A 100,907-nucleotide genomic window follows, 5' to 3' on the forward strand; every position below is an offset into this window, starting at 1 on the left:
AAAACATCAGGAGAAGGGATTTTTTCATTCCTGGATACCGTCGATCTGTATGTGCAGCCCAGCAATCAGGAAGGATTGCCACGTGCTGTGATAGAGGCGATGTCGCGCGCCTGCCCGGTGATCACCAGTTCTGCCGGAGGAATGCCGGAGTTATGTCAACGGCATTACCTGCATAAGCCCAATGATGACCATACACTGGCGAACAACATTGAATATTTACTAAAAAACCGTCAGGAAATGTTATCGATGGCGCACCACTCGTTTAATACTGCGCGTCTTTATCAGCCTGAATTATTAATGAAAATCCGCTTTGATCTCTTTACCCGCTATAAGAACCATATGCTTTCACTCAGGAATGCCTGACACAACATCTCTCAGTTGTTTTTGGTTTTTACTGATATAGATAATGAATGACCTTTAACATAATTATGAGAAATGTTTTTGCAAGGTCAGTGTAAATATTTTATTTATATTAGGGAGCTGCAAGCAAGATCCGAACACAATGCAATAAATGTTGGAATTTCTTTCCGGCAAAAAAAGGAATGATAATTTTGAATGGAATCGATCACAAATATGTTATTGCAATTACGGCTAACACAAGCTGGTATTTGTATAACTTTCGAAAAAATACCATTATGGCTTTGCTGGAGAATGGATATCAGGTAATAGCAATCTCACCTGCGGATGAATATACTCACCGGCTCGCTGAACTTGGCTGCCAGACCGTTCCGGTAAAAATAGATTCCGGTGGTACTGATTTTTTCAAAGACTTGATCACTTTATTTTCAGCCTGGTGTGTTTTGCGCAAGCACAAAGTCGATGTGGTATTGAATTTTACGCCTAAAAATAACATCTATTTTACGCTGGCAGCTAAGGTATTAGATATTCCTGCCATCAACAATATCGCCGGACTGGGCAGTGTTTTCATGAGCAAAGGCATGGTGAGGATAATATGCCGGCATCTCTACCGGTTCAGTCAGCGCTATGCGGCAAAAATTTTCTTTCAGAATGAGGATGACCGGGAATTATTCCTGACTGAAATGCTGCCTGATTATTTATATACCGAACGATTACCGGGTTCGGGTGTTGATTTAATGCGTTTCAAGGTAACACCGGCACCTGATGATGATGTGGTACGTTTTATACTGATTTCCCGAATGCTCTATTCCAAAGGAGTAGAACATTATGTTGATGCGGCGCGCAAATTGAAGAAACGGCATGGGCAGCGCTGTGAATTTCGCTTGCTTGGGTTCCTGGATGTTAATAATCCGGCCGCCATTAAGACCGAACGGATGGCCGCCTGGATTGAGGAGGGCAACATACTTTATCTGGGGACGTCAGATAATGTTGAGCAGGAAATCGCGCTGGGCGACTGTATTGTTTTGCCTTCCTTTTACCGTGAGGGGGTGCCGAAATCCTTACTCGAAGCCGGAGCGATGGGGAAGCCTCTGATTACCACGCGTAATATTGGTTGTCAGGACACGGTAAATGAAGGGGTAAATGGTTTTCTGTGTGAGCCACAGGATACGGGGTGTTTAACACGTGCGATGGACCGGATAATCAACCTTACCCACTCGCAGCGTCTGGATATGGGCAACGAGAGCAGGAAAAAAATGGTCAGGGAGTTCGACGAAAAAATAGTCATTTCCCGCTATCTGACGGCCATTGAACAGGTTCTTTCCTGACACCGGCGGTTATTCCGCCGCCGGTGTCAGGCTTGCTGACAAAATGCTAGTCCACGCGGCGATAGCTGCGCTGCGTATTGTTGACTTTATACAGATAGCGGCGCGATTCTCCGGACGGATGTTTGGTCGTCAGTGTGGTATAGACATCGCCCGGCGACATGTTGTTAATGATGTTAAATGCCTGCGTTTTATTGCTTGAGAACACGCGTAACACGCTGCCTGCGCCACCGTTATACGCAGTAATCACTGCATAACGACGTGATGTCGGATTGCTGATGTTCCCCAGATAAACGTTTTGCAGCATCGCCAGATATGCGGTGCCGGTATTGATGTTATTTTGAGGATCAAACAGATAGCTTCGGCTTGGCTTACCCCATTTCCCTTCTGATTTAAACACATCCACCCCAGCGGTATGCTGCACAACCTGCATCAGCCCCAGTGCATCGGCGTTACTCACCGCATACGGGTTAAAAGCAGATTCCGTTTGCATGATCGCCAGTATCAGTGACTGATCGACACCATATTTCGCAGAGGCTTCGCGGATCATCGGCAGGTATTTATGCGCACGCTGATTCAGGTGGTTTGGTACCATCTGGATCGTTACGGAATAAATGACATGCAGGCCGGACTGACGGCGCATCAGTTTGTTCTGGATCAGATAGTCGGCAAAGCTGGCGGCACGACCTTCCCAGCGGATCGGCTGACCGGTGTTGTCGAGAACCTGACCGTACAACATCGGTTCCCGGCTGATCTGGATATCGTTGGCGTCTGAGTAGAGATCAACGTTGCCCGGGTCATCGCCCACCAGCAAGGTGCTGATAATGGCCTTACGCAGGCTGGCGGCCGGATCGGTGCCAGAAATGGTTTCAAGAGTAATGGTACCCGCATCAAAGTTAATATGGCTGCGGGTGTAATACTGATCGCTATATTTCACGTAGTCCTTCGGACCCGCGATCAGCACTTCATTCATGCCCCAGATGTTTTCGATGTTATGGGCGAACTGGCCCATCAAAATGTCAAATCCGTTAGTGTCTTTCACATAAGCTTCGTTGAACGAGTCTTTCTTACTGCCGGAGCAGGAGATCAACATGGGCGCGATAACCAGCAAAGCTAAAATTTTCTTCATCTTACAAGCCGTTTCTGATGAAAGAAGCAGGCGCCGGGGCACCTGCCTTAATGTTTCAACCATTATTACCAATGATTATTTTGAGGGCGGGGTATAGCCTTCGATATGAACATCCTGACCTTCAAACAGAAAATTCACCATTTCCTGCTCCAGCAATTTACGGTCATCCGGGTTCATCATGCTGAGTTTCTTTTCGTTGATCAGCATGGTCTGTTTGGCCATCCACTGCGACCAGGCTTCTTTGGAAATTTCATTGAAAATACGTTTGCCAATCTCGCCAGGGTACAGCTGGAAGTCTTGCCCTTCGGCATCGCGCTTGAGAAAGGTGCAAAAAATCGTTCTGCTCATGCTAATTCCTTATCGATCGTTCTTTTAGGGCGGTTATTTGCCAGCGGTCTGCTTTGCTAATTGTATCAGCAGACGTTCTACCGGCGCGGCCAGCCCGACGGATTGTGGTTGCGCTAAGTTATACCAGAGACCCGCACCTTCATCCATGCAACCCGCCGTAGAACGTAGATTTAACCACATCGGAACGATATCCAGATGGAAATGGCTGAAAGTGTGACGGAAAGCGGTCTGTTGCTGTAACGCATTTTGCGTAACACCGTATTTTTGCAGCCCCAGCGCGAGTTCATCTTCGGTCTGGTATTGCGGGAAGCAGAACAATCCGCCCCACAGGCCGACGGGCGGACGCTGCTCCAGCCAGACTTTATCTTCCTGCTGAATCATCAGCATAAAGGCCGTTTTTTCCGGTAACGTGGTTTTGGGTTTTTTACCCGGGTATTTTGCCCAGCTGTGATGTGCGTAAGCTTCGCAACCTGATTTCACCGGGCATAACTCGCATTTCGGTTTGCTGCGGGTACAGACCATGGCACCCAGATCCATCATTGCCTGATTAAACTGTGCGACGCCTTCGGCAGGCGTGACGTCTTCACTGATCGCCCACAGTTTATTTTCGGTTTTTTTCTCGCCCGGCCAGCCGTCAACGGCGTAGCAACGGGCCAGCACGCGTTTCACATTGCCGTCTAAAATGGGGTAATGCTGATTCAGTGCCAGCGACAAAACGGCGCCCGCCGTTGAACGGCCAATGCCCGGCAGCGCAAGAATTTCATCAAACGTCGTCGGAAATACGCCGCCGTGCTGGCTGGCAATAGTTTGGGCCGCTTTATGCAGGTTTCGTGCACGGGCGTAATAGCCAAGGCCGGTCCACAGATGCAATACTTCGTCGAGCGGTGCCGCGGCGAGATCTGACACCGTCGGGAAACGTTCCATAAAGCGTTCAAAATACGGGATGACAGTCGCTACCTGCGTTTGCTGCAACATCACTTCTGAAAGCCAGACTTTATAAGGTGTTTTGGCAATTTGCCACGGCAGCGTCTTGCGGCCATAGCGCTGATACCAGTCGAGCACCAGCGGCGAAAAAGAAGGGGCTTCCATCATGGGTGAATTACAGTCCGGCAGGGTTAAAAGACGGGGCTGATCACATCACAGTTCCCGTCTGGCTGTAAACCGGAACTTTCCGCACTGTACGCACAGTAGTTAGTGGCTGATTTCAGTATTGACTGTTTTCCTGCCCGCAAGCCTTGCTAATCGGGAGTAAGTTTGGATAATGCGCCTTTCCTTATATTCAGTGACCCAGGCACAGGCATCCGCGCGCGGGTACCGCGTCTTGCCAATCGGAGTGGAAACACCATGAAAAACGACGTCATTTCACCGGAGTTCGACGAGAATGGTCGCGCGATGCGCCGTATTCGTAGTTTTGTCCGCCGCCAGGGCCGCCTGACGAAAGGCCAGCAATTCGCTCTGGACAACTTCTGGCCGGTAATGGGCGTGGAATTTCAGACAGAACCTCTGGCAATTGATGCCTTGTTTGGTCGCAGTGCACCGGTTGTGCTGGAAATCGGTTTCGGAATGGGCACGTCGCTGGTCACCATGGCTAAACAGAACCCGGACCAAAATTTCATCGGCATTGAAGTTCACTCGCCTGGCGTCGGTGCCTGTCTTGCGACCGCGCATGAAGAGGGTGTCAGTAACCTGCGCGTGATGTGCCACGATGCAGTCGAAGTGTTAGAAAAAATGATTCCGGATGGCTCGCTGGATATGGTGCAGCTATTCTTTCCTGACCCGTGGCACAAAGCGCGCCATAATAAGCGCCGTATCGTGCAGCCGGAGTTCGTTGAGAAGCTGCGCAGGAAACTGAAAGTAGGCGGCGTGTTCCATATGGCAACCGACTGGGAGCCGTATGCAGAGCACATGCTTGAAGTCATGACCGGTTTAGAAAGCTGGGCGAACCTGTCGCAGGAAAACAATTATGTTCCGCGCCCGGAATCCCGCCCGGTGACCAAGTTCGAAATGCGTGGCCAGCGTTTAGGCCACGGTGTATGGGATCTGATGTTTGAGAGGAAGCAATAATGGCTAAGAATCGCAGTCGTCGTTTACGTAAGAAGTTACACATTGCCGAGTTCCAGGAACTGGGCTTCTCTGTAAAATGGCGTTTCCCGGAAGGTACCGCGGTAGAAACCATTGATGAATCCCTGGATAAATTCATTGACGGTGTGATTGAGCCAAACAAACTGGCCTTTGACGGCAGTGGTTACCTGCAATGGGAAGGTCTGGTTTGCCGTCAGGACATCGGTCACTGCACTGATGAACAGCGCGCGCAGGTCAAAAAATGGTTAGAAGACCATAAAATGGAAGACGTGGAAGTCAGCGAGTTGTTTGATATCTGGTGGGATTAATTCCCGCAGATCTGCAGGATCGCTGAATGTAAAGGTGCCTCTGACAGGCACCTTTGTTACATCTGGAGGCTGGGCATTGGGTACTGAACTTGATAACAATTTGCTGGAAGATATTCTTGCGCAGGTCAGGCCGCTGATAGGTCGCGGTAAAGTCGCCGGTTATATTCCTGCGCTGGCGGAAGTCAGCCCCGATCATTTAGGCATCGCCGTGTGTACCACGAAAGGAGAAATCTTTCGTGCCGGTGATGCCGGGATGCGTTTCTCGATCCAGTCGATTTCTAAAGTCCTCAGCCTGACGCTGGCGCTGACCCGCTATCAGGAAAGCGAAATCTGGCAGCGCGTCGGTAAAGAGCCCTCGGGGCAGCCCTTTAATTCCCTGGTACAGCTTGAGCTTGAGCAGGGAAAACCGCGTAACCCGTTTATTAACCCGGGCGCGCTGGTGGTTTGCGACATGCTGCAAACCCGTCTGTCTGCACCCAAGCAAAGAATGCTGGAAGTGGTACGTCAGCTGGCCGGATCGGCAGATCTCAACTACGATCGGCACGTTGCGCGTTCCGAGTTTGAGCATTCCGACCGCAACGCCGCTATTGCTTATCTGATGAAGTCTTTTGGTAATTTCGACAACGATGTCATCACCGTTTTGCATACTTATTTTCATTACTGCGCACTGCGGATGAGTTGTGAAGAACTGGCGCGCACCTTTGTGTATCTGGCCAATAAAGGCCATCCGCTCGGCAGCGAGACACCGCTCATCGATGCCCGCCAGGCGCGGCAGATTAATGCAATGATGGTGACCAGCGGAATGTACGACGGTGCGGGTGAATTCGCTTATCGCGTCGGAATGCCGGGTAAATCCGGCGTCGGCGGTGGCATCATTGCCGTCGTGCCGGGGGAAATGTGTATCGCGGTTTGGTCGCCGGAACTTGATGCGGCAGGGAACTCTTTGGCAGGTATTGCTGCCTTAGAATTACTGGCGCAACGTATTGGCCGTTCAATTTTTTGAGTTTGCTGTCTTAAGGGAGAGTACATGTTAGTAAAAAGTGGAGTGGTAAAAGCCGGACTTGCTGCATTGCTGGCGCTGAGCGCGTGGAGCGCGCAGGCTGATTATCAATGTGCCGTACAGCCTAAAGATGACGTGATCATCAAGCCGCAGACCGTTCAGGTGGTCGGTAACAGCGGTGATTTGCTGATCACCCCCAATGGTAACGTGACCCTCAACGGTAAAGACATGACCCTGAGCGCCAGACAGCGTCAGGAAGCAATCGACTATCAGGCCGGTTTACGCCGTGACCTGCCGTGGATTGATCAGGGAGCAACGGCGCATCTTGAAAAAGGCCGCGTGGCGGTTGACCGGGTGATCGTCGAGAAACTGGGCGCCGACAGCAACGTGCGTAACCGACTGGTGACACTCGATAAAAAACTGAAAGAGCAAATGAACCTCATCATCGAGCATCGTACTGACGGCCTGACCTTCCACCATAAAGCTGTGGATCAGGTTAAGCAGAATGGTCAGAAGCTGATGGAGCAAACCATGGGCGGTGTGATGCAGGACAGCATCAACGAGATGGGCCTCAAACAGGCGACCAGCGGCGGAAATCCGCTGCAGGCAATGATGGGGAATCTTGGCGGCCTGCAGCAAGCCATTCAGGAAGAGTGGAACAAGCAGGAAAAAGAGTTCAAAACCTTTGGCGATGACGTCTGTAAGCGTGTGACGAATCTGGATACTCAGCACAAAGCCCTGCTGGCGGCGCTCAGATAACAGTCATTTTATCGCCTCTTTAAAACACCTAAAGAGGCGATAAAGACGAAATTAGTGTGTGGTATTCACCATATGGTAAAGCGACCAGCGTTTAATATCAGGATAAAAAGTCGTGAATAACCCCTGAAGGAAGGTGATTAAATCACTTTCCTTTTTGAAGATAAATTCGCCTAAATTGGGATCAAATACTTTATATCGGTCCCTGGAAATGAATAACCCCATCGCGTGGCCTGCGTTACTCATTCTTATACTTAAATACTCAACTCTACCCGGCACGCATGAATAAACGATTTCACGCGCCGCGACATCAGTGAGACTGGAAGTTCCTGCCTCAGTGGTTTCTGATCTCGGGTTTTTCTTTTTTAAGACGTCAAAAAGATCTAAACCCAGAGGCCGGCACATTTCTCTGAGATGAAAATCGTTATAGGTTTTCATTTCCGAAAATAACAATGCGATATTAGTCATTCCCCTGACTACGCTTGCGCCTTCGGCACCCAGAACATAGTTTTTCCATGCATGATAATTCCCTCTTTTCTGGGCATACGTCAGTACTAATCCCAGGCAGGCTCCACCCGGGCCATGCTGGATGGTTTTTTTACTGGGCGGCATGATATTTTTTTGCCAATATCCCTGCCGCAAGAAAGGAACCTGGTGTCTGGCATTGCTTAAATCCAGATAATTGATTTGATGAAATAAAGAATAATCAGAACAATGGGTTGCAGTGGCTAATTGCATAACCTTTTTGAAACGCATATAACATCCTTGTGTTAATTATCAACGTAAATTACTTATATTACTCAGTCAGAAATAGCTCCAGCAGTGAGTTCAGGAACAGTTTCCCTTTGCCGGTGATCTGCCAGTGCGTGTCGGTTTCCAGCAGATATTCTTTGGCGATCGCGTCATCAAGCTGCGCACGAATCACCGATTCATCCAGCCCGGTATACAAACCAAACTCTTCGCGGGGTGCCGCTTCCAGCAAACGAAAACGGTTCATGAAGAATTCAAATGGCAAATCTTCAGTTTCGACCGGATGCTGTTTGTCCATGTAGCGTCCTTGCATATAGCCACGAGGGTGTTTGGTTTTCACGGTTCGCAGGATTTGCCCGTCGGGCTGCGTCAGCTTGCCATGCGCACCACAACCGATGCCGAGATAATCGCCGAAGCGCCAGTAGTTGAGGTTGTGCTGGCACTGATAACCTGGTTTAGCGTAGGCCGAGGTTTCATATTGCTGGTAACCGGCAGCGGTCAGTAACTGATCACCTTGTTCGAAAATATCCCACAGCGCGTCGTCATCCGGCAGTTTAGGCGGACGCGAGGCGTACATCGTATTCGGCTCGATAGTCAGCTGATACCACGACAAATGCGGCGGATTAAGCGCGATAGCCTGGCGCAAATCGTCCAGCGCTTCTTCCAGTGTCTGATCCGGCAAACCGTGCATCAGATCGAGATTGAAGCTGCGCAGATTCAGGCTGGTCGCCAGATATGCCGCACGCTTTGCCTCATCAGGCCCATGAATGCGCCCCAGACGCTCCAGTTTCTGCGCATCGAAACTTTGTACGCCAATGGAAATACGGTTCACACCGGCGCGCTGATAGCCGCTGAAGCGGTCGGCTTCGACGGTGCCGGGGTTAGCTTCCATGGTGATTTCAGCATTGGCATCAAGCGGCAAACGCGCCCGGACGCCGTCGAGCAGGGTCTGCATGGCTTCGCTGCTCAGCAGGCTGGGGGTTCCGCCGCCGATAAAAATCGTCCCCACACTGCGCCCGCCGACCAGATGCAGGTCGGCATCCAAATCGGCCAGCAGATGCGCGACATAATCGTCATGCGGCACTTCACCCTTTAACGCGTGCGAGTTGAAATCGCAGTAAGGGCATTTTTGCACGCACCACGGAATATGAATGTAGAGACTCAGCGGCGGCAACTTACGCATTCTTCTGTACAGCCTCTTTCATCGCGGCAAGCAGCAGTTTCAGTGCCTGACCCCGGTGGGAAACTGCACTTTTTTCTTCGCGGGTCAGTTCTGCAGCGGTTTTCCCCAGTTCCGGTACGTAGAAAATCGGGTCATAACCAAAGCCGCCTTCGCCTGCTTCAGCAAAGGTAATTTCGCCCGCCCAGCTGCCGTGGCACACCAGCGGCGTCGGGTCTTCTGCGTGGCGCATATACACCAGAACGCAGTGGAATTGCGCGTTGCGCTGGCCCTGGGGCACATCTTTCAGTGCCACCAGCAATTTATCGAGGTTCTGCTGATCGCTGGCGTCAGCGCCTGCGTAGCGGGCGGAGTAAATCCCCGGCGCACCACCGAGAAAATCCACCGCCAGGCCGGAGTCATCGGCAATGGCCGGCAAGCCGGTGACAGCCGCTGCATGGCGGGCTTTCAGGATGGCGTTCTCGATAAACGTCAGGCCGGTTTCTTCAGCGGATTCGACGCCCAGTTCGGTTTGCGCCACCACGTCCAGGCCGAAATCAGCCAGAAGATGCGCGAGTTCACGCACTTTACCGGCATTGCCGGTAGCTAAAACGACTTTCTTCATAAAAATAATGTCCTGAAATGAATCTGACTTGAAGTTATTCAGCGAGCAGTACCGCGACCTCGGTCGGGATATTTTGCGGATTCGTAATGCGGACTTGTTTATGGCGGCCCAGCTCGCCTTTTTCGATGCTTATCTGACTTTTGGCGACTTTAAACTGTTTTGAAAGAAATTTCACCAGATGCGTATTGGCCTGGCCGTCCACCGGCGGGGCAGTGATGGCGACTTTCAGTTCATCGCCATGCAAACCCACCAGGCTGTCGCGGCTGGCTTTGGGCTGGATAACCAGCCGCAAAACCAGCGCATCGGATTGCCAGAACGCCGGACTTAAAGCTGGAACCACAGTGCACCCAGCAAATCCATACCGAGATAATTCAGCATATACAGGATCAGAATCACGACCATCGCCGAGAAATCAATTCCCCCCATGGCCGGAAGGATGCGGCGGATGGGTGCCATCAGCGGTTCGGTCAGTTGCATCAGCAGGTAATCCATCGGCCCGCGTCCCTGGCTCACCCAGCTCATCAGAGAGCGGATAATCACCAGCCAGAACACCAGATAACCCGCGGCTTTGACCAGCCCTATCAGGCCAATCAGCAAGCTGCTCAGACCAAAGAAGATGGCACCACTTTGGATAAGCAACAGCAGCGGAAATTTGATCGTGCAAAGGATAAAAGCCAGCAACAGGCTTGCACTGTCAATCGGGCCCAGCGGCGGAATAATCCGGCGCAAAGGTCCGATAACGGGCTGAGTAATCTTCACCACGAACTGTGAGAACGGGTTATAAAAATCTGTACGTGCCCATTGCATCCAGATGCGCAGCAGCAGAACCATCACGTAGAGATCAATCAGTGTTTTGACCAGAAAAGTCAGCGTTAACATAATTCTCCTATGCCCTTCGTCTTTCGGGTTGCTTCTGCGTTGCCGCAACGCGAATGATTTTAGACAGTCATATTTTATTATTCGTTCTTGTCAGAACAGTTTTTCCATTTCCTGCGCACGGGCAATGGCGGCCTGCATGGCTTCGGAAACAATCTCCGGTAATTTACGGTCGGTGAAAACCTTCAGCGCCTCAAACGTCGTACCGCCTTTGGATGTCACATTCTCACGAAGTTGTGACAATGGCGTGTCCGGGCTGGCGGCTACTAAGGCGCTGGCACCGCTGGCAGCTTGCTCAACCAGCATCCGTGCGGTTTCAGCGCTGAAACCCAGACGCTGCGCTTCGGCCTGCATGGCTTCCATAAACAGGAAGAAATACGCCGGTGCGCTGCCTGCGGCGGCAATCACATGGTTAATACCTTCTTCGGTATCGACCCAGCAAATTTTGCCGACGGCGGTCATCAGTTCGCCACTGTAATCACGGTCTGCCTGAGATACCTGAACAGGCGCGTACAGGCCGCTCATGCCTTTCCCGACGAGGGAGGGCGTGTTGGGCATAATACGCACAATATTCAGATTTTCTCCCAGCAACTCGCAAAAACGCGCCACGCTGACGCCTGCGGCAATCGACAGTACCAGCTTGTCGCTAAAATCCACGTCTTTTTGCAGTGCTTTACACACATCGGCCATCATCTGTGGTTTTACGGACAAAACCACTACATCTGCCTCTTTTGCACAGCCGCTGTTATCGCTGCTGCTTTGTACGCCATATTTTTCAGCCAGCGCATCGCGATGCGTGGTGGACGGGGCACAAACGCTGATGAGATGTGCCGGATAGCCGCTTTCGACCAGGCCGGAAATAATTGCGCCCGCCATATTACCGGCGCCGATAAAACTGATTTTGCGATGTTGCATTCATGCTCCTTGCTTTTAATGGGGGCTGAATTGAGCCTATCAAGAGTAAAGCAGTCAATCCAAAGATAACGGTGACTGTTTTACGCCGTAATCACGGGCACCGAAAATGGCGGTCCCGATGCGAACCATCGTGCTGCCAGCCGCAATCGCTGCAGGCATATCATCGGTCATCCCCATCGACAGCGTATCGGCCAGCGGACAAATACGTTGCAAATCTTTCAGTGCCTCACGCATTTTGCCGAACACTTCAAGCTGTCGCGCATAATCCGTTTCCACTGCCGGGATGGCCATCAGACCGCGCAATGACAAGTGAGGCATCGTCATAATCTGGCGGGCCAGCTCTGCAATATCACCGATTGCGATGCCGGATTTGCTGGCTTCATCACTGATGTTTACCTGAATCAGCACCTGCAAAGGCGGTAACCCGGCCGGACGCTGTTCGTTCAGTCGCTGGGCGATTTTCAGGCGATCAATGGTATGGCACCAGTCGAAATTCTCCGCCACCAGGCGGCTCTTATTCGATTGCAGCGGCCCGATAAAGTGCCAGGTCAGCGCGGGCTGATGTCCGGCAAAGTGGGCAATCTTATCAACGCCTTCCTGCACGTAGTTTTCGCCAAACGCGAGTTGTCCGGCGGCAATAGCTTCTTCGACAGCGCTCGCAGGTTTTGTTTTGCTCACTGCAAGCAGGGTAATTTCTTCTGAAGGTCTGCCGCAAAGGTGTGCAGCTGTGGCGATTTTCTCACGGACATTCTGTAAGTTCTGCTCAATAGCGTTTTGCTGACTAAGGCTCATAGGGACTCAGGAGGATTTCAACATGGATATTGATGGATTAGTGGGACGTAGTGTAAAGCAAAATGCCTCAGATCTGCACCTTTGTACTGGCTATCCGCCAGTGTTACGCATTGACGGAGAATTATGCCGCTGTGAAGATCTGCCGGTGGTCGATGCCTCGCAGATGCTGGGGCTGACCCGTGAGTGGCTGGATGCGACGGAGCAGTATGCTTTACAGCAGGCCGGGCAGGTGGATAAAGCGCTTTCACTGGGCGATGGCATACGGGTACGGATCAATATCTTTCAGCAACTGCACGGGCTTTCTGCGGCACTCAGACCGGTGCCTGCCCGTTGTCCTGAACTGGCTGCTTTGCTGGCGCCAGATATCTTGCAACGCGTCATTATGCAGGAAGACGGCCTGATTTTGGTCACCGGCGCGACAGGCAGCGGGAAATCTACCACTCTTGCCGCGCTGATTAATCATCTCAACCGCCATGTGAAGCGCCATATTATTACTCTGGAAGATCCGATCGAGCTTATTCACACGGGCAGGCAATGTCTGATTCAGCAGCGTGAACTCGGGCTGCATACGCGTTCATTTGGCGAAGCCGTACGCGGTGCGCTGCGTGAAGACCCGGATGTTTTGCTGCTTGGTGAGTTGCGCGACACCGAGGGTATCCGGCTGGCGCTGACGGCGGCGGAAACCGGACATCTGGTTCTCGCAACACTGCATGCGCGCAACGCCACGCAGGCGATTGACCGGCTGGTTGATGTATTTCCGGCTGAAGAAAAAGCGTTTGTCCGTGCGCAACTGGCGGGCAGCCTGCGGGCCGTGATTGCGCAAAAACTGGCGGTGTCGGCAGAAAAAGACGGTAAAAAAACGGGAAGGGTAGCGCTGTTTGAAGTACTGACGTCCACGCCTGCTGTGTGCAATTTAATTCGCGAAGGAAAAACCCATCAGCTGGCGGATATCCTGCAAACCGGTGTACAGGCCGGAATGCAGACGTTTGCACAAAGCCGTCAGCAGCGGCAATGTGCGGGATTACTGGCGGAAAATCAGGAGTGATTCCATTGTTTCTCGAACCAGCTTTCCAGAATAATGACGGCGGAAGCAGCATCCACGCTGCCTTTATCCAGCGCACGGAAACCGCCGCGATCGAACAAATCAGCACGGGCTTCGACGGTGCTCAGACGTTCGTCATGCAGTTCAACCTGGACGCCAAAACGGCCATGCAGACGGTTGGCAAATTTACGTGCACGGGCCGTCAGGGGTTGTTCTGTGCCGTCCATATTCAGCGGTAAACCCACAACCACCAGATCCGGCAACCATTCTTTCAGCAACTTTTCGATTTTCTGCCAGTCTGGTGTGCCGTCCTGCGCTTTAAACGAGGTCAGCGGGCGGGCGGTGCCGGTCACTTCCTGGCCAATAGCCAGACCAATACTTTTAGTACCAAAGTCGAAAGCAAAAACCGTGCGGTTTGCCATTATGCATGCCCCGCGTGGGTGGCCAGTTGCCCGACGTCAACGCCGATCATTTTCGCCGCTTCTCGCCAGCGGTCAGCAATCGGTGTACGGAACAGAATGTCGCTGTTTGCTTCAATGGTCAGCCACGAATTCTCCAGCAATTCTTTTTCCAGCTGGCCCTGTTCCCAGGCGGCATAGCCCAGCGCCACCAGCACATCTTTCGGCTGAGCGGGGGTGCCCAGTGTTTCCAGTACATCTTTGGAGGTGGTGATCATGGTGCTGTCAGAGATACGGATGCTGGAGCCAAAACCTTCGCGCGGCGTATGCAAAATGAAACCGCGATCGTCTGCCAGCGGGCCACCGGAAAAAACCGGGCGATCAAGACGAATGCTCAGATCACGGGGTTCGGGTGTGATGTCCAGTTTGTCGAGCACGTTTTCAACCGTAAAATCGTCGACCAGTTTGTTAATCACCAGGCCCATGGCGCCGTCTTCATTGTGCTCGCAGATATACACGACCGAACGTTTGAACTGGGGTTCATCCAGACCAGGCATCGCAATAAGAAAGTGGTGTTGTAGATTCATGTTATGCAGGATGTTTAACCTCAGAATAGATATCAGTGCAGGCAGGCCAGTTTATTACGTCAGGCTTGCCAAAAAAAGCGGGTTATCCAGCTAATGCTGAACAACCCGTTTACCGATGTTAATCTGCGCTTACTTTGCAGCCAGACGTTTCTCGATGGCGTCCATCAGCATGCCTGTGATGGAAATCGGGAAGGCGGCTTCGATTTCACGTGCGCAGGTCGGACTGGTGACGTTAATTTCCGTCAGGCGATCGCCGATAATATCCAGACCAACAAAAATCAGGCCCTTTTGTTTGAGTACAGGGGCTACGGTGCGGGCTATTGCCCAGTCACTTTCGCTCAGCGGGCGTGCTTCACCACGGCCGCCAGCCGCCAGATTACCGCGGGTTTCGCCTTGTGCGGGAATACGCGCCAGGCAGTAAGGTACCGGTTCGCCGTCGACCACCAGAACACGTTTATCACCGTCTTTGATTGCAGGCAGATAGTTTTGTGCCATGCAGAAACGGCTGCCATGTTCGGTCAGGGTTTCAATCACCACTGAGACGTTCGCATCCTCCGGTTTCAGACGGAAAATCGAAGCGCCGCCCATGCCGTCGAGCGGCTTGAGGATCACGTCGGTGTGTTCTTTATGGAAGGCTTTCAGCTGCGCTGCATTGCGGGTCACCAGCGTATCCGGCGTCAGTTCCGGGAACCATGCGGTGAACAGCTTCTCGTTACAGTCGCGCAGACTTTGTGGTTTGTTGACGATCAGCGTGCCTTTTTCTTCGGCACGTTCGAGGATATACGTGGCATAAATAAATTCGGTATCGAAAGGGGGATCTTTACGCATCAGGATGACGTCAAGTTCCTGCAGGGCGATATCCTGCTCTGTCCCAAACTCATACCAGCCGTCGTAATCCTGCTTCACGCTGAGTTTTTTAGTGGTCGCACGGCCTTCGCCGCCGCGCAGATACAGGGAATTCATTTCCATGTAATGCAGTTCATAACCACGACTCTGCGCTTCCAGCAACATAGCGAAACTGGTGTCTTTTTTAATGTTGATGGAAGAGATCGGATCCATCACGATGCCAAGCTTAATCATTTGGTTTCCTCTTAACCCAGATCGCCGAAACGAACCTGTAAGGCCGTTATCGCGGTGAGTGCTGTGGTTTCTGTACGCAGAACACGGGGTCCCAGCAGGATATCAGTAAATCCGTAGCCGGAGGTCATTGCAATTTCGTCAGCGGATAAACCGCCTTCCGGGCCAATCAGCAGGCGAACATGGCTCACCGGCAGCGGCAGGGTATTAATACTGTGGCTGGCGCGCGGATGCAGGTTCAGCTTCAGGCTATCGTCCTGTTCGCCACACCAGGCTTCAAGCTGCATCGCCGGGCGAATTTCCGGGATACGGTTACGGCCGCATTGTTCGCAGGCCGCGATGGCAATTTTCTGCCACTGCTGCAATTTTTTCTCCAGACGTTCACCGTCAAGTTTTACACCACAACGTTCTGAAAACAGCGGGGTAATAGTATTGACGCCCAGCTCGATGGATTTCTGGATGGTGAATTCCATCTTCTCGCCACGCGATATCACCTGGCCAAGATGCAGATTAAGCGGGGATTCATTATCTGCCAGCACGCCTTCGTTCAGACTGACACGCACGCTCTTCTTATCAACCTGAGTGATGCTGGCTTCGAAGACCTGGTTGCTGCCATCAAAAAGCTGAATCGCCTGACCGGGCTGCATACGCAGAACGCGTCCGACGTGGTTAGCGGCATCTTCACTGAGCGCAATTTCGCTACGTGCGGTCAGGATTTCCGGATGATAAATGCGGGGTATGCGCATGTATGGCTGCTGTCCTTAAAATGTTGATGTGGGCTATTTTGGCAACTGTTGCCAGCCCTGTCGCTGACTATTGTGCTCTATAGTAGGTTAGCTTTTTCTTTGCGCGCAAGCCTGCTGAACGTAAGGGTTATGATTGCCTTGCACATTGGCAATACGGTTGTCGCGTTCGCATTCCCAGGCGGTCACCGGATACTGGCGATCCCATGCGGTAAACAACTGCGTCTGCTGGCGGGATAAATTCAATTTATACTGGTCACGCATGTAGAAATAAATACGTGCGATAGCGCCCCGGGCGCGGGCTGGCGGCTCAGCGGCTTTGGCTTTAAAGTCGATTTTCATTTCGCAGCGGCCATACTGACCTTCACCCCCGTTCCACTGACTGTACATAAAATTGTTGCGGTCGCCGTTCACTTCGCCAATGGCCGGTTCAAGATTATGCAGGTCGGTTTCTATCTGGCGATAGCTGGCACTTTTTGCGCAATTTTTGCGCCCGCCATCCTGCCAGCATTGCATCTGGTGGCCGAATTGCCAGGCGGGAACCACATGTTCCCATTCGATCCGGTTGGCGCGTTGTTCACTTTTACGTACTGCGTAGCCGCAGGATTGCAGATCCGGTGTGCCTTTTTTCCCTTGCCAGTGGATAGTGCAGCCGCAATAAAATGTTGGCGCGCCCTGATTGATTTTAACAGCGGCGACCTTGGCCTGACTGAAATTATTAATGGCATTGCCGGACTGGCTGAACGCGCTCAGCGGTGCCAGCGCACCGATAAACAGAAAAGATAAGAACTTTTTACGAAACATATTTCTGAAAGCCCCGAAACTAAAAGGCCGGAAGGGTAACGGATGAAAGGCGTCGTGACAATGGGACTTTGCTGCTAATGAGTGGTTGATAAATCAGCAATTAGTACTGCCGTTAGCGTTAAAACGTAACAGTTCACCGCAATGACGGCAGCGATACTCCGACTCTTTTCGCATTACTTTATTGTGGCGCCGCACGGTAAGCCGGTGATCACGACAGGCGCATATATACGGATAGGTTTTACTTTGTACGGACGCGACTTCGAACTTGTGTGTTCTGCTCGCTGACACACCCAGCACATGTTCCATCATCCAGCGCCACTCTTTACCATGCGGCGCAGGCGCGCGGCCAAAGCGGCGGTAGACCAGTAAATGGGCCAGTTCATGCGGAACAACTTCGTCGATAAAGGGTTGCTGATTTTCCATCAGCAGCACCGGATTAAGCCGGATTTGCCAGTGTTGCAGATACGCGCTTCCCGCGCTGGTACCGCGTTGCTGATAGCTTATCTCCGGCTCCGTATAATCGGTGCCAAAAAACTGATTTGCCATCAGGAGCTTTTCCCGCAGGCAGCGCATAACGGCTTGTTGCAGGGCAATGGGGAGACGTGTGGTTTTCATCAGGCGAAGGATAAATCTGGCGGGGAAGAGATGCAATATGGAATTCCTCCCCTTTGCAGGGGAGGAAGGAAACGCTTACTTACCGATGTCGCGCAGTGCTTCACCTTTCATCAGATTGCGTTCGATATGTTCCAGCGAGACGTTTTTGGTCTCAGGGATCAGCGCAATGGTAATGAAGATGAACACGACATTCAGCGCTGCATACACCCAGAAGGTGTTGGCATTGCCGAGGCTGTCGAGCATGGTCAGGAAGGTCGCGCCGACAATCATGTTGGCGATCCAGTTCGTTGCGGTGGAGACGGTGATACCAAAATCGCGGCCTTTCAGCGGCTGAATTTCAGAACACAGTACCCAGATCAGCGGGCCGGCACTCATCGCAAAACCGACGATAAACATCAGCAGCATAGCGATGGAGAAGTATTTCGCCGCATCGGATTCCACACCAATATGCAGCATGGTACCGAGCACGCCCATCCCTACCGCCATCACCAGGAAGCCCAGTTTCAGCGTCGGTTTACGACCCCAGCGGTCAACCAGACCAATGGCAATAAAGGTCGCAAGCACGTTCACCAGACCGACAATTACCGTGCCCCACATCTGCTGAGAGGTGCTGGCGAAACCGGCAATCCCGAAAATTTTCGGTGCGTAGTACATGATCACGTTCATACCGGTGAACTGCTGCATCACCTGCAACAGAATGCCGAGGTAGACCGCACGACGGAAGTTCTTGTTATTGGTGAATAACCCCCAGCCGCTTTGTTTTACTTTCAGGCTTTCACGGATTTCATCCAGCTCGCGTTTCGCCTGTTCGCTGGAATCACGCAGTTTCTCCAGTACGCGGCGCGCTTTTCCATCATCGCCACGGGCAGCCAGCCAGCGCGGGCTGTCCGGCAGGAAGAAGACACCGACCAGTAACAGCAATGCCGGAATGGTGATGATGCCCAGCATCCAGCGCCATGCCCCGGTATAGCTGAACGCAGTATCAGACAGATACGCCGCCAGAATACCGATGGTGATCATCAGCTGGTACATCGAAATCATACTGCCGCGGATTTTCTCCGGTGCAATTTCCGAGAGATAAATCGGCGCGGTATAAGAGGCAATCCCCACCGCCAGACCCAGCAGAACGCGGGCGACAATCAGGATTTCTGCGTTAGGTGCAAAGGCGGAACAGAGGGAGCCGACCACGAACAGGATCGCGCCGATCATCAGACTGAATTTACGGCCCAGACGGAAGTTCAGCCAGCCGCTGCCGACAGCACCGACGGCGGCACCAAACATCATTGAGCTGACCACCCATTCTTGCTGGTGGTTGGTTATCTGAAAATCATGGCTGATGAAGGGCAGGGCACCAGCGATGACGCCGATATCTAAGCCGAACAGCAGTCCGGCAAGGGCAGCGAGAAAACAGACAAAGAAAGTGACGCTTTTGTTTGAGCGCTTTCCTTTCGTCGATGTTGAGTTATTCATCCGGTCTCCAAAATAATGCAATCGTGTTGAGTTTGTAATAATGCTTAGGCTGTTATGTTATTAACCCTGCACACGGCTTAACGTGAGCCCCGTCACAGTGTTGTAATCGTTTACACTAATAGGGGTGGTCGGGTGACTTGTTTTTTAAGGGTTTCAAACGGATAGCGTAACAGGAAGGGAAGGCACCTAAGATTAATAGCTTACAAATTGATTTATATCAATCAATACTGTGTATCAAACTTTTACATATGAAAATAACTTGTTAATTAATAATGAATTATTGCCTGTAACCGTTTTCATTATCGCTATTATCTGAGAGGGTAATTTTCCGTTTCCTGCCGTTGAGTGTAATCGTTGAAATACTCAATCCTCACATTTTCGGAAGAAACTGAACCGGGAAAAGAAAGCCCGGGCGGGAAAGGTTTACCCGGATAGACGTTTTTTTTCAGAACTTTCCACTGACATTGCGCCTCAGGTTTGTCGCTGGCACACAACCCGATGCGATTTACCAGAAGGTGGATATTGCCGGTGTTGGTTATTTCCTGAGCGGACGCATCCCATCCCAGTTTTGCAGTCTGTTTGGCGGGTGGCACCATGACCACCACGCCCCATACGATGGTCAGACTCAGGTCGCTGGTGAAGTTTTTGTTACTGCCTGTGTTTTTAAATTCTTCCGGTGTCAGAGACTGAAAATGTACGCGGTAGATTTTTTCTTCATTGCTGTCGCCGAGAACTACGATCCTTACCGGCTGGTTGTTACCGGCGGGTAAGCCAAATTTTAGTGGCGAGACCACCAGACTGTTGGATGTTCCCTGCGGCGCAGGCGTTTCATTTTCTTCAGATGTACCGGGGTTATGCACCTCGTTGATTTTTCCCTGAATGTACTGAGTTGTTTCACTTTTAGAACTGATCACCAGAGCGGCGGCATGCTGATCGTTAAGTATGACTTTCATCGGTGAAACGGTGATATTGGCAGAACATAAGACCGGAACCGCCAGGGTCGCCAGTGAGAGTATTTTGAGGCCAGAGGTGAGCCCGGGATTTTGCAGCATGCGAATAGGCCTTCTGTGAGGTTAATAAAGCGACGGTGTGAAATTAAGCTCAAGCGTTCCCCGATATCCGCCGGCATTTTTACTATTAATCTCGAACATTTGGGTACTCAATGTGAGAGGAGCCGGCACGCAGATCACGGGTTGGGGGAGACCCGGCAAATGTACCTGACGTATGTGAGCCTGCTGTATTTTGGTGAACGTCATCTGTGTTCCACGCGCTACGGTCTGTATCGTGTTGGTATCAGGGTTGAGAATATCAACTACATAATCAATACGATCTCTGTCATTACTCGCATTGCCTCCCTCACGGACCAAAGAAAAATCCATCATTGTTCGGTTTCCCTGACCGGTATAATTATCGTTTATCGTTAACATAAACGCGCTGCTGTTGGCGTTGTAACCATCGTACAGACAGACATCAATACTCGCGCTACCGATAACAGATATTTTGTTAATGCCGTTGCCTGGAAGCGGGCGCATATTTAAATTCACCAGCGGCGCAGCCTGGCCAAATTCGGGTAAATAGATCTGCTGGTTATTATTGTCAGTGACGTTGAGGGTGATACGGGCGTTCCAGTCTGCGAGTTTAGCTGCCGGGCTCCACTGCATTAAGTTCATTTTTAGATTGGCTTCCCAGATCCCGCCAGTGGGTAGTTTCTGCAATTCCTGACTTGTCACATAAACCGTTAATAAAGATTCATCATTGTGCTTTACACCCCCGCAGTTTTTCTCCATGGCTGCATAAACCTGATAGGGACCTCCAATTATCCCTGCAGCCCAACAGCCATTTCCTACTGATACGCTAATTTTATGATATCCCGTAAGATTTATCACCTGTGTCATATGGCTTCTTTGCTCAGTAAAAAGAATAGGAATGAGGGTATTTCCCTCTTCTACGCCGGTTACTGTCGTTTTGCACTGACCATAGATTGGATTTGAGGAGGACAGGCAAACCCATGTGTTTCTTCCCCATAACGAATCGTTATCGGAATCATAACCGCCACTTTCATCCTTCCAGATATCTAGTTGCGCAGGTGGCGATGATTTATCAAATGTTGCGATAACGGGGGTATCACGCCCTGTAGGTTCTACCCGCTCCGCATACGCGTCTGGCATTGTCAGTAACGAAGTACTGAGCAGGAGCAGTAATGATGTCAGACAAGTGGTGAGTTTCATTTTATTCCCAGGTGTTTTCTGACGGGCTCGTCATCTTCTCAGTAATGGCCTGCTTTTATTCCGGCGTTGCGGGATACCCCTTTACCTAAAGCTGCGAGGTAAAATTCACAATCAGGTGCCCGGTGTAATGCCCGGCTTGTTTGCTGTTGATATCCAGAGTCTTGGTACTTAATTCCAGTGGCGCAGGTATGCATAATACCGCCTGCGGGATCCCCGGAAGGTGCACCGGCCGGACGCGGGCTGTCTGAATATTAGGGATGACCAGATCCTCGCCACGTATGATGCTGACATATTTACCGTCGGGGGCTTGCATTTTCACGTAATAATCAATGCGACCCGAATCCTGATTAACGTCGCCGTGATCCGAGTAAATAGAAAAATAACCGTTATTACGCTGCGTCGTTCCCTGCTGCTGATCGTCAAATTTCAGGGTAAAACTGGTGCTGTTTGAGCCATAACCATCGTACAGACACATATCAATATTAGCAGCACCGTTCATTTGTGCCTGGTTACCATGAGTACCCGGCAGCGGGCGCAAATTAAGATCTACACGTGGTGCAGCCTGGCCAAATTCGGGCAAATAGATTTGCTGGTTATTATTGTCGGTAACATTGAGGGTGATATGAGCGTTCCAGTCTGCTAAAGGATAATTTCTTGGACTATCCCATTGCATCAGTACAACTTTGAACTCGGCCTGCCAGACTCCGCCAACAGGCAGTTTGGCGAGGTCGGCAGCATTGATATAAAAATCAGCTTTTGTTTCATAGTCTCCGGTACAATATAAAGCTGCATCACTGAGATGAACGCCACAAGAAGGGAGGGTGTGTGAGCCGCTAATATTAATTATTTGTGTTAAATGGCTTCGTTTTTCGCGAAATAGTATGGGTATCGATTGGATACCATTCCCACCCCAGACTGGAGTGGTGCGGCATTGCCCGTTCTCAGGTGAGCTTGAAGAGAGGCACACCCATGAATTTCTCGCCCACAGACTTGGATTGTCTGTATCGTAGCCTCCACTTTCTTCTTTCCAGATATCGAGCTTTGACGGCGGAGCAGACTTATCGAAAGTGGTTGTAATGGTCGTATCACGTCCCGTTGGCTCAACCCGATCTGCATGGGCATTTGATACCATCATCAACGGGAGGCATAGCAGAACTAATGATGTAAAAAACGGGATAAGTTTCATTTGTTTTTCTTCTGTATATTTTCTGGCAAATCCGCAAACTGAATCGGTTTACACAGGGTTTTACCCACATAACGCACCACATCACGGCTCGACTGTACGTTTACTGCGCATTGATAATTCTTATCGCCATTACGGACATACAAACTTTTCGCCTGAGAGGTCATTTCTGCCGTGAATCCGCCATCTTCTGAAGAACTGAACGCGCTGGCATTGAGCATACTGCCTTTATTAATCGGTTCACCTGTCGCCGTAACCAGTTGGCCGACGTAGGTGTAACGGGATTCCATTTTCACTTCGCGCACTTTCATTTTCCCCGGCAGAAGGAATAAATTCTGGCTGCCCGCGCCTTGCGTAATGCTGGCCTGGCTACCGGGACTGACGTCACGACTTTCATCGACGGTCACTTTGCCTTCTTCAAAACCGGTCACCGGGAACAGGGCTTTACTGTTTTGTTTCATTTTGGCGCCACCGCCGCCCTGAACTGAAACGTCGATCAGCGCGTCATCTGCGGCATCGGCATCTTCTTCATTACTGCCTTTCACCTTCACGGCTACCGCAGCACCCGGTAAGCCGGTACCGCCTGGCCCCCAGAAGAAGCCGGATGTAGATACCGCAACGGAAGAGCTGTAGCTGCCGGTTACCGCTCCCTGATGGGTTTTTTGCTGATTATCATAGCTGTCGGAAACGGTCAGTTCGCCATCGCCGTATTGCCCGTTGAGACGGCCATGAACCGAGGCGTTAGCGTTGTCAGTATCCGTACCCCCCATATCAATACCCAGTTCGCGCTCATTGTTACTCCCCCAGTCCCAGTTCTGGCTGGCGTTGTAGGTCATCTGCGCATCGCCATTCTGGCTGCCCTGATAATCGGTGCTGAAGGAAGTGTTGCTGCTGCGCAACTGCGCATCTTTCGGCGTGTTCCGTGACAGTGAAAAACCGATATATATACCCTTGTCATTATCACTGTTGCTGCTGCTTTCGCGACGATATCCGCCAAACCGCGTGGTGACGGTCATCTGTTTCCAGGTGAAACTTTTGTTCAGACTCAGTTGCAGGGTTTTGGATGTACTTTGCGATTCGGTGTGGTTAATCATGTTGTCTTCAAAAGGCTTTGAAGGATCGTATGACGACGAGTCCGGCGAGAGGCTGGTATTTTTATTGTACGTGTATCCCAGCGAGGCCGACCAGCCTTTGACCGGCACGGAAAGGGTGCCGCTGATGGATTCGTAACATCCAATATCAGCATAATCGTACTGACTGACTTGCGCACTGGTGCAACTTTTACCGTAAGCGGCATTGCGGTAAACGCTCATGGAAAAGCCGTCGTTATAGCTGATTTGCTCTACGTTACCATCGGAACCGTCGGTGCCGCTGAAAACGTTGGCCTGCATATCCAGCACACCGTCGATCACTTTTCCGTTAAAGCCGTGAGTCCATTGCAGACCCGCTTCGCCGTAGCTTTCATTATCTGTATTGGCGATACCCGCAGTGGCCGTAACTTCGGCAACTACCGGCAGGCGGGCCCCGGCTTGCATTACAGGTTTACGCGGTGTGCTGTCGTTTTCATCGTCACCGGTGGTGCGAACAACGTGATTGTCTGCCGTTTCTCCCGCCTGTAAAAACCATTGCAGATGCCCGTCGCCGATCCCGCCCGTTTTCGTAAAAGGCTGAGTCTCGGTACGTACCAGCTGGTTATTTTCATAAATTCTCAGGGTGACCGCGTAGCTTCCGTTGGGGAAGCTACCGGTATCCAGCGTATTCGAACCGTTATTAAGGTAGAAAGTGCCCAGCAACTGATTACCACGATAGGCATCGACGCGGGATTTACTGGAAAGCAGCAGCACCAGCGGCGAACCTTTGCTGGCCTCTTCAAGGTTCAGGTAGCTCAGGGAACTCCCGGCGCGGATGCCGTCAATCGCATTTAGCGGTAACAGCGCGAAGGTAATATTGCCGCCGAGATTGCCGGAGAGATCACGGGAATCCATACGTCCGGCCTGCACGTAATGGCGTTTGCCCAAACTCTGACGGAAATAGAAATCATCCACTGACACTGTCTGGCTGTCACTGTCGTCACTTTTGTAAGAGTCGAGTGACCAGTCAAAACCCACGTAACCGTTGGTCAGCACGCCCAGTGCGCCGGAGCCCTGTAAAGACAGACTCTGGTATTCATCCTGTGCCGCCACGTTCAGTGTTTGCTGATGAATTAACGCATTTTCCGTCTGCGCTGTCGGGGTATAATAAAGGGCTTTTTTATCAGCATCAGGCACCAGTGTTTTGCTGACAAAAAGGTCGGCTGCGCTGTTATTTTCATCATAAATGAGGGCCACCGAATCAGTTTCCAGATAACCGCATCCTTTGGCGTCCGCATTGCTGTCACAGGCCAGGTTGCCATGTCGTGCAAGCGGTGCAGATAAGGTTGCCAGTATTTTTTGATAATCCGGCGTGCCGGGTTTTAGTGGCAGGTTCAGTGCGGTCAGGACTGCCTGCGGATCTTTAAACTGTACGGTTTCCAGCGTGACGTTGGCTTCAAATAATCCGGCCGACTGACCGAGCAGATTGACGTTCAGCCAGATGTTCTGGCCCGAGACCAGTTCTTCGAACCCCGGCGGAACGCCGGAGTCTGCAAAAGCAAGATTGCTGAATAAAGCAAAATGAATGGCCAGAAAGCAGAGAGACACTTTCAGATTTGAGTTCATTATTTTTCCTTTATTCAAAAATCTGATGAGTGGAAAAGAATCGGCCTGATTAACAGGCCGATGTGGAGTGATTCAGACGCGTGATCACTTATGGCGTTACGGTTGCCTGAGTCAGCACAACGCTGACAACGCCGCTGTAGTTACCGGAAGCAACAGGTGACTGTGCGGTCTGGCTGACTTTAAGAGGCTGGATGATGGAACCATTAGCGGTATCACCATTCGGGAACAGCGTGGTTGCGGTCATGGTCTGCTGAGCCTGAGTCAGTGTCAGGTCACCGTATTTTACGGTCAGGGGGATATTGGGATTAGTCCCTACGGTATCCATCAATTGCGGACTACCGGCCAGATTAATATTCACATCTTTTTCAGCATCGTTGGAAAAGATTTTGGTCATCTGTGAAACGGATTCCAGACCTATGCCAGGCTTATAATTCATTTCCAGCGTGGAAGGTAAAATTCCACCGGTGTCAGTCGTCATATCTAAAGTGGCATCAACGTTTGCAGTTACAGTAATATCTTTCTGAACAGCATAAGCGTTAATTGCCATACCCATGATCATGGTTGCTATCAGTGGCTTGATAACGGATTTCATTGTTTAATTCCTTAATGTAGAGGGTGCATGTCAATATGCATTTTTATAACAAGGGTGTTGCTGATTTCTCAGTGAAAAATAATAATATTTACTTTGCACTGAATTCTTTTACGCCGGTTTTCTTATCTGTCCAGTTGAAATATTTCACTTTCACTACGCGGTAATTATTCCCTTTAAATAAGGCAGGGTCTAATGTGGCGTGCTGATTAGGATAAATACTGTTCTTTACCGGTTTACTCCATTGACATCCGTCATCAGTGAGTTGCTCAGGACATAAACCGATACTGTTAATCTTCAGATGAATATTGCCGGTATTACTGACCTCGCGGCTGACGGGGTCCAGGGTGAAATCCAGTCGCGGGGCAGCGGGTGGCACGGTAACCAGTACGCCCCAGATCATGCTGATGCCGAGTTTAGCCGCACCTTTGGGTTCATTTTTGTCGTTGCTATTATTCAGTGCCGGAACGCCTTCAAAATAAACGCGGTACGCTTCTTCTGTTTGGGGTTGCTGAATATTAATCAGACGTATAATTCGGGTGGTGCCAGGCGCCAGTCCAAATTTCGCTGGTGTGACAATAATACCCTGGCCCGATGACTGATTTAGGATGATTTCATTTTCCTGTGATGTGCCAGGGTTATTAATTTTTTTTACGGTCGTTTTCACATACTCCGTGGTGTCGGAGTTTGTTGTTACGCTAATTTGTGCAGCGCCGTTTTTTTTCATCGGGACAGAAATAGGGTAAACGCTTATTCCTGCAAATGATAATGCGGAAAAAAATAATGGGGCGGCCGCTAAAACCATTATCAGGGATTTTAATTTCGTTAAGGGCATGGTCATTTTCTCAATATTTAATTAAACGTTATCCGGAAAAGTATTTCGTTCATTCCCTTTGAGTAAGTATTTGTTTTGACTGTTTCGATGGGGTGAATAATAGATTCAATGAATGTTCAGGTCAATGGTATAGAAATTAGCTATTTGTGTTATCTGTTTAACTAAAAATAATGTTTACAAAATAATAACATCTCATGCGGTTTTTATTTTTTTGATTACACAGGGTTTTTATTTTCCTTCCTGCTTATTCACCCTGACTTGTTAAATAAAAATGGGTGTTTTATTTGAATTATTCGCTTATCTACATGATGGATTAAGTTAAATTAATATAAACCTACGCGGTTTGTTTTTATTTAAAAATCAATAAAAAACCCCGCTTGCGGCGGGGTTGAAGAGATTTTATGACGCCCGGGTTTCTTATAAACCAGCGGCTTCGCGCAACTGAGCGGCCTTGTCGGTTTTTTCCCAAGGGAAATGTTCACGACCAAAGTGACCGTAGGCTGCGGTTTCTTTGTAGATTGGGTGTAACAGATCCATCATCTGGATCAGACCGTATGGGCGCAGGTCGAAGAACTCGCGTACCAGCAGGGTCAGTTGCTCATTGGAAACTTTACCGGTGCCGAAGGTTTCCACCATGATGGAAGTCGGTTCCGCCACGCCAATCGCGTAGGACACCTGAATTTCACAACGGTCAGCCAGACCAGCAGCCACGATGTTTTTTGCCACATAACGTGCTGCGTAAGCCGCTGAACGGTCAACTTTCGACGGATCTTTACCGGAGAACGCACCACCACCGTGACGGGCCATGCCGCCGTAAGTATCCACGATAATTTTACGACCGGTCAGACCGCAGTCACCCATCGGGCCGCCGATAACGAAACGGCCGGTCGGGTTAATATGATATTTGGTACCGGCGTTCAGCCATTCTGCTGGTAACACAGGTTTGATGATTTCTTCCATCACCGCTTCCTGCAAATCTTTCAGCGAGATGTCTTCTGAATGCTGGGTAGACAGTACGACCGCATCGATGCCGACGATTTTGCCTTCGTCATACTGGAAAGTGACCTGGCTTTTGGCATCAGGGCGCAGCCACGGTAACGTGCCTGATTTACGCACTTCAGCCTGACGCTGCACCAGACGGTGTGCGTAAGTAATAGGTGCTGGCATCAGTACGCTGGTTTCGTTGGTCGCATAACCAAACATCAGCCCCTGGTCACCCGCGCCTTGTTCCAGCGGATCAGTACGGTCAACGCCCTGATTGATATCCGGAGATTGCTTACCGATAGCGCTCAGCACTGCACAGGAATTGGCATCGAAACCCATGTCAGAATGGATATAGCCAATTTCGCGAACAGTCTGACGTGTGATTTCTTCAACGTCGACCCATGCGCTGGTGGTGATTTCACCGCCAACCAGGACCATGCCGGTTTTGACATAAGTTTCACATGCAACACGTGCTTTTGGGTCTTGCTCTAAAATTGCGTCCAGCACGGCATCGGAAATCTGGTCAGCAATTTTATCTGGATGTCCTTCCGAAACGGATTCGGACGTGAAGAGGTGTTTAGCCATTATGTTCTTTACCTTACATACGACGGGTTAGATATCACTGCATAGCACTGGGGTGACGGGCAGATGAGGAGCGGAGCTCGCCATTGTCGCAATGCGTCCTGCATGTCCCCATTAGGCAAAGCCTTGAAGCAGTTTGCGCGTTAAACCACCCATGCGTGTGGACGGATTAACATCTGGACGGCTATTTTAGGATAGCAGGTGTCCCGAATGCCAGTCATTTTTGTGACAGAGTGGGTGTTATTGTGCGGGTTTGCAGTGATATTCACGGCCTGAAACTATTTACACCACATTTTCATTTTGCAATTACAGCGGGTTGCCGGTATAAACGGCGCGCGCTATGCATATTTCTGCAGGCCCTGCAGATGCAGCGTATTCCAGTAATTACTGTTTTCTCAGCTCGAATGCCCGCGGGTGATGCGTGGCACGTGTGGAGGTGGTTAGTTTAATGACCCACTTTTTACCGCTTGTAACATTTCAACAGCATCCCCTGCAGCCTTCATTGCGCCCTGCAGCATTCTCCTCAGCATTTCTGTTAGCAAAACGTCTGTTATCTCTTCGATGTTACAGACAGTCTGACTATAGACAGGTCAGCCGCCGACATCTGTACGCTGCTCAGTAAACCCGGCTGTGTGTACATCGCACTTCCGACATATAACTGATGTAGCCTGCGATCTCCCGGGGCATCCGTCCCTGATTTCTCCCGACTCGTTACACGGAGTCTAAAAACGTGTTTTACAATGATATGAGTAGAAAACAGTCCTATGGCTGCGGCACACAGGGTTTTATCCTGTCTGAAAGCCAGGCTTGCGGGTTGTTCTCACCTGTTGTTACTGCGATAGTGGCTGGCCATGTTGTCAGTATAGAAAGAGGATTTACCTATGTCTGATGACATCCAGTCCCACCGTCCGCCACATTCGGACGATACTGTTTTTTTGCGCTCCATGCAGGAGGTTGCCGTGAACGATCGTGATGCCAGCAAGATGCTGCGCACTTACAACGTTGCCTATTGGGGTAACAATTATTATGACGTCAATGAACTGGGCCACATCAGTGTTTGCCCGGATCCAGACGAGCCTTCTGCCCGTGTCGATCTGGCACAACTGGTAAAAGACATGCGGGAACAGGACGGTCAGCGTCTGCCGGCATTGTTCTGTTTCCCACAAATTCTACAGCACCGTCTGCGTTCGATTAACGCCGCCTTTAAACGTGCGCGTGAATCTTTTGGCTACGAGGGTGACTACTTCCTGGTGTACCCGATTAAGGTCAACCAGCACCGCCGTGTCATTGAATCGCTGGTGGAATCGGGTGAACCGCTGGGCCTGGAAGCCGGCTCAAAAGCTGAGCTGATGGCCGTGCTGGCGCACGCCGGGATGACCCGTTCCGTGATCGTCTGTAACGGTTATAAAGACCGTGAATACATCCGTCTGGCCCTGATCGGCGAGAAACTCGGGCACAAGGTTTATCTGGTTATCGAGAAGATGACTGAGATTAAACTGGTGCTGGAAGAAGCTGAACGCCTGAACGTTGTTCCGCGTCTGGGCGTGCGTGCGCGTCTGTCCTCACAGGGCTCCGGTAAATGGCAGTCCAGCGGTGGCGAGAAATCTAAGTTTGGCCTGGCAGCCTCTCAGGTTCTGCAACTGGTCGAAATGTTGCGTGAGGCAGGGCGTCTGGAAAGCCTGCAACTGCTGCATTTCCACCTGGGTTCACAGCTGGCGAATATTCGTGACATCTCGACCGGTGTACGTGAATCCGCGCGTTTCTACGTAGAACTGCACAAACTGGGCGTTAATATTCAGTGCTTCGACGTGGGCGGTGGCCTGGGTGTGGATTACGAAGGAACCCGTTCACAGTCTGATTGCTCGGTGAACTATGGCCTGAATGAATATGCCAATAACGTTATCTGGGGGATCGGCGACGCCTGTAACGAACATGGTCTGCCGCATCCGACGGTGATCACTGAGTCTGGTCGTGCCGTGACCGCGCACCATACTGTGCTGGTGTCGAATGTCATTGGTGTTGAGCGCAATGAGTTTAAAGAGCCGGCGGCACCTGAACCGGATGCACCGCGTGCGCTGGGCAGCATGTGGGATACCTGGAACGAAATGCACGATCCGGAAAACCGGCGCTCGCTTCGTGAATGGCTGCACGACAGCCAGATGGACCTGCACGATGTCCATTCACAATATGCGCACGGAATTTTGGATCTGACGCAGCGTGCCTGGGCGGAAGATATCTACCTGAATATCTGTAATAAAATTCAGGATCAGCTGGATCCGAGTAACCGTGCTCACCGCCCGATTATTGACGAATTGCAGGAACGTATGGCGGACAAACTGTACGTCAACTTCTCGCTGTTCCAGTCGATGCCGGATGCATGGGGTATCGATCAGTTGTTCCCGGTTCTGCCGCTGGAAGGTCTGGATAAACCGCCTGTAGGCCGTGCGGTCCTGCTGGACATCACCTGTGACTCCGACGGTACTATCGATCACTATATCGACGGTGACGGCGTCGCGACCACCATGCCAATGCCGCCGTATGACCCTGAGAATCCGCCGGTGCTGGGTTTCTTTATGGTCGGTGCGTATCAGGAAATTCTCGGCAACATGCATAACCTGTTCGGCGACACTGCTGCGGTGGATGTGTTTGTCTTCCCTGACGGCAGCATTGAAGTGCAGCAGTCAGATGAAGGCGATACGGTTGCGGACATGCTGGAATACGTGCAATTGGATCCTAACGTATTGCTGTCCCGCTTCCGCGATCAGGTGAAAGAAACAGATTTGGATGCCGAATTGCAGGCCCAGTTTGTCGAAGAGTTTGAAGCCGGTTTATACGGTTATACCTATCTGGAAGACGAATAAAAGTCCGGTTCTTTTATTCTCTGCGCCTCAACGCCCGGCTTGTCCGGGCGTTTTTACGTCCTGCTTTCGTTACTTATTTCGTGAACGTATTTTATATTGATAGGTAAAATTATTTCTTTATTAACCATGAAGCAGAAATCATTGTTGTGCGAAATGAAAGTGAAAGGCGCAACATTTTGCGCCTTAATGGGGTTATTTTCCGGCAGCGATACGTTCACGTATATGTTTCGCACGTGCCTCTGAAGACGGGTGATCGTCAAACCAGCCGATACTGCTCCCCTGATCCAGTTTGGCCAGCTTCTCAAAACTGGTCGCCAGACCTGTCGGATCAATACCCCGTTTTTTCAGCAGATCGAAAGAATAATCGTCCGCTTCGGATTCCTGCTTCTGGGAGAACTGTGCGTTAACATATTTCTCGCCCAGGTCCGCCAGTTGTGACTGCGACAAGGTGGCGCTGACGCCACCAAGCGAAGAAATTGCAGAGCGTGCTGCGGTAGCACTGTAAGCGACCTGCATGGCTTTGCGGGTGTGACCGAGCGCGACGTGCCCCATTTCATGACCGAGAACGCCTTCCACTTCATTGTCATTCATCATATCCATCAGGCCGCTGTAAACACGGATGCAGCCGTTCGCCATCGCCCAGGCGTTGACGTCTTTGGTCAGGTAAACCTTATAGTTGGCAGGGGTGCCATTAATGTTATCACCCAGTGCCGCCGAGATTTTTTTCAGGCGTTGTGCGTATTCACTGCTGTCGGGAGCAATTTGTGCCTTTTTATCCATCTCCTCGCAGGATTGTACGCTCAGTGTTTTAACGTCGGCGTCACTCAGCGTATAGGCCTGATAAGCCTGCGCGCCGGACTGCATTAAGGTATCGGTATTGACATTAGCGCAGCCACTGACCAGCGATGCGGCAAAAAGGCTCAACATAACAGGGTGAAATTTCATCAATTTGGGTTCCCGGAGAAAGTTAACAAAACAGCGAATACAGCCTGAAAAAGGCTCTGACTGTAAGGATAGCGTTAAGATAGGTTTTTGGCAGTGCACGATCTATAGTGTAAGTCCGAAAAAACGCACTGATTTAAAAGCGGATTTTGTGAACTTAATCACGAGAGTGATTAGAGATTGCCGTTTTAATGCCGAGTCTGAGAAAATGACTTTCTTGACTGCTTTTTTAATCCGACCTGGAGTAGAACATGTCCTCTCGTAAAGAGCTTGCGAACGCTATTCGCGCACTTAGTATGGATGCCGTGCAGAAAGCGAATTCCGGCCACCCTGGTGCCCCTATGGGCATGGCAGACATTGCCGAAGTGCTGTGGCGCGATTACCTTAATCATAACCCGACTAACCCGCACTGGGCGGACCGTGACCGTTTCGTGCTGTCCAATGGTCATGGTTCTATGCTGATTTACAGCCTGCTGCATCTCACCGGCTATGATCTGCCGATGAACGAACTGGCTAATTTCCGTCAGCTGCACTCTAAAACCCCGGGCCATCCGGAATACGGTTATACGCCTGGCGTTGAAACCACCACCGGTCCGCTGGGACAGGGCATCGCGAATGCCGTCGGTTTCGCTATTGCAGAACGTACGCTGGCAGCACAGTTCAACAAACCAGGCCATGACATTGTCGATCACCAGACCTATGCGTTTCTGGGCGACGGCTGCATGATGGAAGGCATTTCTCACGAAGTGTGTTCACTGGCCGGTACCATGAAACTCGGCAAACTGACCGCGTTTTATGATGACAACGGTATCTCTATTGATGGTCACGTAGAAGGCTGGTTCACCGACGATACCGCGGCACGTTTCGAAGCTTACGGCTGGCACGTAGTCCGCGGTGTTGATGGTCATAATCCTGACTCCATCAAAGCGGCCATTGAAGAAGCGCATAAAGTTACCGACAAACCTTCCCTGCTGATGTGTAAAACCGTGATCGGTTTCGGTTCGCCGAACAAAGCCGGTACTCACGATGTACATGGTGCCGCACTGGGCGCAGCTGAAGTAGCCGCTACCCGTGAAGCGCTGGGCTGGAAATATGCCGCCTTTGAAATCCCGCAAGATATCTATGCGCAGTGGGATGCGAAAGAAGCCGGTAAAGCCAAAGAAGCCGCGTGGAACGACAAGTTTGATGCCTATGCGAAAGCCTATCCTGAGCTGGCAAAAGAGTTCAAACGTCGTGTGAACGGCGAGCTGCCAGCAAACTGGGAAACTGAAGCACAGAAATTCATCGAACAGCTGCAGGCTAACCCTGCAAACATCGCCAGCCGTAAAGCCTCCCAGAATGCGCTGGAAGCTTTTGGTAAAGTGTTGCCTGAGTTCCTGGGCGGCTCTGCTGACCTGGCACCCAGCAACCTGACCATGTGGTCTGGTTCGAAGTCTATCGGCGACGATCAGGCGGGTAACTACATCCATTATGGCGTGCGTGAATTCGGTATGACGGCAATCACCAACGGCATCGCGCTGCATGGCGGTTTCCTGCCGTATTCTGCGACTTTCCTGATGTTTGTGGAATACGCGCGTAACGCGGTGCGTATGGCGGCACTGATGAAAATCCGCAACGTTTTCGTGTATACCCATGACTCCATTGGTCTGGGCGAAGACGGCCCGACGCACCAGCCGGTTGAGCAAATCGCCAGCCTGCGCGTTACGCCAAACATGAGCACCTGGCGCCCTGCGGATCAGGTTGAATCTGCTGTGGCATGGAAATACGCGATTGAGCGTAACGACGGCCCGGTTACCCTGATCTTCTCCCGTCAGAACCTGACCCAGCAACCACGTACGCCTGAACAACTGGCCAACGTGGCGCGCGGGGGTTACGTGCTGAAAGATTGCGACGGTACGCCGGACGTGATCCTGATTGCCACCGGTTCTGAAGTGGGTATCACTGTTGAAGCGGCTGACAAACTGGCTGCTGCGGGCACCAAAGTGCGTGTGGTTTCCATGCCGTCTACGGATGCCTTCGACAAACAAGACGCAGCTTACCGTGAATCGGTCTTGCCGAAAGCCGTTTCTGCCCGTGTTGCGGTTGAAGCCGGTATCGCTGATTACTGGTTCAAATACGTCGGCCTGAACGGTGCAATCGTCGGTATGCATAGCTTCGGCGAATCTGCTCCGGCAGAGTTGTTGTTCAAAGAGTTCGGTTTCACTGTTGATAACGTTGTTGCTCAGGCACAGGCGTTACTGAAGTAACTCCGCATTTCTTATGCCGTTAAAAGCACCTTCGGGTGCTTTTTTTTCGCCTGTGTTTTCCGGTACCCGTTCTCAGTTTCGCGCGAAATGACACAGGTCAAACCGTTCCGATGCGGGCTCGGTTACACTGCCTGCATGCCGGAACTGTTTCAATCCGTCGGTTTATGAGGAAAATCACTGTCGAAAAGGTGATGAAAAAGTAAAATCACTGTGAATACACCGAATTGGCTGGTGTTTTTTTCAGCAATCGGAGCGATTAATGCGGCCTTCTTCTACGAATTATTCCTTTTATTCACCGTTTGGTTTATTCTCAGCTGAACCGTTTCAGTCGGGCTATTTGAGCTTAACATCCTCACCAGGTTGTTATCGTGCCTGAAACTGACGCTTTTCTGCCGCAGGCTTTGTGCGGACAAATGATGATGGTGATTCACCGTAAACGCACGCTGCATTACTATAGGTGTTACTGATATTGAGTAACAACCGTGTAACAGGGAGATGTATGCCAATACGTATTGCAATTAATGGCTTTGGTCGCATTGGCCGTAGCGTATTGCGCGCGTTATACGAATCCGGTCGCCGGGCGGAAATCTCCGTCATTGCCATCAATGAAATTGCCAGCCCTGAAGGCATGGCTCATCTGCTTAAATACGATTCCAGCCACGGGCGTTTCGCCTGGGATGTCCGCCAGGAAGGTGAAAACCTTTATGTAGGCGATGACTCCATCCGTTTACTTCATCAGTCTGATGCCAGCCAGTTGCCATGGGGTGAACTGAGCATTGACGTCGTGCTTGATTGCACCGGTGTCTATGGCAGCCGTGCAGACGGTGAAGCCCAGCTTGCGGCCGGCGCTAAAAAAATTCTGTTCGCGCATCCTGGCGGTCATGATCTTGACGCCACGGTGGTTTACGGCGTGAACCACGCCTTGCTCGAACGTCAGCACCGCATTGTGTCCAATGCGTCCTGCACCACCAACTGTATTATCCCTGTGATCAAACTGCTCGATGATGCTTTTGGCATTGAGTCCGGCACGGTAACGACCATTCATTCCTCAATGAATGATCAGCCGGTGATCGATGCGTACCATGCGGATTTACGCCGTACGCGCGCCGCCAGCCAGTCCATTATCCCGGTTGATACCAAACTGGCCGCAGGGATCACGCGCATCATGCCAAAATTCTGCGATCGCTTTGAAGCGATCTCGGTGCGTGTGCCGACAATCAATGTCACCGCCATTGATTTAAGCGTATTTGTCGAGGGTGCTGTGACGGTAGGCGAGGTTAACCAGCTGCTGCAAAAGGCCGCAACAGGTGCTTTTCGTGGTATTGTTGACTATACCGAACTACCATTAGTCTCGACAGATTTTAACCATGATCCCCATAGCGCCATCGTAGATGGAACGCAGACGCGGGTAAGTGGACAGCACCTGATTAAGACACTGGTCTGGTGCGATAACGAGTGGGGTTTTGCCAACAGAATGTTGGATACAACATTGGCAATGTCTGCCAGCGGTTTCTAGTACGGCTGTTCCGGCTTTCCGGCCGAAACTGCCTTCAAGCAACTTTAAAGAGAATCAACGAGAGGATTCACCATGTCTGTTATTAAGATGAGCGATCTGGATTTAGCGGGTAAACGCGTACTGATCCGTGCCGATCTGAACGTGCCAGTTAAAGATGGCAAAGTAACGTCAGATGCACGTATCCGCGCTTCTTTACCTACCATCGAAATTGCCCTTAAACAAGGTGCACGTGTGATGGTTACCTCGCATCTGGGTCGTCCGACTGAAGGCGAATATAACGAAGAGTTTTCTCTGCTGCCGGTTGTTAACTACCTGAAAGACAAACTGTCTTCTCCTGTACGTCTGGCTAAAGACTATCTGGATGGCGTTGAAGTTGCCGAAGGCGAGCTGGTTGTTCTGGAAAACGTTCGCTTCAACAAAGGCGAAAAGAAAGACGACGAAACCCTGTCCAAAAAATATGCTGCCCTGTGTGACATCTATGTGATGGATGCATTCGGTACTGCGCACCGCGCACAAGCTTCTACTCACGGCGTGGGCAAGTTTGCACCTATCGCCTGTGCCGGTCCGCTGTTGTCTGCAGAACTGGAAGCACTGGGTAAAGCGCTGGGTAACCCGGCACGTCCGATGGTCGCTATCGTGGGTGGTTCTAAAGTTTCTACCAAACTGACCGTTCTGGATTCCCTGTCCAAAATCGCTGACCAGCTGATCGTTGGTGGTGGTATCGCGAACACCTTCGTGGCTGCTCAAGGCAACAACGTCGGGAAATCCCTGTACGAAGCAGACCTGGTCGGCACCGCAAGCAAATTGCTGGAAACCTGCGACATTCCTGTTCCTACCGATGTTCGCGTAGCGACGGAGTTCTCTGAAACTGCAACGGCTACTGTGAAGTCTGTTAAAGACATCAAAGATGATGAACAAATTCTCGACATGGGCGATGAGTCTGCAAATCGTCTGGCTGAGATCATTAAAAACGCTAAAACCATTCTGTGGAATGGTCCTGTAGGCGTGTTCGAGTTCCCTAACTTCCGTAAAGGGACCGAAATTGTGGCGCAGGCTATTGCTGACAGCGAAGCATTTTCTATCGCAGGCGGCGGCGACACACTGGCGGCTATCGATCTGTTCGGTATCGCTGACAAAATTTCCTATATCTCCACTGGCGGTGGCGCATTCCTGGAATTCGTTGAAGGGAAAGCACTGCCAGCGGTTGTGATGCTGGAAGAGCGTGCTAAGAAGTCATGAACCCTGAACGGGGAGCGTAATGCTGTCCGTTCTTCTTTGCCGCGCGGGGGGCTGCACAGTGGAACCCGCGCGACATAGCAAACCGATTCAATCCATCTACGGCCGACGAAACAGGACAAAGAACTATGTCTAAAATTTTTGATTTCGTAAAACCAGGCGTTATCACTGGTGATGATGTACAGAAAGTTTTCGCTATCGCTAAAGAAAACAAATTTGCTCTGCCAGCGGTTAACTGCGTAGGCACCGACTCCATCAATGCCGTGCTCGAAGCGGCTGCGAAAGTTCGTTCACCGGTTATCGTTCAGTTCTCTAACGGTGGCGCTGCGTTTATCGCAGGTAAAGGCCTGAAAACTGACGTACCACAAGGTGCGGCAATTCTGGGCGCAATCTCTGGCGCACACCATGTGCATCAGATGGCAGAACATTACGGTGTGCCGGTTATCCTGCACACCGACCACTGCGCGAAAAAACTGCTGCCATGGATCGACGGTCTGCTGGACGCGGGTGAAGCGCATTACGCGAAAACCGGTAAGCCACTGTTCTCTTCTCACATGATTGACCTGTCTGAAGAATCTCTGGAAGAAAACATCGAAATTTGCAGCAAGTACTTAGCTCGCATGGCAAAAATCGACATGACTCTGGAAATCGAACTGGGTTGCACCGGCGGTGAAGAAGATGGCGTGGACAACAGCCATATGGACGCATCAGCACTGTACACTCAGCCACAAGACGTTGATTACGCTTACGAAAAACTGAACGCTATCAGCCCGCGTTTCACTATCGCTGCGTCATTCGGTAACGTACACGGTGTTTACAAACCAGGTAACGTTAAACTGACTCCAACGATCCTGCGTGATTCTCAGGAATACGTGTGCAAGAAACACAACCTGCCACACAACAGCCTGAACTTCGTATTCCACGGCGGTTCCGGTTCAACTGCAGCAGAAATCAAAGAATCTGTAGGTTACGGTGTTATCAAAATGAACATCGATACCGACACTCAGTGGGCTAACTGGGACGGTATTCTGCAGTTCTACAAGAAAAACGAAGCTTACCTGCAAGGTCAGTTGGGTAACCCGGAAGGCGCGGACAAACCTAACAAGAAATTCTATGACCCGCGCGTATGGCTGCGTTCTGCACAGTCTTCCATGGTGACTCGCCTGGAACTGGCATTCAAAGAACTGAACGCGATCGACGTACTGTAATTCTTATCCTTCCGGTGCTTGACCACCGGAATGTGAGGATAATCGTCAAAGGGGCTTCGGCCCCTTTTTTATGGCCTGTTTTCCGGCCACAATAGCCCGTATCAGTATTTCGCCAGAATCCCGAAGAGAGAGCCATGAAGCCAAAATCTGTCACCCTCGATGATGTTGCGCGCCACGCCGGTGTGTCTTATCAGACCGTTTCGCGTGTACTGAATCAGGCTGCGCATGTGTCGGTCAGAACGCGTAATAAAGTCGAACAGGCAATGGCGGCGCTCAATTACGTTCCGAACCGTGTCGCACAGCAACTGGCGGGGAAACAAAGTTATACGCTGGGTCTGGCGACCACTGAGCTGGCATTGCATGCGCCGTCACAAATTGCGTCAGCGATGAAAACCCGTGCTAATCAGTTAGGCTTCAACGTTGTGATTTCGATGATTGATAACCTGAGCCTGACCGCCTGTCGTGCGGCAGTAAACGAATTGATGTCGCAGCGGGTAGATGGCGTGCTGATTAACGTGCCGTTGTCGAATGACGATGCGGGGGCTATTGCGCAGTTGTGCGGCAACTTACCGGCGTTGTTTCTGGATGTAGATCCTGAAGCTGATGTGTTCAAAATTCTGTTCGATCCTCACTGCGGGGCAGAGCAGGGCGTGGCGCATTTACTGGCGCTCGGGCATCAGCAGATTGCCGTACTGACCGGCCCGCTCGAGTCCATCTCTGCACGGCTGCGTTATGAAGGCTGGCTGAAGACGCTGGCATTGCACGATATTACGCCCTGTGCGGTTCAGCATGGTGACTGGAGCGCGGCTTCGGGTTATCAGCAGGCATTATTGTTGCTCAGTCAGCCCGAACGTCCTACGGCGATTCTGGTTGCCAATGACCAGATGGCGCTCGGCGTTCTGCGTGCTGTCCATGAGTTTGGTCTGCGGGTACCGGAACAAATTTCGGTGATGGGTTATGACGATACTGAAGACAGCGCATTTTTCTTCCCGCCGCTGACCACAATCAAACAGGATTTCCGCCTGCTCGGTCACGAAAGCATTAACCGGCTGGTGGAGCATCTGCATACGCATGGCGATCATCAGCAATCCTCGCTGTTACTGCCCACTTCTTTGGTTGAACGCCACACGACCGCCAGACCGGGCACAAACCCGGTGTCACAGGAAGCCTTATCGCAGGAGCTGATCCGCATCGCGCGTCAGCTTAGCGCGCTCTGAACCGGATTTAACCCTCCCATGACGCGGAATTTGTGATCCGCGTCCCTTTCCCGCATACCTCCGCTTTACTTACTCGTCCGGGTTACGCATGTTTATCATATTGTGAGCGCATAACAATTTACCGGGGAGATATTATGACAACATCAGCGGAAGATAAATTATCATCGCTGGCCACTGTTCTGGCCCGCCGTGACTGGGAAAAACCGGCCTCGACACAGTGCAACAGGTTACCTGCACACCCGCCGTTTAACAGCTGGCGGGATGCAGAAGAAGCGAGAGATAATAAGGCTTCAGGAAACATCCGTAGCCTGAATGGCGAGTGGGCATTCAGCTATTTTAACCGTCCTGAAGCCGTGCCGGAGCAATGGCTGCAACAGGATCTGGCAGGTGCCGACGCTGTGCAGGTGCCATCAAACTGGCAACTGGCGGGTTATGACGCACCGATTTATACCAACGTTCAATACCCCATCCCCGTCAATCCGCCGTTTGTACCGGCAGAAAATCCTACGGGTTGTTACTCGCTCACAGTTTCTGTGGATAATGACTGGCTGAGCAGCGGGCAGACGCGCATTGTGTTCAACGGCGTTAACTCTGCTTTCTATTTATGGTGTAACGGCCGGTGGATCGGGTATTCACAGGACAGCCGTTTACCGGCGGAATTCGATCTTAGTGGTGTACTGCACGCCGGTGAAAACCGTCTGGCGGTCATGGTGCTGCGCTGGAGTGACGGCAGTTATCTGGAAGATCAGGATATGTGGCGGATGAGCGGGATCTTCCGCGACGTCACCTTGCTGCATAAACCGGCGGAGCAGATTACCGACTTACAGGTGCGCACGCATTTGTTTCATGGCTTCACGCAGGCCGAACTGGAAGTGCAGGTCAGCGCCGCCGTGCCGCAGGAAAACGCAGCGGATTACCAGATACGCGTCCAGTTGTGGCAGGGCGACAAGCCGGTTGCACAGCATCTGCAACCACTCGGCAGCGAAATCATTGATGAGCGCGGGTCGGCATTTGACCGAACCACGCTGCGTTTGCCGGTCAGCCAGCCTGCGTTGTGGAGCGCTGAGCAGCCCGCCCTCTATCGCGCTGTCGTTTCCCTGATTTCTCCGCAGGGGCAGCTTATTGAAGCTGAAGCCTGCGATGTGGGCTTCCGTCAGGTAGAAATCAGCAACGGATTGCTGAAAGTGAACGGCCAGCCGGTGTTGATCCGCGGCACCAACCGCCACGAGCATCACCCTGAAAACGGTCAGGTGATGGACGAAGCCACCATGCGCCGGGACATCGTGCTGATGAAGCAGCATAACTTCAACGCCGTACGCTGCTCGCATTATCCGAACCATCCGCTTTGGTACAAACTTTGCGATGAATATGGCCTGTATGTGGTCGATGAAGCCAATATCGAAACTCACGGCATGCAGCCAATGAACCGTCTTTCGGACGATCCGGTCTGGTTCAACGCGTTCAGCGAACGTGTGACGCGTATGGTTCAGCGCGACCGCAACCATCCGTGCATCATCATCTGGTCACTGGGCAATGAGTCCGGTCATGGCGCGAATCACGATGCACTTTATCGCTGGATCAAGTCTGTTGATCCCACCCGTCCGGTGCAGTACGAAGGCGGCGGAGCCAACAGTGCGGCAACCGACATTATCTGCCCGATGTATTCCCGTGTTGAGCAGGATCAGCCGTTCCCGGCCGTACCTAAATGGTCGATTAAAAAATGGATCAGCATGCCGGATGAAACCCGTCCGCTGATCCTCTGCGAATACGCCCACGCGATGGGCAACAGCTTTGGCGGCTTCGATAAATACTGGCAAGCGTTCCGCCAGTTTCCGCGTCTGCAGGGCGGTTTTGTCTGGGACTGGGTCGATCAGAGCCTGCTGCGCACCGGCGATAACGGCGAGCGTTATATGGCCTACGGCGGTGACTTTGGCGATACGCCCAATGACCGTCAGTTCTGCATGAACGGTCTGGTGTTTGCTGACCGTACGCCGCATCCGTCCTTGTTTGAAGCGCAGCGCGCCCAGCAATTCTTCCAGTTTTCGCTGATCAGCACCTCGCCGCTGATGCTGGAAATTCAGAGCGAATATCTGTTCCGCCACAGCGATAACGAACAACTGGTCTGGCGTATCGAACGTGACGGCGAGGTTATTTCGCAGGGCGAAGCGGTGTTAGATATCGCGCCAAACGGCAAACAAACCCTGAATCTGGGCGATATTCCCTCGTCGGAAGGGGATTTGTGGCTGAACGTGGCAGTGCATCAGCCGCAGGCGACCGCCTGGTCAGAAGCCGGGCACCGCAGCGCCTGGGATCAATGGCAATTGCCGCAACCAATGACCTTACAGGTAACGGAGAAAATTTCTGCTGTTACACCGGTACTGGAGCAGCAAAACGGCCTGATTACGGTAGCACATGGCACACAGCGCTGGCAGTTCAGCCAGCAAAGCGGACTGCTGGAACAGTGGTTTGATGGCTCAACGCCGCGTCTGCTGAGTGCGCTGCGCGACCAGTTTATCCGTGCGCCGGTGGATAACGATATCGGCGTCAGCGAAGTCACCCGTATTGATCCGAATGCCTGGGTTGAACGCTGGAAAGCGGCGGGTATGTACCAGCTGGAATCGCGTTTATTAAACATCTGTGCCGACCAGTTACAGGACAGCGTGGTGATCACCACCACTCACGCATTCATGGCGGGGGAAGAAACGCGACTGCTGAGCCGTAAGATTTTCCGCATCGATAATCAGGGCGAACTGCATATCAGCGCCGATGTCCGCGTGGCGTCAAATGTACCGTCGCCGGGTCGCATTGGCATGACCTGCCAGCTGGCGGACACCGCAGAAAACGTCAGCTGGCTGGGACTGGGACCGCACGAGAATTATCCTGACCGCCGTCTGGCGGCGCAGCACGGGCGCTGGACGTTGCCACTGACAGAGATGTACACGCCGTACGTTTTCCCGACCGAAAATGGCCTGCGTGGAGAAACCCGCGAACTGGATTACGCCGGATGGAAGCTGCGTGGAAACTTTCACTTTGGCCTGAGTCGCTACAGCCTGCAACAGCTGATGGACACCAGCCATCGTCACTTATTGCGTGAAGAAAAGGGCACCTGGCTGAACATCGACGGCTTTCATATGGGCGTCGGCGGTGATGATTCCTGGAGCCCGAGCGTCAGTCCTGATTTCCTGCTGACGGCCGGTCAGTATCATTATTCGTTCACCTGGAAGCGTGCCTGATATCCAGCGCTGCGGCCTTAACCCGCCGCAGCGCAGTATTCAGACGTAAGGAATCTGCTTATGTATTACCTGAAAAATACTAACTTTTGGATGTTCGGGCTGTTCTTCTTCTTTTACTTTTTCATCATGGGAGCCTATTTTCCGTTTTTCCCGATCTGGCTGCATGACATCAACCAGATCAGCAAAAGTGACACCGGCATCATCTTCGCCAGTATTTCGTTGTTCTCGCTGTTGTTCCAGCCGGTGTTTGGTTTACTGGCCGATAAACTGGGGTTGAAAAAGCATTTGCTGTGGATCATCACCGGCATGCTGATCCTGTTCGCGCCATTCTTTATTTATGTATTTGGCCCGTTACTGAAAATAAATATTTACCTTGGATCGGTAGTGGGCGGGATTTACCTGGGTCTGATTTACAACGCCGGTGCACCTGCGATTGAAGCCTATATCGAGAAAGTCAGTCGCCGCAGCAGCTTTGAATTTGGCCGTGCACGCATGTTCGGCTGTGTCGGCTGGGCGCTGTGCGCATCGGTGGTCGGCATCATGTTTACCATTAACAATGAATTCGTATTCTGGCTCGGCTCCGGCTGTGCGGTCATTCTTGCTATCCTGTTGCTGATCGCCAGGCCGGAAGTGACCTCCAGCGCACGTGTGGTCAATGAACTGGGGGCGAACAGCAAACCGTTCAATTTCAAACTGGCCGTCGAACTGCTGAAAGATAAAAAACTGTGGTTCCTGGCGCTGTACGTCATTGGCGTCTCCTGTACGTATGACGTATTTGACCAGCAGTTTGCTAACTTCTTTACCTCCTTCTTCGCGTCATCTTCTGAAGGGACGCGCGTCTTTGGCTATGTCACCACCATGGGCGAACTGCTGAACGCCAGCATCATGTTCTTCGCACCGCTGATTGTGAACCGGATTGGCGGCAAGAATGCTTTATTGCTGGCCGGTGCTATTATGTCCGTGCGTATCATCGGTTCATCTTTCGCGTCGTCACCGCTGGAAGTGGTGGTGCTGAAAACCTTGCATATGTTTGAGGTGCCGTTCCTGATTGTCGGTTGTTTCAAGTACATCACCTCAGTGTTTGAAGTGCGTTTCTCGGCGACGATTTATCTGGTGACCTTCTGTTTCTTCAAACAGGTGGCGATCATCTTTATGTCCGTTTTCGCGGGCAATATGTATGACCGTATCGGTTTCCATGGCACCTATCTGATCCTCGGATTAGTCGCGCTGACCTTCACGGTGATTTCTGCCTTTACGCTGAGCGGTCGCGGCCCTCTTCAGGCATTCAAAACCCCTGAACCGTTAAAAAACAGCCACGCAAATCCTTAATTTATCTGCAGTCTTTGTTACGAAATTGGCACTTCATCGCATTGTTAGTTAACCTTACAGAACACTTGCTGCCTCGTTAAACGGGGCAGCTTTAGTTTTTGCAGCCCGTGAGGGTGTAATTTTGGGGTACCTTAAATGGATGATTTGAACGTGGTGGGCAGCATCAATAATGCTGGCAACTGGTTGGTGAGAAACCAGGCGTTATTGCTTCATTACGCCGTGAATATTGTGGCAGCAGTCTTCATTCTGATTGTGGGGCTGATTATCGCCCGCATCGTTTCCGGTGCCGTCAGCCGGGTGTTAAAAGTTCGTGGTATTGATATCACGGTTTCCGATTTTCTTTCCGCCATGGTGCGTTACGCGATTATCGCCTTCACGCTGATTGCGGTTCTGGGAAGGATTGGCGTGCAAACCACGTCCGTGATCGCCGTCATCGGTGCCGCCGGTCTGGCCGTCGGTCTGGCATTACAAGGCTCACTGTCTAACTTTGCGGCGGGCGTTCTGCTGGTGATTTTCCGGCCGTTCCGTGCCGGTGAATATGTTGACCTCGGCGGCGTGGCCGGTACTGTCACTCAGGTACAAATTTTTTCCACTACCCTGCGTACACCGGATAACAAAATTATTGTGGTGCCAAACGGCAAAATCATCGCCGGTAACATCATCAACAATTCACGTGAACCGACCAGCCGTATCGAGCTGACTGTTGGCGTAGGTTATGATTCTGACATTGATCTGGTGAAAAAAATCCTGACCGATATCATCACTGCCGATCAGCGCGTTTTGCAGGATAAAGGTGTCGTGGTTCGTCTGAACGAAATGGCGGCATCTACCCTGAATTTCATCGTGTATGCCTGGACCAACAACGGTGATGCGCAGAACGTGAAATGGGATCTGCTGGAATCGTTCAAACGTGCGCTGGATAAAAACAATATCAATATTGCTTATCCGCAAATGGATGTTCACCTGTATCAGGTGGCGAATGCGGCGGGCAGCCAGCAGGAAGAACGACGCACTTTCGAATAGTAAATATCTCCCGGATTCGGATTTTCACAGGCGCCTGCGGGCGCCTTTTTCATGCCTGAAATATCCCACTGTCGCTGATAAGCCAGGCTAATGACCGATTAGAAATTTCCATTTCCTCTTATGCCCGCTAAGCCCTTACACTGCGCGCAATCTCTGTTACTGATTCTCTGAAGGATATCCCTATGCTGGCAATTTTCCTGCAAGGACTGGCGATGAGCGCCGCGATGATTTTACCGATTGGCCCGCAAAATGCATTTGTGATGAATCAGGGCATCCGCCGTCAGTATCATCTGATGATCGCCGGCTTGTGCGCGCTGAGTGACATTGCGCTGATTTGCGGCGGTATTTTTGGCGGCAGCGCGTTGCTGAGCCAATCCCCGACGTTACTGTTGCTGGTGAGCTGGGGCGGTGTGGCATTTTTACTGTGGTATGGCTGGGGTGCATTTCGTACGGCATTCAGCAAAAATCCCGAACTGGCTCAGGCTGAAGTGGCGAAGCAAAGTCGCTGGAAAATTGTCGTCAGCATGCTGGCGGTGACCTGGCTGAATCCGCACGTTTATCTTGATACATTCGTGGTGCTTGGCAGTCTGGGCGGCAGCCTGAGCCATGATGAGCGTTCGTGGTTTGCGCTCGGTGCCGTCAGTGCGTCAGTGATATGGTTCTTCGGGCTGGCTATTCTCGCCGCTATGCTCGCGCCATGGCTTAATACCGGCAAAGTGCAGCGGGTGATAAACTTTATCGTCGGCGTCATTATGTGGGGGATTGCAATACAACTGGCCCGTCAGACCGGGGTATTTTGAGTTTTGTCACTAATCTTAGTTTCTGTTGCAACGGATTATGCTACGGTTTCGCAGATTGTTTGACCTATCTATTGCCAGATCTTTGATGATTAATGGAGGCACTGTGAAACTGAAAGCATTGGCTGTAGCAGCGATGTTGGGATTAGGGACATTACCGTTGACGTTACAGGCGGCAGAATTACCTGCCGGGCCGCACGTCGTCACGTCAGGCACCGCAAGCGTGGATGCCACGCCGGATATCGCGACGCTGGCGATTGAAGTCAGCGTGTCAGCGAATGATTCGGCCAGCGCCAAGAAGCAGGCTGATGAACGCGTGGCGGAATACTTTGCTTTCCTGCAAAAAAACGGCATTGAGAAAAAAGATATTAATGCTGCCAACCTGCGTACTCAGCCGGAATACAACTATCTGAAAGACGGCACGTCGCAGCTGAAAGGCTACCGTGCAGTACGTCAGGTTCAGGTAACATTACGTCAGCTGGACAAACTGAACGAACTGCTGGATGGCGCACTGAAATCAGGTCTGAATGAAGTGCGTGCGGTTGAACTGGGTGTTGCCAATCCGGATAAATTCCGCGATGAAGCACGTCAGAAAGCCATCGAAAATGCCACGCAGCAGGCAAAATCACTGGCCGAAGGTTTCCATACCAAACTGGGGCCGGTTTACAGCATCCGTTACCACGTTGCTAACTACCAGCCGATGCCGGTTGCACGTATGTATAAAACGGCTGAAGCCGCAGGCCAGAGCGATGTGGCGCAAACCTACGAGCAGCAAAGCATTCACTTCGACGATCAGGTCGATGTCGTTTTCGAATTGCAGCCTCAGGCTCCCGCACAGTAAATATGAAAAAACCCGCTCCGGCGGGTTTTTTATTTCTGTTTTCGCCAGGCAAATCAGTCCTGACGCAACACCTGATGGCCGTGTGCCAGCAGGGCATCGGTCACTTTGCGCATCATGCGGCTTTCCGGTGCAAAACGGTGCCAGTAAAGCATACGGCGCTGGAAAAGACCCGGCGTCAGGTCGATCAGCTCACCGCTTTCCAGTTCTTTCTCAATCTGTAAATGCGGGATCATGCAGCAGGTGGTGCCCTGACGGGCCAGTTGTACGAACGCTTCCGATGAGTTAACGATATGGCACGGCACGCTGCCAGGCGATAAATCGAAGTTCTGTTGCAGGAAGGCCTGATGCATATCATCAAGATGGTCAAATGCCACCGCCGGTGCTTTCAGTAAGGCGGAGCGGGTGACGCCGTTCGGAAAATAGCGATCAGCGAAAGGTTTGGAACCCACAAACAAATAATCCAGTGCACCGAGCTGATCCACCAGACAACTCGGCAGTGGCTGTGGCTGTATACTCACCGCACCGACGACTTCGCCGCGACGCAAGCGCTCCTGCGTTCGGGTTTCGTCTTCCACCTGTAAATTAAGACGGATAGGGGAATCGACCAGCACCGATTTCAGCGCAGGCAGTAACCAGGTTGCCAGACTGTCGGCGTTGACTGCCAGTGAAAGCAACAGCGGTGTATCGTTGCTTTCGTGATTGCTGTCGCTGCCCAGCCACTCTTCTTCCAGTAATTCCACCTGATGTAACAAGGCCAGCAATTTCTGCCCCTGTTCAGTCGGACGGGGGGGAACGGTACGGACCAGCAGCGGCTGGCCGAACAAATTTTCCAGTTGCTTAATGCGCTGAGAGACTGCCGATTGTGTGATGCAAAGCTTCTGTGCTGCGCGTTCAAAACCGCGCTCACGGATCACCGCGTCCAGTGCCTGCAGCGTTCTATAGTCCGGGCGTTTCATCGGAGTTCTGTCCCTTGGATTCAATGTTATCGGGACACTATGCCACAGATTGTCAGGTTTTGTGGTGAGGAAAATCGGGGTGTTTGCAACACAATTGCACTTAATAAGTGTGATCTGGTCACGCTCTTGACTGCCCAATCTGCCGGGACATGCTTTATAATCACCCGCACTCTTCGTTTCACCGAACCATTCACGCCACTTTCGTGTTATCAGACAGAGAAGCCATTATGACGCAGGAAGAATTGAAAAAAGCAGTCGGTTGGGCCGCGCTGGATTACGTGACGCCGGGCACCATTGTCGGTGTCGGCACCGGATCCACTGCCGCGCATTTCATCGATGCACTGGGTTCCATCAAAGGCCAGATAGAAGGCGCCGTTTCCAGCTCCGACGCCTCAACTGCAAAACTGAAAAGCTTAGGCATCCATGTTTTCGACAGCAACGAAGTGGATTCGCTGGATGTGTATGTTGACGGTGCAGATGAAATCAATGGCGCAATGCAAATGATCAAAGGCGGCGGCGCGGCGCTGACCCGTGAAAAAATCATTGCCGCGATTGCCAAAAAATTCATCTGCATTGTGGATGCCTCTAAGCAGGTGGATGTGTTGGGTAAATTCCCGTTGCCTGTTGAAGTGATCCCGATGGCTCGTTCTTACGTGGCGCGTGAACTGGTGAAACTCGGCGGCCTGCCGGAATACCGTCAGAATGTACTGACAGACAACGGCAACGTGATCCTGGATGTGCACAACCTGAATATTCTTGATGCTGTCGCGATGGAAAATAAGATCAACAGTATTGCCGGTGTGGTGACTGTCGGTCTGTTCGCCAACCGGGGGGCTGATGTGGCGCTGGTCGGGACTTCCGAAGGTGTCAAAACCATCAAACTGAAGTAATCAGCCTATAAGCAGAAGATCTGGCTGCTTTTGTCCCGGGCAGCCAGTCTCCGCCTCGTCATCCCGCTGTCATAACGCAATGTTATGAAGATGATAATTTTCCGACTGAATCATCTTTTATTTAAAAGCTTTAATTTGGTGACTTATGTCACATTCCTGTATTTCTCCTCCTGAACGTCTGGCTCAGCAAAATCTAACCAGCATGAAATGCTAAAAACCAACAGGTGCGCTGAGCCTTCTGCTGGGGGGCAGGCAATCGTTTGTATTGATGATGGCGGATTTTTTGTTATGTTGACTGTGAGCAGTCACCATGCAGTTTGAATTCAGTCAGAAAATTATAGGGTCGGGAAATGGCAAAAGTATCACTTGAGAAAGACAAGATTAAGTTTTTGTTAGTGGAAGGCGTCCACCAAAGTGCGGTTGATACACTCCGTGCCGCGGGTTACACCAATATTGAATTTCACAAAGGTGCTTTAGACACGCAATCGCTGAAAGAATCGATCCGTGACGCGCACTTTGTTGGACTCCGATCGCGTACTCAGCTGACTGAAGAAGTGTTCCAGGCAGCAGAAAAACTGGTGGCTGTTGGATGTTTCTGCATCGGCACCAATCAGGTGGATCTTAAAGCTGCGACCCGTCGTGGTATTCCGGTCTTTAACGCACCGTTCTCCAATACCCGTTCGGTTGCGGAAATGGTGCTGGGCGAAATGTTGCTGATGATGCGCGGTATTCCTGAAGCGAATGCGAAAGCGCACCGTGGTGTGTGGAACAAACTGGCAGTCGGTTCATTCGAAGCGCGTGGCAAGCGTCTGGGGATCATTGGTTACGGCCACATTGGTACGCAGCTGGGGATCCTGGCGGAAAGCCTGGGGATGCGCGTCTTCTATTACGACATCGAAAGCAAACTGCCATTGGGTAATGCGCAGCCGATTGCGACGCTGGAAGAATTGCTTAACACCAGCGACGTGGTCACCTTGCATGTGCCGGAAACTGCCGGTACGAAAGACATGATTTCGGAGGCGCAGCTGGCCCAGATGAAACCGGGCGCGCTGCTAATCAATGCCTCACGCGGCACCGTTATCGACATTCCGGCGCTGTGTGATGCACTGCGCAGCAAACATCTTTCCGGCGCGGCGATTGACGTCTTCCCGGAAGAACCGGCGACCAACAGTGATCCGTTCAATTCTCCGTTGTGTGAATTCGACAACGTCCTGCTGACGCCACACATCGGTGGCTCGACAATGGAAGCGCAGGAAGGTATCGGCCTTGAGGTGGCAGGTAAACTGGCGAAATACTCTGACAACGGTTCAACCCTGTCAGCGGTTAACTTCCCGGAAGCCTCTCTGCCTGCGCATACCGAGAAAGCCAGCCGTCTGTTGCATATCCATGAAAACCGTCCGGGGGTGCTGACCAGCATCAACCAGATTTTCGCGGAGCAAGGGATTAATATCGCCGCACAGTATCTGCAAACCAGCCCTGAAATCGGTTATGTCGTTATCGATGCTGAAACAGATACCACGACGCTGAATACCGCACTGCAACTGATGAAGGCAATTCCGGGAACCATTCGTGCCCGTTTGCTTTACTGAGCATATCAGCCATAAATGACAAAGCCGCCGGAAGGCGGTTTTTTTGTTTCTGGCATCAGGGTAATAAACAATATCCGCTGGTGAACGCGGGAATCAAAACGTCAGAAGTAAAAAGACAGGGTGATCAGACCACAGAGGATCACTGATGAAAAAGTGATTTCGAACAGGTAGCGGCGCAGGATCATCTGTCAGTACCTCGGGCGGATAAACGGAGAAAAAAACACCCGGCGAACCGGGTGTTAAATTAACAGTCTTGATAAGCGCGAGCAGCGATGCTCACGAAGACTTCTTCGTTACTTCTTATGCTGCCGGGGTAGCTTTTGCAGCCGGAGCAGCTTTCTTAGCATGTTTTACGTGTTTTTTAGCAGCCTGGGCTTTCTGTGCAACCGGAGCGGCTTTCTTAGCATGTTTTACGTGTTTTTTAGCAGCCTGGGCTTTCTGTGCAACCGGAGCGGCTTTCTTAGCGTGTTTCACGTGTTTTTTAGCAGCCTGGGCTTTCTGTGCAACCGGAGCCGCTTTCTTAGCGTGTTTCACGTGTTTTTTAGCAGCCTGAGCTTTCTGAGCGACCGGTGCTTTCTTCGCTGCTTTTTTGTGTTTCTTGGCAGCCTGCGCTTTCTGAACAGGTTTCTTGTGTGCTTTATGCTTAGTCGCATGAGCCGGAGTCGCTGTAGTTGCTGTGGCAGCAGGTGCCGGTGTTGCTGTAGTTTCAGCAGCGAAAGCGACAGAAGACAGGCCCATTGCAGCGGCTACAACCAGAGCTAATACTTTTTTCATGTTTAATTCCTCAGGAGTCTTGGTTTATGTGTCTACCCCACTGCGGGGCCGATGTGAGAATAATAGGCGTGACGAACCCTGTTGTCCGTGAGTGATTGGTTTCGGCGTGTAACGGTATGTATAAGCGGTAAATATGCTTTATTTCAAAGGGTTGGTTATTTCTGACAAAAGAGGAGATGCCGGAGGCTGCAATTAGTTACAACATACTAATAAATGATATGCTCTGTTTCCGGCTGACACCTTACCTGCAGTGAATTTATATTGCCTGGCATCACCAGACCCACACTTTTCCGGGCGTGATGACTTCAGGTAATGGTACATCCCAGTGTTCAGCCGGTAAGGCATCGACATGCTGACAATCGTGCGCCAAACCTATCGGATACGGACCGCCCGCTTCCCGGCGCTCAAGTGTGCGGTCATAAAAGCCTCCCCCCATACCTAAGCGTTGCCCGGCACTGTCGAAGGCGACCAGCGGCGTCAGGATGATATCCAGTTGCGGCAGCGGAATAACCTGAGTGACATCCAGTTGTGGCTCCAGAATTTTGAGACGATTACGCACCAGCGGCGTGTCGGGCGTATAACGCAAAAAAAGCAGGTTTCCGGGCGAGAAAGGGTGCAGTACCGGCAGGCAGAGTTGTTTGCCTTCGTTCCACAAGCGGCCGATCAACGGTGCGGTATCCAGCTCACCATCAAATGACAGAAACAAAGAAACTGTAGAGGCGGACATAATCTTCGGGTGGGTTGCGACGCGTTCTGCAGCCTTAAGGGCAAAATCAGTTTGCTGTTCAGCAGTCAGAGCCTGTCTGCGTTGGCGTATTTCACTGCGGAGAATTTGTCGGGCTGATGCGAACAGAGGAGTATAAGACATAGATACAAACACCAGAAAGGGATGTACCGCAAAGAAAGGGGGATCTCCGAGATGCCGTCGCAGGCTGTAACCCTTGAACCCATGGTTCAAGGTGAACGTGCTGTCGCAATCTTTAGGCTTCTCGGACGGGCCGAGCATGCGCACCGATTACGGATCATCACATTCTGTTGGTACTAATTATCGGCTCAGGGGACGGGCCCGCTGGCGAACATCTCAGAGAAATTTTTTACCGTTTCTGACAACCTGTGACCAGTCAGTCAGCAACGTGTGTTATTCGAAAGGCGCCCCTTCACGTTCAGAGATCCGGCCTTGTTCGAGCAATGCCTGCTCGATGGTTTGTTGCAACATCCGGATACGTTGTTCCATATTGGATGCGTAATCGCGAGTTTTCAACCTTTCCTGAGCAAGTTCGTGACATACGTTCAATGCCGCGATGAATACCAGTTGCTCGGTATTGGTGACTCTAGTGCGAACTTTCAGATCTTGCAACCGCTGATTAAGATCTTCAGCTGCCAGATTCAGTGCTTCCTGTTGTTCTGGCGGACAATTCACCCGTAAAGAGCGACCAAAAATTTGAATATCTACCGGTTGTGCAGACATGCCACCTTCCTGCTGATTTATTCGTCCGCCCCAACGTGACCACTACGACCTGGCGCAGGATGTTGGAAGCGGGCGCCACTATAACTATCTCAATACCAGGTTACAACCCCATGACCGACTGATTGCTGCCCGATTGCTCAGGGCGTGCCATTCATGCCTAAGACCACCCAATCACGGGCTGCTAATCTGGTACTACGACAGACCTTGGTGGTAGCATAACACGAACTTAACCTGCCAACGATGGCGAATGCGCATGTCTATTGAGAATACTTACCCTACTTACGATTCGTTGGATCAAAACCTGAAACAACAATCGGTTGCTTTGACCGCAGCAGAAATGCACGGTTTGATCAGTGGTTTGCTGTGCGGTGGCAATCGCGATGGCAGCTGGCTGACGATGGTGCATGACCTGACTAACGAAGGCATAGCCTTCCCGCACACGCTGGCCGATTTGCTGCAACAACTGCGCAAAGTGACGTCAGACACCCTCGAGGATGACAGCTTCGAATTCAAAATGTTGATGCCAGACGATGAAAAACACGTCTTTGAGCGTGCCGATGCGCTGGCCGGATGGGTGAACCATTTCCTGCTCGGGCTGGGCATGATGCAGCCAAAACTGGCCAAAGTGAAAGGCGAAGTGGGTGAAGCGATCGACGATTTACGCAGCATCGCACAACTGGGTTATGACGAAGATGAAGATCAGGAACAGCTGGCACAATCTTTAGAGGAAGTGGTGGAGTATGTCCGTGTCGCCGCCATCCTGTGCTTTGGTGAATTTGGTCACAGTCGCCCGACGGCTGCGGAAAATCACCGTACGTTGCATTAAATAAAGCAATTGCACTCATTAAAACGATTTCAGGAGAAGGTGTGATGACTCAGCAAGAGTACGAGAATCGTCGTCAGGCGCTGTTAGCGAAGATGGCACCGGGCAGCGCTGCGGTAATTTTTTCTGCGCCGGAAGCGCCACGCAGTGCCGACAGTGAATATCCGTATCGTCAGAGCAGTGATTTCTGGTACTTCACCGGTTTCAATGAGCCGGAAGCGGTATTGATCCTGGTGAAAAGTGATGAAAATCATAATCACAGCGTCCTGTTTAACCGTGTCCGTGATCTCACCGCTGAAATCTGGTTTGGTCGTCGTTTAGGTCAGGAAGCTGCGCCCGCCAAACTTGGCGTGACCAAAGCACTGCCTTTTGATGATATCAACGACCAGCTTCATCTGCTGTTTAATGGCCTCGATGTGGTGTATCACGCACAAGGCGATTACGCGTATGCGGATGAAATCGTTAACCGTGCCATGGAAAAATTGCGCAAAGGCTTCCGCCAGAATCTCTCCGCGCCTGCCACTGTGACTGACTGGCGTCCCTGGGTGCATGATATGCGCCTGTTCAAATCGGCTGAAGAAATTGCCATCATGCGTCGCGCCGGACATATCACTGCGCTGGCGCATACCCGTGCGATGGAAAAATGCCGCCCGGGCATGTTCGAATATCAGCTTGAAGGCGAAATTCACCACGAATTTAACCGTCATGGCGCGCGTTACCCTTCCTACAACACCATTGTGGGCGGAGGCGAAAACGGCTGCATCCTGCATTACACCGAAAACGAATGTGAATTGCGTGACGGCGATTTAGTGTTGATCGACGCCGGTTGTGAATATCAGGGCTATGCCGGTGATATCACCCGTACTTTCCCGGTGAACGGTAAATTCAGTAAAGCGCAGCGTGAAATCTATGACATCGTGCTGGCCTCAGAATATAAAGCGCTGGCAGTCTTCGGCCCGGGCAGCAGCATTCAGGCTGCGACCGAAGCGGCAGTACGCGTGATGATTGAAGGTCTGGTAAAACTCGGTGTCATGAAAGGCGATGTTGAAACCCTTTACGCTGAACAGGCTCACCGCCAGTTCTTCATGCACGGTTTATCTCACTGGCTGGGACTGGACGTTCATGACGTCGGCCATTACGGTTCAGTTGATCGCAGCCGGACGCTGGAACCGGGCATGGTGCTGACCGTTGAACCGGGCCTGTATATTGCGCCGGACGCTGACGTACCGGAAGCGTACCGCGGTATCGGTATCCGCATCGAGGACGACATTCTGATCACCGCTACCGGTATTGAAATTCTGACCGGCGATGTGGTGAAAGAAGCCGATGATATTGAAGCGTTAATGGCGGCGGCACAGAAATAATATGAGTATTGTAATTGTTGGCGGCGGAATGACCGGTGCCACGCTGGCGCTGGCGATTTCTGCACTGACGCAGGGACGTTTGCCGGTGCATCTGGTGGAAGCCACTGCGCCGGAGCATCACGGGCATCCGGGTTTTGATGCCCGTTCGATCGCACTGGCGCAGGGAACCTGCCAGCAATTATCCCGGGTGGGGATCTGGCCTGCGCTGGCGGCGATCGCCACACCAATCCGCGATATCCACGTCAGCGATCGTGGTCACGCGGCTTTTGTCAATCTTAATGCCGCGCATTATGGCGTTGAAGCGCTGGGACAGGTGGTTGAGCTGCACGAAGTGGGCAAGCGTCTTTTTGCCATGCTGAAAAATGCTCCCGGTGTGACGTTGCATTGTCCGGCGAAAGTGACGGATGTCACGCGTTTGCAAGATTCCGCCAGCGTGACGCTCGACGATGGTCAAGTTCTGACTGCACAGCTTTTGGTGGCCGCTGACGGTTCCCATTCTTCGCTGGCAAAAGCCTGCAATATTGGCTGGCAACGTGAAGATTACGGACAGATTGCCGTCATCACCAACGTTGCGACCGGCGAGCCGCACAACGGCCGCGCGTTTGAGCGTTTCACTCAGCACGGACCGCTGGCCCTGCTTCCGATGTCCGACGGCCGCAGTTCCCTGGTCTGGTGTCATCCGCGAGAAGCGAAAGAAGAAATCGATAACTGGAGCGAAGCGCAGTTTCTCAGTGCGTTGCAAAAAGCGTTCGGCTGGCGTCTGGGCACCTTAAACCAGGCCGGTAAACGTTTCAGTTATCCGCTGCAATTACAAAAAGCTAACAGCCATATCAGTCACCGTCTGGCGCTGGTGGGTAACGCGGCGCAAACGCTGCATCCGATTGCGGGACAGGGTTTTAACCTCGGTCTGCGTGATGTCATCACGCTGGCGGAAACGCTGGCCCATGCTGCCGTACAAGGCACCGACGTCGGCAGTTACCCTGTGCTGAGTGAATATCAGCGGCGCCGTCAGCCTGATCAGCAGGCGACCATCGGCGTCACGGATGGCCTGATCCATCTCTTTGCCAACCGCTGGCTGCCATTAATGGTCGGACGTAATCTTGGTTTACTGGCGATGGAAGGCATTACGCCGCTACGTGATGCGTTTACCCGCCGGACGCTGGGCTGGGTTGACCGTTAATCCTTACAGGAAAAATTATGCAATCTTTTGATGTGGTTATCGCCGGTGGCGGAATGGTGGGTCTGGCGCTGGCGTGCGGATTACAGGGCAGCGGTTTGCGCGTTGCTGTACTGGAAAACCAGCAGCCGGATCTCGATACGCCGTTGCCGGAACAGCCGGGTTTACGGGTTTCGGCGATCAATGCTGCCAGTGAACGCCTGCTGAAATATATGGGTGTCTGGGACAGCATCATCGCTCAGCGTGCCAATGCTTATCAGGGGATGGAAGTCTGGGATCGCGACAGCTTCGGTAAAATTGCATTCCGTGGCGAAGAATACGGTTTCAGCCATCTGGGGCACATCATCGAAAATCAGGTGATCCACCGTGCCTTGTGGCAGCATGCGGAAAAATCTTCTGACATTACACTGCTCACATCAGCCACATTGAAAAATGTGGCATGGGGTGAAAATGAAGCCTTCATTACCCTCAATGATGATCGTCAGCTCAGTGCGCGCTTAGTCGTGGGAGCGGATGGTGCACAGTCATGGCTGCGTCAGCACGCCGATATTCCACTGACCTTTTGGGATTACCGCCATCATGCACTGGTGGCGACCATCCGCACGGAAGAACCGCACCAGTCTGTGGCACGGCAGGTATTCCACGGTGAAGGCATTCTGGCATTTCTGCCGCTGGCGGATACACATTTGTCTTCTATTGTCTGGTCAGTATCTCCGGATGAAGCGCAGCGCCTGAGGGCGCTGGAGCCAGAAGCATTCAACAAAATTCTCGCCAGCACCTTTGACCTGCGCCTTGGTGTTTGTGCAGTAGAAAGCGATCGTCTGACCTTCCCGCTGACCGGACGTTATGCCCGCAGCTTCGCCGGACAACGTCTGGCGCTGGTCGGGGATGCGGCACACACCGTGCATCCGCTGGCCGGGCAGGGTGTCAACTTAGGCTTTATGGATGCTGCTGAACTGGTCTCCGAAATCAAACGTCTGCAAAAAGAAGGCAAGGATTTTGGCCAGCATATGTATCTGCGCCGTTATGAGCGCCGCCGCAAACACAGCGCAGCGCTGATGCTTGCCGGAATGCAGGGCTTTCGCGAACTGTTTGCCGGTGACAATCCTGCCAAAAAACTGCTGCGCGATATCGGCCTGACGCTGGCGGATTCCCTGCCGGGTGTCAAACCGAAGCTGGTCCGACAGGCAATGGGGCTCAATGATTTACCTGAATGGTTACAGGAGCCATCGCTTCGATTGAAATAATCTAATTTCAGCTAAAATTTTCCATTACATTTTCTAATCCGGGGCCGGATTTCTCATTCTGCAAATGGTGAGAAATCCGGCCTTGTCGTTATATAACATCGACACTTTTGCTGTTTATTTGTAGATTTTGCGCCACAAACCCCAGTTTACCAGTCAAAAACTCTGCAAAATGCCCCTGTGAAATCACTGACATTCCCACCGCTCTGCATATTTTAACTTATGGTTAGCAGGGAGATTCAGTGGTAAGTTCAGGCAAAGGGTATCGTTTGCGCGGTGTGCTGTTTATGCACTTAATGAAATGAGGAATAAGATGGTTAAGCAGACTCAGCTTTATGAACAACATGTTGCGTGCGGCGCGCGTATGGTCGATTTCCACGGCTGGATGATGCCTTTGCATTACGGCTCCCAGCTGGATGAACACCACATTGTGCGTCAGGATGCCGGTATGTTTGACGTCTCGCACATGACCATTGTCGATCTCCACGGTGCCCGTACCCGTGAATTCCTCCGTTATCTTCTGGCGAACGATGTCGCCAAACTGACTGCCCCGGGTAAAGCGCTGTACACCGGCATGCTCAATGCCTCCGGCGGCGTCATTGACGATCTGATCGTTTACTTCCTTAATGAAAACTATTTCCGTCTGGTGGTTAACTCAGCGACCCGTGAGAAAGATCTGGCATGGATTTCGCAGCATGCAGAGCCGTACGGTATCGAACTGACGGTGCGTGATGATCTGGCACTGGTTGCCGTGCAGGGACCTCATGCGAAAGAAAAAGCAGAAACCCTGTTTACCGCTGAACAAAAACAAGCGGTAGCGGGCATGAAGCCATTCTTCGGCGTTCAGGCGGGCGACCTGTTTATCGCGACCACCGGTTACACCGGCGAAGCGGGTTATGAAATCGCGCTGCCGCAAGAGCAGGTTGCTGATTTCTGGCAAAAACTGCTGGCCGCAGGCGTGAAGCCAGCCGGTCTGGGCGCGCGTGACACCTTGCGTCTGGAAGCGGGCATGAATCTCTACGGTCAGGAAATGGATGAAGGCGTATCACCGCTGGCCGCCAACATGGGCTGGACTATCGCCTGGGTACCGGAAGATCGTGATTTTATCGGCCGTGACGCACTGGAAAGACAGCGCGAGCAGGGCACTGAACAGTTGGTTGGTCTGGTGATGACGGAGAAAGGTGTATTGCGTAACGAACTGCCGGTGCGATTCACCGACAGCGCGGGCAACACGCTGGAAGGCGTGATCACCAGCGGCTCATTCTCTCCGACGCTGGGCTACAGTATTGCGCTGGCACGCGTTCCGGCGGGCATTGGCGGGCACGCGATTGTGCAAATCCGTAACCGCGAAATGCCGGTGAAAGTCACGAAGCCAGGTTTTGTCCGTAACGGCAAACCGCTGGCGCAGTAAAAATCCGACATAAAATTATCCAGTTAACGCTGAATTAAGCACTTTTTTGGAGAAAATATAATGAGCAATGTTCCAGCAGATTTGAAATACGCGTCTTCCCACGAGTGGATTCGTTCAGAAGGTAACGGAATTTACACCGTAGGTATCACCGAACACGCACAGGAATTACTGGGCGACATGGTATTTGTTGATCTGCCGGAAGTGGGCCGTGAAGTTGCCGCCGGTGAAGACTGCGCCGTGGCGGAATCCGTCAAAGCGGCTTCCGACATTTACTCTCCGATCAGCGGCGAAATCATTGCGGTAAACGCTGAACTGGAAGGTTCTCCGGAGCTGGTCAACAGCGAGCCATATGACACCGGTTTCCTGTTCCAGATTAAAGCATCAGATGAAAGCGAACTGGCTAACCTGCTTGATGCACAAGCCTATTCAGCATCCATTGAAGACTGATTAAACACTGTTTTACCCGCCCCGTAACCCGCTTGCGGGGCAGATCCAGACCCGTAGCTTTTGTCAGTATCCCAAGACACCTCCAGCAGATTTCAGGAATGCGTAGCAAATGACTCAGACTCTCAGCCAACTTGAACACAGCGAAGCTTTTATCGGCCGCCATATCGGTCCGTCTTCTCAGCAGCAGCAACAGATGCTGGAAACGGTCGGTGCGGATTCCTTAAATGCGCTGATCCAGCAGATCGTTCCGGTCGATATCCAGTTACCCGGCCCGCCGGCTGTCGGCGATGCCGTGACTGAACATCAGGCGCTGGCTGAGCTGAAAGCTATTGCCAGCCAGAACCAACGTTATAAATCCTACATTGGTATGGGTTACAGCGCGGTGCTGACGCCGCCGGTTATCCTGCGCAACATGCTGGAGAACCCGGGCTGGTATACCGCTTATACGCCGTATCAGCCGGAAGTGTCCCAGGGGCGTCTTGAGGCGTTGCTGAATTTCCAGCAACTGACGTTAGATCTGACCGGTCTGGATCTGGCTTCTGCTTCCTTGCTCGATGAAGCGACTGCCGCCGCCGAAGCGATGGCGCTGGCAAAACGCGCCAGCAAACTGAAAGACGCTAACCGCTTCTTCGTGGCTGACGATGTGCATCCGCAAACGCTGGATGTCGTACGTACCCGTGCGGAAACATTCGGTTTTGACATTATTGTCGATAAAGCCGAAAAAGTGCTTGAGCTGGAAGGTGTATTTGGCGTGCTGTTACAGCAGGTGGGCACCACCGGCGAAGTACATGATTACACCGCGCTGCTGGGCGAACTGAAATCCCGCAAAATTATCACCACCGTAGCGGCTGATATTATGGCGCTGGTGCTGCTGGCTGCACCGGGCAGGCAGGGCGCGGACGTGGTCTTCGGTTCGGCGCAACGCTTTGGTGTGCCGATGGGTTACGGCGGCCCGCACGCGGCCTTCTTCGCCTGTGTAGATGAATTCAAACGCTCCATGCCGGGCCGTATCATCGGGGTTTCCCGTGATGCTGCGGGCAAAACCGCACTGCGTATGGCGATGCAGACCCGCGAGCAACATATCCGCCGCGAAAAAGCTAACTCTAACATTTGTACCTCGCAGGTTTTACTGGCGAACATTGCCAGCCTGTATGCGGTATTCCACGGTCCTGAAGGCCTGAAACGCATTGCGTCACGCATTCACCGTCTGACCGATATTTTGGCCGCAGGCCTGAAACAGGGCGGCCTGACGCTGCGTCATAACACCTGGTTCGATACGCTGACCGTTGAAGTCAAAGATAAAGCAGCGGTGCTGGAACGCGCGCTGAGCTTCGGCCTGAACCTGCGTACTGATATCCACGGCGCGGTGGGTATCACGCTCGACGAAGCGACCTCCCGCGAAGATGTTCAGATTCTGTTTGCTGCCCTGCTGGGGGACGACAACGGTCTGGATATCGACAAGCTGGATAAAGCGGCATCGACTGACAGCAACGCCATTCCTGCCGCCATGCTGCGTGCGGATCCGATCCTGACGCATCCGGTATTCAACCAGTACCACAGCGAAACCGAGATGATGCGTTATATGCACCGTCTGGAGAAAAAGGATCTGGCGCTGAATCAGGCGATGATCCCGCTGGGTTCCTGCACCATGAAACTCAATGCGGCGGCAGAAATGATCCCTATCACCTGGCCGGAATTCGCTGAACTGCATCCGTTCTGCCCGACTGAACAGGCTGCCGGTTATCAGCAAATGATTGGTCAGCTGTCACAGTGGCTGGTTCAGCTCACCGGCTATGATGCGGTATGTATGCAACCCAACTCCGGTGCGCAGGGTGAATACGCGGGTCTGCTGGCGATTCGCCGCTACCACGAAAGCCGCAATGAAAGCAGTCGTCACATCTGTCTGATCCCAAGTTCAGCGCACGGCACTAATCCGGCATCTGCACAGATGGCGAGCATGAGCGTAGTGGTGGTTGCCTGCGATAAACAGGGCAACATCGATCTCAGCGATCTGCGTGAGAAAGCGGCGAAAGCCGGCGATGAGCTGTCTTGCATCATGGTGACTTACCCGTCAACGCACGGCGTTTACGAAGAAACCATCCGCGAAGTTTGCCAGATTGTTCACCAGTACGGCGGTCAGGTTTACCTTGACGGTGCGAACATGAACGCACAGGTTGGCATCACTACGCCGGGTTATATTGGCGCGGATGTCTCGCACCTCAACCTGCATAAAACCTTCTGTATTCCGCACGGCGGCGGCGGTCCTGGCATGGGCCCGATTGGTGTGAAAGCGCATCTGGCGCCGTTCGTTCCGGGTCACAGCGTAGTGCAGATTGACGGTGTGCTGACGCAAAACGGTGCGGTGTCTGCGGCTCCGTTCGGCAGTGCTTCCATCCTGCCTATCAGCTGGATGTACATCCGCATGATGGGCGCGGAAGGCCTGAAACAAGCCAGTCAGGTCGCTATCCTGAACGCCAACTACATCGCGACCCGTCTGAAAGAGGCGTATCCGGTGCTGTATACCGGCCGTGACGGTCGTGTGGCACACGAATGCATTCTGGATATCCGTCCGCTGAAAGAAACCACCGGTATCAGTGAAATGGATATCGCCAAACGCCTGATCGACTACGGATTCCATGCCCCGACCATGTCCTTCCCGGTTGCCGGTACGCTGATGGTTGAACCAACAGAATCAGAAAGCAAAGTGGAACTGGATCGCTTTATCGATGCACTGCTGGCAATTCGCAGTGAAATCGACCGTGTGGCGAAAGGTGAATGGCCGCTGGAAGACAACCCGCTGGTGAATGCACCGCACGTGCAGAATGAGCTGGTCAGTGACTGGAACCACCCGTACAGCCGTGAAGTTGCGGTATTCCCGGCCGGTTATGATAATAAGTACTGGCCAACCGTGAAGCGTCTGGATGATGTCTACGGCGACAGAAACCTGTTCTGTTCGTGTGTCCCGATGTCAGATTACGAGTAAGACTCCGTTCCGCTCCTCGCTGAGAAGGAGGAGGCGTTAAAAACTCGATCGGCTCCTCCCCTGCGAAGGGGAGGAGCTAAGCTAAATTCCCCTTTCTTTCAGTTTCTCCTACACTTTCTTCATTTTCCCAATGGAGTCACTCATGAAAATCGCTCTCGTCACCGGTGCCAGCCGTGGCATTGGCCGGGCAACGGCTCTTCTGCTGGCACAGCAGGGTTACGCCGTCGGTGTGAATTACGTCAATAACGACACCGCAGCGCACTCCGTCATCGATGAAATCCAGCAGGCCGGTGGCAAAGCTATTGCACTCAAAGCTGATATCGCCGATGAAGCGCAGGTTGTGGCGATGTTCAAACAGCTGAGTGCCGAACTCGGCCCAATCACCGCGCTGGTGAACAACGCCGGGATTTTATTCCGGCAGACCACCATTGAAAATCTCTCCGCTGAACGCATCAACAAAGTGCTGTCTACTAACGTGACCGGCTATTTCCTGTGCTGCCGCGAGGCGGTGAAAACCATGTCGCACCGTCATGGCGGAAAGGGCGGGGCGATTGTGAATGTGTCCTCGGCGGCTTCCCGGCTGGGCGCGCCGGGCGAATATGTGGATTACGCGGCATCGAAAGGCGCAGTGGATACACTGACCACCGGTCTGGCGCTGGAAGTGGCGGCGTACGGTATTCGTGTTAACTGTGTGCGTCCTGGTCTGATCTACACCGAAATGCACGCCAGCGGCGGTGAGCCGGGGCGCGTAGATCGCGTGAAAGCCAATCTGCCGATGCAGCGCGGTGGCCAGCCGGAAGAAGTCGCACAGGCGATTTCCTGGCTGCTGTCGGATTCTGCTTCCTACGTCACCGGCAGCTTTCTCGAGCTGGCGGGCGGAAGGTAAAACACATTTCTGCTCCCTCCTAAGCGCCTGCGGGCGCTTTTTTATGTCCAGCCGGTCAATTCCACACAAACGGTCATTAACGGGCATTCAAAGGCCCGAGGAATTGTGACCGTTTGCAGATCTGTTGCTGTTCTGTTGCAACGCAAATAACGATTTAATGCCGTTCCCGCCACAGATCCAAACTTTAACATTTCATTTCTTCTCATCTTTTCGTGACAAATATCACAGGTCGACGGTGGCAGAAAATGCGCACGGTCGCCTTTGAGGCACTGCGCATTCTGCAAACATCCGGCTGCGTATCCTATTTGACATCGGGAAAGAGGAATCAACACATGCTGCCAGTAGAGCGACATCGATATATCACCGAAATTCTCAGCCAGCGCGGACGCATTCTGGTGCAGGAAGTGGCCCAGTTATGCCGTATCTCTCTGGAGACCGCGCGGCGTGATCTGGCGTTGCTGGAAAAGCACGGCGTGTTATTACGCAGCCATGGCGGCGCGGTGTACAGAGAACATTCGACGGCGGAAAAAACCTACGTGCCGTCGCAGATTGAACAGGGTGAGTCCTTTCGTGATCGCAGTAATCAGTCACCTGACAGTAAAACGCGTATCGCCAAACGGGCATTGCAACTGATTAATCCCGGCGATTGCTTGCTGCTCGACAGCAGTTCCAGCAGTTGGTTTTTGGCGCGCCAGATGCCTGATATCCAACTGGTGGTACTGACCAACTCGGTGCACATCATTCAGACGCTGGCGGTGAAAGCTAACGTACGCGTGATCGGGCTGGGGGGGGAATACTCGGCGAAATATGAAGATTTCGTCGGTGTGCTGGCCGAACAAATGCTGAAAGAGTTCGTCATCAACAAACTGTTTTTCTCCTGTCACGGGATCAGCCACGAAGGCGGCATCCGTGAAAGCAATGAACATCATGCGCGGCTGAAACAGCAAATGCTGCTTTCCTCCGAGCATAAAATTTTGCTGGCTGACTCCAGCAAATTCGGCCGCCGCTCCTTTGCGCGGATCTGCCACTACCGGGAAATCGACACACTGATAACAGACCATCTGGAGGATGAAGAATTCCGCCAGGAACTGGCCTGGAGCAACGTTAACGTGATTGAAGTTTCTCCGTCACCCCTACAGAAAAAAACTAAAAACAGCCGCAACGATCCGTTAGCTGCGGCAAATAACTGACCTCCCAGGAGAGTAAACATGATCAAGAAATCCGTTCTTGCCTGCCTGTTCGCCACAGCCATGTTGTCCCTGTCTGCGCATGCCGCCGACAAAATTCGTATGGGCGTGGTGGTGAAAGTCGGCGGTAACGCCTGGTTCAACGCAATGGAAGCCGGGATCAAAAGCGAAGCGGCCAAACGTGGTATCGACGCGTGGCAGGTCGGGCCGACCAGTGCGGATCCGGCATTGCAGGTGCGTGCGATTGAAGATCTGATCGCCCAGAAAGTGGATGTGATCGGTGTGGTACCCAACGACGCCCGCGTGCTGGAGCCGGTACTGAAACGTGCGCGTGACGCCGGGATCAAAGTCATCGTGCATGAATCACCGGATCAAAAATATGCCGACTGGGATTTCGAAATGGTCGATGCCACACAGCACGGGATTAATCACATGATTGCCCTGGCGCAGTGCATGAAAGAAAAAGGCGATTACGCGGTGTATGTCGGCAGTCTGACCGTGCCGCTCCATCAGAAATGGGCTGATGCGGCCATTAATTACCAGAAAGCACATTATCCGGATATGCATCTGGTGGGTGACAAATTTGGTGTCGGTGAGTCTCTTGATGACAGCATCCGTACCACCAACGACCTGATGTCTAAAGACGCCAACCTGAAAGGTATTCTGGCGATTGGTTCACAGGGACCGATTGGCGCAGGCCGCGCGGTACTTAATCGTGGCAAAACTGACGACGTCTGTGTGTTCGGGCCGTTCAGCCCGGGGCAGGGTGCCAGCCTGGTGAAAGCCGGAGCCATCAAAGGCGGCTTTATCTGGAACCCGATGATCGCGGGTGAAGTCTTTGTGCGCATCGCCGAGAAGCTGGAAAAAGGCGAAAAAATCACTGACGGCATGACCATTGAAGGCATGGGCAAAGTGAAAGTGGACGAGGCAACGCACACCATTCTGGGCAATGAAACCGAAAGCCTGGATAAAGCGAACCTGCCAAAACTGGTCAAAATGGGGCTGTAATCATGGCAATCTCCGAGATCATTCAAACAGACAACACGCCGCTGATTGATGTGCAAAATCTGTCGGTAACGTTTGGCGGACAGCGTGCGCTTAATGACATTTCCCTGCGGCTTATGCAGGGCGAAGTTCACTGCCTGGCGGGCACAAATGGCTGCGGGAAAAGTACGTTGATCAAAGTGATCTCGGGGGTTTACCAGCCGGATAACGGTTGCCTGATCACGCTCAGTTCGCCGTCTGAGGGTAGCCAGAGTTTCAGCAAGTTGTCTCCGGATCAGGCGCGGCAGTTTGGCGTACAGGTGATTTATCAGGATCTGTCGCTGTTTCCGAATCTCAGCGTGTTCGAAAATATTGCTTTCGACCACAACTTACAGGGGCTGATGGGCTGGTACCGCCCGTCACGCCTGCGGGAAACGGCCCGGCGTATTCTGACCGAGTTGAATTATTCGCTCGATCTCGACAGTAAAGTCTCGTCGCTGCCAATTGCCCAGCGTCAGCAGGTGGCCATTTGCCGTGCGCTGGTGGCGGATGCGCGTTTAGTGATTATGGATGAACCGACCGCCTCGCTGACCCGTACAGAAGTTAATCAGCTGTTGCGTACCGTGCATTATCTGAAAAGCAAAGGGATCAGCGTGGTGTTCGTCAGCCATCGCCTCGATGAAGTGCTGGAGATTTCCGACAGCGTGACGGTTATCCGTGACGGCAAAAAAGTCGGCACTTTCCCGGCGTCTGAGGTCAGCAGCGAACGCCTGACCGAACTGATGACCGGTCTGAAACTCGATTACCGCCTGAAAGCCGCCAACATGAATGACGAGCGCATCATGCTGGAAACCGACAAACTCAGCCGCGCAGGCCAGTATCACAATGTCAGTTTCAAACTGCACGCCGGTGAAGTGCTCGGTTTATGCGGCCTGCTCGGCAGCGGCCGCACCGAACTGGCGCTCAGCCTGTTTGGCATGACCAAACCGGACAGCGGCAAAATCTATCTCGACAGCAAACCGGTACGTTTTCGCAGTCACGAAGACGCGATCAAATCGGGCGTCGGTTACGTGTCGGAAGATCGCCTGACGCTCGGCCTGATCCAGCAACAGTCGGTCGGGGACAACACCGTGCTGGCGATCATGGATCAGCTGCGCAGCCGTTTTCACCTGATCGACGAATACCGCAAAAACAAAATCATCCAGCAGTGGATCGAGAAACTCGGCGTCAAAGTGGCGAACCCCGATCAGGCGATCTCCACGCTTTCCGGCGGCAATCAGCAAAAAATCGTGCTCGCGAAATGGGTGCTGACACAGCCGAAAATCCTGATCCTCGATTCACCCACTGTCGGCGTCGATGTCGGTGCCAAAGCCAGCATTTATCAGCTGATCCATCAGCTGGCAGAAGAGGGTATTTCCATTCTGCTGATTTCCGACGAGGTGCCGGAGGTCTATTTCAACTGCGACCGTGTGCTGCATTTCTCTGAAGGCACGGTAATCGGAGAATATCTGCCGGGTACGATTACCCAGCAACAACTTGCGGAGGCGGTTAATGCTTAAGCTCAGCCGGTTACGTCCGTCCGGCAACGAAGGCTATTTAGCCTGGGTGCTGCTGGCGGTTATTGTCACTTTTTCCTTACTGACCCCTCAGTTTCTGACGTTACAGAACCTGCTGGATCTGACCGAAAGCTACGCTGTCAGTGGTATTTTTGCCCTCGGTCTGTTTGTGGTACTGGTGACGGGCGGTATCGATATTTCGTTTGCCGCCGTCGCCTCCGTGGTGCAGTACGCCATCGCCACGCTGGCGATCCATTACGGTCTGAGCAACCCGGCCGGCAGCATTTTGCTGGCTATCGCCATCGGTACTGTGCTCGGGATGATCAACGCCATTCTGATCTACTGCCTGCGCATCGTGTCAATCATCGTCACCATCAGTATGCAGTCGCTGCTGTTCGGCATGCTGATGTGGCTGACCAACGGCACCAGTTTGTACGACCTGCCGGACTGGCTGACCACGCCGATCCGCGTGCTGCCGTTCAGCGTGGGTGAGCAGCATTATCAGATTGGGTTGCCCGTCGTGGTGATGCTGGCGGTTGCCGCACTGAGCTGGGTGCTGCTCAATAAAACCCATCTCGGACGCCAGTTGTTTGCCGTCGGTGGCGACCAGGAATCGGCGCGCCGTATTGGCATCCGTGTCGGTTTACTGCATTTGTTTGCCTATGGCTATCTCGGCGCCATGGCGGCGATTGGCGGGCTGGTGCAGGTCTATCGCGTCGGTGAAGTGGTACCGAATGCGCTGGTCGGCGGCGAGCTGGATGTGCTGGCGGCGGCGGTGCTCGGGGGTGCCAGTCTTAACGGCGGCAAAGGCAGCGTGGTCGGCACATTGATGGGCGTGTTCCTGATCGGCGTGCTGAAAAACGGCCTCAACCTGATTGGTGTTTCCAGTTACTTCATGAACATCGTCATCGGCGTGGTGATCGTCGCAGCCATCACCGTCACCCATTATAAGAAACGCAAAGAAACCGAAGTCGGCTTCGCCTGAGGAAAACCGCTATGTTCGCAAAAAGCAGAAATGTGAGTCTTAAAGCGAAGCCCGATGCGCGGCCTCGTCTGAAAATGGCTGCCATAAAAATCGATAACACCACGCTCGGATTATCGCTGTTATTGCTGGTGGTGATCATCGGCTTCAGCCTGGCGATGCCGGGGCGATTCTTCAGTGACGCCACCTTTATGAGTGTCGCCTTCCAGCTTCCGGAACTCGGCTTACTGACGCTGGCGATGTTTATCCCGATCCTCAGCGGCGGCCTGAACCTGTGCATTATTGCCACTGCTAACCTGACCAGTTTACTGATGGCGTGGGTGTTTCTGACCTGGCTGCCGCCTGATGCCAGTATGGCCATGCAGGCGGTCTGGCTGACCGTGGCGCTGGTTGGCGCGATGATTCTGGCGCTGGTGATTGGCATGCTGACCGGTGCGCTGGTGGCATATGTCGGTGCGCATCCGATTCTGGTGACGCTGGCGACCATGACCATGGTCAATGGTGTCGGTATCTATCTTTCACGCGGTGCGGCGATCAGTGGTATGCCGGATATCGTGCGCTTTATCGGGGCGGAAACCCTGCTCGGTGTGCCCGTTCCGCTGATTATTTTCCTGCTGACGGCGGTGTTAATCGCGGTGTTTTTAGAACGCACCCGTCTCGGCAAATACATCTACATGAGTGGCAGCAACATCAACGCCACTCATTTCAGCGGCGTGAATACGCACCGTGTGCTGATCGCCATCTATGTCATTTCCAGCATGTTATGTGTGATTGCCGGGCTGATTATGATGGCGCGTTTCAACTCGGCGCGCATGGGCTACGGCGATTCATACCTGCTGCTGACGGTGCTCGCCATTATTCTCGGCGGCACGGATCCGAACGGTGGTTTCGGTAAAGTGGCGGGCGTCGTGCTTTCGCTGATTGTCCTGCAGGTGATTTCCACCGGCCTGAACCTGATGAATGTCAGCCCGCATTTCAGCCTGGCGATGTGGGGCGCGGTATTGATTGTGGTGCTGGCGCTGAAATTCTTCCGCAGCCGTTATCTGCAAAAAAGGGCGGGGCGAATGAGCGCTGCCAAAGCGCGGGCGGCTCAACCTTAACGACTCTTTTTACATTGCCTCTGACTTAGGAAAACACCATGGAATACAAAATTTCTCCGTCGCTGATGTGCATGAGCCTGATCGACATTAAACAACAGCTTGAGGTGCTGAACCGCCGCGCTGACATGTTGCATATCGACATCATGGACGGTCATTACGTTAAAAACATCACGCTGTCGCCGTTCTTTATTGAGCAAATCCGTCCGCATACGCCGCTGATTCTGGACGTGCATATGATGGTAGAAAATCCGGCTGACTTTATCGAACCCATCGCCAAAGCCGGTGCCGATTTTATCTGTCCGCACGCCGAAACCATTAACCGCGACGCATTCCGCATCATCAGTCAGATCCGCTCGCTGGGTAAAAAAGTGGGCGTAGTACTCAACCCGGCGACGCCGGTGGAGTACATCCAGCACTACATTCATCTGCTGGATAAAATTACCGTGATGACCGTGGATCCGGGTTATGCCGGTCAGCCGTTCATCCCTGAAATGCTCGGGAAGATCGCTCAGCTGCGGGATCTCAAACAGCAAAAAGGCTACCGCTATCTGATCGAAATTGATGGCTCCTGCAACCTGCGGACCTATCAGGATCTGATGGGCGCAGGCGCGGAAGTGCTGATCGTCGGCAGTTCCGGCCTGTTCACGCTGGACAGCGATCTGGATGTTGCCTGGGACAAAATGCTCGATCAGATGCGTCAGGCGCGTCACGCAGCCTGAGGGCAGGAGAGCCGTATGCCGCATTTTCTTGGAGTTGATGTCGGGGGCACGAATACCCGTTTAATGCTGATGGACAGCCAGCAAAATTTTCGCGGCTACCACAAAACGCCGACCCAAAGCTGGGCGGGGCAGTCCGATCCGTTACAGGGGCTGGAAAGGCTGATCACAGCGTATTTGCAGGCGCAGGATCCGCACCACCAGGTGGCACAGGTAATGCTCGGGCTGCCGGGCGTATTGTCCCGCGACCGGCAAACTGTGTTGTCGCTGCCGTTCATTTCGGCGCTGGATAATCAGCCGGTGGCGACGCTGCTCTCGGAAAGGTTACATTTGCCGGTGGCGATGGACAAAGACGTTAACCATCTGATGTGGTGGGATTTAACGCAACACAACACACTGCCGGATGTTGCCGTCGGTCTGTATCTTGGCACTGGGCTTGGCAACAGTTTGTGGATCAACGGTGATTTTTATCACGGCGCACACGGCGGCGCAGGCGAACTGGGGCACATTCCTCTGGCAGAGAATTCACTAGACTGCCCGTGCGGTAAAACCGGCTGCGTTGAGACACTGACCTCCGGCAACTGGCTGACAGGCTGGGCGCAGCAACACGCGCCACAAACGCCGTTCGCCGAACTGTTTGTGCGCCATGCCGGGCATGTGGATTTAACCGAATTTGTGGCACGGCTGGCACGCACGGTGGCCAGCGAAATGAACATTCTTGATCCCGAATATTTAGTGCTGGGTGGCGGTGTGCTGGCGATGAAAAAGTTTCCGCTGGCTGAACTGGAACAGCAATTACGCAGCCATTTACGCAGTCCGTTTCCGGCTAACGATCTCACCATTCATTTCAGCGCCGTCACCGATGAGACCGGTTGCCGTGGCGCGTGTTTAGCCGCACAGCGTGTTTTTCCGTCGCAGCCAGCTCTGGCCGCCGGTACATTATCCTTCAGGAGAGAGGCATGAACAAAGGCAAGGTATGCGTATTTGGTTCTTTCAACCTCGATATTGTCGCAGGCATGGCGCGTTTCCCGAAACCGGGAGAATCCCTGATCGCCCGCAACAGCATGATGGGCGCGGGCGGCAAGGGCGCGAACCAGGCCGTCGCCGCGCTGCGTGCCGGTGCGCGGGTACATTACATCGGTAAAGTCGGTCGCGATGATTTCGGCATGTTTGCCCGCCGCCACCTTGACGGTGCCGGTTTTGATGCCGTCACGTTGTTTTCCACCAGCGAATGCCCGACCGGTAACGCACTGATTTATGTCGCCGGAGCCGATGCTGAGAACATGATTGCTGTCGATCCGGGTGCAAACCTGACGGTTAGCGACGAGGAGGTTGAACAGTGCCGTCCGGCTGTCGCCGCCGCCGATATCCTGCTGACGCAGCTCGAAAACAACCTGTCTGCGATTGAAAAACTGATCGGTATCGCCAGGGATAACGGCACCTACATTATCCTCAATCCTGCGCCGTTTCAGCCGGTGTCTGACCATCTGCTGTCACAGGTGGATTTACTCACGCCGAATGCCACGGAATGTACGCTGCTGACGGGGATAGACGTACATGATCTTCCTTCCGCCGGCCGCGCTGCCCAGGCGCTGCACGATAAAGGGATCCGGGCGCTGATCATCACCTTAGGCACGCAGGGCGCGCTGCTTTCTGTCAACGGCGAAACGCAGATTATCCGGGCCTGCCCGGCGACCCCGGTCGATACCACCGGTGCAGGCGACGCCTTCAACGGTGCGCTGGCCTCACAACTCGCCGCCGGCGCCACACTCCCCGACGCCGCGCAATTCGCCTCCGCTTACGCCTCTGTTTGCGTGGAAAGGGCGGGTGCGGCGGCATCGATGCCGACATATGAAGAAGCGCGTGAGCGGATGGGGGTTGTGGTGGTTTGAAGCAGGGTTGCCTTTTGCCCCTGCGAAGGTTGCGAGTTTTTCTTGCTCCTCCCCTTCGCAGGGGAGGGAGCCGGACGGCGTCATTCCTGCGAGACATCTTCCAGATTTCAAAGTAACTCCCTGTAAATCCATCCAGCCCGTTTCATTCAGAAAATATCAGGAATATAGTCGTTTCGCTGCGGAAGAACCGTAGCCGGACTTGGAACTCCGAACATCTGGTGCTGAAAAAACTTGTTTTTTTTCAGGGGCTACGTGCACACTCAATTCGTGGCTTAGGCAGGGCAATCTTAATGATTGGCCGGTCGCTAGATCCGGAGTTCCAAACCTGCCTGAGTCACACCTTTAGTTTGGAACCTGAAGGCGTGATGAAACTCAAATCTAGTAATGGAATAATCATCATGACTGACATGAATACCGAAACCAACCATCCCGATAATTCCCTCACCGTTTTCCGCGCCCTGATTGCTGATCTGGATCTGAGCGATTTCACCGATCCCCAGCTTTACGATCTGGGCGCTGTCGCGTCTGAATCCGCCGAAGGACTTTGCCACGGTTTGCTGTGCCTGAGTGAAGGGCTGGAGAATAGCGAACTGTTGCCGCCGGAAGGCGTATCGCAAGTGAGCGCGTATCTGAAAGCCTCGGCGCATCTGCTTCCGGCACTGTTTGAATTATCAGAGAAGGCGGGGATTGCGCTGGTGAGAAATAAAACGCAGGCGTAAACCGGAACATTAGCTGATTTAAAAGAAATCTTTTGGCGATCGATATAAGAACCCGATCGCCTTTGCTTCGCCGGGATTAAGCAAGCCACCCGTCTACTACTCCCCTGAGTTTTTCAATCGTCCGTTCCCATTTCTCCCGATCTTGTTCTTTTAGTTTGAGAAGATTTTGTTGTTTCCAGCGTATAGCCGGAAAGGCTGAAAGATCGTGCGGGAAAAGGGACCAGTCTGGTTGACCCTGTTCGTATGACAGTAAAAAACGATGATCCTGTGCCGTGAAATGCTTCTTCAAAGCAGCCGTTAAAGCAGTGGGTACCCCATTTAATTCTTCAAGTGTTACGGGGGCAGTCGTCATCCCTTCAAATTCATTTTCAAAGGGCTGACGGAGATCTTTCCAGTTTGGATCCAGAATTTCTGCCATCGGGCGGGTATGTCCGAGCATATAAGCAAGGAACCCGTGATAGATTTCTCTGGTGATCCCGCTGTCTTCCAGAAGAAGTCTTACATCAAATAAATCTCGCGGATGCTGCCGGTCCATTGCTGCGCAAATCTTGCCGCCATACAGATCTGGCATCGAGACCACACTGATTTCTGCAAATCCGAATTGGTCAGCCACATCGTCCTGCACGTCACGTTGCTCGGGCGGATTAAGCAATCCCCGCCAGACATGGTTGACCTCAATTTTGATATTTATACCTTCTCTGTTTCTGACAAAAATGCGGGCATCCGGACCGTTGGTTTCCTGCATCTGAGCCAGGAATCCGGCGATATTCAGTCTTTGAACTATTCGTTGAAGCGCGCCCGAAATCTCTTCAAGCGTCAAATTTCTGTCCTGAACGGGCACGTACGCTAAATCGATATCAACCGATAAGCGGGGAAAGTTGCGAATAAAGAGATTTATCGCCGTTCCGCCTTTCAGAGCAAAACATTTTTCATGCTCGATTGAGGGCAGGCATTCAACGAGTAATCTGACCTGATTTCTGTAGTACTCAGAATTGTTCATCTTCCCTGATATTCCTTATCAGACTGGCCGGAACGGTTATTTGATAGTCGGTATCCAGCCTGCCACCGGCTTCAATCTGCCGTGCGCCGTTGCCCATTTTGATCCGGGTAACGTCAAGGCGTTCAAACCACTTATGCTGATTTCTCTGTGCAAGAAACATAAATACGCGATTGGTTTTAACCGCATCACTTGCTGAAAGGATCAACTGCAACTTTTTCGGATTAAGGCTGATCAGCCCCTGAAACAATTCGTTCGCATGCGTAAACTCGATAAGTTTTGGAACATTATTGGCGACTTCATAGGCCGCCAGTTCGGCAGAGCTGCATGTGATCTTCAGTGAGGAGACCGTGACCTCTTTCAGGAATGCGTTGTCGGCGCTTTCCAGACGATTATTAGCAGCGGAATACCACTTAACGCCTGGCACATGCTGCAACCATTTCGGCAAATAGACTCGCGGTGGAAGGTTGAGCCACATACGTGCTGTGCTCAGTTCAAGATAATGAGAGCTGCCCTGCAGGTTCAGACTGGTTAATCCTGCAACGTGAACCGGTTTATTCCATTGTGTCTGCAGGCAATGTACGGCATCAACCCAGCCAGGTTCTTTGCCGGCGCGGCAATAGACGCCTGTATCCAGCCGTTTGAGTAAGCCTTCTTTTACGTATTTCGACGAACTGCTTCGTTCAATGCCCTGAGACGTCAGCCATGTCTGGAGCATGATCTGGCCGGGATAAGTATTCAGAAACAGCCAGTTTATATTTTTTCTCATATGTCGCCTTAAGGATGACAGATTAAGAATAATTTAAAGCAGCATAGCGGCATAAGTGAAAAAAGGGTAGAGAGTAGTCGTTTAAAAATATCGGTATGTGTAGCTTATTAGTTGACATATCATGATTTTTTAAAGTGGTAATTTACCGTTATTTCTAAGGGAGGTTGTTCACTGGGTTAAATCAGTGCGGGTTCAGAAACCCAAATCTCTATTTGTTCAGTAACATTGCTCATATTTCATTCAAATAACCATCACATTCCCGCCATGTGGCTGACACAAATGCAGGACAGGATAGGCACCTTATTTCGCTGACCGGTACCCTGTAATGCGCCGCACGTTGTTCCCTTATCTGATTTTGCTGCCGACGCTGATTTTTCTGTTTTTATTTACCTATTACCCCTTATTTCAGTCAGCGATGGACAGTCTGTTTGACAGCCGTCTGTCGTCAGACGCGCCGCCGTTTGTTGGCCTGCAAAACTATCTGCGCCTGATCCAGGATTCAGTCTTCTGGCGTGCGCTGCTCAATAATCTGGCGTACATCCTGATGACCGTGGTCCCCGGCATTATTCTGGCGCTGCTGCTGGCGGTCGCGCTGTGGGAAAACACCTCGCTGAACCGCTGGCTGCGTACCGCGTTTTTCTTCCCGATGATTATCCCGCTGGTCAGTGCTGCTACCTTGTGGTTGTTCATTTTCATGCCCGGTATGGGGCTGCTGGATTACTACCTGGCCAAAGTATTCGGGCCGATGAATAACAATTACCTCGGCATGAGCAACAGCGCACTGATTGCGCTGAGTGTGATCGGCGTGTGGAAATTTGCCGGCTATTACATGCTGTTTTTCCTCGCCGGATTGCAGTCAATCCCCGCCTCAGCACGCGAAGCGGCGCTGATGGAAGGCGCGTCGCGCCCGCAGGTTTTCTTCTATATCACGTTGCCGCTTTTGCGCCCGACCATCAGTTTTGTGGTCACTATCGCGCTGATTTATTCGATTACCCAGATAGATCATGTCGCGGTGATGACGCAGGGCGGGCCGAATAACGCCACCACCGTATTGTTGTATTACATCCAGAGTCTGGCGAATGACACCCACGATTTAGGCAAAGCCTCGGCGGCGACATTCCTGACGCTGGTGCTGCTGTTTGGTTTTTCGATGCTGAACCTGCGTGTGCTGGAAAGAGGAGCTCACTATGAGCGTTGAAACGTCTGAAGTGCCGGTGATGACCGGCAAAAAATCCCGTCAGGGCGCGCGTTCACCGTCGATGTTATTGCGCGGTGCGCGTCGTTCGACGCTGCCGGTTTTATTGTTGTGCGCCGCGTTTTTATGGATGGCGCCTTTCCTGTGGATGCTGTCGTCGGCTTTCAGTGAAAGCAGTTTTGCGCCGGATATGGCCTCGCTGTTACCGCGTTTCCCGCTGACGTTGCAAAACTTCCGCGATGCGTGGGACAGCGCCGACTGGCTGCGGCTTTACGCCAATACCCTCTTTTTCTCCTTCGGCACCTTTCTGGTTCAGCTGGTGACCATCACCACTGCCGGTTACGTGTTCGCGTATCACGAATTTCGCGGCAAACAGACGCTGTTCTATCTGTTGCTGATTCAACTGATGATCATGCCCGTCATCATGATGGTACCGAACATGATGATCCTCAAACAGTTCGGACTGCTCAATACCCTGACCGGCGCGATGATGCCGTACTTTGCCTCGGCGTTTGGTGTGTTCCTGATGCGTCAGGCGTTTCTCAGCATTCCCCGTGAAATCGAAGAGGCTGCGCTGATGGAAGGCTGCCGCTGGTGGCAGGTGGTGTTCCGCGTACTGATCCCCATGTCGTGGCCCGCCATCCTGGCCTTTGCCACCGTCAGCATTACCTATCACTGGAATGAATACCTGTGGCCGCTGATGGTACTTAATGACCCGGATAAACAGGTGCTGACCGTCGGGCTGGTGTCTTTCGCGATGGGCGCAGAGTCAGGCGGACAATGGGGGTTAATTACCGCCGGCACGCTGATGGTGTGCCTGCCGCTGATGCTGGCGTTCATTATTTTTCAGAAACAATTCCTGAAAAGCTTCGGTTTTTCCGGGATCAAATAAAGGAGTCATCCATGTTTTTAGCTCAGATTTCTGACATGCACTTTCGCAGCGATGGCCGCAAACTGTATGACTTTATCGATGTGAACGGCTGCAACGCCGAAGTGGTCAGCCAGCTGAATGCGCTGGAAGAACAACCGGATGCGGTAGTGATCACCGGTGATATTGTTAACTGCGGTCTGCCGCAGGAATACGAGGTGGCGCGCCGCACGCTGGGCAATCTGCGTTATCCGCTGTACATCATTCCCGGCAACCACGACGACAAAGCACAGTTTCTGGAAGCGTTGCATTCGCTGTGTCCGCAGCTCGGCACCGATCCGCAAAACATGCATTACGCCATTGATGATTTCCCGATGCGTCTGCTGTTTATCGATTCGAGCCTGGCCGGAGAATCGAAGGGGTTCCTGACGCTGGAAACGCTGGCGTGGCTGGAAGGTCAGCTGGAGCAGGGGGGCGATAAGCCGACGGCGGTGTTTATGCACCACCCGCCGGTGAAAGTCGGCTCGGCACAGATGGACGCCATTTCGTGTGAAAACGGTGACCAGCTGCTGGCGCTGATTGATCGCTTTCCGTCGCTGGTTCGCGTGTTCTGCGGCCACACGCACCGTCTGATTTTTACGCAGTACAAACAGACGATCATCACCACCATTCCCGGCACGGTACATCAGGTGCCGTATTATCATCATAATCCGGCACCGTTTTATAACCTCGAGCCGGCGGCCTGCGTGATGCATCGTCTGGTGGATCACACCGGGCTGGTCAGTTATCTGCATCCGTTGTCACAATATCCCGGCCCCTATCTTTATGATGCGCAAATCAGTTGCCCGGTGGACTTTCAATGATGTCTGGCATTCGTCTGGAAAATATTACCAAACAGTTTGAAGGCAGCACGGCAGTGAATCAGCTGTCGCTGGAAATCACCGACGGTGAATTTCTGGTGCTGGTCGGGCCATCGGGTTGCGGCAAAAGTACCTTGCTGCGCCTGCTGGCCGGTCTGGAAGAGGTCAGCGACGGGCGCATTATACTCGACGGTAAGGATATCGCCGGGCTGTCGCCGCGCGAGCGCAATTTCTCGATGATCTTCCAGAACTACGCGCTGTTCCCGCACATGACCGTTGAACAAAACATCACGTTCGGCATGCGGATGCGCAATGAGCCGAAACATCTGCATCAGGCACGGGTAGATCGCGTCGCCGGATTATTACAGCTCGGGCCCTTGCTCAAACGCAAACCCGGCAAGTTATCCGGCGGTCAGCGGCAGCGGGTGGCGATGGCGCGCGCTATCGTGCGCGATCCTAAGTTGTTTCTGATGGATGAGCCGCTGTCGAATCTTGATGCACGCCTGCGCACGGAAGTGCGTGACGGTATCATGCAACTGCATAAGCAACTGAAAACCAGCACTGTTTACGTCACCCATGATCAGATGGAAGCCATGACCATGGCGGACAGGATCGCCGTGCTGGATAAAGGCCACCTGCAACAAATTGGCGCACCGGAAAGGTTGTATGCGCATCCGGCCAACCTGTTTGTCGCCGGGTTTATCGGCACACCATCGATGAATCTGTTTTTACTGCCGTGTGCTGATGGCATGCTGACGGTCGAAAATCAGCCGGTTCATCTGCCGCAAACTGAGCATGCGCAGGCACTCAATGAGGTGTATCTGGGCATCAGACCCGAACACATCAGCGACCAGCCTGCGGAAGGTGAAAGCCTGCAATTGCAGGCGACACTGACCTACCGCGAGTTGCTCGGCGCGGAGTATTTATGTCACGCCGACACGGCGATCGGGAAAATCCGCTACGTCCGTAAAAATCTGTTGCGGGAAAACAGCGGGAATATTCCCCAACCCGGCGACCGCATCACATTGCATTTTTCTTTGCACGATCTTCATCTTTTTTCAGGCCAAAACCAGCAAAACCTGCACCGGGAGAATCACCATTATGCGTAACGTTCATGCGCTGGCGCTCGCCATCGGCTTGATTGCCGCGGGCACCGCCTCCGCCAAAGAAAATATCGATTTCATGTTCCCGGCGCCGGTTGACGGCAAACTGACCCTGGAAATGACCCGCGTTATCAAAGAGTTCAACCAGTCACAAAATGATATCGAAGTGCGCGGGATTTTTACCGGTAACTACGACACCACCAAAGTCAAAGCCGAAGCGGCGGCTAAATCAGGCCAGCCACCGGCGCTGGTGATTATGTCTGCTAACTTCACGGCGGATCTGGCGATTAAAAATGAAATTTTGCCGATGGATGAGCTGTTCAAATTCGGCGATCAGAAAGCCACGCCATTTCTGACGCAAAATTTCTGGCCTGCCCTGCGTCAGAACGCACAGGTTAACGGCGTGACCTATGCCATCCCGTTCCATAACTCGACGCCTATTCTTTATTACAACAAAGACATGTTCGCCAAAGCGGGCATTACCGCACCGCCGAAAGACTGGGATGAATTGCTGGCAGATTCGAAAAAGCTGACGGACTCGGCGAAAGGCCAGTGGGGCATCATGCTGCCGTCAACCAATGATGATTACGGCGGCTGGATTTTATCGGCACTGACCCGCGCCAACGGCGGCCAGTACTACAATGCCGATTATCCGGGCGAAGTCTATTACGACAAACCGTCCACACTGGGGGCACTGCGCTTCTGGCAGAATCTGGTATATCGCGACAAAGTGATGCCGCCGGGGGTGCTGAACTCGAAACAAATCAGCGCGGCATTTTTCTCCGGTAAACTCGGCATGGCGATGCTCAGTACCGGCGCGCTGGGCTTTATGCGTGAAAACACCAAAGATTTCGAGCTGGGCGTAGCCATGATGCCTGCCCAGGTGCGTAACGGTGTCACCATCGGCGGGGCGAGTCTGGTAAGTTTTAAAGGCATTTCCGACGACCAGAAAAAAGCCGCCTACACTTTCCTGCAATATCTGGTCAGCCCGAAAGTTAACGGTGCCTGGAGCCGCTTTACCGGCTATTTTTCACCGCGTATGGCGTCCTATGACACACCGGAAATGAAAGATTACCTGGCAAAGGATCCGCGTGCAGCGATTGCGCTGGAGCAGCTGAAATACGCCTATCCGTGGTATGCGACGTATGAAACCGTGGCCGTACGTCAGGCGATGGAAAATCAGCTGGCGGCACTGGTCAATAATGAGAAAGTCACGCCGGAAGCGGCGGCGGCACAGGCACAGAAAGACGCCGATACCCTCCTGAAACCTTACGTGGATTCCACGACACTGAATGTTCCTAAGTAGTTGATCTTGCGCCTTCCCCTCTCACGAGGGGAAGGTTTTTATTATTTCAGCCAGCCCTGTTGATGAGCATTATCCAGATGACTGCGGATATGCAGCCACAGTTCAGGATGGATATCGGCGATAAAGGCATTGCGGGCTAACACCTGCTCCAGACGGATATTATTTTCCACCCAGCTCTGACCCTGATTATTCAGGTTCATGACCATCGGCATCACACGGTCGATCACCAGCGCAAAGCGTGCTTCCGGCGTTTCACCCGCTTCGTATTCATCCCACAAATCCAGGAACTGGCGGTCGAGCGGCGCGGGCAAAAGGCCGAACAGACGTTTCGCTGCGATGATTTCCTGATCCTGAACTGCCGCGCGGGCAGCGAGATCGTAAACCAGCACGTCACCGGCATCAATTTCCACGATGTCATGGATCAACGCCATGCGGATGACTTTATTAATATCAATACCTGCCGGCGCAAAAGGTGCCAGAGACATCGCTGCCACGGCGAAATGCCAGCTATGTTCCGCGGAATTTTCCTGACGCTCAGTGCCTAAAACTTTTGTGCGGCGTTGCACGCTTTTCAGCTTGTCGATTTCCATCAGGAACTGAAAAACTTCAGTCATGGCACCGAAATCCAGCGGGGAAGTTGCTACAGACATAGTCAAACCTTAGTCATATTGACAGCATTGTTAATGGCGTTATCAGAGATTTCCGGTACACCTTAGTCCCTTGATGACAAAAAATCATGTTTTTGGGTGCGGTCAGCATCGTTCTTTTCTGAATGCCATGAGGAGAAATTATAAGCAAAGTGAATGAATTGAAGGGATTCCAGACGGTGTCACTCTGAAATGATGATCCTGATAAGGGACTGTAACATCGGGAAATACTCGTTTTAAGCTTACAGGTGTACACTGGAATAATTCTCAGCTACTCTGTCTGCGGTATGATTTATAATCAGCCGTTATAAGCAACCGGATTTGAAGCGCTTTTATATTCTTTTAACGTATTTTGCCTGGAGGGTTCTCAACGTATGGGTAAGTTGTCTCCATCACCACAGGGATATCCGTGGGCTGAAGAGATTGCCAACAGCCTCAGTCACGGTGTGGGTCTGATTTTCGGGATTGTCGGATTGGTGCTGTTGCTGGTTCAGGCAGTAGGCGATAACGCCAGCGCCATGGCGATCACCAGCTACAGTTTGTACGGCGGCAGCATGATTCTGCTGTATCTGGCCTCCACGCTGTATCATGCGATACCGCATCAGAAAGCCAAATACTGGCTGAAAAAACTTGATCACTGCGCGATTTATTTACTGATCGCCGGTACCTACACGCCGTTCCTGCTGGTCGGGCTCAATTCTCCTCTGGCGAAAGGATTAATGGCGGTGATCTGGGGGCTGGCGCTGTTCGGCGTGATTTTTAAACTGGCGTTTGCGCACCGTTTTGAGGTGCTTTCCCTGGTCACGTATCTGACAATGGGCTGGCTGTCACTGATTGTGATTTATCAGCTGGCGACCAAACTTTCCCCTGGCGGTGTGATATTGCTGGCGCTGGGTGGCTTGATATACACGCTGGGCGTTATTTTTTACGCTTCAAAACGTTATCGGTTCGGTCACGCCATCTGGCACGGATTCGTGCTTGGCGGCAGTGCCTGCCACTTTTTAGCCATCTATTTTTACGTCTGACGTGTTTTCAGTCACGAAGGCGCTTTAAGAAAAGGAAACGCGGAGCCTGATGCTCCGCTTTTTTGTGCTCGCTATTTATGGGGCGTATCTGACCACCACTGGACCAGCGAGGGCACCGGCCGCAGATCGTAATGTGCCTCGCCCAGCAAATGATTAAGGATTTTTGCCGAGCGCCACGCGGTCAGCGTCAGTTGCCCTTCGGCACTGCCGTGGCTGTGGATCCCGGCATTCACTGCGTAAATGCGGTTCTGCTCCGGACCATCCCAGCGCAGATTGAAATTCGGCTGCAGCGGCAAATGTTGCTCGCGGTCATAAGGAATACGTGCCAGCAGCGGTTCAAGATAATCCGGTAAACCGGGGCGGTACCCGGTCGCCAGGATCACCATATCGGCACTGAAATGTTCCTCGCATTTTTCCAGCCCGTGCTTTGCCTGCAAACTGAAATCGCCAGCCGCATTACGCACGATATGATCCAATGCGCGGTGGGGCAACAAACGCACGTTACGCGGCTGATGCAGCACGTCGAAACGGTGGTAAAGCTGCTTATAGATGTCTTCCAGCGTGTGATAACTGATGCCGTCAGAAGGCAGTTTTTGCGTTTCTATTTCCTGCTCGCGCACCTCTTCCGGCAGCGTATAAAAGTAGTTCACATACTCTGGGGTAAAATATTCATTGGTGAAAATTGATTCATCCAGTGGCTGAAAATTAGGGCGCCGGGATATCCAGCTCAGTTCGGTGAATTCGCCCCAGTGGCCGCTCAGTGCGTTAAGAACGATGTCGGCACCGCTCTGTCCGCCGCCGACTACTACCACCCGTTTACCGGTGAAATCAGGCTCACGCAGTTCTATTTCTGCAGCATGAAAACAGTTATCCCCCAGTGCTGCCCGTGCCGGTTTAGGGATCCACGGTGCATGACCGGTGCCGAGGCAAATATTGCGCGCGCGGTGCTTGCCTTTTTCACTCTGCACGATAAATTCCTGCCGCTTATCGTCGAAATCAATCCGCTCAACCGGTTCGGAAAAATGCAAACCCGTAATGCGGTCGCACGCCCAGCGCAGATAATCGGAAAACTCATCGCGGCTGATGATCAGCTGTTCCGTGGCCAGAAAACGGTAAATTTTCTTCTGCTCAACCAGATAATTAATAAACGAGAATTCGCTGCGCGGCGCAACGGTAGTGACCAGATCCTGCAGGACGTAGGTCTGCATGGTCGCCGTGGGTAATAACATACCGGGATGCCAGCTGAATTCCGGGTTAGCGTCGAAGAAAGCAGCGTTGAGTTTTTCCGTGTCTTTTGCCATGGCGGCGAGACTGAGATTAAAGGGACCGATACCAATACCAACCAAATCCTTCACGGGCATCTTTCTATTCCTTATGTTTTTAGGATACTTTGGAAACAATGTTATTAAGCATAGGTCAGCCGACAGCGACTGGCCTTTTTCCCGATAGCTTATTGAAATATTGCTCTATGCATTCACTTTGCCTTTTCTTACTCAACGATTAAAAAGGATTTGCTATGACCCGCTTGCGTCGTTTTAAACAAGTTGATGTGTTCACCGCTGAGCCGCTCAAAGGCAATGCACTGGCCGTGATACTCGATTCGGAAGGGCTGACGGATGCCGAAATGTTTGCCATGGCCCGCTGGACCAATCTTGCGGAAACGGCGTTTGTGATCAAACCGACATCACCCGAAGCGGATTACCGCGTGCGGATTTTCACTACTGACAAAGAGCTGCCGTTCGCCGGACATCCGACGCTGGGTACGGCATATGCGCTGTTGCAAAGCGGGCTGAAGCCTAAAAATTCTGGTTATCTGGTGCAGGAATGCGGTGTCGGGTTGGTGCAGGTAAAACAGCTGGCAGAAGGCGGTCAGGCATTTTCCGCTCCGCCTGCACAACTGAAACCGCTGGAGACTGAACATCATGCGTTGCTGGAAACCGCGCTGCGCGGCGGCAACATTCAGGCTGACGTCATGCCGGTATCGGTCGATATGGGCATCATCTGGCTGGTCGTGCGAATGGAAAGTGCGCAGGACTGTCTGAATATCACGGCCGATGCCGCCGCGGTCAGTCAACTGCAAACACAGCTGGGGATTAACGGTATCGCAGTCTATGGTTTACACGATAAAAACGGCCCTGCGGATTATGAAGTGCGGGCGATTATCGACGAAAACGGTGTGCTGAAAGAAGATCCGGTCACCGGCAGCGCCAATGCCTGTCTGGCGCGGGTGCTGAAAGCGGCGAATTTCCCGGATGGTGCGCATATGGCACAAACCTACCGCGTGCGTCAGGGAACGAAGCTCCAGCGCGATGGCCGCGTGACCGTCACCTTTGTGGATGGCGAACCGTGGATCGGCGGCGATAGCTGTACGCTGATCGACGGCACGTTAGATCTCTGATCAGCGGGGCATCAGCCCGTGTTGCGCCGTTTGTAACAGATGTATAAACGCCTGCATGTACGGTGTGGCATGCAGGTTATGGCGGTGCAGCAACCAGGTGCGGTTTTTTACCGTCGCGCCGTCCACTGTGATCGGGCGGCGGTAAAAATGCTCCGGCAGCGGTAAATAAGGAGCGACAATCGCGTAACCCAGTCCGTGTTCCACCATCGCCATGCACACTTCCAGTTTGTCGACTTCCATTGTGACAGTCGGTGCATGCGAAAAGTTGGCATTCCACCAGCGTTCAATCAGTTGCGTCACGTGCGCACCGTGGTGAATTTTTATCTGCGGCATGTGCGGCAACAGGGCGAAATCAAAATCCTGACTGTTGACCAGCACGTAATCATCTTCTTCAATCAGATGCTTGCTTTCCTTCCAGTTAAAATCGTCCTTCACCAGCGCGATATCAATTTCCCCGCGCAACAGCTTCTGAATGATCTCCTCGCTAAAACCGCTCATCAGATTCACACGGATCCCCGGATGTGTCTGCCGGAACTGGCTGAGCAATGGCGGAAGACGGTACGCCGCGTAGTTGCTCGACACGCCCAGTGAAATCTCTCCCTGCTGCTCCTGATCCAGACTGTGCAGATTGAGTTTCAGTTGCTGTAAATCATTGAGCACGGTGACGGCGTGTTGCGCGAGATATTCGCCCTGTGCGCTGAAGGTCAGCCCTTTTTGTCCTTCTTCAAACAGACGGATCGCCAGCTTGCGTTCAATCTGGCGTAAACGGTAACTGAGCGCGGGTTGTGAGGTATAAAGCTGTTCCGCCGCACGGGTGATATTTTTATGCTGATATACCGCCCGCAATATCAGCCAGTCTTTCTCGTTCATCGTTTTTCCGCCACCCGTAAAATCCTTCCTCCATAAAATATTTTTTGCGTAAAAAGCGCAACAGATAAAAAGGCTCAATTTGACCGGAAACAGTAAAAGCCCTATTTCTGTTGGTGTAGCGGCGCATCATCGTCGCACCAAGTTGCATTCACCCGAAAATAATTTTTGGTCTTGCACCATCGCAGGGAATAAAACATGTCTGGTTGCACTACATCGGTTCATCACGCCAAAGAACAGAAAGCTGAGATTATCGCAGCTGTGGATTCTCTCGCAGCACAGGCCAGTGCGCTGGCGCTGAGCATTCATGCCAACCCTGAACTCAGCTTTGAGGAAGCCGAATCGGCAGCGGCACTGATTGCGCCACTGCGGGCGGCAGGATTTGAGATTGAGGTTCAGTTGGGCGGCTTGCCGACGGCATTCCGCGCGACGTTTGACAGCGGCAAGCCGGGCCCTGTGATCGCGTTGCTGGCGGAATACGATGCGCTGAAGGAACTGGGGCACGCCTGCGGACATAACCTGATTGGCACGGCGTCCGTGACGGCCGCGCTGGCGCTGAAACAACAATCGCATCTGCTGACCGGCAAGCTGGAAGTGATCGGTACACCGGCAGAGGAAGAGGGCGGCGGGAAAATTATTCTCAGCGAGAAAGGCATTTTCGACCATGTCGATGCGGTGATGATGTTCCATCCGCGCGATAAAACCATGGTGGTACGCGGCGGGCTGGCATGTGTGGATGCGGTATTTAAATTCTATGGCAAAGCGGCGCATGCGGCATCAGCTCCCCAGAACGGGATCAGCGCGCTCGATGCGGTGATCCACACCTTCAACGGCATTAATGCCCTGCGTCAGTTTTTCACCGACGATGTGCGCGTGCACGGCATTATTTCCGACGGCGGCAGTGCGACCAATATTGTTCCGGCTTATGCGGAAGCGAAATTCCTGATGCGCGCCGAAACGGTCAGGGGTCTCAGTACCGTCAAACAAAAAGTGTTTGATGCGGCACGGGGGGCGGCGCTGATGGCCGGTGCGCGGCTGGAAATTGAAGAAGGGCTGACCTACGCCGAGCGCAATAACAACCTGACGCTGGCGGAATACTTTAAACAAAATCTGGACATCCTCGGCGTAGAAGTGGTTCCGCCGCCGCTCAGTGGCGGGATCGGTTCTTCTGATATCGGCAACGTCAGCCAGGTAACGGCGGCGATCCACCCGTATATCCGTATTGGTGATGTGCTGCCACATACACCGGAATTTGCCGAAGCTGCCGGTTCCGAAGCCGGCCTGCAGGCTATGTTGCAGGCGGCAAAAGCGCTGGCGATGACGACAGTTGATCTGTGTCAGGACGGCGCAAAACTTCAGGCCGTACGGGAAGAGTTTTTAAACTGGAAGTCCCGTTTTTAAGTTCACAATCAAAATAATAACCTTGGGTATGAGGACAGGATAATGATGAAAAAAATACAAGTGGCTGCCCTTATGGCAATGATCTTGGGCAGCGCACTGGCGCATGCCGAAGACGAAACGCTGCGTGTTGGCGCTGATTTAAGTTATCCACCGTTCCAGTTCCGTGATGCTGCGGGGACGCCGACCGGCTTTGAAATTGATGTCACCAACGCCATCTGCAAAGAGATGAAAGTCAAATGTGACTATGTGGTCAGCAGCTTTGACGCGGAAATCCCTTCGCTGATTGCCAAAAAAGTGGATTTCATTTCGCCGCAGGGGGCGACCGAAAAACGCCGCAAAGTGATCGACTTCAGCGATTTTGTGTACCACATCCCGACCAGGCTGGTGGTGCAAAAAGGCAGCCCGCTGTTGCCGACACCGGAATCGTTGCAGGGTAAGCGTATCGCGGTTCAGCAGGGTTCGATTCAGGAAATGTATGCCAATACTTTCTGGCAGCCGAAAGGAGTGGATGTGGTGGCGTATGCCGATCAGGACACCATTTATCAGGATCTGGTGGCCGGACGCCTGGACGGTGCGCTCAGCCCGGCGGTGGCGGTGACTTTTGGCTTCCTCAACAAACCGGAAGGCAGGAATTTTACCCTGACCGGCCCGGAAGTGCGTGACGATAAACTGTTCAGCATCGGTTCGTCGTACGGCCTGCGTAAAGGCGATGATCACATCAAAAAACTGCTCAATGACGGCCTGGCAAAAATCATGGCTGACGGTACCTGGGAAAAGATTAAGACCCATTACTTCGGTCCGCTGGACATATCGGTTCATCAGGAAAAGGTTAAATAATCATGGGATTGCGCCAGCCGGTTCGTGAATTTTTATTACCCCTGATGGATGGGCTGCTGCGTGAATTTTCCACGTTGCACCGGCTTTCCGGCTGCGATGATGCGGAGCGGGCGGCGCAGCACATGGTGTCTGTGTTGCAGGAGCAAGGTCTGGATGCGCGGCTGTTGCATTGCCCGCTGTATCTCAGCGATCCGCTGGCCGGAAGGTTGCGTCTGCCTGAGTTTCCGCAATGGCAGTGCAATGCCAAAACCCGTTCATTCTCGGCGCATTGCCCGCAGGGCGTGGAGGGGCTCGGCTATTACGATGCCGGTGCCTGTAAATCACGTACAGATCATGAATGGCAACGTTGGGCGCAGGAGGTAAAAGGCAAAATCGTGATTGCCGGCCAGGGTTTTGAAGATTATGTACAACGCCTGTGTGCCGCAGGTGCCGCCGGACTTATTCATATTTGGGGCTCGGCTGAAACAGCGTTGCATGAAGAAACTGTCGGACCGGTCTGGGGAACGCCGGAACCGGATGATTTTCTGCGTTATCCGCGCCTGCCGGTGATTTCCGTTAATCACCAGGACGGTCAGCATTTGTTAAAGAAGTTACAGCAACATCCGCTGATGAGGCTGGAAATCGCCACGGAACTGAATTTTCACGTCGCCGGATGCAGCATGCCGGTGGTGGATATTCCCGGCAGTACGCCGGAATTCGTACTCCTCTCTTCACATTACGATTCCTGGCATGAGGGGGTTACGGACAACGCGACCGGTAATGCGCTTTGTCTGGGGATGGCCATCCATTTTCATCAGCAGCCGCAAAGGTTGCTGCGCGGGTTGCGGATTATCTGGTGGCCCGGGCATTCTAACGCCCGCTATGGAGGCTCCACCTGGTATGCCGATAACTACCGCCAGTCACTGAAACAGCATTGTGTGGCGCACATTAACGTCGATTCACCGGGGTGTCAGGATGCGGTGAATATTGTGCTCAATGCCAGCGGTGCGGAATCACAGACCTTTTTAAATGCGGCGGTGGAAGCCGTGACCGGCGACCCGGCGCAGTGCATTATCCCTCCGGGCAAAGGCGGCGATCAGTCATTCTGGGGCTGTGGTGTGCCGCTGCATTTTGCCTTTCGCGAAATCCCGCTTGAAAAAACCAGTCAGTCGCCAGGCAGTGGCGGTGGCTGGTGGTGGCACACACAAGACGACACTTACGATAAAGTGGATCTGAATATTCTGTGGCGCGATACACAAATCCACGCGCACTGGCTGGAAGGTCTGCTGACACAGACCGCGCTACCGCTGGATCCGCTGACGTATCTGAACGGTTTACAGCAATCACTGGCAGAACTGGCCGCCAGCGTTTCACCGGAATTTGATCTCTCCGCCGTGGCTGAAAAATTACAGCAATTACAGCCTGTTTTGAGTGAACTGACCACCAACTGGCAGACGGAGCCGCAGATCTGGCAGCCTCAGATGAAGCAGGCTCTTGCCGGTTTGCATCGTCTGCGTTACAGCTCCGTAGACGATTTCCATTACGACCTGAGTTATCGCGGCGGTGCCTTCCCCGGTTTTCAGGAACTGGCTGCACGGCGGGAAGATACCTCGCCGGAAATGTGGCTGATGATGACGACGCGTTTTCGCCGTCAGCACGACCGTGCGCTGGCGCTGCTGGAAAATGTGGAAGCTATTTGTCGCTCATGACCAGCAGATACCGGCAAGGCTCAGCGCCGGGATTACTGAATGTGATGGGCAAATCCACGCCAAACGTCAGTGCATCACCCGCCGATAAGGCATATTTTTCAGCACCATAATCTATGGTCAGCGTCCCTTCCACCAGCCATAAACGTTGTTTATAGGCCTGATGATTCCAGCCAGGATAACTGATGCGGGCGGCGGCGGGCAGCGTGATTTCAACCAGTTCCGGGCCGCCGTTTTCCTGATGTGCGGTTACCTGACGTCGCAGATAACCGATATCCGGATCCTGCCAGATTTCCTGTTGCGCCAGCGGACGCAAGGGGGCGGGCTGTTCGTTATCTTCTGAAAGTAGCTGCGCCAGCGAAACGCCCAGACTGGCCGCGAGGCGGCCTAACAGACTGGCACTCGGGCTGCTGTCCTGCCGTTCAATTTTCGAAATCATTGCTTTACTGACGCCCGAACTGCCGGAGAGTTGTTCGAGACTTAAACCCTGCGCTTTTCGCAAAGCCTGCAGGCGTGTGGCGATCAATTGGTCGATTGACATAAGGTCAGTTCCGTTGTTTACTTTTGTGGAATTAATTCTACTATAGTGGAATTTACCGCATAACGGAAGCCAACGGGAATGACTGATGAAAATGATTACCTGCACTGAACGCCAGCATGCTGTGGCAATTTTGGATATTTTTAATGAGGCGATCCTGACATCCACGGCGCTTTATGATTATAAACCGCGCCACATCGACAGTATGACAGCCTGGTTTGCGACTAAACTGACCCATAATTTTCCGGTGATCGGACTGCAGGACGAACAGGGTGCGTTGCTGGGTTTTGCCAGTTACGGCACGTTCCGCGCCTGGCCTGCGTATAAATATTCGGTCGAACATTCGATTTATATTCATAAAGATCACCGTGGCAAAGGATTGGGCAAAATCCTGCTGAACGCGCTGGTTGATGTCGCGCGGGAGAGGGGCGTACACACCCTGATTGGTGCCATTGATGCGGCTAACAGTGGCAGCATTGCCCTGCACGAAAAAAATGGATTCAGTCATGCCGGCACGATTAAACAGGCGGCTTTCAAATTTGATCGCTGGCTGGATCTGGCCTTTTATCAGATGATCCTCGAGACGCCCTTAAAACCGGTTGCAGGCTGAATGCTTGGTGCAGAATGAGAAAGCAAGAGCCGGAGGGTACGGGTGTTAACGGCGGCTTATGCTGACCGTTATCCAGTCGGTAATGTGAGGCAGAAAATGTCAGATAAAACAGGCGTTGTTAAAAATAAGACAGGGGAAAACTCCACCCGTGTGCAGAGCCAGGATCCGCGCTGGCAGGCAGTAGTCAGTTGTGATGCAAAGGCTGATGGCAGATTTGTTTATGCAGTCAAAACCACGGGGATTTACTGTGCACCTTCGTGCCCGTCCCGCCAGCCGAATCCGGAAAATATTCTTTATTTTGATGATGCCGAAGCCGCAGAACAGGCAGGATTTCGTCCCTGCAAGCGCTGCCGTCAGGGGCTGATTTCACTGGCGCAGCTTCATGCTCAGCGCGTGGCTCAGGCCTGCCGGTTGCTGGAACAATCAGCCGACATGCTGACGTTGAATCAGTTGGCTGCCGGGGTGGGCATCAGCGCCTATCATTTTCATCGCCTGTTTAAAGCGCAAACCGGCCTGACGCCTAAAGAATACCAACAGGCGCAGCGGGCACGACGCGTACGCGAAAACCTGACACATTCCGCGACGGTCACCGAGGCGATCCATGCGGCGGGCTATCCTTCCGATGGCCGGTTTTATGAAACCTCTGCAGCGACGCTGGGCATGACGCCACAAAATTTCCGATCGGGTGGTCGCGATGTCCGCGTCTGGTTTGCCATCGGCAAATCTTCTCTGGGCGATATACTGGTCGCCGAAAGTCAGCGGGGGATTTGCGCTATTTTGCTGGGGGATGATCCTGAGAAGCTGATTAACGAACTGCAAAACAGTTTTCCACAGGCAGAATTATTGGGTGGCGATCCGGATTTCGAGCGGCGAATTGCCTCGGTCATCGGCTTTGTGGAAGCGCCACATATCGGTCTGGATTTGCCGCTGGATATTCGCGGTACGGCTTTCCAGCAGCGTGTCTGGCAGGCACTCCGTGATATCCCGCCGGGAAGCACCGCCAGTTATGCCGAAATTGCCCATAAAATCGGTTCGCCGAAATCAGTCCGCGCGGTGGCCGGAGCCTGTGCCGCGAACCTGCTGGCAGTTGCTATCCCCTGCCATCGGGTGGTGAAAACCGGCGGCAATATTTCTGGTTATCGCTGGGGCGTGGAACGAAAACGAAGTTTGCTGGCGCGGGAAGAGAAGGGCTGACTATACTGAGCAGACTTAATGATTTCGTGGATTTTTTATAATGAGGGATGCCGTGCCAGCCTGCACTTTACGGATTGCTGAACCCAAAGATATCGACGCGCTTGCCCAATTACATGTTGCCATCTGGCGTGATACTTATCGTGAACTTGCTCCTGCGGAGGCCTTTGCGGCGCTTGATGTCCCGCGCCGTCAGGCTTTCTGGCAGGATAAATTTGCACATCCCGTAGCCGGTCAGGGTATTTTCATTGCAGAAACTGATGGCGTTTTCGCCGGATTTTGTCTGGCGTCGGCTTCCTCAAACCCGGAATTTGGCAACATGGCTGAAATCAAATTCCTGTATGTTTCCCCGCTGTTCAAACGTCAGGGAATCGGCAAGCGGTTAATCGCTGAGGCTGCAAGACATCTGGCCGGTGAGGGTTTCCGGGGCGCAGGGCTTGGTGTGGTGGAAGGTAACGAACCCGCCATCCTCTTTTACCGTGCCCTGGGAGGCAGGGAGGCCGGGCGCTATACCGATGCCGGGCCTCTCTGGCGCTCACCGAATATAATTTATGCGTGGCCTGATATCAGCGTGCTGACTGCACTGTAAATCCCCTTCGCGGCGAAATACTGCCTGCGTCAGTGAATAACGCAGGCGATCTTCACTGACGCAGTGCTTCCAGCCGCTGCTTTTGCTGACCTTCGGCAGTGAAATTCTCTGCACTTAACCAGCGTTCAAACGCGGTTTTTGAGGCTGGCCATTCAGAGTCGAGAACGGAATACCAGCAGGTGTCACGGTTATGCCCTTTATTGACGATGGCCTGACGGAACATCCCTTCATATTGAAACCCGAAACGCTGCGCGGCCAGTTTTGACGGCTCATTCAGGCTGTGGCATTTCCATTCGCAGCGGCGATATTTCAGCGTATCGAACAGATAACGTTGCAGCAGGTAAATCGCTTCAGTGCCAAAACGTGTTCGTTTCATCAGCGGAGACCAATTCACCCAGCCAATTTCGGCCACGCCATTCACGGCATCAATACGCATCAGGGAAACGCTGCCGACTGCGCGTTGTGTCTGTATATCGACAACTGCGAAAAACAGCGGATCCTCACTTCTGGCCTGTTGGGAAATGAACAGATCGCAATCAGCCTGGGTCGCAGGGCGATCGACGGAGAGATACGTCCAGTCGCGGTTATCATCAATGCTGTGCCAGGCCTTAAACAGATCCTGACTATGGCGTTCAGTATTCAGAGGTTCCAGGCGGCACCAGTGACCATCAAGCTGAACATGAGAAGGTCGTTCGCGGGGTTGCCAGTCGGGAAGGGCATCACCAATGGGTTGGCCAAAGTGGTTAAGGGTGGTCATAGCAGTTTCCATTTTACTATCAATGAACTTCCATAAAATCAGAATGGAATGGTGGCTGCAACCGGCGCTTTAATAAAAATCTGTAAAGCGGGTGTTTGACCCGCTTAGTAATAAAGGCCCGTTATAAGCACCCGGCACTGCCACAGATCCTGATTTTTTCCTCAACCACTTTTTGCATCGCCAGTTTGCCGGGCACGATGTATTTGCGGGGATCATTCGCATCCGGATGTCGTGCAAAATACTCTTTTACCGCACCGGCAAAGGCTATTTTCAGCTCGGTGGCAACATTGACTTTGCAAATGCCCAGTTCAATCGCCTGGCGTATCATGTTTTCAGGAATACCGGACGCACCATGAAGCACCAGCGGAATATCGACCTGCTGGCGGATTTGCCCAAGGCGGCTGAAATCCAGCTTCGGTTCCCCCTGATACAGGCCATGCGCAGAGCCAATGGCAACGGCCAGTGAATCAATGCGTGTGGATTCAACAAAGTGCTTAGCCACAACGGGATCGGTGAAAATACCGTCACCTTCCTCTACCACCAGATCATCTTCTTGTCCGCCAAGTCGGCCGAGTTCTGCTTCGACACTGGCATCAAAGGCATGACACAGCCGGACAGTTTCACGCACATGTTGGATGTTTTGTGCCAGCGGAAAATGCGATGCATCGATCATTACGGAGCGGATCCCGGCCCGGACTTTGCTCCCGATATCGGCCGGATCCTCATGGTGGTCCAGATGCAACGCCAGTGGAATGCGATACTTTCGCGCAGCCTCATGGCATATCGAGATCAGGTAATCAGTGCCAGCATAACTCAATGTCCCCGGTGTTCCGGCAAGGATCACCGGGGAACTCATGGCTGCCGCCGTTTCTGCAACAACTTGTACCGTCTCGAGATTATGTACGTTAAAAGCAGGAACGGCATAACACCCGCGCTGAGCCGCGAGCAGCATTTCTCTGTTAGAAATCAGATACATTTTATCGGCCTCCTGTCATATCCAGCAGAATCTTTCCTGTCATCGGCTTGCCAGCCAGCGCGGTGACCTCCCGGATAAACTCTTGCGGACGGGCAACACTGGCGATCAGGGGTTCAAGGCTGAGTTTATTCTCAGTAAAAAGCTGAATGGCCTGCCGCCACTCACTGCCCGGCCATGGAGAGGAATAATTCATCCAGCTGCCGAGTAAAGTCAGCTCTTTGCGCAGGATATGGCCGAAAGTGGCGACGTCTAACGTCAGGTCTTTGTGTAAGGTGCCGACCAGCGCGATTTGCGCTTTGGGGCCGGCAATATTGAGAGACAGAGCCACGGTTTGTGCCGTACCTGCCGTTTCAACAATCAGCTGATTAAAGCGCCTTTCGTGAGTTTGCTGGCGGATGTCATCAGCATTGCACGTTGCGCTGTTATAAACGTGGCTTGCGCCTGTTTCCTCTGCCAGGGCAAGGCGCTGCGGATTGATGTCGATGGCTGTCACCGATTTCGCGCCCAGCGCGCTGGCGGCCTGAATGACTAATTGCCCGATGGTGCCCGCGCCAATCACTATTACCTCTTTACCCTGACAACCTCCTGCCAGTTTCAGTGCATGCAAACCAACGGTGAGCGGTTCCAGAAAAGCACCTTGCAGGAGGGAAAAATTTTCCGGCAATTTGAATAAATTTTTCCGCGAAACCACAATGAATTCAGCATGGCCGCCACTGCGTCGGGAGCCGATGAACTGATAGTGCTTACACTGGGAATACGCTGTTTGACGGCATTCTTCGCACTGAAAACAGGGTAATAAAGGTACGCAGGCCACGGCATCCCCCTCGTGTAAATCGGTCACATCTTCTCCGGTGCTGATGACGTGGCCACTAAATTCGTGGCCCAATGTGATGGGGTAAAAATGTGAGCTGCTGGCGAAAATACGCGGAATATCGGACCCGCACAGCCCGGAGTAGGCAATGCGAACCAGAACTTCATCGGGAGCACTCAGCGTGGGAGCAGGTTGCTCTTCAACAGTTAGTCTGCTGTCAGCATGTACAACGACAGATTTCATAGTCAGATTCCTTAGGCGGGGAATACCCCCGCCGGGATGAAAGTTAAGAGTTAGCCAGTGCAGCGGCTGCCCGTTTTTCTGTTTGTGTGAATTGACGGGCGCGACGCCATGTCAGGAATACGCCGATAGCGTAAATAACGCCGATGATAGTCAGCCCTGCGATGTTTTTAAGTGTGCAAAGTTGGATGAGTAAATACGTGATCGGCGAGCCACCCTGATCGAGTGAAGCCACTCTTCCGCCAGCCGTGAGTGCACCTGCATTCGCGGCCAACTGGGTGTGCAAATCAATGGTCTGTGTGGCTATCCACAGCGTGATACTCATGATGATGCAGCCCGAAATCAGCGTGCGGAACAGGTTGCCCTGATGCACGGCAACCGCGATGGCAACGAAGAAACCGATAGTGGCGAGGTCACCAAACGGCAAGACCTGATTTCCGGGGACAAGCACAGCGATAAGAATTGTCAGAGGGATAAAAATCAGGCTGGCGGAAACCACGGCGGTATGACCCAGTAATAACGCCGGATCCAGACCAATCAGGAACTCCTGTCCGCCAAAGCGGGCCTGCAGACGCGTACGGGCATGACGGGCGATAGGCGTTAAACCGTCCATTATCGGTTTGATAACCCGTGGCATCAGAAGCATGACTGCAGCGGTTTTAACGGCCAGCTGCAATATGCCTTTGACGTCGTACCCGGCGAGATAACCAATAATCAGCCCCATCACTAAACCGACGGTGACCGGTTCACCAAACGGACCGAAACGCTTTTGCACGTCATCAGCACTGAAGTGAATTTTGTTCAGCCCCGGGATCTTCTCAATGACGGTATCAACCAGGACTGCGATCGGCCCGAGATAGGCTGAGGAACCATGTGGGATAGCAATGCCTTCCAGATTAAAGAAATCACGCGTGTCCTTTGCAAACCAGTCGCCCAGCTTGTAGATGAATGCGGCATGTAAAATCACCCCCATGATCCCCAGCCAGTAAGAGCCTGTAGCAAGGTGCAACATGGCGCCTGTGAATGTCATGTGCCAGATATTCCAGATGTCCACATTGACGACACGGGTCATACGCGTCAGCAACATCACAATGTTCACACCGATTGCAATCGGAATAGCAACCAGCGCAATTTGTGATGCCCAGGTCATTGGCGACGAGCCTGGCCAGCCAATATCGACGACCTGCAGGTTAATTTCGAAATGCTCTGCCATGGCTTTTGCCGCAGGCCCGATGGAATCGAGCATCAGGCCGATGACCAGACCGATTCCGACAAAACCAATACCAATGTGAATGGCAGATTTAAATGAATCCCCAAGTTTCATCCCTAATATCAGCGAGAAAACGATGATCACCCCAGGCAGCATGACTGTCGGGCCGAGATCGAGGATGTAGCGCATGATGTCGGTAAACATGACTTACTCCTGTAACAGGGTCAGTATTTGCTGGCGCAATGTATCCATGCCCACGCCGGAGATAAACGGCATGCCATGTACAACCGGAATACTGCCAAATGTCCGGTCCACTTTGGCGGTGGTACAAATCAGATGAGCACCGTCCATATAGGTTTCGATTTCTGTTACCCGGCACTGCACCAGATCCACATGTATGCCATGTGCCTCACACAATTCTTTGATTTCCTCCGCTGCCAGCGTAGAGGTGGCAACAGCTCCGCCACAGGCGACTATAATTTTTCGCTTCACGGTAAGGCTCCTTAACAAATTGTTTTAAATGTTATTTTTGTAGGTAAGACATCGGGGTTATTGCTTATGGTATTTTCAGGTACACACAGCGGATCGCTTCTCAGGAGCAGGCAGAAAAATGTGCTGTTCAAAAAGCGCGGCTAATTGTTCTTCCGGAACTGTCAGTAGACGTTCAAAAAAAACAGGTTCCTGTAACTGGCTGAATAACTGACGCAATAGCTTCAGCTGTTCGGACGGATGAGTGACAATCAGGGCAATGATGAGTCTGGCGGGAATCGTTCCTTCGTCATCAGCCTGAAAAAATTCCACTGTGGTATCTGGCCTGATCAGATAAATGGCCGGGCTGCGGGCATGAATGGCTTCGCAATGCGGAATGGCGACAGCATGATGTTCAAGCTGGATGCCGGTTGGATATTCAGCCTCGCGATGTATCAGCGCCTGCGGATACGTCGTTTCCACCACGCCCTCCTGCACCATACGTTCACCGATATGTGCGAGTGCCTCGTGATAATCCGCAAAACTGATACCGGTTTTGACGAAGATTGCGCAGTTATGCATGGCAGACTCCTTCACATACTGTCTGCGACGGCGTGCAACCGAAGTGATACGCGCGCAGAACGTCCTGAATTTTATCGATGATAAGTTCATGCGGATCGCTGGTAAGTGCACCGGTCATCACCCGTTCAAACTGAGCAGGCAGGTATTGGCTCAGCAGACCAAGCGGGATATCTACTGAACGCAGGTTAGCCATTAAAACGTCCATCGCCCGGTTGATACGGACATGAGGCCAGTAGTAGCGAATACGATCGGATAAGCTGAAATGCAGATCGATAAGTGACAGGCTGAATGTCGGGTTGTAATACTTTTTCCAGTAACCGGGCTCATCCAGCATGACGCCATCAATAACCGTCAGGATCTGGCTGCGGCACTCTGGCGCAATAAATACCTGTTCAATGTTGGCCAGGGAAAAAACGGCTTCCCGCAAAGCGAAAGTCAGTGCAGGACCCACTTTCAGGATAGCGAAGTGATCTTTCACCAGACTGCGGTAAGAATCGCGGGTCTGGTAATCGGTAGAATGGGCTTCATAAACCAGAGGTGTGGCAGCAATATAAGCTGACAGCTCCTGGGCAAGATCGGGCTGATAATGAATCACGCGGCTGTGATCGAATTCAACGCCGGGCTGGACCACGATGGCAATGATCCGATCCAGGGCATCATTCAGCCCGAGTTCGCGAAATGCCTGATGGTGCATTTCCAGAGTCGCTTTTGCATCTCTGGTTTCGGTGATATGAACATGCTGGATCGCCGATGACTCACCGCCTGGGACGGGGACTTCAGTGCCAATGACATAGGTCAGCAATGCTTTCTGCTGTGGCGTTGCCACTTCTTCAGCGACCTGACATAAACGCGCTGCACGCTGAGCTACGACGAAAGGATCCAAAGGAACAGGATCGTCTGCACAGGACATGGACGCATCCAGATGAATTTTGCTGAATCCGGCTTCGACATAGCGCGCAATAAGGTCTTGTGCTTTTGCCATCGCTGTTTCAGCGTTTTCATGCTGCCAGCAGTTTGGCCCCAGATGATCGCCCCCTAAAATCAGACGCGGTAACGGGAATCCAATTCTCTCGGCAATGGCGAGAACGAAATCTCGGAAATCAATGGGTTGCATGCCTGTATAGCCGCCAAACTGATTGACCTGGTTGGACGTTGCCTCGATCAGCACTTTGCGGTCAGTGTGCAAATCTTCCCGTAATGCAGCTTCAATCACCAGCGGATGCGCAGAGCATACTGAGCAGATGCCGATCCTTTCGCCTGTCTTGTGTTTAGCAATAATGTCTTTCATTTTAGGCCTCCGTTTGTTTCCGAAGAGGATCATACCTTTCCGAAAGGCAAACAATAGCGTTTTGCAGATTTCGTGATGATGATCGGAATAATTCGTAAGTTTATTTCATTCGATTGCTTTCGTTTATGAAGGCATCTCGTGAAACGAAAAGATAAAATCGCCGTGCGCAGCGTCAACCTGTCGGGAGTTGCTGTGATTCACATCGTGCGGAATTTTTACTCCTCATTCAGGTGCCTTTTGTTTACACTGGGAGGTATATGACCTTTCGGATTACCCATAATGAATACTTATGAACGTCGCAATAGAATCATTGATTTAGTGAATGAGAATGGCAGTGTTCTGGTTGCTGAGCTTTCGAGTGCTTTCGAAGTTTCAGAGGTTACGATTCGTTCTGACCTGAGTTTGCTGGAACAAAAAGGTGCGCTCAGTCGTTTTCATGGCGGTGCGGCAAAGCGGACTGCCAGAGAAACGGCAGGTCACGACAAACCGCTGGATGAAATGGTTCTGGAAGAGCGTTACCTTCACGCCAGCGATCCGAAAAAACGCATCGCTCAGACTGCCGCAGGGTTGGTTAAGTCGGGTGACACCGTGATCCTCGACAGCGGCAGCACCACCATGCTGCTGGCTGAAGAGTTGGTGAAAGCGGGTGATATCACTGTCATTACTAATAACTTACCTGCTGCCTTTGTGTTATCCGAAAACCCGGATATCACGCTGGTTGTCTGCGGGGGAACACTGCGTCACAAAACGCGCTCACTGCATGGCAACATTACGGAATATGCATTGCAGGGTATCGTCGCAAACCTCATGTTTGTCGGCGCTGATGGCCTGGATGCGGCAACAGGGATCACCACATTTAATGAAGGCTATAGCATCAGCGGTATCATGGCCGATGCTGCTCAGCGGGTCGTGGTGGTCACAGATTCCACCAAATTTGGACGACGCGGCTATAACCTGGTGCTCCCTATGGAAAAAATCGACACCATCATTACTGACACCGGTATCAGCGATGATGTGCAACGGGCGCTTAAACAAACCTCTACAGAGATTATTGTCGTCTGATTTTTAGCCGCTTCCGCCATCAACCGTGCAGACTTTACGACTGCTGACGAATCAATAAAACAGGCAGATCTGAGGGTTGCGCAGATGTGCGGGGAAAAACATAGGCGTTTCAGTAACAGCTATTCATAAGTGGAAGCTGTATCCAAAAACTGCCGCAGAGAAAGGTTCCTGCGACAGCGGGGGAGTGAAGGCGACTGAACGTTGAGAAGCAATAATAAAGCCGCAAATCCTTTCGGGGTGCGGCTTTATTTGCGTTAACGGGCTTATCTGGTGATAACGGGCTTCGGGAAGTTAAGATAAATAGTTGGCTTTTTTCAAATAATAAAAAAGCGTAGTGGTGTATGCCTGAATATAAATCGATTCCGAAAATAAGGTGCGTAAACCTGAGACTTTTATTAATTATAATTGTTGGAGTTCCCAGGCTTTACGGATGAGCTGTAGGTCAGGTTTGAAGCGTGACATATGCCGTATACCGATGACAGGAACATCTGATAGTTTGAAACGAGCCATAAAACTAAACGTAGCGTAGTAGCTACTTTGATTTACATATTGAGGTTTACCCCCCTTCCCAAAATGATCGCTCATTAACCTTGCTGCTGAATGTGAATTCATTCCGTTACTATAAGCAATAATCAGTTCGGGCTGGCATAAGGGTAACGTAACTTCTTCAAAGAACCGCATTGATTTCTCGATAAGATTATTAAGGCTCCCAATCGGACTGCTGAGCGCTGCTTTTTTAACAGAGTTTGCATCCTTTGTTATTATTGACTGTTTTGTAGGTTTTCCCTTTCAAATAAGCAGCGGTTATTTTATGTATGCAAAAACAGGCCTTAAAATCAGCGCATCAGGCTGTAATGCCGCTTTCGAATAAGGCGGCATTTTTTACTAATGCAGTGCAAAACCGTCCTTCCAGACAGCCTTTTCTCTGGCTAGCCTGTCCTTCTGAGCTCTGCATGCATAGGGTGCATGGTTTTGCATGCAATCCGGCGTGCTAAAAATGGCTCTAACCCCTTGCTACACGGGCTTTCAGAGGCTTTACTTCATGCATTAAAACCAGTGAGCTAAGTCAGCAGCGGGCAGGCGGGGAGAATTGCGCGCGCAGAGGTGAAAAGATTTAGTTGTGCTTTGTTGATTGCTGCCACACTCCTTTAATCATGCATATACTTCTAAGTAAGTTAACTCAATTACAGATCTCTGTTAAAAGTCTAGATTACTTACCTTAGATATGAGTAGAGTAAGAAGTAAGCAAAATGTATAGTGTGTTAATTATAATTTAATCAACAACAATCTCAAGGCTAGTATATGAATTTAAGAAATGTTGCTGTGCTCTTTTTTATTCCTCTTTTGTTTTTATTTCAGCTGTATATATATTATTATGACAAGGATTTATTATGGCTAGTTTATAACACACAGTCTTTAAATGGCGCGAGTCTCAGTTGGATTTACAATTCTTGGGGGGTGATTATAGGTGTTCATGGTACTACTGCTGCACTAACGATTACTTTTATGGGAATGATCTTTGAATCTGTTAGTAAAAATTCACCAATTGAGCTAGAGGATTTCTCAAGGCAACAAGTGATTGGTAAATTGAATGTTCTGAATTTTAGTTGTGATTCTTTATTTACATTAATAGTGAGTATTTTTTTCTTCATTATAGGTGGTGGTGTTGCTCATTATATAGTTTCTCAATTTCTTGCTTTGTGGTTTTTTGTTTCTTATTTTAAAGCATATAAAAGAGTATTTGATATATCAAAAAATAAAAACTACATATTTGATTATGTAGAAAATGAAAGTTCATTGTTTTGCAAATCATTTGCTAAAAAAGAAAGTAATTATGAGAGAATAAATTCAGATTTGAATGAAATAATTAAAGGTGATAAAGGAGTTTATTTTTCAGGTGGAAGTTATAATCATTCTTTTATAGGTGGGGCTAACATAAGTACTTTGTCAGTTAATTCGTCAGGTGAGTTATGTGATTTTAGAAGGGAAAAACTCATCAAATTGATAAATTTTGTTGGGTGCATTAAAAAAAACAATGATTCTTCAGTCTTTGAGGTCGTAGTACCTCGGCTAACCCTTTTTGGAAATTATGGGGTTGATGGAATTAAGGTTATTTATAGTTCAGAGTTTGAAAATTCTCCTGTTAAGAAAAAAACTGAGCGCTTAGCTTCTAAATTGTTTTTTTCTTCACGGCAAGAGAATGGTGTAGGTGCCTACTTATCACTTGTAAATGGAGTGTGTTCTTATTTGGTGAGTTCAATAAATGTAGGTGACAAAAATAAAATAAATAAATCCGTAGAGTTATTTTCACTTCTGATTGGCAACGAATTCAGTCGATATCCTTTCGATTGTTTGAAAACTATAGCCAACGAGTTTTTAAGGGGTGGTAATGTAAAGCCGTATTCACTAGGACTTGTTTTAAAAAATATTTATATTTTATCAGGCAAGGGTGATTGTGAGGAATTAGCTTTTTCGACGATTATAGATATGGCTTTAGTTAGTTTGAGTAATGAGGGTTTTTATGAGTTTTTAGTCGAAAATGAAAGTAGAATAAATGAAATAATAAGTTATTCCAGTAACAATCAGAAGTATTACGATGTTCTGCTTTATCTCATAAAAGATGCGTGTAATAACCTTAACTTTAGTGTGTGACCTGCCCCCAGGATTAGATACAACCGTCAGTTAGTAATGTCGGTTTGTTTACCTTCACATTTTCCATTTCGCCACCGTGCTGCAAACTCTGATGGCGTCAGATAATTCAGTGCCGAATGTGGA

General features: G+C 52.0%; 93 protein-coding genes, 1 other RNA gene and 1 pseudogene (1 of these 95 only partly in view). 52 read left to right on the top strand and 43 right to left on the bottom strand.

The window, feature by feature from the left end:
- Both EVX52_RS12505 and EVX52_RS12510 read left to right on the top strand, forming a co-directional pair.
- Nucleotides 1-363: the end of a glycosyltransferase family 4 protein gene (locus tag EVX52_RS12505; protein WP_129991395.1), read on the top strand. It extends 822 nt beyond the left edge of the window; 363 of the gene's 1,185 nt are visible here — the last part of the coding sequence; its start codon lies beyond the left edge, outside the window; the stop codon is at nt 361-363.
- 188 nt (nt 364-551) lie between these two features.
- Nucleotides 552-1,685: a glycosyltransferase family 4 protein gene (locus EVX52_RS12510; RefSeq protein ID WP_129991396.1), complete on the top strand. Its 1,134-nt coding sequence runs from the start codon at nt 552-554 to the stop codon at nt 1,683-1,685.
- A 46-nt stretch (nt 1,686-1,731) separates the two neighbouring features.
- Here the strand turns inward: EVX52_RS12510 and mltC are convergent, their stop codons facing one another.
- The 3 genes from mltC to mutY form a co-directional block, all read right to left on the bottom strand.
- The gene (gene mltC / locus EVX52_RS12515) at nt 1,732-2,811 is read right to left on the bottom strand and encodes a membrane-bound lytic murein transglycosylase MltC (RefSeq protein ID WP_129953049.1); all 1,080 of its coding nucleotides are present in this window, start codon (nt 2,809-2,811) and stop codon (nt 1,732-1,734) included.
- Nucleotides 2,812-2,886: 75 nt separating this feature from the next.
- On the bottom strand, nt 2,887-3,159 hold the full coding sequence (locus EVX52_RS12520; RefSeq protein WP_013576841.1) for an oxidative damage protection protein: 273 nt from the start codon (nt 3,157-3,159) through the stop codon (nt 2,887-2,889).
- Nucleotides 3,160-3,192: 33 nt separating this feature from the next.
- Entirely contained in the window at nt 3,193-4,251 is a 1,059-nt protein-coding gene (gene mutY, locus EVX52_RS12525) for an A/G-specific adenine glycosylase (protein ID WP_129991397.1), read from the bottom strand.
- Nucleotides 4,252-4,503: 252 nt separating this feature from the next.
- Between mutY and trmB the strand changes: the two genes are divergently transcribed.
- The 4 genes from trmB to EVX52_RS12545 all read left to right on the top strand — a co-directional run bounded on the left by trmB (nt 4,504) and on the right by EVX52_RS12545 (nt 7,308).
- Complete coding sequence (gene trmB, locus EVX52_RS12530) at nt 4,504-5,223, top strand: tRNA (guanosine(46)-N7)-methyltransferase TrmB (RefSeq protein WP_129953047.1); 720 nt, start codon at nt 4,504-4,506, stop codon at nt 5,221-5,223.
- The gene (locus tag EVX52_RS12535; protein WP_129953046.1) at nt 5,223-5,549 is read left to right on the top strand and encodes a YggL family protein; all 327 of its coding nucleotides are present in this window, start codon (nt 5,223-5,225) and stop codon (nt 5,547-5,549) included. Before trmB ends, EVX52_RS12535 begins: the two co-directional genes overlap by 1 nt.
- 76 nt (nt 5,550-5,625) lie before the next feature.
- Nucleotides 5,626-6,552: a glutaminase B gene (glsB, locus tag EVX52_RS12540; protein ID WP_129953045.1), complete on the top strand. Its 927-nt coding sequence runs from the start codon at nt 5,626-5,628 to the stop codon at nt 6,550-6,552.
- Nucleotides 6,553-6,576: 24 nt separating this feature from the next.
- Nucleotides 6,577-7,308 (top strand): DUF2884 domain-containing protein, encoded by a 732-nt coding sequence (locus tag EVX52_RS12545; protein ID WP_129991398.1) that lies wholly within the window; start codon nt 6,577-6,579, stop codon nt 7,306-7,308.
- A gap of 51 nt (nt 7,309-7,359) precedes the next feature.
- Here the strand turns inward: EVX52_RS12545 and EVX52_RS12550 are convergent, their stop codons facing one another.
- The 7 genes from EVX52_RS12550 to EVX52_RS12580 form a co-directional block, all read right to left on the bottom strand.
- On the bottom strand, nt 7,360-8,061 hold the full coding sequence (locus EVX52_RS12550; protein WP_129991399.1) for a YopT-type cysteine protease domain-containing protein: 702 nt from the start codon (nt 8,059-8,061) through the stop codon (nt 7,360-7,362).
- Nucleotides 8,062-8,101: 40 nt separating this feature from the next.
- Nucleotides 8,102-9,238 carry a radical SAM family heme chaperone HemW gene (gene hemW / locus EVX52_RS12555; RefSeq protein WP_129991400.1) on the bottom strand — a complete coding sequence of 379 codons (1,137 nt, stop codon included), beginning with the start codon at nt 9,236-9,238 and terminating at the stop codon, nt 8,102-8,104.
- The gene (locus EVX52_RS12560; protein WP_129991401.1) at nt 9,231-9,839 is read right to left on the bottom strand and encodes an XTP/dITP diphosphatase; all 609 of its coding nucleotides are present in this window, start codon (nt 9,837-9,839) and stop codon (nt 9,231-9,233) included. The genes hemW and EVX52_RS12560 overlap by 8 nt, the downstream gene beginning before the upstream one ends.
- A gap of 34 nt (nt 9,840-9,873) precedes the next feature.
- On the bottom strand, nt 9,874-10,179 hold the full coding sequence (gene yggU / locus EVX52_RS12565; RefSeq protein ID WP_129953041.1) for a DUF167 family protein YggU: 306 nt from the start codon (nt 10,177-10,179) through the stop codon (nt 9,874-9,876).
- Nucleotides 10,164-10,718: a YggT family protein gene (locus tag EVX52_RS12570; RefSeq protein WP_112150889.1), complete on the bottom strand. Its 555-nt coding sequence runs from the start codon at nt 10,716-10,718 to the stop codon at nt 10,164-10,166. The genes yggU and EVX52_RS12570 overlap by 16 nt, the downstream gene beginning before the upstream one ends.
- A 90-nt stretch (nt 10,719-10,808) precedes the next feature.
- Complete coding sequence (gene proC / locus EVX52_RS12575; RefSeq protein ID WP_129991402.1) at nt 10,809-11,630, bottom strand: pyrroline-5-carboxylate reductase; 822 nt, start codon at nt 11,628-11,630, stop codon at nt 10,809-10,811.
- Nucleotides 11,631-11,684: 54 nt separating this feature from the next.
- Nucleotides 11,685-12,422, bottom strand: coding sequence for a YggS family pyridoxal phosphate-dependent enzyme (locus tag EVX52_RS12580; RefSeq protein WP_129991403.1), 738 nt, complete (start codon nt 12,420-12,422; stop codon nt 11,685-11,687).
- A gap of 22 nt (nt 12,423-12,444) precedes the next feature.
- Here EVX52_RS12580 and EVX52_RS12585 point away from each other — a divergent pair, with 22 nt between their 5' ends.
- Complete coding sequence (locus EVX52_RS12585) at nt 12,445-13,467, top strand: type IV pilus twitching motility protein PilT (RefSeq protein ID WP_129991404.1); 1,023 nt, start codon at nt 12,445-12,447, stop codon at nt 13,465-13,467.
- Here EVX52_RS12585 and ruvX read toward each other — a convergent pair.
- The 14 genes and pseudogenes from ruvX to metK all read right to left on the bottom strand — a co-directional run bounded on the left by ruvX (nt 13,458) and on the right by metK (nt 28,258).
- Nucleotides 13,458-13,886, bottom strand: a complete 429-nt coding sequence (ruvX, locus tag EVX52_RS12590) for a Holliday junction resolvase RuvX (RefSeq protein WP_129953037.1) — start codon at nt 13,884-13,886, stop codon at nt 13,458-13,460. The genes EVX52_RS12585 and ruvX overlap by 10 nt on opposite strands.
- Nucleotides 13,886-14,449, bottom strand: coding sequence for a YqgE/AlgH family protein (locus EVX52_RS12595; protein ID WP_129953036.1), 564 nt, complete (start codon nt 14,447-14,449; stop codon nt 13,886-13,888). Before EVX52_RS12595 ends, ruvX begins: the two co-directional genes overlap by 1 nt.
- A 129-nt stretch (nt 14,450-14,578) precedes the next feature.
- Nucleotides 14,579-15,529: a glutathione synthase gene (gshB, locus tag EVX52_RS12600; RefSeq protein WP_129991405.1), complete on the bottom strand. Its 951-nt coding sequence runs from the start codon at nt 15,527-15,529 to the stop codon at nt 14,579-14,581.
- Between the two features lie 11 nt (nt 15,530-15,540).
- Nucleotides 15,541-16,272 (bottom strand): 16S rRNA (uracil(1498)-N(3))-methyltransferase, encoded by a 732-nt coding sequence (gene rsmE, locus EVX52_RS12605; RefSeq protein ID WP_129953034.1) that lies wholly within the window; start codon nt 16,270-16,272, stop codon nt 15,541-15,543.
- A gap of 87 nt (nt 16,273-16,359) precedes the next feature.
- A complete protein-coding gene (endA, locus tag EVX52_RS12610) occupies nt 16,360-17,073 on the bottom strand; it encodes a deoxyribonuclease I (RefSeq protein ID WP_129991406.1) in 714 nt (237 codons plus the stop codon).
- A gap of 93 nt (nt 17,074-17,166) precedes the next feature.
- A complete protein-coding gene (locus EVX52_RS12615; RefSeq protein WP_129953320.1) occupies nt 17,167-17,688 on the bottom strand; it encodes a SprT family zinc-dependent metalloprotease in 522 nt (173 codons plus the stop codon).
- A 75-nt stretch (nt 17,689-17,763) separates the two neighbouring features.
- A complete protein-coding gene (locus EVX52_RS12620; protein ID WP_015698489.1) occupies nt 17,764-19,158 on the bottom strand; it encodes a sugar porter family MFS transporter in 1,395 nt (464 codons plus the stop codon).
- A 308-nt stretch (nt 19,159-19,466) separates the two neighbouring features.
- Nucleotides 19,467-20,210 carry a fimbria/pilus periplasmic chaperone gene (locus EVX52_RS12625; protein WP_129953032.1) on the bottom strand — a complete coding sequence of 248 codons (744 nt, stop codon included), beginning with the start codon at nt 20,208-20,210 and terminating at the stop codon, nt 19,467-19,469.
- Between the two features lie 21 nt (nt 20,211-20,231).
- Nucleotides 20,232-21,386 (bottom strand): CfaE/CblD family pilus tip adhesin, encoded by a 1,155-nt coding sequence (locus EVX52_RS12630; protein ID WP_129991407.1) that lies wholly within the window; start codon nt 21,384-21,386, stop codon nt 20,232-20,234.
- Nucleotides 21,387-21,471: 85 nt separating this feature from the next.
- A pseudogene (locus tag EVX52_RS12635) lies at nt 21,472-22,299 on the bottom strand (CfaE/CblD family pilus tip adhesin); the annotation flags it as partial.
- A 269-nt stretch (nt 22,300-22,568) separates the two neighbouring features.
- On the bottom strand, nt 22,569-25,265 hold the full coding sequence (locus EVX52_RS12640; protein ID WP_129991409.1) for a TcfC E-set like domain-containing protein: 2,697 nt from the start codon (nt 25,263-25,265) through the stop codon (nt 22,569-22,571).
- An 88-nt stretch (nt 25,266-25,353) separates the two neighbouring features.
- On the bottom strand, nt 25,354-25,857 hold the full coding sequence (locus EVX52_RS12645) for a CS1 type fimbrial major subunit (protein ID WP_129991410.1): 504 nt from the start codon (nt 25,855-25,857) through the stop codon (nt 25,354-25,356).
- An 88-nt stretch (nt 25,858-25,945) separates the two neighbouring features.
- On the bottom strand, nt 25,946-26,695 hold the full coding sequence (locus EVX52_RS12650; RefSeq protein ID WP_370278340.1) for a fimbria/pilus periplasmic chaperone: 750 nt from the start codon (nt 26,693-26,695) through the stop codon (nt 25,946-25,948).
- Between the two features lie 411 nt (nt 26,696-27,106).
- A complete protein-coding gene (gene metK / locus EVX52_RS12655) occupies nt 27,107-28,258 on the bottom strand; it encodes a methionine adenosyltransferase (protein WP_129953026.1) in 1,152 nt (383 codons plus the stop codon).
- An 878-nt stretch (nt 28,259-29,136) separates the two neighbouring features.
- Here metK and speA point away from each other — a divergent pair.
- Complete coding sequence (gene speA, locus EVX52_RS12660) at nt 29,137-31,116, top strand: biosynthetic arginine decarboxylase (RefSeq protein ID WP_129953025.1); 1,980 nt, start codon at nt 29,137-29,139, stop codon at nt 31,114-31,116.
- 192 nt (nt 31,117-31,308) lie between these two features.
- Here the strand turns inward: speA and EVX52_RS12665 are convergent, their stop codons facing one another.
- Entirely contained in the window at nt 31,309-32,061 is a 753-nt protein-coding gene (locus EVX52_RS12665; RefSeq protein ID WP_129953024.1) for a M48 family metallopeptidase, read from the bottom strand.
- 248 nt (nt 32,062-32,309) lie between these two features.
- Here EVX52_RS12665 and tkt point away from each other — a divergent pair, with 248 nt between their 5' ends.
- From tkt to EVX52_RS12715, 10 genes are all read left to right on the top strand, one after another.
- On the top strand, nt 32,310-34,304 hold the full coding sequence (gene tkt / locus EVX52_RS12670; RefSeq protein WP_129991412.1) for a transketolase: 1,995 nt from the start codon (nt 32,310-32,312) through the stop codon (nt 34,302-34,304).
- Between the two features lie 499 nt (nt 34,305-34,803).
- A complete protein-coding gene (epd, locus tag EVX52_RS12675) occupies nt 34,804-35,820 on the top strand; it encodes an erythrose-4-phosphate dehydrogenase (RefSeq protein ID WP_129953022.1) in 1,017 nt (338 codons plus the stop codon).
- Between the two features lie 72 nt (nt 35,821-35,892).
- Complete coding sequence (pgk, locus tag EVX52_RS12680) at nt 35,893-37,059, top strand: phosphoglycerate kinase (RefSeq protein WP_129953021.1); 1,167 nt, start codon at nt 35,893-35,895, stop codon at nt 37,057-37,059.
- A 125-nt stretch (nt 37,060-37,184) separates the two neighbouring features.
- Nucleotides 37,185-38,264 carry a class II fructose-bisphosphate aldolase gene (fbaA, locus tag EVX52_RS12685; protein WP_013576802.1) on the top strand — a complete coding sequence of 360 codons (1,080 nt, stop codon included), beginning with the start codon at nt 37,185-37,187 and terminating at the stop codon, nt 38,262-38,264.
- 134 nt (nt 38,265-38,398) lie between these two features.
- Complete coding sequence (locus EVX52_RS12690; RefSeq protein ID WP_129991413.1) at nt 38,399-39,481, top strand: LacI family DNA-binding transcriptional regulator; 1,083 nt, start codon at nt 38,399-38,401, stop codon at nt 39,479-39,481.
- A 134-nt stretch (nt 39,482-39,615) separates the two neighbouring features.
- Nucleotides 39,616-42,714: a beta-galactosidase gene (locus EVX52_RS12695; protein WP_129991414.1), complete on the top strand. Its 3,099-nt coding sequence runs from the start codon at nt 39,616-39,618 to the stop codon at nt 42,712-42,714.
- A gap of 60 nt (nt 42,715-42,774) precedes the next feature.
- The gene (locus tag EVX52_RS12700) at nt 42,775-44,043 is read left to right on the top strand and encodes an MFS transporter (protein WP_129953018.1); all 1,269 of its coding nucleotides are present in this window, start codon (nt 42,775-42,777) and stop codon (nt 44,041-44,043) included.
- 135 nt (nt 44,044-44,178) lie between these two features.
- On the top strand, nt 44,179-45,066 hold the full coding sequence (mscS, locus tag EVX52_RS12705; RefSeq protein WP_129991415.1) for a small-conductance mechanosensitive channel MscS: 888 nt from the start codon (nt 44,179-44,181) through the stop codon (nt 45,064-45,066).
- Between the two features lie 182 nt (nt 45,067-45,248).
- Nucleotides 45,249-45,866 carry an arginine exporter ArgO gene (gene argO, locus EVX52_RS12710; protein ID WP_129953016.1) on the top strand — a complete coding sequence of 206 codons (618 nt, stop codon included), beginning with the start codon at nt 45,249-45,251 and terminating at the stop codon, nt 45,864-45,866.
- 103 nt (nt 45,867-45,969) lie between these two features.
- Nucleotides 45,970-46,704, top strand: coding sequence for an oxidative stress defense protein (locus EVX52_RS12715; RefSeq protein ID WP_129953015.1), 735 nt, complete (start codon nt 45,970-45,972; stop codon nt 46,702-46,704).
- Between the two features lie 53 nt (nt 46,705-46,757).
- On the opposite strand, the gene EVX52_RS12720 is transcribed toward EVX52_RS12715, so the two are convergent.
- Nucleotides 46,758-47,660 carry a LysR family transcriptional regulator ArgP gene (locus EVX52_RS12720; RefSeq protein ID WP_129953014.1) on the bottom strand — a complete coding sequence of 301 codons (903 nt, stop codon included), beginning with the start codon at nt 47,658-47,660 and terminating at the stop codon, nt 46,758-46,760.
- 227 nt (nt 47,661-47,887) lie between these two features.
- On the opposite strand from EVX52_RS12720, the gene rpiA reads away from it, so the two are divergent.
- Nucleotides 47,888-48,550 (top strand): ribose-5-phosphate isomerase RpiA, encoded by a 663-nt coding sequence (gene rpiA, locus EVX52_RS12725; RefSeq protein ID WP_129953013.1) that lies wholly within the window; start codon nt 47,888-47,890, stop codon nt 48,548-48,550.
- Nucleotides 48,551-48,900: 350 nt separating this feature from the next.
- On the top strand, nt 48,901-50,139 hold the full coding sequence (gene serA, locus EVX52_RS12730; protein ID WP_129953012.1) for a phosphoglycerate dehydrogenase: 1,239 nt from the start codon (nt 48,901-48,903) through the stop codon (nt 50,137-50,139).
- A gap of 300 nt (nt 50,140-50,439) precedes the next feature.
- Here serA and asr read toward each other — a convergent pair whose 3' ends face one another.
- The 4 genes from asr to zapA all read right to left on the bottom strand — a co-directional run bounded on the left by asr (nt 50,440) and on the right by zapA (nt 52,381).
- Nucleotides 50,440-50,913 carry an acid resistance repetitive basic protein Asr gene (asr, locus tag EVX52_RS12735; protein ID WP_129991416.1) on the bottom strand — a complete coding sequence of 158 codons (474 nt, stop codon included), beginning with the start codon at nt 50,911-50,913 and terminating at the stop codon, nt 50,440-50,442.
- A gap of 271 nt (nt 50,914-51,184) precedes the next feature.
- The gene (locus EVX52_RS12740; RefSeq protein ID WP_129953011.1) at nt 51,185-51,781 is read right to left on the bottom strand and encodes a 5-formyltetrahydrofolate cyclo-ligase; all 597 of its coding nucleotides are present in this window, start codon (nt 51,779-51,781) and stop codon (nt 51,185-51,187) included.
- 39 nt (nt 51,782-51,820) lie between these two features.
- Nucleotides 51,821-52,004, bottom strand: a non-coding RNA gene (gene ssrS, locus EVX52_RS12745) — 6S RNA.
- 47 nt (nt 52,005-52,051) lie between these two features.
- Complete coding sequence (zapA, locus tag EVX52_RS12750; RefSeq protein ID WP_013576788.1) at nt 52,052-52,381, bottom strand: cell division protein ZapA; 330 nt, start codon at nt 52,379-52,381, stop codon at nt 52,052-52,054.
- A 253-nt stretch (nt 52,382-52,634) separates the two neighbouring features.
- Between zapA and EVX52_RS12755 the strand changes: the two genes are divergently transcribed.
- The 17 genes from EVX52_RS12755 to EVX52_RS12835 all read left to right on the top strand — a co-directional run bounded on the left by EVX52_RS12755 (nt 52,635) and on the right by EVX52_RS12835 (nt 71,852).
- Nucleotides 52,635-53,207 (top strand): YecA family protein, encoded by a 573-nt coding sequence (locus tag EVX52_RS12755; RefSeq protein ID WP_129953010.1) that lies wholly within the window; start codon nt 52,635-52,637, stop codon nt 53,205-53,207.
- A 44-nt stretch (nt 53,208-53,251) separates the two neighbouring features.
- Nucleotides 53,252-54,568: a Xaa-Pro aminopeptidase gene (pepP, locus tag EVX52_RS12760; protein WP_129991417.1), complete on the top strand. Its 1,317-nt coding sequence runs from the start codon at nt 53,252-53,254 to the stop codon at nt 54,566-54,568.
- Between the two features lies 1 nt (nt 54,569).
- Nucleotides 54,570-55,748 carry a 2-octaprenyl-6-methoxyphenyl hydroxylase gene (gene ubiH, locus EVX52_RS12765; RefSeq protein WP_129953008.1) on the top strand — a complete coding sequence of 393 codons (1,179 nt, stop codon included), beginning with the start codon at nt 54,570-54,572 and terminating at the stop codon, nt 55,746-55,748.
- A 17-nt stretch (nt 55,749-55,765) separates the two neighbouring features.
- A complete protein-coding gene (gene ubiI / locus EVX52_RS12770) occupies nt 55,766-56,992 on the top strand; it encodes an FAD-dependent 2-octaprenylphenol hydroxylase (protein ID WP_129953007.1) in 1,227 nt (408 codons plus the stop codon).
- Nucleotides 56,993-57,302: 310 nt separating this feature from the next.
- Entirely contained in the window at nt 57,303-58,400 is a 1,098-nt protein-coding gene (gene gcvT, locus EVX52_RS12775) for a glycine cleavage system aminomethyltransferase GcvT (RefSeq protein WP_129953006.1), read from the top strand.
- Nucleotides 58,401-58,460: 60 nt separating this feature from the next.
- Nucleotides 58,461-58,847: a glycine cleavage system protein GcvH gene (gcvH, locus tag EVX52_RS12780; protein WP_129953005.1), complete on the top strand. Its 387-nt coding sequence runs from the start codon at nt 58,461-58,463 to the stop codon at nt 58,845-58,847.
- A 109-nt stretch (nt 58,848-58,956) separates the two neighbouring features.
- On the top strand, nt 58,957-61,830 hold the full coding sequence (gene gcvP, locus EVX52_RS12785; protein ID WP_129953004.1) for an aminomethyl-transferring glycine dehydrogenase: 2,874 nt from the start codon (nt 58,957-58,959) through the stop codon (nt 61,828-61,830).
- Nucleotides 61,831-61,972: 142 nt separating this feature from the next.
- Entirely contained in the window at nt 61,973-62,716 is a 744-nt protein-coding gene (locus EVX52_RS12790; protein ID WP_129991418.1) for an SDR family oxidoreductase, read from the top strand.
- Between the two features lie 332 nt (nt 62,717-63,048).
- Complete coding sequence (locus EVX52_RS12795) at nt 63,049-63,906, top strand: DeoR/GlpR family DNA-binding transcription regulator (protein WP_129953002.1); 858 nt, start codon at nt 63,049-63,051, stop codon at nt 63,904-63,906.
- An 18-nt stretch (nt 63,907-63,924) separates the two neighbouring features.
- Nucleotides 63,925-64,911 carry a substrate-binding domain-containing protein gene (locus EVX52_RS12800; protein WP_238483365.1) on the top strand — a complete coding sequence of 329 codons (987 nt, stop codon included), beginning with the start codon at nt 63,925-63,927 and terminating at the stop codon, nt 64,909-64,911.
- Nucleotides 64,912-64,913: 2 nt separating this feature from the next.
- Nucleotides 64,914-66,446: a sugar ABC transporter ATP-binding protein gene (locus tag EVX52_RS12805; protein ID WP_129953001.1), complete on the top strand. Its 1,533-nt coding sequence runs from the start codon at nt 64,914-64,916 to the stop codon at nt 66,444-66,446.
- Nucleotides 66,439-67,428: an ABC transporter permease gene (locus EVX52_RS12810; protein ID WP_129953000.1), complete on the top strand. Its 990-nt coding sequence runs from the start codon at nt 66,439-66,441 to the stop codon at nt 67,426-67,428. Before EVX52_RS12805 ends, EVX52_RS12810 begins: the two co-directional genes overlap by 8 nt.
- An 11-nt stretch (nt 67,429-67,439) precedes the next feature.
- Entirely contained in the window at nt 67,440-68,525 is a 1,086-nt protein-coding gene (locus EVX52_RS12815) for an ABC transporter permease (RefSeq protein ID WP_129952999.1), read from the top strand.
- Nucleotides 68,526-68,563: 38 nt separating this feature from the next.
- Nucleotides 68,564-69,244, top strand: a complete 681-nt coding sequence (gene alsE, locus EVX52_RS12820) for a D-allulose 6-phosphate 3-epimerase (protein ID WP_129991419.1) — start codon at nt 68,564-68,566, stop codon at nt 69,242-69,244.
- A gap of 15 nt (nt 69,245-69,259) precedes the next feature.
- Nucleotides 69,260-70,204, top strand: coding sequence for an allose kinase (gene alsK, locus EVX52_RS12825; RefSeq protein ID WP_129952997.1), 945 nt, complete (start codon nt 69,260-69,262; stop codon nt 70,202-70,204).
- Nucleotides 70,201-71,133 (top strand): ribokinase, encoded by a 933-nt coding sequence (gene rbsK / locus EVX52_RS12830; RefSeq protein WP_129991420.1) that lies wholly within the window; start codon nt 70,201-70,203, stop codon nt 71,131-71,133. Before alsK ends, rbsK begins: the two co-directional genes overlap by 4 nt.
- 398 nt (nt 71,134-71,531) lie before the next feature.
- The gene (locus EVX52_RS12835) at nt 71,532-71,852 is read left to right on the top strand and encodes a hypothetical protein (RefSeq protein WP_129991421.1); all 321 of its coding nucleotides are present in this window, start codon (nt 71,532-71,534) and stop codon (nt 71,850-71,852) included.
- Between the two features lie 76 nt (nt 71,853-71,928).
- Here the strand turns inward: EVX52_RS12835 and EVX52_RS12840 are convergent, their stop codons facing one another.
- Together EVX52_RS12840 and EVX52_RS12845 are read right to left on the bottom strand one after the other, a co-directional pair.
- The gene (locus EVX52_RS12840; RefSeq protein ID WP_129991422.1) at nt 71,929-72,852 is read right to left on the bottom strand and encodes a nucleotidyl transferase AbiEii/AbiGii toxin family protein; all 924 of its coding nucleotides are present in this window, start codon (nt 72,850-72,852) and stop codon (nt 71,929-71,931) included.
- Entirely contained in the window at nt 72,839-73,618 is a 780-nt protein-coding gene (locus EVX52_RS12845; protein WP_129991423.1) for a type IV toxin-antitoxin system AbiEi family antitoxin domain-containing protein, read from the bottom strand. The genes EVX52_RS12840 and EVX52_RS12845 overlap by 14 nt, the downstream gene beginning before the upstream one ends.
- A 325-nt stretch (nt 73,619-73,943) precedes the next feature.
- Here EVX52_RS12845 and EVX52_RS12850 point away from each other — a divergent pair, with 325 nt between their 5' ends.
- From EVX52_RS12850 to EVX52_RS12870, 5 genes are read left to right on the top strand one after another with little or no spacing between them, the layout of a single operon-like run.
- The gene (locus EVX52_RS12850; protein WP_129952993.1) at nt 73,944-74,816 is read left to right on the top strand and encodes a carbohydrate ABC transporter permease; all 873 of its coding nucleotides are present in this window, start codon (nt 73,944-73,946) and stop codon (nt 74,814-74,816) included.
- On the top strand, nt 74,806-75,705 hold the full coding sequence (locus tag EVX52_RS12855; protein WP_129991424.1) for a carbohydrate ABC transporter permease: 900 nt from the start codon (nt 74,806-74,808) through the stop codon (nt 75,703-75,705). The genes EVX52_RS12850 and EVX52_RS12855 overlap by 11 nt, the downstream gene beginning before the upstream one ends.
- A gap of 11 nt (nt 75,706-75,716) precedes the next feature.
- On the top strand, nt 75,717-76,544 hold the full coding sequence (locus EVX52_RS12860) for a phosphodiesterase (RefSeq protein ID WP_129952991.1): 828 nt from the start codon (nt 75,717-75,719) through the stop codon (nt 76,542-76,544).
- Nucleotides 76,544-77,650, top strand: coding sequence for an ABC transporter ATP-binding protein (locus tag EVX52_RS12865; protein ID WP_205952659.1), 1,107 nt, complete (start codon nt 76,544-76,546; stop codon nt 77,648-77,650). The genes EVX52_RS12860 and EVX52_RS12865 overlap by 1 nt, the downstream gene beginning before the upstream one ends.
- Nucleotides 77,643-78,950: an ABC transporter substrate-binding protein gene (locus tag EVX52_RS12870; protein WP_129952989.1), complete on the top strand. Its 1,308-nt coding sequence runs from the start codon at nt 77,643-77,645 to the stop codon at nt 78,948-78,950. Before EVX52_RS12865 ends, EVX52_RS12870 begins: the two co-directional genes overlap by 8 nt.
- 41 nt (nt 78,951-78,991) lie before the next feature.
- Here the strand turns inward: EVX52_RS12870 and EVX52_RS12875 are convergent, their stop codons facing one another.
- The gene (locus EVX52_RS12875) at nt 78,992-79,600 is read right to left on the bottom strand and encodes an HD family hydrolase (protein ID WP_129952988.1); all 609 of its coding nucleotides are present in this window, start codon (nt 79,598-79,600) and stop codon (nt 78,992-78,994) included.
- A gap of 371 nt (nt 79,601-79,971) precedes the next feature.
- Here EVX52_RS12875 and EVX52_RS12880 point away from each other — a divergent pair, with 371 nt between their 5' ends.
- Complete coding sequence (locus tag EVX52_RS12880) at nt 79,972-80,622, top strand: hemolysin III family protein (protein WP_129952987.1); 651 nt, start codon at nt 79,972-79,974, stop codon at nt 80,620-80,622.
- A gap of 71 nt (nt 80,623-80,693) precedes the next feature.
- Here EVX52_RS12880 and EVX52_RS12885 read toward each other — a convergent pair whose 3' ends face one another.
- Nucleotides 80,694-81,983 (bottom strand): lysine N(6)-hydroxylase/L-ornithine N(5)-oxygenase family protein, encoded by a 1,290-nt coding sequence (locus EVX52_RS12885; protein WP_129952986.1) that lies wholly within the window; start codon nt 81,981-81,983, stop codon nt 80,694-80,696.
- Between the two features lie 155 nt (nt 81,984-82,138).
- On the opposite strand from EVX52_RS12885, the gene EVX52_RS12890 reads away from it, so the two are divergent.
- Nucleotides 82,139-83,020, top strand: a complete 882-nt coding sequence (locus EVX52_RS12890; protein ID WP_129991426.1) for a PhzF family phenazine biosynthesis protein — start codon at nt 82,139-82,141, stop codon at nt 83,018-83,020.
- Here the strand turns inward: EVX52_RS12890 and EVX52_RS12895 are convergent, their stop codons facing one another.
- Nucleotides 83,021-83,890, bottom strand: coding sequence for a LysR family transcriptional regulator (locus EVX52_RS12895; RefSeq protein WP_129952984.1), 870 nt, complete (start codon nt 83,888-83,890; stop codon nt 83,021-83,023).
- Nucleotides 83,891-84,085: 195 nt separating this feature from the next.
- On the opposite strand from EVX52_RS12895, the gene EVX52_RS12900 reads away from it, so the two are divergent.
- Genes EVX52_RS12900 through EVX52_RS12910 form a run of 3 tightly spaced genes read left to right on the top strand, consistent with a single transcriptional unit; the run spans nt 84,086 to nt 87,813 of the window.
- The gene (locus EVX52_RS12900) at nt 84,086-85,288 is read left to right on the top strand and encodes a M20 family metallopeptidase (RefSeq protein ID WP_129991427.1); all 1,203 of its coding nucleotides are present in this window, start codon (nt 84,086-84,088) and stop codon (nt 85,286-85,288) included.
- A gap of 42 nt (nt 85,289-85,330) precedes the next feature.
- Entirely contained in the window at nt 85,331-86,125 is a 795-nt protein-coding gene (locus tag EVX52_RS12905; protein WP_129991428.1) for a transporter substrate-binding domain-containing protein, read from the top strand.
- Nucleotides 86,126-86,127: 2 nt separating this feature from the next.
- Nucleotides 86,128-87,813: a M28 family peptidase gene (locus EVX52_RS12910; RefSeq protein WP_129991429.1), complete on the top strand. Its 1,686-nt coding sequence runs from the start codon at nt 86,128-86,130 to the stop codon at nt 87,811-87,813.
- Here the strand turns inward: EVX52_RS12910 and EVX52_RS12915 are convergent.
- On the bottom strand, nt 87,797-88,351 hold the full coding sequence (locus EVX52_RS12915; protein ID WP_129952980.1) for a helix-turn-helix domain-containing protein: 555 nt from the start codon (nt 88,349-88,351) through the stop codon (nt 87,797-87,799). The genes EVX52_RS12910 and EVX52_RS12915 overlap by 17 nt on opposite strands.
- A gap of 85 nt (nt 88,352-88,436) precedes the next feature.
- On the opposite strand from EVX52_RS12915, the gene EVX52_RS12920 reads away from it, so the two are divergent.
- The 3 genes from EVX52_RS12920 to EVX52_RS12930 all read left to right on the top strand — a co-directional run bounded on the left by EVX52_RS12920 (nt 88,437) and on the right by EVX52_RS12930 (nt 90,738).
- Entirely contained in the window at nt 88,437-88,958 is a 522-nt protein-coding gene (locus EVX52_RS12920; protein ID WP_129952979.1) for a GNAT family N-acetyltransferase, read from the top strand.
- Nucleotides 88,959-89,054: 96 nt separating this feature from the next.
- Entirely contained in the window at nt 89,055-90,152 is a 1,098-nt protein-coding gene (gene ada / locus EVX52_RS12925; protein ID WP_129991430.1) for a bifunctional DNA-binding transcriptional regulator/O6-methylguanine-DNA methyltransferase Ada, read from the top strand.
- Between the two features lie 52 nt (nt 90,153-90,204).
- Nucleotides 90,205-90,738 (top strand): GNAT family N-acetyltransferase, encoded by a 534-nt coding sequence (locus EVX52_RS12930; protein ID WP_129991431.1) that lies wholly within the window; start codon nt 90,205-90,207, stop codon nt 90,736-90,738.
- 52 nt (nt 90,739-90,790) lie between these two features.
- On the opposite strand, the gene EVX52_RS12935 is transcribed toward EVX52_RS12930, so the two are convergent.
- The 7 genes from EVX52_RS12935 to gatZ form a co-directional block, all read right to left on the bottom strand.
- Nucleotides 90,791-91,495 (bottom strand): GNAT family N-acetyltransferase, encoded by a 705-nt coding sequence (locus EVX52_RS12935; protein WP_129952976.1) that lies wholly within the window; start codon nt 91,493-91,495, stop codon nt 90,791-90,793.
- A 121-nt stretch (nt 91,496-91,616) separates the two neighbouring features.
- Complete coding sequence (locus tag EVX52_RS12940; RefSeq protein WP_129991432.1) at nt 91,617-92,471, bottom strand: tagatose bisphosphate family class II aldolase; 855 nt, start codon at nt 92,469-92,471, stop codon at nt 91,617-91,619.
- A 1-nt stretch (nt 92,472) separates the two neighbouring features.
- A complete protein-coding gene (gene gatD / locus EVX52_RS12945) occupies nt 92,473-93,525 on the bottom strand; it encodes a galactitol-1-phosphate 5-dehydrogenase (RefSeq protein ID WP_129991433.1) in 1,053 nt (350 codons plus the stop codon).
- A gap of 43 nt (nt 93,526-93,568) precedes the next feature.
- Nucleotides 93,569-94,936: a galactitol-specific PTS transporter subunit IIC gene (locus EVX52_RS12950; RefSeq protein WP_129952973.1), complete on the bottom strand. Its 1,368-nt coding sequence runs from the start codon at nt 94,934-94,936 to the stop codon at nt 93,569-93,571.
- A 3-nt stretch (nt 94,937-94,939) separates the two neighbouring features.
- The gene (gatB, locus tag EVX52_RS12955; protein WP_129991434.1) at nt 94,940-95,224 is read right to left on the bottom strand and encodes a PTS galactitol transporter subunit IIB; all 285 of its coding nucleotides are present in this window, start codon (nt 95,222-95,224) and stop codon (nt 94,940-94,942) included.
- Between the two features lie 75 nt (nt 95,225-95,299).
- Nucleotides 95,300-95,782: a PTS galactitol transporter subunit IIA gene (gene gatA, locus EVX52_RS12960; protein ID WP_129991435.1), complete on the bottom strand. Its 483-nt coding sequence runs from the start codon at nt 95,780-95,782 to the stop codon at nt 95,300-95,302.
- Complete coding sequence (gene gatZ, locus EVX52_RS12965; RefSeq protein ID WP_129991436.1) at nt 95,775-97,070, bottom strand: tagatose-bisphosphate aldolase subunit GatZ; 1,296 nt, start codon at nt 97,068-97,070, stop codon at nt 95,775-95,777. The genes gatA and gatZ overlap by 8 nt, the downstream gene beginning before the upstream one ends.
- A 279-nt stretch (nt 97,071-97,349) precedes the next feature.
- On the opposite strand from gatZ, the gene EVX52_RS12970 reads away from it, so the two are divergent.
- Both EVX52_RS12970 and EVX52_RS12975 read left to right on the top strand, forming a co-directional pair.
- Nucleotides 97,350-98,132: a DeoR/GlpR family DNA-binding transcription regulator gene (locus tag EVX52_RS12970; protein WP_129952969.1), complete on the top strand. Its 783-nt coding sequence runs from the start codon at nt 97,350-97,352 to the stop codon at nt 98,130-98,132.
- A gap of 1,302 nt (nt 98,133-99,434) precedes the next feature.
- Nucleotides 99,435-100,784: a hypothetical protein gene (locus tag EVX52_RS12975; RefSeq protein ID WP_129991437.1), complete on the top strand. Its 1,350-nt coding sequence runs from the start codon at nt 99,435-99,437 to the stop codon at nt 100,782-100,784.
- Nucleotides 100,785-100,907: the final 123 nt, after the last annotated feature.

This window comes from Rahnella sp. CFA14(1/10) (assembly GCF_004195095.1).
Taxonomy (GTDB): Bacteria; Pseudomonadota; Gammaproteobacteria; order Enterobacterales; family Enterobacteriaceae; genus Rahnella; species Rahnella perminowiae.

Coding starts and splice junctions, on each gene's coding strand:
- mltC (WP_129953049.1), bottom strand. CDS start 2,811: ATGAAGAAAATTTTAGCTTTGCTGGTTATCGCGCCCATGTTGATCTCC.
- EVX52_RS12520 (WP_013576841.1), bottom strand. CDS start 3,159: ATGAGCAGAACGATTTTTTGCACCTTTCTCAAGCGCGATGCCGAAGGG.
- mutY (WP_129991397.1), bottom strand. CDS start 4,251: ATGATGGAAGCCCCTTCTTTTTCGCCGCTGGTGCTCGACTGGTATCAG.
- trmB (WP_129953047.1), top strand. CDS start 4,504: ATGAAAAACGACGTCATTTCACCGGAGTTCGACGAGAATGGTCGCGCG.
- EVX52_RS12535 (WP_129953046.1), top strand. CDS start 5,223: ATGGCTAAGAATCGCAGTCGTCGTTTACGTAAGAAGTTACACATTGCC.
- EVX52_RS12545 (WP_129991398.1), top strand. CDS start 6,577: ATGTTAGTAAAAAGTGGAGTGGTAAAAGCCGGACTTGCTGCATTGCTG.
- EVX52_RS12550 (WP_129991399.1), bottom strand. CDS start 8,061: ATGCGTTTCAAAAAGGTTATGCAATTAGCCACTGCAACCCATTGTTCT.
- hemW (WP_129991400.1), bottom strand. CDS start 9,238: ATGCGTAAGTTGCCGCCGCTGAGTCTCTACATTCATATTCCGTGGTGC.
- EVX52_RS12560 (WP_129991401.1), bottom strand. CDS start 9,839: ATGAAGAAAGTCGTTTTAGCTACCGGCAATGCCGGTAAAGTGCGTGAA.
- EVX52_RS12570 (WP_112150889.1), bottom strand. CDS start 10,718: ATGTTAACGCTGACTTTTCTGGTCAAAACACTGATTGATCTCTACGTG.
- proC (WP_129991402.1), bottom strand. CDS start 11,630: ATGCAACATCGCAAAATCAGTTTTATCGGCGCCGGTAATATGGCGGGC.
- EVX52_RS12580 (WP_129991403.1), bottom strand. CDS start 12,422: ATGAGCCTTAGTCAGCAAAACGCTATTGAGCAGAACTTACAGAATGTC.
- EVX52_RS12585 (WP_129991404.1), top strand. CDS start 12,445: ATGGATATTGATGGATTAGTGGGACGTAGTGTAAAGCAAAATGCCTCA.
- ruvX (WP_129953037.1), bottom strand. CDS start 13,886: ATGGCAAACCGCACGGTTTTTGCTTTCGACTTTGGTACTAAAAGTATT.
- EVX52_RS12595 (WP_129953036.1), bottom strand. CDS start 14,449: ATGAATCTACAACACCACTTTCTTATTGCGATGCCTGGTCTGGATGAA.
- gshB (WP_129991405.1), bottom strand. CDS start 15,529: ATGATTAAGCTTGGCATCGTGATGGATCCGATCTCTTCCATCAACATT.
- rsmE (WP_129953034.1), bottom strand. CDS start 16,272: ATGCGCATACCCCGCATTTATCATCCGGAAATCCTGACCGCACGTAGC.
- endA (WP_129991406.1), bottom strand. CDS start 17,073: ATGTTTCGTAAAAAGTTCTTATCTTTTCTGTTTATCGGTGCGCTGGCA.
- EVX52_RS12615 (WP_129953320.1), bottom strand. CDS start 17,688: ATGAAAACCACACGTCTCCCCATTGCCCTGCAACAAGCCGTTATGCGC.
- EVX52_RS12620 (WP_015698489.1), bottom strand. CDS start 19,158: ATGAATAACTCAACATCGACGAAAGGAAAGCGCTCAAACAAAAGCGTC.
- EVX52_RS12625 (WP_129953032.1), bottom strand. CDS start 20,210: ATGCTGCAAAATCCCGGGCTCACCTCTGGCCTCAAAATACTCTCACTG.
- EVX52_RS12630 (WP_129991407.1), bottom strand. CDS start 21,386: ATGAAACTCACCACTTGTCTGACATCATTACTGCTCCTGCTCAGTACT.
- EVX52_RS12640 (WP_129991409.1), bottom strand. CDS start 25,265: ATGAACTCAAATCTGAAAGTGTCTCTCTGCTTTCTGGCCATTCATTTT.
- EVX52_RS12645 (WP_129991410.1), bottom strand. CDS start 25,857: ATGAAATCCGTTATCAAGCCACTGATAGCAACCATGATCATGGGTATG.
- EVX52_RS12650 (WP_370278340.1), bottom strand. CDS start 26,695: ATGACCATGCCCTTAACGAAATTAAAATCCCTGATAATGGTTTTAGCG.
- metK (WP_129953026.1), bottom strand. CDS start 28,258: ATGGCTAAACACCTCTTCACGTCCGAATCCGTTTCGGAAGGACATCCA.
- speA (WP_129953025.1), top strand. CDS start 29,137: ATGTCTGATGACATCCAGTCCCACCGTCCGCCACATTCGGACGATACT.
- EVX52_RS12665 (WP_129953024.1), bottom strand. CDS start 32,061: ATGAAATTTCACCCTGTTATGTTGAGCCTTTTTGCCGCATCGCTGGTC.
- tkt (WP_129991412.1), top strand. CDS start 32,310: ATGTCCTCTCGTAAAGAGCTTGCGAACGCTATTCGCGCACTTAGTATG.
- epd (WP_129953022.1), top strand. CDS start 34,804: ATGCCAATACGTATTGCAATTAATGGCTTTGGTCGCATTGGCCGTAGC.
- pgk (WP_129953021.1), top strand. CDS start 35,893: ATGTCTGTTATTAAGATGAGCGATCTGGATTTAGCGGGTAAACGCGTA.
- fbaA (WP_013576802.1), top strand. CDS start 37,185: ATGTCTAAAATTTTTGATTTCGTAAAACCAGGCGTTATCACTGGTGAT.
- EVX52_RS12690 (WP_129991413.1), top strand. CDS start 38,399: ATGAAGCCAAAATCTGTCACCCTCGATGATGTTGCGCGCCACGCCGGT.
- EVX52_RS12695 (WP_129991414.1), top strand. CDS start 39,616: ATGACAACATCAGCGGAAGATAAATTATCATCGCTGGCCACTGTTCTG.
- EVX52_RS12700 (WP_129953018.1), top strand. CDS start 42,775: ATGTATTACCTGAAAAATACTAACTTTTGGATGTTCGGGCTGTTCTTC.
- mscS (WP_129991415.1), top strand. CDS start 44,179: ATGGATGATTTGAACGTGGTGGGCAGCATCAATAATGCTGGCAACTGG.
- argO (WP_129953016.1), top strand. CDS start 45,249: ATGCTGGCAATTTTCCTGCAAGGACTGGCGATGAGCGCCGCGATGATT.
- EVX52_RS12720 (WP_129953014.1), bottom strand. CDS start 47,660: ATGAAACGCCCGGACTATAGAACGCTGCAGGCACTGGACGCGGTGATC.
- rpiA (WP_129953013.1), top strand. CDS start 47,888: ATGACGCAGGAAGAATTGAAAAAAGCAGTCGGTTGGGCCGCGCTGGAT.
- serA (WP_129953012.1), top strand. CDS start 48,901: ATGGCAAAAGTATCACTTGAGAAAGACAAGATTAAGTTTTTGTTAGTG.
- asr (WP_129991416.1), bottom strand. CDS start 50,913: ATGAAAAAAGTATTAGCTCTGGTTGTAGCCGCTGCAATGGGCCTGTCT.
- EVX52_RS12740 (WP_129953011.1), bottom strand. CDS start 51,781: ATGTCTTATACTCCTCTGTTCGCATCAGCCCGACAAATTCTCCGCAGT.
- zapA (WP_013576788.1), bottom strand. CDS start 52,381: ATGTCTGCACAACCGGTAGATATTCAAATTTTTGGTCGCTCTTTACGG.
- EVX52_RS12755 (WP_129953010.1), top strand. CDS start 52,635: ATGTCTATTGAGAATACTTACCCTACTTACGATTCGTTGGATCAAAAC.
- pepP (WP_129991417.1), top strand. CDS start 53,252: ATGACTCAGCAAGAGTACGAGAATCGTCGTCAGGCGCTGTTAGCGAAG.
- ubiH (WP_129953008.1), top strand. CDS start 54,570: ATGAGTATTGTAATTGTTGGCGGCGGAATGACCGGTGCCACGCTGGCG.
- ubiI (WP_129953007.1), top strand. CDS start 55,766: ATGCAATCTTTTGATGTGGTTATCGCCGGTGGCGGAATGGTGGGTCTG.
- gcvT (WP_129953006.1), top strand. CDS start 57,303: ATGGTTAAGCAGACTCAGCTTTATGAACAACATGTTGCGTGCGGCGCG.
- gcvH (WP_129953005.1), top strand. CDS start 58,461: ATGAGCAATGTTCCAGCAGATTTGAAATACGCGTCTTCCCACGAGTGG.
- gcvP (WP_129953004.1), top strand. CDS start 58,957: ATGACTCAGACTCTCAGCCAACTTGAACACAGCGAAGCTTTTATCGGC.
- EVX52_RS12790 (WP_129991418.1), top strand. CDS start 61,973: ATGAAAATCGCTCTCGTCACCGGTGCCAGCCGTGGCATTGGCCGGGCA.
- EVX52_RS12795 (WP_129953002.1), top strand. CDS start 63,049: ATGCTGCCAGTAGAGCGACATCGATATATCACCGAAATTCTCAGCCAG.
- EVX52_RS12800 (WP_238483365.1), top strand. CDS start 63,925: ATGATCAAGAAATCCGTTCTTGCCTGCCTGTTCGCCACAGCCATGTTG.
- EVX52_RS12805 (WP_129953001.1), top strand. CDS start 64,914: ATGGCAATCTCCGAGATCATTCAAACAGACAACACGCCGCTGATTGAT.
- EVX52_RS12810 (WP_129953000.1), top strand. CDS start 66,439: ATGCTTAAGCTCAGCCGGTTACGTCCGTCCGGCAACGAAGGCTATTTA.
- EVX52_RS12815 (WP_129952999.1), top strand. CDS start 67,440: ATGTTCGCAAAAAGCAGAAATGTGAGTCTTAAAGCGAAGCCCGATGCG.
- alsE (WP_129991419.1), top strand. CDS start 68,564: ATGGAATACAAAATTTCTCCGTCGCTGATGTGCATGAGCCTGATCGAC.
- alsK (WP_129952997.1), top strand. CDS start 69,260: ATGCCGCATTTTCTTGGAGTTGATGTCGGGGGCACGAATACCCGTTTA.
- rbsK (WP_129991420.1), top strand. CDS start 70,201: ATGAACAAAGGCAAGGTATGCGTATTTGGTTCTTTCAACCTCGATATT.
- EVX52_RS12835 (WP_129991421.1), top strand. CDS start 71,532: ATGACTGACATGAATACCGAAACCAACCATCCCGATAATTCCCTCACC.
- EVX52_RS12840 (WP_129991422.1), bottom strand. CDS start 72,852: ATGAACAATTCTGAGTACTACAGAAATCAGGTCAGATTACTCGTTGAA.
- EVX52_RS12845 (WP_129991423.1), bottom strand. CDS start 73,618: ATGAGAAAAAATATAAACTGGCTGTTTCTGAATACTTATCCCGGCCAG.
- EVX52_RS12850 (WP_129952993.1), top strand. CDS start 73,944: ATGCGCCGCACGTTGTTCCCTTATCTGATTTTGCTGCCGACGCTGATT.
- EVX52_RS12855 (WP_129991424.1), top strand. CDS start 74,806: ATGAGCGTTGAAACGTCTGAAGTGCCGGTGATGACCGGCAAAAAATCC.
- EVX52_RS12860 (WP_129952991.1), top strand. CDS start 75,717: ATGTTTTTAGCTCAGATTTCTGACATGCACTTTCGCAGCGATGGCCGC.
- EVX52_RS12865 (WP_205952659.1), top strand. CDS start 76,544: ATGTCTGGCATTCGTCTGGAAAATATTACCAAACAGTTTGAAGGCAGC.
- EVX52_RS12870 (WP_129952989.1), top strand. CDS start 77,643: ATGCGTAACGTTCATGCGCTGGCGCTCGCCATCGGCTTGATTGCCGCG.
- EVX52_RS12875 (WP_129952988.1), bottom strand. CDS start 79,600: ATGTCTGTAGCAACTTCCCCGCTGGATTTCGGTGCCATGACTGAAGTT.
- EVX52_RS12880 (WP_129952987.1), top strand. CDS start 79,972: ATGGGTAAGTTGTCTCCATCACCACAGGGATATCCGTGGGCTGAAGAG.
- EVX52_RS12885 (WP_129952986.1), bottom strand. CDS start 81,983: ATGCCCGTGAAGGATTTGGTTGGTATTGGTATCGGTCCCTTTAATCTC.
- EVX52_RS12890 (WP_129991426.1), top strand. CDS start 82,139: ATGACCCGCTTGCGTCGTTTTAAACAAGTTGATGTGTTCACCGCTGAG.
- EVX52_RS12895 (WP_129952984.1), bottom strand. CDS start 83,890: ATGAACGAGAAAGACTGGCTGATATTGCGGGCGGTATATCAGCATAAA.
- EVX52_RS12900 (WP_129991427.1), top strand. CDS start 84,086: ATGTCTGGTTGCACTACATCGGTTCATCACGCCAAAGAACAGAAAGCT.
- EVX52_RS12905 (WP_129991428.1), top strand. CDS start 85,331: ATGATGAAAAAAATACAAGTGGCTGCCCTTATGGCAATGATCTTGGGC.
- EVX52_RS12910 (WP_129991429.1), top strand. CDS start 86,128: ATGGGATTGCGCCAGCCGGTTCGTGAATTTTTATTACCCCTGATGGAT.
- EVX52_RS12915 (WP_129952980.1), bottom strand. CDS start 88,351: ATGTCAATCGACCAATTGATCGCCACACGCCTGCAGGCTTTGCGAAAA.
- EVX52_RS12920 (WP_129952979.1), top strand. CDS start 88,437: ATGAAAATGATTACCTGCACTGAACGCCAGCATGCTGTGGCAATTTTG.
- ada (WP_129991430.1), top strand. CDS start 89,055: ATGTCAGATAAAACAGGCGTTGTTAAAAATAAGACAGGGGAAAACTCC.
- EVX52_RS12935 (WP_129952976.1), bottom strand. CDS start 91,495: ATGACCACCCTTAACCACTTTGGCCAACCCATTGGTGATGCCCTTCCC.
- EVX52_RS12940 (WP_129991432.1), bottom strand. CDS start 92,471: ATGTATCTGATTTCTAACAGAGAAATGCTGCTCGCGGCTCAGCGCGGG.
- gatD (WP_129991433.1), bottom strand. CDS start 93,525: ATGAAATCTGTCGTTGTACATGCTGACAGCAGACTAACTGTTGAAGAG.
- EVX52_RS12950 (WP_129952973.1), bottom strand. CDS start 94,936: ATGTTTACCGACATCATGCGCTACATCCTCGATCTCGGCCCGACAGTC.
- gatA (WP_129991435.1), bottom strand. CDS start 95,782: ATGCATAACTGCGCAATCTTCGTCAAAACCGGTATCAGTTTTGCGGAT.
- gatZ (WP_129991436.1), bottom strand. CDS start 97,070: ATGAAAGACATTATTGCTAAACACAAGACAGGCGAAAGGATCGGCATC.
- EVX52_RS12970 (WP_129952969.1), top strand. CDS start 97,350: ATGAATACTTATGAACGTCGCAATAGAATCATTGATTTAGTGAATGAG.
- EVX52_RS12975 (WP_129991437.1), top strand. CDS start 99,435: ATGAATTTAAGAAATGTTGCTGTGCTCTTTTTTATTCCTCTTTTGTTT.